Below are 114188 nucleotides of genomic sequence, written 5' to 3'. Positions count from 1 at the left end.
GCGCGGGTTGGAACCGGAGATGTGATCATGCTTTCCAGCATCTGCGTTGCAACAACAACTGGCTTTCCAGCTTTGCGGCATGCGCGGATCATACGCTTTTGAAGGCCTGGAACCTGCTCCAGTGGCATTTCAACGCCAAGGTCACCACGAGCAACCATGATTGCGTCGGACAGCTCGATGATCTCAGAAAGACGTTCGATTGCCTGTGGTTTCTCGATTTTTGCAAGAACGCCAACACGGCCCTGTGTGGTGTTGCGAACTTCGATGAGATCTTCTGGGCGCTGTACGAAGGACAGAGCGACCCAGTCAACTTTTGCATCGAGTGCAGCCAACAGGTCTGCGCGGTCTTTTTCAGTCAGTGCACCAACCGGAATTTCTGTATCTGGAACAGAAACGCCTTTACGGTTGGAAATCTTGCCACCAACTTCAACAATTGTCACGCAGCGCTTCGGAGAAGTTTCTGTTACGCGCAGGCTGATTTTGCCGTCGTCCACCAAAAGGCGGTGACCAACTTCAAGGCTGCCAAGAATTTCAGGATGTGGGAGGTAAACGCGGGTAGCGTCACCTGGGGTCTCGTTAGCGTCTAGAATAAAGGTTGCGCCGTTTTCAAGGATTGGCTTTTCGTCGTTTGCAAAGGTGCCGACGCGCAGTTTGGGGCCCTGCAGGTCAGCAAGAATGCCGATTGGACGGCCAACTTCTGCTTCCACGTCACGAATGCGATCAACCAGATTGTTGAGAACTTCGTGGGAGGAGTGGCTCATGTTGATGCGGAAAACGTCTGCACCAGCAAGCCATAGCTTCTTGATTGCTTCTTTTTCGGAAGACGCCGGGCCGAGAGTTGCTAGAATTTTGACCCGTCTATTACGCTTCATCGTCCACCTGTTCCTTGCTCTACCGGCTCTGTCAGCTGGACCGTCCAGCTGCTTTGATCGCCTGTATCTATTTCAAAGAATCCTGCACGCTCATATCCGCGAGCGACACAGTCTTCTATCCCGCGAATGGTGAATTTCTTTTGACGAATGCACATATATGCTTCGCCATCCCATTCGCCATTTTGATCCGTTTGTTCTGCATACAAGTAATAGTAGCGTGATGCCAAGTCACCGGAAAACAGTGTGTCGCAGGTGTTTTTATCAATTGTCCACCAGCCTTCTGTGATCCAATCAGCACCATCACGGTAGCCAATTGCGATGTTGACCGTACTTTCAGTCTTGTTGCAGGTACGAAAGTCTGCTTTCGCAGAGGGAATCTGCTGAAAGCCCAGAACTCCAAAAGCAACACAGGCAAGAGCCAGTGCATTTTTCATAAAACGTTTTTTTACAGCAGATGCGAAGTCGTTTCTGGATGTTCTCATAACAGTCTTATGTACAGCTACAAACGGCAAGTTAATGCGTTCAGTTGATGCCCTTGTCAACGTGGTTCAGCCAGAGGCCGAAGCGCTTTAGAGCACGACGAAAGGGTAATACAGGTTGTTCTGGGTAAAGAACGTTGCCCCAATTCACTATTGGCCACATAAAAGCGGCAGGATGATGAATTGGATTAAACCCGACATGTCATGCTTTGGTTGCCTCGCCCTTACTCTGGATGAGTGTGGACGATACCCGTCAACGCTGAAATCTGACCCAGAAACCGGATCTTACCTCTAGGAATCCTAGTATCTTTATTGGCCTGAGTTTTGTGTAGAATCAAGAGCAAAGCCAGAAAACCTTGGTACCTCCCACAGTTCCTCATATCAATCATGAATAAATTTTGAAAGAAAAGACAAGGAGATAAACGATGTTTTAGTCGCGGGCGGTGAATTCTTGTGATGTTTTATGCATCAGATCGCCGCTGGGGCAGATACCTTGAAGAGGTGCGACAAGTTATTTCTTTGCGCTGCGACACTTTGCTGGGGGCAGGTTGCAAAATGTGTTTCATTGAACGTCTGCTAAAGATTTGTCATCTCAAACGGAGGTTGGGAGACCTTCTGTTCGGGGGTAATTGCAGTAATATATGAGCATGTGAATTTGTCGCGCAGAATTATAGTTGGAAAGTTGTGAGTATTTGTTGGGCTAGGCGGCATTGCGTAGGTAGTACAGCGCAGTTTTTTTGCCCCATTGGGTTTTTGGGTGTGGTGAGGTTGGCATTTGGATGACGCTTGCGGCATTTTTAAAGATGATTTTATAGCGTGGCGGTGCCAGTAGATTGTGCGGCAATTGAGGCATGCGTTTTATATTCACATTGAAATTGAGTTCTTCCCCCAGAACTTGTGAAGGTTGCTGAAAAGAGGCCGTCAACGGTTGACCCGTCTGCTTAGTTCTGGCAGCAAGACAGCAAGGTTAATAGTGTATTGCACGAACGTAAGGTGGATTTTCCATGTCAGATAACGGCGGTGTTGCAGCAGACCAGCTGCGTGCGTTGATTGAGCGCGTTGAGCGTCTTGAAGAAGAGAAAAAAGTTATCGCTGATGACATCAAGGATGTTTACGCGGAAGCAAAAGGCAATGGCTTCGACGTGAAAGTCATCCGCAAGATTGTTTCTATGCGCAAGCGTAAGCCACATGAGCGTGAGGAAGAAGAGGCAATCCTAGACCTTTACCTGCACGCTCTTGGCATGGCTGGCCCGGTTATGGACGAAGCGTAATCGCGTCCTATAGCTAAAGTCAGTTTAGCTCGTTTTGAAAGAGGCTCCTTGCTGCGGCGAGGGGCCTTTTTTGTTTGGTGGTTATCGTCTGCGGTCAGGTTTCTTTGTTTGGTGAAGTGCTCAAAAGAGCTGCAGACTGTTTGTCTTGAAAATTCCAACAGCCCCATATTAATGCAAGGGTTAAGGTGATCATTGATGCGGAGATGAGGAATGTGAATGGTTCTCTGTCCGTCAAGCTCAAGGCCCCGATGAGCGTGATTGCCATGCCTGCGTAGGCGGCCAAGCCTTGTTTAAAGGCTGCTAAAGTAACAGACACTCTCCCTGAACATGAGAAGATGAAGGCATTTGAGTAGGTCTCAAAATAGGCCCGGGCTCCGGAGATTGCTGCAAACAGGAGTGGGATGAAAACCCAGTTCAACGTCCCTGTGATTAAGGTGAGAGATAAACTTGCAAATGCTGCTGCGCTGAGCACGCATGACATCATTAAGTGCTTTTGAGGGAAGCTGTTAATTACTAGGTTTTTTCGCAGTATCATCAAGTTAAAGAGCACTGCGCCAACAGCCGAGGCTGATAAGGCTACGGATAGTAGCGATTTGGGGACCTCGTAGTAGCTGAATGTGTAGGGCAGCAGATTGGAGAAGGTTAAGGACAAGCCCACTGCCAAGACGATGCAGCTGCCAAAACCAAGCTGGAAAACGCCAGGAATTTTCTGTGGTTCTGTGTTGGTATCTGTGGGCGTGGTATTCAAGTTTTGCGTGGGAAGCGGAAAGAGTAAGAGGCCGAGGATCGCAATCCCCCCGAGGCCGGAGCTGATGGCGAAGACAGATTGCTCGCCGAAATTGACAGCCAAGATGCCGCCTAAGACCGGGACGATAAGTTTGGAGAGGGTATTTATGAGATTGAGGAGGGAGGCAAACTTAGCTCTTTGGTTCTTCTTAATGTGCTGCGCCTCTCCGGCGACGATGGGCTGCATGAAACCGATTGCAAGTGCTCGCAGCAGAAGCAATGGAACTAATGCAGTGAGTGAGTTTGCCCAAATGAGGCCAAGTGTGCAAACAACACGGCCCGCAGTTGTTAGGATCAGCAAATTGGTGGCGTTGTGGCGATTGATGGTTTTGGTGATGAACCGGCTCAATATTGCTTGTGGGGCAAGCATGGATATTGAAACCAAAGCAACGGCAATCGGCGAGAAATTCAATTCATAGCCGACCCAAGTCATGATGCTTATTAAGTCAATCCAAGCGCTGATGTTTAAGCAGGTGATTACCATCAACAGCGGCTTGTTCATCATGCAAACTCCATTTACGGCGCGGTGGGTAAACAGCAGAATTGAACGCGCGGGGATGGATAAACAAGCACGTGAACATATAGAGAACAAGGTGGAAGTGGTTGACCTCAACCACTGGCGTGGGTAAGGCGCAAACGATTTCAGCTAAGGAAAAGGTCTGGTCAGCAGAAAGTGGCTCATAATAATGGCTTAATCGCAATTTGGCTGCGTCGTAGGCCAGTCTTGAAACCCGTTCTTGGGGCTTCAACATGAAATTGTTTCAGTGCAAAAAATTAGGTAGCGGTGTGGGTGTTGCCTAATTCAGTGTGAGTTGTGCGGTGCCAGTATTGATCGTATCAAGCCACGCGATTGCAGCGCCGCGATTGATGCGTTTGCGGATAGGCCTGTATGGCGTTTTGATGAGCGAATCTTTGAACACTGTGGTGACAGAGGTCATCAGCACCGCGAGTTGATTCTGGTCAGGATGCTGCATGGTGATGGTGCGACGGTTCTTGGAGGTCCATGTCGGGTCGAGCATCAAGACAGCATTTGGCTGTGGTGCTGAATGGAAACCGACCAGAAGAGGCCGGGGAACGACTTTAGCAACACTGCTCTGCTGTGCTGGCAGAACTTTAGGCATCAGGTTAGGCAGGCGTTGTTGCGCAACTGGCTCTTTGGCTGGGAGCAGTATCTCTTTACTCTTTGGAATATTTCGCCCTGTTGAGGGAGATGCGTATGCGAGTTGTGTGGAGACGAGTGGGCGCAGGCTATCAGGTGTTTTTTCGCCTGTTGCTGCGATGATCGCTGCGATGCCGTCCTTAGGTGTATCCACTTTCGCCGGCATGTGCGCTGCCCGTTGCGGTGAAGCAGGTGTTGCCGCTGGCAATGCAGCGACCTGAACAAGTTGTTGTGGTTTTATACGCGGGCGTGCTGATGCGAACAGGTCGAGACTTTGCTCAGGTTGTGCTGGTGCGGCCTGTGTTGCTGTGCCTGGCTTTGCAAATGGTCTGGCAGTGGCAAGAGCCAGTGGCGACGCCGCGCCGGGTACAGGGCTGGTTGCTGGCTGTGATGCCAGCAACGCAACTTTCGGCTGCGGTATGGTGTTGATGTCAGCTTGCGCGCGGCGGCTTGGGTCCGGCTCACGTACCTTTGGTGTTTTGCTTGCCGGTGCAGGTTTGCTTGTGTCCTTGCTGTCCGGGTTGCTGAACAAGCGGGAGAAGAAGCTGCCACCTTCTTTAGAAGAGGATGATCGTGCGCTCGATTTTGCTGAGGAGCGCGATCTGCTTGCGACGCTGGTTGAGCGTCCTGAATCTTTACGCTTAACAGCTGCCAGTGTCTGCTTGTAGCGGGCCATTGGCTTGCCATCGGATGGAACGTGGATCGTATCCCCTTTTGGGAAAACCTTTGCCAGCTGTGAGCGCGACATACGCGGCCAGTGACGTACAGAACCAGTATCCATATGAACAAATGGTGTGTTTGAACGTGGGTAATATCCAACGCCGCCCACATGCTGGCGAAGCCCAGCGGCGCGCAGCTTGGCTGTGCTCACGCCGGGAATGAAGAAGTCCATTGCGCGGCCTTTGGTGTGCTGGCTGTTTTTAGCCACACCACTGGAGCGCTTGCGGAGCATATTGTTGGTTTTTGGCGAGCGATAGGCGGAGACAACATGGATGTACTTTTTTGAGCCTGTCTTCTGGTAAACTTCCCAGATCAGGTCAAACAGTTCCGGATCCATTTTGGTCGGCTCTTTTTGACGCCAGTCGCGTAAGAAATTATTGAGCTTTCGAAGGCCTGCTTTATCGTAACGACCATTCCGTTTGAACGTAATTTCAGCCCGCTCTTTTGTGTGGGTGAAGTACAGCTTGAGTGAGCGTGTGCTCGCACTGGCTGAAGCGACTGAGGTGAGGAGAAGCGCACAAAAAACGGCTGCGGCAAGCAGCTGAATGCCTAGTAGACGTTTACCAAAATCCGAGCGCCCGAATACAATCATATCACGCAATTGAATCTCGCTTTCGCGTTAGCAGCTAAAACCTTACCGCAGAGCCCCACCTCTTTCGTTTTAGTGCGGACAAGGTTAATGAGCCTTTACTCTAGTTACAATTAACGCGAACTAGTGACTATACGGCAACATTCCAAGTTTTTTGCCGTTTTCAGCTATTTTCATGCGACATATCCGCACGAATCCGCACGCATAAGTCGTCATCTAGCTGTGGATACATGTGGATACTGACAATTTTAAAGATTCAGAGCGTCTATGGTCGCCTGATTATGTCCGTAAATATCCGGGCGTCTTTGCAACTTTCCGGCTTCATCCACAAAGGCTGTGAAATATGAGATGTGTACGGGAATCTGTTGTTGCAGGTTCACTTGCGTTTGCTTTTTGCCCACCAGAGAGCGGATGTAGTTGCCGGTGATGGTATTTTGCGTTGCCATCAGAGCGTCTGCAAAGTCGAACGGGTTTTGTACACGAACACAGCCGTGAGAAAACGCGCGCTCTGAGCGATTGAACAGCGATTTGGATGGTGTGTCGTGCAGGTAGACGTTGTGCTTGTTCGGGAACATGAACTTGATTTTACCAAGAGCGTTACCCCGACCTGGACGCTGGCGTATGCGGATTTTCTTAAACGTCACAGCGTTCCAGTTCACCCGGCGTGGATCAACGATCTTGCCGCCATAGACGATTTCGTAGTTGCCTTTTCGCAGGTAGCTTTGCGGATTGCTCGCAAGCATCTCAGGCAAAATCTCTTTGGATGCGATGGAGTAAGGCACATTCCAGTATGGGTTCACAATCACATGTTTCATGCGGTCTGAAAAAACAGGTGTTTTGTTGGAGCGCTTACCGACAACCACGCGACTTTCAAACAGTGAGAAGCCATCCATATTCAAGCGGACCATGAACTCTGGGATGTTTACACGTAGATGTGTTTGCCCCAGATCGCGCGGCATCCAGCGCCAGCGTTCCATGTTCGCGATGATGTCTTTGACTGGGTTGCCGCTTACACGGCCATTAAGTGCCAGTAGCGTGCGTGGTCCCACTGCTCCGTCTGGATGCAGGCCGTTTCCAGCCTGGAACGCTTCAACCGCATAAGCCAAGTCCTGCGTGTAAACGTTCATCTGGGATTCAACGGTTGGGACACTCAAGCGTTCTCTGAGCAGAATGACGCGAGAGCTTTTGGTGCCAACCTTGAGGACTTTGCCAGCAGGAATAACAACTTGCTTTTCCAGCTCACCTTTTTGGGTCTGTTCTCGCAGCTGCGCGAGTTGCACTTTGAGCGCTTTATACTCGGCATGTGGCGGGTTGAATGCAGCTAAAACCTGCGAGGGGGTAGCCGAGCGCGCGATCGATGTCAGCGCTTCAATCGGATCTGGCCGTTCCGGGCGAAGTGTGATGTCCTCAGAAATTGCATAGGGGCTGACGCGTCCGGCTTGAGCATCCTCTGCGTATTTAAGAAGGGAGTGGGACAGCTCCAATTCGGCCATCGCAATCTGCTCTGGCGTTGATTTGCCATCTGCATTGAACCCTACTTGTGGGACTGGGTAGTCAGCTGAGCGCAGGCCTTCTTCATCCGCTGCTTGCAACGTTTTTATGACGGATAAAGCGCTGGCTGTGAGCTTACCTTGCAGGATCCAAGCTGGCTGGAAGCTTCGGTTTTGGTAGAAGAGTTTCGCCGCTGCAGCTTCGCGCTTTGCATGAAAATTCTGACGGCTATGATTCTTGCTGAATGCCTGCTGAATTTGCTGGGCAACAGGGTTAGACAGCGCAAGATTTACATGATCGAGCTGCACGTCAAAGTTATCTGGTATTGCTGCCTTAGCAGAATACACCGTTGACGAAAGCGCAATAACTGCCCCTGCGAGCAATGCTGATGTGCTCGTTCTACCAAACATTTATGACTACCCACCCGATAACTCTTTGATCTTTAAAGGTACAAGAAGAATACCTCAAATTTTAAGAGTGTTGTTTTGCCCAAGCTTTTAATTATTATGCATATTCACTAATTCGCATTGAAATAACACGAGTGCGTGATCTTTTAAATTCAAGGTTAAGTGATATGAACTTAAACCCACGGTTTTTTTAGTTTGCAGCCTTGCTTTCTGGCCGTTCTTCTAGCCCGTACTCTTTCAGTTTGCGATAAAGTGTAGAGCGCCCAATTCCCAAACGTTTCGCAACTTCAGTCATGCGGCCTCCGTAGTGGGAGATCGCGGTCCTTATCATTTCCTCCTCAACACCCATTAATGTGCAGACATGGCCTTCGCCATCAAAGGAACGCATATATCCAAAGGGAGGTTGTTCCGCGTCGAAGGCTGAAACGGCTTCGACCTGGAAAAATTGCTTGTCCTGCTGTTCCTCCCATTTACTCTCTACATTCAGGGATGAAGAATAGACGTCAGCTTGTGGTGCTCTTGTTTCAACTGGCGAGCTGCCCGCGTAACTCATTGGCGTATCTGTTGCCTGAGCTATTTGCGGGAAGTCTTCGCAAGTCAAGTTTGGACCATCGCACAGGACAACTGCGCGGAATACTGCATTTTCAAGCTGGCGAATGTTACCAGGCCATTCATAACTTCTCAGCATTTTTAGAGTATCGGGGATGATTCCCGTTACCTGTGGTTTGCTTTCCTCTGCTGCAAAACGTGCAATAAAGTGGCGTGTTAGCTCGGGTATATCTTCGCTCCGGTCCCGGAGGGGAGGGACCCAGATTGGGAAGACGTTGAGGCGATAATAAAGGTCTTCTCGGAATTTACCTTCTTTGACCTGATCAAGTAAGCGTCGGTTTGTTGCTGAGATCAGGCGGAAATCCACCTTAATTGGCTTACGCGCGCCAACCGGATCGACCTCACCTTCCTGAAGGGCACGCAGGAGTTTGACCTGCACTTCCATTGGCAGCTCTCCAACCTCATCGAGAAAGAGCGTGCCTCCGTTGGCTTCCTGAAATTTACCGATGTGCCGATCAACTGCGCCAGTAAAGGCCCCTTTTTCGTGCCCAAAGAGTATGGATTCAACAAGATGGTCAGGAATAGCCCCGCAATTTACAGTGATAAAGGGTTTGGAACGCCGTTCGCTTGAACCTTGAATAGCGCGTGCAATCAGCTCTTTACCAACGCCGGATTCCCCTTCGATCAGGATCGGGATGTTTGAGGAGGCGGCCCTCTCGCCTAAGCGCAACACACGGTCCATTGGCTCTGAGCGCGTGACGATATTATCGAAGGTGAGCGTGCCTTCAGAGTGTTTGCGGATGCGGGTGAGTTCATCTTCCAGCACGGCGACTTTCAGAAGATTGGTGATGGAGACCTGCAAACGCTCGGGGCGGCTGGGTTTTACAACAAAATCCTGGGCGCCAGCTCGCATGGCTTCAATGACTGTTTCGATGCTGCCATTGGCGGTCTGCACGATAATGGGGACCGGGTTTTTGGCCGCGCGCGTGTCCTTTAAAACCTGGAAACCGTCGACTTCTGGCATCATGAGATCAAGGATGACCAAATCGATTTCGCACTGTGCATTTCCGGTAAGTATTTCAAGCGCTTCTTTTCCGTTGGTGCAGCTTTTTGAGCGGTAACCAAATCGCTTCACTGCTTCTTCGAGCAGGCGGCGTTGAACCGGATCGTCATCTACGATCAAAATACGCTGAGCCATGGAAAAGTCCTTCAAATCATTAAGGCAGTAATGCATAGTGTGCCAATTCAGGTCATCCTGCACTTAATTTGGTAAACAAATTGCCCACTTCATTTTGGGGGGCTTGTTAAAATACGCCATTGCATGTGTATGGATTGGGCGCATACTTAACTGAGATGTTGCAGAACTGGTTTCTGCGCCCTGCAGATTTTTACTGGCATTAAGCCATCCCATAATCGGACGCTCATATGACTCTCAAGCACGTCACTCCATTTTCCATCGCCTATCAAAGCGCTGATGCCGCTATGGCAGATCCAGGCCTTGGCGGGCTGCCGGAGTGGGATCTCTCTGTTTTTTACAGCTCTATTGAAGACCCTGCGATAGAACAGGACATGGCCGACGCAAAAAAGTTGGCAGAGCAGTTTGAAGTAGATTGCAAAGGCAAACTTGCGGAAATCGCAGAACGCTCTGGTGACGAGCTGGCCGAGATCATTCGCCGTTACGAAGAACTTGAAGATATGATGGGGCGTACCGGTTCGTTTGCCGGTTTGTCCTATGCAGGCAACACAACCGACGCAGCTCATCAGAAGTTTTATGGAGATGTGCAGGAAAAGCTGACCACGGCGAGCCTACATCTACTGTTCTTCACACTCGAGATGAATAATGTTGATGATGCGGTGCTGGAGAATGCTCTTCGCTCTGAAAAGCTTGCCTACTACCGTCCATGGTTGGAAGACTTGCGCAAAGAGCGACCTCATGAACGCAGTGAAGAAATCGAGCAGCTTTTCCATGAAAAGCATGTGACAGGCGCTGCTGCATGGAACCGTTTATTTGATGAGACAATTTCCGGGTCTCGCTATGAGATTGACGGAGAAGAACTGTCCATCGAACAGACCCTGACCTTACTGCAGAACCCAGATGGTGAAGTTCGCAGGAAAGCGGCGAGTGCTCTTTCTAAGACATTTGGCAAGAATCTGAGCGTCTTTACGTTGATCACCAATACGCTTGCCAAGGACAAAGACACTTACGACCGCTGGCATAACTTTGATGACATTGCAGATAGCCGACACCTTGCCAACCGAGTGGAGCGTGAAGTTGTAGATGCGCTGGAAGAAGCCGTGCGTGCAGCTTATCCACGTTTGTCTCACCGCTACTATGCAATGAAGGCAAAGTGGCTTGGTGTTGAGAAAATGCATTTTTGGGATCGCAATGCGCCGCTGCCACAGGCTGATACCCGTGACATTCCATGGACTGAGGCGAAAAGCACTGTTCTGGATGCTTACAAAAAGTTCTCGCCAGAACTTGCAGAGATCGCTGAGCAGTTCTTTGATAAGAACTGGATCGATGCGGCTGCACGGCCAGGCAAGTCACCTGGTGCGTTTTCTCATCCTACCGTGCCAAGTGCGCACCCGTTTGTGCTGGTTAACTACCAAGGCAAAACGCGTGATGTGATGACACTTGCACATGAGCTTGGGCATGGTGTTCATCAGGTACTGGCAGCGCCAAATGGGGCCTTGATGGCTCCAACTCCTCTCACCTTGGCGGAAACCGCTTCTGTATTTGGAGAGATGCTGACCTTTAAAGATCTGCTGGCCAATGCTGAGACGCCGGAAAAGCGTCAGATCATGATCGCTTCCAAGGTGGAAGACATGCTGAACACCGTTGTTCGGCAGATTGCATTTTATACCTTTGAGCGGCAGGTACATGAGCTGCGCAAGGAAGGTGAACTGACGGCTGAACAGATCTCAGCGATCTGGATGGGCATTCAGGAAGAAAGCCTTGGTGATGCGATTGATCTGGAAGGTGGCTACGAGAACTACTGGACGTACATTCCGCATTTCATCCACTCACCGTTCTATGTGTATGCCTATGCCTTTGGCGATTGTCTGGTGAATTCACTCTATGCCGTTTACGAGGAAGCTGAAGACGGGTTTGAGCAGAAGTACTTTGATCTGCTAAAAGCAGGCGGCACCAAGCACCACAGCGAGCTGCTGGCTCCATTTGGTCTGGACGCGACAGACCCAGCCTTCTGGCAAAAAGGTCTGGCTGTGATTGAGCGCTTGATCGACGAGCTGGAAGAGATGGACCAAGCTGATTAAACAGCTTGACGCTATTTTACATTTGAGGGGAGGGCGCTCGATTGAGTGCCCTTTTTTCGTGTGTGGTCTCCAGTCAGATGGGCTTAAACCTAAAGGACTCCGGGTTATTCCAAATGGCAACTTCATTGAGCCGTTCGCTGGTTGCTTGTTGTTTTATATTTCGTTCGAAAGTGTACTTCGAAGATCTTTTCCTCAAACATCCAACCTTGGGATGTCACCTATTTTGAGATTGGGTTTGCGTCTCTGGAGCTTGAATGTGTCTCTGATATTGTGGGGTTCAATGGGCCTGAGGTGTTTCCATCGGATTTAGGGCGTAGATGTTCCGTTTCCTTGCGTGCGTTGGCGTTTTAATTATACACTGTATAATTATTGAATATGGAGCTGTAGTCATGACAAGTGGACATGTGTTTATTGCGACGAGTTTGGATGGGTTTGTTGCGCGGGAAAATCACGCCTTGGATTGGTTGATGAAGCAACCAAATACGGGTGAGGATGCAGGGTATGATGCGTTTATGGGATGTATGGACGGGCTTGTTATGGGCCGTGGTTCCTATGAAACAGTGCTTGGTTTCGAAAACTGGCCTTACGCAAAGCCAGTTGTTGTGTTGAGTAAAACGATGACACAGGCGGACGTGCCTGATGCACTGAAAGGGAAGGTACGTGTGAGCGCCTCTGATCCTGCGGAGATTATGCAGGAACTTTCTGCTGAAGGTTGGAGCCATGCTTATGTGGATGGTGGCAAGGTTGTTCAGTCCTTCATTCGCGCTGGGCTGGTGGAAGATATTATCCTCACTCAGATTCCCATTTTGATCGGTCGTGGGGTGAGACTGTTTGGGGATGTCACAGCAGATATTGATCTTGAACTGGTTTCCAGCCGAAGCTTCAAATCAGGCATGGTTCAAAGTCATTATCGGTTGATGCCAGTTTTGGAGAAGTGAGCATGGGACGGCCAGCAAAATCCAAAATGGGCCTCAGCAAAGACCGAATATATGCGCAAGCCATGCTTCTTCTTGATGAAAGTGGTGAGCAGGCTGTGACCTTTCGAGAGCTGGCAGCGCGGCTGAATGTGACAGCTATGGCGATTACACACCATGTGGGTACGCGAAAGGAGCTGTTTGGGCAGCTGATTGACCAGGCTTACGATGGGGTTGGAGAAGCGCCCGAACCTTTAAAGGGACGGGAGGCGCTGGTGCATGTGCTTGAGGATTATTGTCAAAGGGTTATTGCCCATCCAGCCCTTATGCAGAGCATTTTGATGGATTCTAGTCTGATGCCGTCACCTCTTTTGAGGCTGACGGACCAAATTCGTCATTTCGTGGAGTCTACGCCCTGTGAGAAAGAGGAGGTGGAGACACTGGTGAATCTGATTGCGGACTATACGCACGGATTTGCGATCAGTGCTGCGGCAAATCCCGGTGATGCTGAAGGCGCACCGGGCGTGCGGGTGGAAGATTATCGCCGCGGTTTGGAGTGGGTGCTTGCAAAGCTGGGCTGAACAAAATGTCGGGCGAGAGAAGGTTTCAATTTTAGGGTTGTTTTTTCAAAGAATGAAGAAATATTCACGCAGTCAAATACAGGGCTAAAATCTCCTAAAAGCACGTTTTTTGCGCATTTCGGGGGCTTTCTGGCATTGTTATAGCGGGGCTGTCCTGCTACATCCTGCCACAGAAATGTAACGCATACGAGGGCTAGCATGATCCCGCGCTATTCGCGTCCAGAGATGGTCGCTATCTGGTCTCCTGAAACGAAGTTCCGCATCTGGTTTGATATTGAAGCGCACGCTTGTGATGCTTTGGCTGAACTGGGTGTTATTCCAAAAGAGTCTGCAAAGACCATTTGGGAAAAAGGTGGTCCTGCTACCTTCGATATCTCTCGTATTGACGAGATCGAGCGGGAAACCAAACATGACGTGATTGCGTTTTTGACGCATCTTGCTGAGATTGTTGGTCCAGATGCGCGTTTTGTTCATCAGGGCATGACGTCTTCTGACGTTCTGGATACTTGCTTTAACGTTCAGCTGGTTCGCGCTGCCGATCTGCTGCTTGCTGATATGGACAAGTTGCTGGCTGCTTTGAAGCGCCGTGCGCTTGAGCATAAAGACACCGTCACCATTGGTCGCTCCCATGGTATTCACGCCGAGCCAGTGACCTTTGGTCTGAAAATGGCACAGGCTTATGCTGAGTTTGACCGTTGTAAGAAGCGTCTTGAAATTGCGCGTGAAGAAATCGCCACCTGTGCGATTTCTGGTGCGGTTGGTACATTTGCAAACATCGACCCGCGTGTTGAAGAGCATGTTGCTGAAAAGCTGGGCCTTGGTGTTGAGCCAGTTTCCACGCAGGTTATTCCACGTGATCGTCATGCCATGTTCTTTGCGGTTCTGGGTGTGATTGCATCTTCCATCGAGCGCCTGTCAACCGAGGTTCGTCATTTGCAGCGTACGGAAGTTCTGGAGGCTGAGGAGTTCTTCTCCAAAGGCCAGAAGGGTTCTTCTGCGATGCCGCATAAGCGCAATCCTGTGCTGACTGAGAACCTGACCGGTCTGGCGCGTATGGTTCGCTCCTACACGATGCCTGCGATGGAAAACGTTGCACTGTGGCATGAGCGGGATATCTCTCACTCTTCTGTTGAGCGTATGATCGGTCCTGATGCGACTGTCACTCTCGACTTTGCACTCGCTCGTTTGACCAACGTGATGGAAAATCTGGTGGTTTACCCAGAGCGCATGATGGGCAACATGGATCGCCTTGGTGGTCTGGTTCACTCCCAGCGTATTCTGCTTGCTTTGACACAGGCTGGTGCGTCTCGTGAAGACAGCTACCGCCTTGTACAGCGCAATGCGATGAAGGTTTGGGACAGCTATCAGGTTTCTGGTGATGCGAAAGTGGACTTCCTGAGCGAATTGCTCAAAGACGAAGATGTCCGTAAGTACCTCTCTGAGGAACAAATCCGCGAACGGTTTGACCTTGGCTACCACACCAAGAATGTTGATGTGATCTTCAAGCGTGTCTTTGGCGATAGCTAAGGCCGTCTGAGTATCTTTTAAGGTAGGTGAGTGTGATGAAACTTTATGGTCTGCGAATTTTTGTAACGGACATGGCTGCGGCCAAAGAGTTCTATGGTGACACGCTCGGCCTTCCTTTGACGTGGGAACTTCCTGAGCTTGGCGCGTTTGGTGCCAAGCTTGAAAATGCAGAGCTGATTATTGAAGAAGCTCATGGCGAAGAAGAACGCGGCTATGTTGGCCGATTTCTCGGAGCCTCCTTGCAGGTGGACGATATTATCGACACCTATGAACGCCTTTGTGACGAAGGCGTGGACTTTCCAACTCCCCCTGAAAAGCAGGCTTGGGGCGGAGTTCTGGCACATTTTCATGATCCGTTTGGTAATGTTTTGACATTGCTGGGCGAAGCTCACTGACAACACGGTCGCTTTGGGTCTTTAATCAGGCCACTGCCGACTAGGAGTCATTACTATGAGAATTGCGGTTATCTCTGATGTTCACGGTAACCTGCCTGCTCTGGAAGCTGTCCATCGTGACATTCAGCACCAGTCACCAGATCTGATTTTCAATCTGGGAGATTGTGTCTCCGGTCCACTTTGGCCCGAGGAGACCGCGCAGTATCTGATTGCCGAAAACTGGCTTACCATTCGCGGCAACCATGACAGACAACTCGTGGACCATACGCACTCAGAGATGGGACTAAGCGATGCCCATGCCTATTCATTGCTCTCCGATGAGTCCAAGGCCTGGCTTCAACAGCTGCCAACGCATATGGAACATGTTGAAAATGTGTTGCTTTGCCATGGAACACCGAAAGTGGACAGTGAGTACCTGACGGAAGAATTGTGCGGAAATCATACCATAACGGCCTCTCCTGAATATGTTCTGGAGCATATCGGTGATGTGCAAGCGCCGTTGATTGTGTGTGGGCACTCCCATATTCCGCGCGTAATTTGGCTTGAGACCACTGGGCAAATTGTCATGAATGCGGGAAGTGTCGGGCTCCCTGCTTATGATGATGACAAGCCAAGGCACCATTTTGTTGAAGTTGGAAGCCCTCATGCACGTTACATGATGGTGACGCGAGCGGGTACACGCTGGTCCTTCGAAGAGCGTATGGTGAACTATGATTGGGATCATGCTAGTAGAAAAGCTGAGCGTAATCAGCGGGGCGATTGGGCTGGTGCTTTGAAAACCGGGTATTTTCGTCCTATTAAGCTGCCAGACTTTTTGGCTCGACCACGTATTGAGGAACCCTATGAAGATTTCTGAGGCGGACATTCTTATTGTCCCCGGCCTGCATGGCTCTGACGCCGATCATTGGCAAAGCCGTTGGCAGGCCAAATTTTCCACTGGCCGTCGCGTTGAACAACAAAATTGGAATAAACCTGACCTTGAAGAGTGGGTGAGTGCCGTTGTGAAGGCCGTTGAAGAGGCTGTGCGCCCTGTGGTGCTTGTTGCGCATTCAGCCGGCGTTGCTGCAGTCATTCACGCAGCGCCACGCATCAAGGACTGGGTGAAGGGTGCTTATCTGGTTGCACCAGCGGACGTGGATGATAGCTCCCGTATACCAACAGAGCTGCATGGGTTTGGCCCTCTTCCAACCTCTGCGCTGCCATTCCACACCAAAGTTGTGGCAAGTCGCAATGATCCTCACTGCACATTTGAACGTGCTGAACAACTTGCAAAGCTCTGGAATGCACGTTTGCAGGATGCTGGTGAAAGCGGGCACATCAATTCTGAAAGCGGTCAGGGACCATGGCCTGAAGGCTTGATCTCGTTTGCTCATTTCATGAAAGAGCTTGGGTAACCGCTATAGGTTGGATAACGCCCTCCTTGCAGTACACGCTTTGTCGAGGGAGGGCGTTGTAAGCCGGAATTTGCCCATCCACCTTATGATGGCTCCACGAAGCCATTTACAGTTGGGCTTGCGTGAGTTGAGCCCGACGTCTTTTGCTTTCGTAGATGAGCCTGATATAGGAGCAGCGGAACGGCAAGTTTCATTACCTCTCATGGCAGAGGCGTTGAATGGCAAAACTACCCTTGGGTTTTCCTGGTTTTCTGTTAGGTTTTAGGGGCCAGACACAGTGCAATAAGAGTGTGAGACTCAGGAACCCTATATGCCTTCTTCTCGTGACAGCGAAGCAAACCGGATAACCGCTCGCCTTGGTCGCTATGCCAAAGTGGGTGGGAATATGAGCGGTATCGCCGCGAAACTTGCTGCGGGAAGGTTATTTGGCTGGGACCAAGACCCTGCAAAAAATGCAACTGCGATTGCGGGATCTTTGGGAGAGCTTAAGGGGCCTTTGATGAAGGTTGCCCAATTGCTCTCAACAATTCCGGATGTTGTTCCTCCAGAATATGCCGCTGAGCTTGCACGATTGCAGGCGAACGCGCCGCCGATGGGCTGGGCATTCGTTAAGCGCCGTATGCGAGCAGAACTTGGACCGCATTGGCAAAGCAAGTTTGGCGAGTTTGAGAAAGAGCCTGCTGCGGCTGCCTCTCTCGGTCAGGTTCACAAAGCCTATGACTTGGATGGGAATGTGCTTGCCTGCAAATTGCAATATCCTGATATGGATAGCGCGGTTGAGGCTGATCTAAATCAGTTTGACATGTTGTTGGCGCTACACCGCAGATTTCGGCCAGCGGTTGAGACCTCTGAGATTGCGAAGGAGGTAGGGGCTCGTTTGCGCGAAGAGCTGGATTATCGACGCGAAGCGCGCCATGCAAAGCTTTATGCCAAGGTATTTTCAAAGGACCCTGAGGTGCAGGTTCCTAAGGTATATAAGAGCCTTTCAACTCGCCGCCTTTTGTCTATGAGCTGGTTAGAGGGACGCCCCTTGTTGGCCTACCGGGAAAAAGACCAGGAAACTCGCAACAAGATTGCACGGGTGATGTTTAAGGCGTGGTGGCATCCGTTTGCACATTTAGGCGTTATTCATGGTGATCCGCATTTGGGGAATTACACCATCTTTGAAGAGGATAATGAGCCTGCCGGTGTGAACCTGCTGGATTATGGGTGTGTTCGTATTTTTCCGCCTGATTTCGTTCAGGGTGTGGTCGATCTTTACCACGGGCTATTGGAGAATGATGAAGAACGCATTGTCTCGGCCTATGAGACGTGGGGGTTTGAGGGCCTGACAAAGGAACTTATTGAAACGCTCAACATATGGGCAAACTTCATTTTTGGCCCGTTGCTTAGTGACAGGACACGCTCAATTGCAGATGGCGTATCGCCAGCTGCATATGGCCGAAAGGAGGCTTTCAAGGTTCATCAATCGCTCAAAGATCTGGGGCCAGTGAAAATCCCGTGCTACTTTGTTTTTATGGATCGGGCGGCAATTGGGCTAGGGTCCGTCTTCCTTCATTTGCAAGCTGAGCTCAATTTCCATCGCTTGTTCAATGAACAAATTGATGGATTTAAGAGAGGCGTCCTTGCCGCTGATCAAAAGCATCAACTGGACTTATGTGGTTTGACCGGGGAAGAGTGAAAGGTATAATTTAGGGCCGGAATTATCCCCGAAACCTTACGTTATTTTCTGGGGCGAGTGTTAACGTAAGTTGCGTTGGCTGATGATGTGATGTTAAAGACTTGTATCAGGAAAACTACTTGTTTCGAGGGGGAAGCATGGCTGACGGGAGCGCGTCTGTTATGGATTATGAGGAACACGAGAAAACCTACAGGAACTTCATCAACTTCTCGAAGGTTGCAGTTCTAGCGGTTCTTACATTTGTTCTGGTCATTGCGATGATCGGATTTGGTGAAGTTGCCGGCACGGTTTGGGCGAGTATCACTACAGTGGCAACAGTCATTGCAGTTGGCATTGGTCTGGCCACTGGTGATAAAGGTTATGTGGCACCAGGAATTGTATTCCTGTTCGCCTGTGTGGTTACGATTGCACTGACAATCTAAAGAAATCCTAGGATTTCTAAAGGTTTTGATGATCGCAGGAGCTGTGTGCTTCTGCGATTTTTCGTTTTAGCCCTAGACTGTTCCGGGATCGCTTACTGGCGCGAAAAGGCAAAGACCAGTGTGTTCACGGGTTTTCCGCTCAAGAAACACCAGTGGCAACTTTTTGGTGATCGGACCTAAGCGATTGATGAACAAAGAAATTGGGTTGGGCGTTGAAAGTGTCACCCTAAAACCCAAGGGATAACATCCAGAGGACCGGTGCTTATTGTGAGTGCGTACTGGCTGGTGATTTGGCTGGTTCTAAACGTATTCGTTATTGAGGTCGTCCATGAAAATTGCCGATATTCTTAAGCAGGCTTCGATGCCGATTGCTGCCCCTTCCTATCCTAAGGGACCTTATAGGTTTATTGATCGGGAGTTTTTGGTTGCTTCCTATCAAAGCGATCCTGATGCGATCCGAGAGGCTTTGCCTGAGCCTTTGGAGCCAGATGGATCCAATACGGTAATGTTTGAAGTCATCCGCATGCCAGATTCCGCTGGTTTTGGGGACTATACTGAGTCTGGTATCGTCATTCCCGCTATGTTCGGCGACCATCCGGTAAACTTCACGCAGCAGATGTTTCTCGATGATACCCCGCCGATTTTTGGTGGGCGAGAGATCTGGGGGTTCCCTAAAAAGCTTGGACACCCAGAGCTGAGCGTGACAGGTGCGACGCTTACGGGTCATCTGGAGTTTGATGGCGTGACAATTGCTATCGCAACAATGGGTTATAAATATCAGCACCTTCTTTACGATGTGGAGCACGGTACGCAGTGTCATCCAGATGCCATTCTTAAAAAGCTCCAGAAGACACAGGTGAACTTAAAGCTTATTCCAGATGTGGATGGGTCTTTGGCGATTGCACAGTTGGTTGCCTACGAGGCGTGTGATGTGACGGTGAAAGGGGCGTGGTCTGGGCCTGCGAGTTTGCAACTGTTCCATCATGCTAATGCCCCAATCGCGGAACTTCCGATGCTTAAATCTCTTGGCGGATTGCATTTCATTACCGACCTCACATTACCTTATGGCCGGGTCATCTATGACTATTTGAAGCCTTAAAAGTCTCGAGCGACCGGAGGTGTTTGATGTGGAACCTCATTGGACTATTCAGATCTGCGGCTTGTGGCCTATTTTCACTGCTGGCCCTATTTTCTCATTCTTACGGGCTTGAATTGAAGCCTTACAAGGATGAGCTGTTCGCCTATCCGCATATCCTTGAAACGTCGCTGAACGGCGCTTTTTTGCGCTTAGACTATCAAATCCAGAGAGACCTGCGTGAGCGTGATGAAGTGCCAGAGAAACGCGTTGGCGCTCGATATGTTTCAAGTAGGCCGTCATGGCATGTATTGGAGCGTACGGCTGTTCTGACAGGTGCACGGCGCAAGCATATCCGCGTAGGAGTTCTCGACGCTGATACTCAAATTCTTCTGCTTTACATCCATGGAAAGGGCGGCAACAGGAAGCAAGGTAATGCGGACTGGACGTTTGGAGGCAACTTTAATCGCTTGAAAAACCTTATGGTTCGCAACCAAGGAGTTTATCTTTCTCCGGATGTCAAGCTGGAGAACTCTCGTAGCACTCAGGAAATCCGGGAGCTGATCGCCCTATACCGGCGTGAAGCTTCGCAAGCCAAGGTGGTTGTTGCTTGTGGGTCGATGGGGTCGCAAGTGTGTTATGGGCTGGCGGAGAATCCAGGTGTCGCGGGACAACTGTCTGGGCTTTTCTTTCTTGGGGGAGCGACGGACCGACGGTTGCTGACAAGTGAGGCTTATAAAGCGAGAGTGCCGATTGTCTTTGCGCATGGGAGCGCAGACCGGGTTTATAGCTGGGAGAGGCAATACCAGCTTTTCAGGGCTCTTGCTTCTAAGGCAAAGGGGTACCCTGTTCGCTTTCGTTTGTTTGAAAGTGGGTCTCATGGCACGCCAATTCGTATGATCAATTGGCGTGCTGAGATAAATTGGGTGCTGGGCAACTTACCAAATGGCAGCCACTAAAAAGGCCGGAAACTCCGGCCTTTGGTTGCGATATGGTTTGGGGCGTGCTTAGGCTTGTGGGACCGTATTTGCTACGGCCAAGCGCTTTGCGCCTTCCTTGGCGATTTGGTTGGTTGAAGACAGCTGGAGTGCCTTTTGGTAGGACTGCCGTGCTTCAGTGATCTGGCCCAGAGCTTCTTCCGCACGGCCACGGTTAGCCCAAGCGGACGCAGATTTCCCATTAAGGGCAATTGCAGCGTTAAAGTCCTTAGTCGCAGATTTTGGATCGCCAATTGAAAGATAGGTGACACCACGAGCAATCAAAGGTGAGTAAGCGCGCGAGTTTAAACCAATTGCTGACGAGAAGTCGTTGAGCGCAGCTTCTTGCAGGCCTTGTGCCTGATAGATAAGGCCGCGGTTATGATAGGCTTGCGCATCACCTGAGTTTAGGCGAATGACTTCGTTATAATCTCGTAGGGCTGCTGTGTTCTGGCCAATGGAACGATAGGTGTTGCCACGTCCGTTCAATGCTTTGACGTAGTCCGGTTTAATAGAAAGGGCTGTGGTGTAGTCCTGAATTGCTTGACCGGCCTTGCCTTTGCGGCGTTCAACCAGTGCTTTGTTTGCATAGGCCTGGTAGGAATTAGGCCGTAGCTCAAGAGACTTGTTAAAGTCCTCAGTCGCTTGATCAAGGCGTCCGGCTTTTGCATAGGCGATGCCACGTTTGTTATAGGCATCTGCATCAGCAGGGTTTGCGTCTATGACGGAGCTCAGACTATCGATGTTGGAGGACGATCCAACAGCTTTGTCGATAGGTACATTCTGATAAACAAGGCCAGTTGAGTTGGATTGGCATGCTGCGACGCCCAGGACAAGCAGACATGCGCCGATGCCTTTAGCCAGTTTATTGTTCACGAGAATGTGCCCCATTCTTAAATAGTCCTTGCAATGACACAGTAGCCTACACTTTAGTGTGGCAAAAAAAGGTCGAATGAACCAGCAGAAACAACAAACGGACCAACTGGATTACCAGTTAGTCCGTTCTGAATTCATACTCCGGGACGTTCGCAGCCCTTTGTCAGACAATATCTAACCTTAACGGTGCGATGTTCCGGATGTCGTCGAATTAACGACGGCCTTTGCCAACGAGCAGGCCTTCACGCTGTGCTTTTTTACGAGCTAGCTTGCGAGTACGGCGGATAGCTTCTGCCTTTTCGCGTGCCTTCTTCTCAGATGGCTTTTCGTAATGGCCACGAAGTTTCATTTCGCGGAAGATGCCTTCACGCTGCATCTTTTTCTTAAGCGCTTTCAGCGCCTGATCGACGTTATTATCGCGAACGAGAACTTGCACGCGTTTATCCTTAGTTTCGAGCACTTTGGATCGAAACCCAAAGTGGCATAGATGAATTGATTGATAGCGATGCCTAGCGTTTTGCTCGGGTCATTACAACACCGTCGCCGCAGATGCGTCGCTTCTTGACGGGGTAACTAACAGACTGCGTATGGCCTGTCTACTACCTTACTAGAGATTCAATGTTAATTTATAGGTAGCCTTGATGGGAATACCACCCATTAGAACCTTGCTGAGCAGCAGCTTGCCCATGTTTGCTTGTTTGTGGGGACGTGCTGAGTTTTCACTCCTAGTAAAAACTAAGTAAATAACACTCATGAAAACAACATATGCTTTGTTGGTGGGTATAATATATAAAAATACAACCTATAATTGCTGATAGGTGCATTGCATTAATCGCGCAAAAAAAAGACCACAGAAGGTTTTCTAGACAGTGGAAATCTGGGGGAGTTGTTAAAACGAATTTTCCTCAATCTGAACGCAGTCGGGACTTTGGGGCGTATTGGTGAGTCGCCGTTTCGGAGCTTGTGAGGTTCAAACATGAGCCGAATATGTATTGGGCTGTCTAAGTCATGGGAAAGGGTTTATACGGAGGTGGGGTTCGTGCATACTTGAAGTCCCCTATGCTAAGAAACCTAACTCAAGAAAGAAAAATGTAATGTGCCGTTGGCTTGCGTACCGTGGAACTCCCATTTTTATGGAAGAGTTGATTTCAATGCCCAACCACTCATTGATTGCTCAGAGTCTGCATTGTGCGGAGGCCAAGGTAAACACGAATGGGGACGGTTTTGGGATCGGGTGGTACGGCCATAAACCTGAGCCAGGTCTTTACCGCGATACTCAGCCGGCATGGGGCGACGAAAACCTGCTTAGTATTACAAAGCAGCTAAAGTCATCTCTCTTTTTCGCTCATGTTCGTGCATCAACCGGAACAGCGACCTCGCGATCGAATTGTCACCCATTCTCTGTTGGTAAATGGATGTGCATGCATAACGGCCAGATTGGTGGTTATGAAGATATCCGCCGAGACGTTGAGGCGTTGATCAGCGATGAGTTCTATCGGTGCCGACAGGGCACGACAGACAGTGAAGCTTTGTTTCTTGCAATGATGAGCCATGGTCTGGATGTTGACCCTGTGGGATCCGTGCAACAGGTTCTGGCAAAAACGCTTGAGTTAATGCACGAGAATGACATTACTGCGCCCTTGCGCGTTGCAATGGCTTTGACTGATGGCGAGCGCCTTTATGCCGTGCGCTGCTCCAGTGATAAGATTGTGCCGAGCTTATATTATCGCCTACACAATAACAGTTTGAGTGTGGTGTCTGAGCCCTTGGAAAAAGGGGGGCATGGCTGGTATGAAGTCCCTTGCGGCCATGTCATGGTCTACGGCGGCGATAACGCGCCCTGTTTTATTCCGCTGGACATTCCCGACAAGTTTTGCAAAGTAGCGTAATCGGTATTTCTTCGAGTGATTAGGCTTTCGAGCTTAATGCTGGAAATAAATCGGTCAATTTCTTTTATAGGAAGTTTCCTCCCAGCGCGGAGTTGCGGGCAAGTACCGTAAATATCCTCGTTCATGTTCTTGATTAGCTCAAGTTCTGGAGGGCCTCCATGCCCTTTTCTTCAGGAGCTTATAATGACGCGGGTTGAAAGCACCAGCGTTGCCAAAACCACAGCTATGTCTGCGTGGTGGGGGGAGTCCAAAGCAACGCTTATGTTGGGATTGCCATTGATTGGCGCGCAATTGGCGCAAATGGCAATTAATGCCACCGATGCTTTGATGATCGGCTGGTTGGGAGCAACAGAGTTGGCGGCTTCGGTGCTGGCTTTGCAGTTGTTCTTTTTGACGTGGCTGGCAGGCCTTGGTTTCTTGCAGGCTGTTATGCCACTTGCCTCCAGAGCGGAAGGTAAGGGCGATATACGTAATGTGCGTCGCGCCTCTCGTATGGGGCTCTGGATATCGCTTATCTATACCTCAATTGCGATGGTGGTTCTTTGGAACGGTGAGAGCATATTGCTTGCTCTTGGCCAGAAGCCCGAGGTAGCCGAGATTGCTGCTAGCTATTTGCGTATTGTGCAATGGTCAATGTACCCGTCACTCTTTGTGATGGCCTTGCGTAGTTTCTTAACGAGCATTGAGCGTTCGCAGATCGTGCTTTGGGCGACTGTGGTGAGTGCTATCGTCAATGCTGCGCTCGATTACGTATTGATCTTTGGGTATTACGGGTTCCCAAAGCTTGGTATTCTTGGTGCCGGGATTGCCTCTGTCGCGACTGCTTTGGCCGCATGTCTGATTTTGATAGCCTACGTATTGTGGGAGGAAAAATCGCGGCGGTATGAGTTATTTGTCCGTTTTTGGCGTGCAGACTGGCCTGCTTTTGCGGAGATCTTGCGCCTTGGGTGGCCCATTTCCCTCATGCTCGTTGCTGAGGTTGGCTTGTTCTCTGCAGCTGCATTGATGATGGGGTGGATCGGTACGCTGGAACTGGCTGCGCATGGCATTGCTGTTCAACTGTCTGGAATCGCGTTTATGATCCCGCTTGGTTTTGCAAACGCCGCCGTCGTAAGGGTTGGTATTGCTTTGGGCCGCAATGACGTTGATGGCATCACGAGGGCAGCATGGGTGGCAATTATCTGGGCGATCTTGATTGGTATTTTAGGAGCGGTCCTGTTTGTTGCAATCCCTGAGGTGTTGCTTGGGCTCTATCTAGATGCAAGTAATCCTGATGCTGCTGATGTGATCCGTATTGGTGTCCCACTGGTTCTCATTGCCGCCATTTATATGGTTGTTGATGGAATTCAGGTCGTGGCTGGTGGTGTGTTGCGTGGTCTGTCAGATACGCGTGTGCCCATGGTGATTGCTGTGGTTGGTTACTGGTTCATTGGTGTGCCACTGTCTTATGTAATGGCCTTTACGTTTGACTGGGGCCCCGAAGGTATTTGGGTTGGACTGGCCATGGGTCTGTTTGTAACGGGTATCTTGCTTCTTATCCGCTTTCAGTGCCGCGATAAGCTTGGACTGGTTCGGTTGGGCTGATACGTTGAAATGACAATAAAAAAGCGCCGGAGGTCCATCGACCTTCTGCGCTTTTTTTGTTCGCTTACTCTCTTTTTAACAAAGCGGAGACAGGCGGTTTACATGGCCCATCTTGCGGCCCTCCCGCGCTTGGCCTTTGCCGTATAGAGTGAGGTGTGCGTTTGGTTCTAACAGAGTGGAGGCCCAAGTGTTGACGTCATCGCCAATCAGGTTCTCCATAATCACATTATATCCCCGCGCTGGGGAGCCTAATGGCCAGCCTGCAATAGCTCGTACATGCTGCTCAAACTGTGAAACCGGGCAGGCGTCCTCTGTCCAGTGACCGGAGTTATGAACGCGCGGCGCTATCTCATTAACGACCAACTCGGTGTTGCCATCAGTTTTGACAACGAACAGTTCGACACCCATAACACCAATATAACCCAAAGCAGTTGCAATTCGCGTTGCCATGTCGACCGCCTGTTGCGCCGTGCCCTCTGGAATGTCGGCAGGGACGGTGGAGGTCTTCAAAATTTGGTTCTTATGGTAGTTGTCTGAAGGGTCGTAGCATTTGACTGTGCCATCTAGGCTGCGGGCAACAATCACGGAGATCTCTTTTTCGAACGGTACGATGCCTTCCAAAATGGCAGGCTGATTGTTCAGCTGTTCCATTGCGTTTTCGGCATCTTCTGGCGTCCGGATCATGATCTGGCCTTTGCCGTCATATCCAAACCTGCGTGTCTTAAGAACGCCCTGTCCACCCAGCTCCGCCAGAGCTGTTTCCAGTTCTGCCTGCGTGTCTACTTTGATAAATGGGGCCACCTGTGTCGCAGCTTCCTGTGACAGGAAGGTTTTTTCTATCAGGCGGTCTTGAGAAACCTTAAGAGCATGTGGGCCAGGGCGAACAGGTACCAGCTGCTCTAGAATACGTGCGGTTTCCCCTGGAACATTCTCAAATTCATAAGTTACGACCGAGACATTTTCTGCAAACTCGGTGAGTGCCTGCTCGTCATCGTAGGCCGCAATGGTTTTTGTTGCTGAGACTTCAAAGGCTGGGCTGATTTCATCCGGGCAATAGATATGGCACTTCAGACCCATCCTGCTAGCAGCTTGGGCGATCATACGGCCCAGCTGACCTCCACCCAGAATACCAATTGTGTCGCCTGGACGTAGTGTGGAAACCATTTCAAGAACTTTCCAGATGTTAGGGGCGGATTAAAAATGAGGCGCCTTTAGTGGGCGCCTCTAAAACTCTTATTCTTCTGTGTCGACTGGCTTTTCAGCAACTGCCTTCGTTTGGGCCTCGCGCCACTCATCTAAGTTGGCTGCGATCTGCGAATTATGGAGTGCTAAAATTGATGCCGCCATGAGAGCGGCGTTGACAGCGCCAGCCCGACCAATGGCCAGCGTACCAACTGGAACGCCTGCTGGCATCTGAACGATCGACAAGAGGCTGTCCTGACCTTTCAGAGCGCGCGATTCGATTGGCACACCGAAGACGGGTAATGGGGTCATTGATGCTGCCATACCAGGCAGATGAGCTGCCCCACCGGCGCCTGCTATGATGACCTTAAACCCTTCTTTTTTCGCAGATTTGGAAAACTCTACCAGACGGTCCGGAGTGCGGTGCGCTGAAACGATGCGAGCGTCATAGGAAATTCCCAAGGCTTCTAGCGTGTTTGCAGCGTTTTTCATGGTTGGCCAATCGGATTGACTTCCCATGATGATTGCGACTTCTGGCTGATCTGTGCGGCTCATAAAGCTGACATCCTCTGAATGTCTGGAAGAAAGCGCGGATTATAAAAATACCACGGCGTGTTTCAAGCCAAATACAACAAGAAATGACAATAGTATAGGAAGGTTGGTTGGCTGCCTTCAATTTAGGCAATAATGTCAGGCAAGAGTTGAGTTTCCAGCACCTGAATCTCGTCTCTTAGTTTGAGCTTTCGCTTCTTTAAGCGTTGTAACTGAAGAACATCAGAGCGTCTGGTTTCGATGAGTGCTGCGATGGAATGATCCAGATCCCGATGTGTTTGCCTCAGCTCTGCTAGCTCCGAACGAATGCTATCCTGATCGTTATTGTCTTCCATCATTGGCTTGTCCTTACGTGACAGGTATTCGTTTTAGTGTCGCCCTTGCTGAACGAAAAACAGGTGGGACGCGTTGTCGCAATTAATCGTTGATGAGGAGTATACAGAATGTGCTGACACGATGAAAATGAGTCTCACTCTTTTACAGAGAGTATATTCAATATCTAAATTTACGCCGCGTATATATAGTTTTAAAAACTTGGTTTACTCTGCTTTTTTGCAATGTAAAAAACCATGAAAAATACTTGGCAATTTATAAGTTCAATCTGTTTTGAATGATTTAACGACCTCTCGTTGTGGAGCTGCCAAAAAACAGCTAATCATCGTTCGACAACTCAATAAAATGGTGCCATCATCCGCTTGTAACAGAGACAATGTAGGAGGATTAAAGCCTATGTCCATCCGTGAGCATTTGACTGAGTTGGAGCGCCGTCATGAAAATATTGAGAAGGAGCTCGAAAGTACGAAGCATCACCCTTCGATTGACGAGCTGGAAATTGGGCAGCTTAAGAGACAAAAGTTGAAGCTAAAGGATGAGATCTCGCGAATACGCGTGTCAGGCTAGTTCTTCTACACCTTCAAATACTTTAAATGCGCCGCTCTAAGCGGCGCATTTTTTTTGGTCAGGCGAGTTTTTTAGCCTCTTCGCGCAGGACGAATTTTTGTATCTTGCCGGTTGATGTTTTGGGGAGGTCTTTAAACACTACAGATCTTGGCGCTTTAAAGCTTGCCATATGCTGTTTGCAATATTGGATGATTGCCTCTTCTGTTACACTGCTGTTTTCTCGCAGTTCGATAAATGCGCAAGGTGTCTCCCCCCATTTATCGTCCGGGCGAGCAACCACTGCTGCAGCAGAGATATCGGGATGTTTATACAGGACCTCTTCAATTTCTATGGATGAGATGTTTTCACCCCCAGAGATTATGATGTCCTTGGAGCGGTCTTTGAGTTGTACATAACCATCCTCATGTTGCACCCCTAGATCACCAGAGTGGAACCAGCCACCAGCAAATGCTTCTTGTGTTGCTGAAGGGTTCTTTAGATAGCCCTTCATCACGACATTGCCCTTGAACATCACCTCACCAATGGTTTCACCATCGGCTGGAACAGGCTGCATGGTTTCCGGGTCTAGGACAGCAAGGTCCTGAAGCGCGACGTAGTTGACGCCTTGCCGTGCTTTCAGCGCAGCTTGTTTGGAAGCAGGTAAGCCACTCCATTGACTGCGCCATTCATTCACAACGGCGGGGCCATAAACTTCTGTCAGGCCATAGAGATGTGTAACACTGAAGCCTTCTTGAGCCATTGCAGCAAGAACGGCCTCTGGCGGGGGAGCAGCAGCTGTAAAGAACTCGACCTGGTGGCTGAGCTTTCGTTTCTGGTCCTGCGGTGTGTTGAGCATTGTCGACATCACAATTGGCGCGCCACAAAGGTGGGTGACTTTTTCATCAGCAAGCGCATCCCAGATTTGAGCTTGCCTGACCTGTCGGAGGCAGACATGGGTTCCAGCAACGAGTGAAAGTGACCAAGGGAAGCACCAGCCATTGCAGTGGAACATGGGGAGCGTCCAAAGGTAGACTGGGTGCTTGCCCATGGCGGCGGTGATAATGTTTGCCTGCGCCAGCAAGTAGGCTCCACGATGATGGTAGACCACACCTTTAGGGTTTCCAGTGGTGCCTGAGGTGTAGTTGAGCGAAATTGCATCCCATTCATCAGCAGGGAGTTGCCATTTAAAGTCAGAGGTGCCGCTTTCGACAAGTTCCTCGTATTCCATTTCTCCGATTTCTGGAGCTGATTGAGGGAACTCCTTGTCGTCATAAAGCACGACACGCGGCTTAACTGTGGCAAGTTGCAATGCTTCGCTCATGACCTTTGAGAATTCACGATCAACGATGACCAGCTTGCTTTCGGCATGATCCAGTTGAAATGCCAAGATAGCTGCATCGAGCCTTGTGTTGAGGGCATGGAGCACAGCGCCTGCCATTGGAACGCCATAATGGGCTTCGAGCATGGGAGGGGTATTGGGCAACATGACTGAAACGCAGTCGTTTTTACCAATTCCGAGCTGCTGAAGAGCGCTGGCGAGGCGGATGGAACGCTCATAAAACTCTTTATAAGGCCTGTGTATGTTGCCATGGATGATGGCAGTGTGGTCTGGAAATACCTTTGCCGCTCTTTCTAGAAAGCTTAGCGGGCTCAATGGAGTGTAATTGGCATCCGTTTTGGGGAGGCCACATTCGAAATAAGATGTGTTGGATGGCGCGTTTTTCATCAAATTCTCCCGGCGATCAATTTCCCGCTAATTGGATGAAAAAATATCCTAGAAGGTCTCGTCAGATTTTCCGAGGCGGTTACAGTTTTACTGCCTGGTGCTAGGAATTAAGTTCATCTCATATTGGGATATATCTGAGTATATGTCACCGAGATAGTGCGGGTGCCTTGGAGTTTAGTCTGAGATACTGCTTGCTTTTAGACTTTTATATATAAGTATTTTCTAGGTAATAGGTGGTGTGGTGTTGCTATACGAGATAAAAATATTTTCCATAGTTGCATTCATACATAATTTAACGAAATAGGTGGAGTGCTGTTTCTTTGGCGAGGAAGAATAACGCTCGCGACAATTTGCAACACCCATGAAGCCTTCCCCGTTTGCCTTTCGATTTGTAATGTAGGCCCGTCTGATAAAAGAAAGAAAACCGCGATCCATTCGAACGGAGTCGCGGCGAGCAAGCAGGGCCTATATGACCGTAATGACACCAAATCGACAGGGGAAGATCGCCATATTCTTTGGTGTGCTTTTCTGTGCGGTTACCGTGGCTTTAACGGGGTACATTTTCGCTACTGGAGGTTCACCGGCCTCGCAGGACCCGCAGTGGTTTGTGCTGCTTGTTGCTTTCCCGGTTCTCATACAGCTTTATCTTGATCGTGCTGTCATCTTTAGCCAGTTGCGCGATCATTGGTACTTGTGGGCAATTACGACTGTAATTTTCGTGGTTGTTAGCCTGCAGTTTAACCTTGCTGAAGACAAATCTTCGGTGGGCGTGACAGATAAATTACGCAGCTACTTCTTTTCGTTGGTGGAAGGACAGCCGCCAAGCTCTGAATATGCAGGTGATTTGCTGGGAACATACGGTGCAAAACAGATTTTGTACCGTGTTGTTTCGGCCGATACCCGTGACTTACACCTGAGCGATCCTTTTAGTTATTTGCAAAACAGAGTGACCTGGAAGTCTAATCCAGGGGTTCGACCAAAGGTCAATGGGCCGATCGACACTTTCAAAAGCGTTCTCTACCAAGGGCTAGAAGAGCGTAACTAAGCCGTCAGAGATTAATTTTATCGAGACGATAAAAACACCGAAATAGGTGACCTTGTAAAAAATCTGCTGGTTGATAACCTTCGCGATTTTGACTCCCATAAACATGCTTAGTGGTGCAAATGGCAGTAACACGGCTGATGCAGTTAGGTTTTGCGTGTCAAATGCGCCCAGCATTGTATAGGGTATGAGCTTCAACGCGTTGATGATCGCGAAAAAGACAACGGTAGTTCCTGCAAAAACTAAGGTTGGAAGTTTGAGCGGAAGTGCATAAATTTGGTAGGGCGGGCCACCTGCATGGGAAATGAAGCTCGTAAAGCCTGCCACCGTGCCCCACAAAAAACCTTTTGCTCTACTCGGTTTCGGCGCGTCTTGCTCCACTTTATCACCGATCCAGTACTTCATGACAAATGCAAGTGCAATTCCGCCGATGATAAGTCGTATGACTGCTTCGCTTAAATATACTGCTGTTGCCCAACCTATTGTTATTCCTAGTATACCTGCCGGAATTGTGAGCTTTAGAACTGTTGCATCATAACTGTTTCGGTAGGCAACAAGGCCGACAATATCCATTGCGACCAAAAGTGGCAGTAAAATCGCGGCTGCCTGCACGGGTGAGATGATCAAACTCAACATAGGCACACCGAGAATGGCTACGCCTCCACCAAAGCCACCTTTTGAAATGCCGACGATAGCCAGAGCAGGGATTGCTACAAGATAAAACAGCGGATTGGTGATGATGTCTTGCAACAGCAATAATCCTTCGGTCGAGGCCGTTCACGTTCTTTCTACGCGAAAAATGAAGCAACCAAAACTGCGATATTTCTTGTTTTATGACGCGTTTTAGAGGCCTGTGATACCATCCCAAATGAGTTTAAGTGCGACTCCAAATAGGCCTGCGTAGGTGATGTTGTAAAACATCTTTTTGTTGATGTGCCTTACAATTTTGATGCCAGCCAGTGTGGCAAGCGGCGCAATGGGAAGCAAAACCAGAGATGTTGTTATGTTCTGTGAATCAAACTGTCCCAGTGCATAATACGGCACAACCTTTGAGAAATTGATGATTGCGAAAAAGATGACGGCAGTGCCAGCCATGACAGGTGGAGCGAGCTTTAAAGGAAGAACGTACATCTGAAATGGAGGGCCACCCGCGTGGGCGAGGAAGCTGGTTGTTCCTGATATTGCACCCCAGATGCCGCCAAAAATGACATTATGCGGCTTGGATGGTTTGCTCGCTTTTTTGCCGAACCAATAATCGGCAACGAATATTAAAGCGATTGTACCAGTGACAAGGCGAACGAGCGTTTCTGATATGACAGCTGCGGTAAAGTAGCCGAATAGAATGCCCATTAAGCCAGCTGGGACCAAAATCAAAAGTGTCTTCCTGCAATAGATTGCTCGGTACGAGAAAAGCCCGACTGCATCCATGACAAGAAGAATAGGCAGAAGTATTCCAGCTGCCTGTACCGGCGGAATTGCTAGGGACAACATTGGCACGCCAACAAGAGCGAGCCCTCCTCCGAAGCCTCCTTTTGCGACACCAACCATGATAACAGCCGGTATTGCACAGATATAGAAGAAGGGGTCTGTTAGGGGCATGATTAGCTGTTTCCCGAAACGGTTCAGGAAAGTCCTTTTAAAATAAGCGAAAATCAGGGAATAGACGGGTTAAAACTTTGGGGCCATCTTTAGTTATAAGCCGATTTTCTAATACAGGGAAACTTGCCTTTGCGTGAGTCAAGGCTCAGTCTTCACGTGATCTGTGGACAGGTACCATGCAGGCGTGCGCGGGAGGAGACCAGTTATGACGAGCCGATACCAAGATGTTTACGATGGGTGGAAAGACAATGGCGAGGCCTTTTGGGATGAGGCGGCCAAGGGTATTGACTGGTTTACACCCTACACAAAAACATTTGACGGCTCGCTGGGGCCTTATGGACGATGGTTCGTAGGAGGCGAGTGCAACACTTGTTATAACTGCGTTGACCGGCATGTTGAACATGGCCGTCCGGGCCAGCCAGCAATTATCTACGACAGTGCTGTGACGGGCGGAAAGCGCACCTATACGTACCTTGAATTGCAGGAGCAGGTGGGCGCGATGGCAGCGTTGTTGCGCGAAAAAGGCGTAGAGAAGGGCACAATGGTGCTGATCTACATGCCGATGATTCCGCAAGCGACCTTTGCAATGCTGGCCTGTGCACGGCTTGGGGCGATCCACTCGGTTGTGTTTGGCGGATTTGCTTCGCAAGAGCTTGCAGTTCGTATCGATGATTGCCAACCGAAGGCGATTGTTACCGCATCCTGTGGTGTTGAGCCTGGACGCGTGGTTGAATATAAACCGCTGCTCGACAAAGCAATTGAGCTGTCCTCTCACAAACCGGATTTTTGCTTTGTTCAGCAACGCGAGCAACACCTGGCAGAGTTGATCGAGGGGCGAGATTACGACCTCGGTGCTTTGATGGATGTTGCTGTCACTGAGAAAATGACAACCGAATGTGTCGCTGTTTCCGCAACAGATCCTCTCTATGTGCTTTACACCTCTGGCACGACTGGCCAACCCAAAGGCGTGGTGCGTGACAATGGGGGCCATATGGTGGCTCTTAAATGGTCTATGGAGAACTTGTACGGTATTGATCCGGGTGAAGTCTTCTGGGCGGCATCAGATGTTGGTTGGGTCGTTGGACATTCCTACATCGTTTATGCGCCGCTTCTTCATGGCGCGGCAACGGTGCTTTATGAAGGTAAGCCTGTGGGCACACCGGATGCAGGCGCTTTCTGGCGTGTGATTTCTGAGCACGCTGTTGTCTCCTTATTTACTGCACCAACAGCATTTCGCGCAATCAAGAAGGAGGACCCGGAAGGTACGGAGCTGACAAAGTATAGTCTTGGTGGGTTGCGTTCTTTGTTCCTTGCTGGGGAACGTGCTGACCCTGATACCATCCTATGGGCGGAAAACTTACTTGGTGTACCGGTTATTGATCACTGGTGGCAAACTGAAACAGGCTGGTGTATTGCGGGCAATCCATTGGGTCTGGGGAAGCTCCCAGTTAAACTTGGGAGCTCTACAGTGCCAATGCCTGGCTACGACATGAGGGTGCTGGATGATGAGGGAAATGGTGTTGGAACAGGTGAGCTAGGCAATATTGTTATCAAGCTGCCGATGCCCCCTGGGTGCCTGCCAACGCTGTGGAATGCTGATGAGCGTTTCAAAGAAGCATACCTTGCTGAGTTCCCTGGTTACTATAAGACTGCCGATGCTGGCATGATTGATGAGGATGGGTATCTCTTTATCATGTCCCGCACAGATGACATCATCAATGTTGCTGGCCACCGTTTGTCCACGGGTGGAATGGAAGAGGTTCTATCTGAACATCCTGATGTGGCGGAGTGCGCTGTTATTGGGATTGCAGACAATCTTAAAGGGCAATTGCCCTGCGGTTTTGTTGTGCTGAAAAGCGGTGTTACGAAATCAACAGAGGTGATCGAAAAAGAGCTTGTTATGCTGGTTCGTGACAAGGTTGGGCCGGTTGCTGCGTTTAAGCTGGCGATTACGGTTGATCGGTTGCCGAAAACCAGGTCGGGTAAGATCCTCCGTGCGACGATGAGGAAAATTGTCGATGGTCAGGAGTTTCGTATGCCCGCAACCATTGATGACCCTGCGATTTTGGATGAGATTGCTGAAGCGATTTCAGTGAGAGGATTGGCCTCAGCTAGCTAATGCTAGGGTTTCTACGCAGTTTTGCAGGAGAAGTGCATCGACATGCTGAGCTTGACAGATTAAGGTCGGCGAAATTTCGGCAGTGCCAGGGGTATCTTCAAAGTGAAACTAGACAGAAAAGTTGCGATCGTAACCGGTGGCGCTCAAGGCATTGGTTACGCTATTGCGCAGCGATTTTTGGAAGACGGCGCCAAAGTCATGATTTCCGACGCTGATGAACGCGCCGGTGAGGCAGCTCAAGAAGCGCTTTCTGAGTTCGGGCATGTTGCATTCTGTCATTGCGATGTTGGGGTCCGTTTGGATGTGCGCAATATGGTTGCCAACACTCTTGATGAATTTGGTGACATCGATGTCTTGGTCAATAACGCGGGTGTAACAGCTGCAGGGGACTTTCTGACGCTTTCTGAAGATGATTTCGATCGTGTCTTGCAGGTCAACCTGAAAGGGGCTTTCTTGTGTTCGCAGGCGGTTGCCCGGCACATGGTAGAGAAGATTGAAGAGGGCGGTAGCGCCGGAATAATCATCAATATCAGCTCTGTAAACAGTGTTCTCGCGATCCCGGAACAAGTCCCTTATACGGTTTCTAAAGGGGGCTTGAACCAGCTGACGAATGTTTCTGCTGTTGCGCTTGCCAAGTACGGCATTCGTGTGAACGGAATTGGGCCAGGCTCAATTGAGACAGATATGTTGAAAGCGGTTGTTCAAGATGAGAGCAAGATGAACAAAGTGCTTTCCCGCACCCCTCTTGGGCGTTTGGGGCAGCCTTCAGAAATTGCTGGTGTTGCATCGTTCCTTGCTTCGGATGATGCAAGTTATGTCTCTGGACAGACCATCTTTGCAGATGGTGCGCGTTTGCCGCTGAACTACACAGTCGATGTGACTGCGCCTGAGTAAGATTTGTATATTTGAATTTGAAAAGCCGCGTCTCAATAAGACGCGGCTTTTATATTTATTCTGAGTTGAGTGCTTCTGATCCAACTTCAAACTGCATTCTGGCCAGCTTTGCGTAGAGCCCATTTTGCGCAACAAGCGTATCGTGGGTCCCTTCCTCCACAATCTTGCCACGGTCCATTACAACGATACGGTCCGCTTTCAGAACTGTTGCCAAACGGTGTGCGATGATAAGCGTGGTTCGGCCTTTCATGAGCTTGTCGAGCGCTTTCTGGACGATTGTCTCACTTTGTGCATCAAGTGCGCTGGTCGCTTCGTCAAGCAGCAGGACCGGAGCATCCTTCAATATGGCTCGGGCGATTGCGATCCGCTGGCGTTGCCCGCCAGACAGTGTCACGCCGCGCTCTCCGATGACTGTATCGTAACCATCCTTCATGTCTTGGATGAAGTTAGCGGCCAATGCAAACTTAGCGGCAGCGATAACCTGCTCACGTGTTGCGCCTTCTTTGCCAAAGGATATATTTTCGGCGATCGAGGTCCCGAAAATTGCTGTATCTTGAGGAACGAGCGCAATGTGTTTGCGAAGCTCTCGTGGATCAGTCGCATCAAGCTGCACACCATCCATTGTGATTTGGCCTGAGACAGGATCGTAATAGCGCATGAGGAGCTGGATCAATGTTGATTTGCCTGCTCCACTAGGGCCAACAATTGCGACCGTTTCACCTTTCTTGATGGAAAGGTTGAGGCTTTCCAAAACGCCGGCTTCTTTAGCTGTGGGGTAATGGAAGCTGACTGAGTTGAATGAGATCTCACCATTTGTTGTCGAGGGCAATGCAACAGGTTTCGCCGGTGCATTGATTTCGGAAGGGACGTGGAGAAGTCCTGTAATTCGGTCAGCAGCGCCAGCAGCTTTTGCAAGCTCGCCCCAAACCTGAGAGAGTTCGCTCATGGCGCCAGCTGCAATGATGGAGTAGATGAGGAACTGTGTTAGCTGCCCGCCTGACATGCGGCCTTCAACCACATCGAGGGAACCCACCCAAAGCACAGCAACAATACTTGAGGCGATAATCAAAATGATCGTTGCGATTAGAAATGCGCGGGCTTTTGTTGCAACAAGCGCGGCTTCATAGGTGGATTCAATGTCAACACCAAACTGGTCTGACACGGTTTTTTCATTCGTGAAAGCTTGTAGAGTGCGGATTGAGCCAAGGACTTCCGTTGCATAGGCGATTGCATTTGCAAGCGTGGATTGTGCATGGCTCGTTCGATTGCGCACGGACCGGCCAAAACCGAGAAGTGGCAGGACTATCAATGGTATCGCTAGTAATACGAACAGAGACAGTCTTGGACTGGTGATGACCATCAAGGTTGTGGAACCAGCAAACATCAAGACGTGCCTAAGTGCGATTGATGCACTTGCACCAAATGCTGATTGTATCAGCGTGGTGTCAGCTGTTAGGCGGGAAATGATCTCGCCAGACTTGGATCTGTCATAAAATGACGGGGAGAGATAGGTGAGGTGCCGGAATACATCGGACCTGAGATCGGCAACAACCCGCTCGCCAATCATCATCACCATGTAATAGCGCAGTGCACTTGTGACCGCTAGTAAGGCGATCACAAAGATGATGCCAATGAAATAGTCGTCAATCAGATTTGGGTTATCAGCACTAAAGCCATAATCTACCATATACCGAACCGCGATTGGTAAAACCAACGTGAGGCCGGCTGCTGCCAAAAGCGCAATGGTAGCAAGGACAAGACGGGTCTTATGCCTTAATAGATAAGGAAATAAGGTTGCGAGTGGACGCAGCGTCTTTTCCCGTTTTTTTGGGTCCTGTTGGCTCATGCTGCCCCCGTGAATGAGTGAAAATGCATTAGTTTATATTATGATAAATTAGATGTGTGCCCATAACGGAAATTACAAGCGCTTTCTCTGTCTTTCGGTGGTGTGTTTCCTCTTGTTTCTGTCGATTGGATGCGGTATAGAGCCGAACACGATTATGCCGTGCTTTTGGGAGTACGGCTTCTTTCTACCGATGCTTCAGGCTTGCCCTAAGCCGTTCTTTTACAGGACTGGTGGTTTTGGCCGTTGCTGATAGGACATTAAGTCATGAAACAGGACATTCATCCAGACTACCACACCATCACTGTTAAACTCGTTGATGGTTCTGAATTCACCACCCGTTCTACATACGGTTCTGAAGGTGACACCCTGCAGCTCGACATTGACCCGAGCTCCCACCCAGCATGGACCGGCGGCGATCGTCAGCTCATGGACCGCGGTGGTCGCGTGTCCCGCTTCACCAACAAGTTTGGTGGCTTCTTGGGCAAATAATTGCTCAAAAGTTTGTGGAATTAGAAAAACCCGGAGCGTTTGCTTCGGGTTTTTTTTATGCCTGAATTGAGCTGGTATCGTCGGATTGGTGTGTAAGTCTGGACGCAACCTTTAGAGGCCAGAATACGTTACTTAAAAGCAGCCGTGATCTGGGAGAGCTGATCGGCTACTGGATTTGGCGTATTGGCAGCTGTCTCTCGCAATAGTTCTTGTTTAAGCATCGAATCAACATGCTTAATCCGTTTTTGAAGTCGGAAAGATTCGCTGATTAGAAAGCGAAGTTTCTCTGGCAGATCTTGCCATGCTGGGCTCCCTATTTCCTTTGAACTCTTATCAATTCGGATCTTGTTTTTTTCGTTCTGAGCTTCTGATTGCAATATCTCGCCGCCGTTGACAGCGCGTTGCAAGAGCAGCCAAGAGGCAAGCTGCATCAAGCGCGTGGTGAGCCGCATGGATTCTGTAGCATATGCAAGCGAGGCAGCTGGACCCAGTGCTTTGCTTTGGCTTCTTCCAGGGCCAGCAAGGTAAGATGCAGTTTCCTCGATCAGCGCCATACCTTCCCGGAAGAGCTCGGTGAAGTTTTGTGAGGACATCAGCCGTTTCGCAAAGTTACACGTGGCCTCTGGTTTTGTATCAGTGCTGAATTCACCCATCGTAAAACCCTTATCTGTTCTCTTGCTTGTGTCTTTTGCAATCCCACCTTGAAACAAATAGGGCTCGAAGGTTGACGTGAGCCTGTCAGAGTGAGCCAAATCTGTCTCTAAATGGAGCAAGATATTTTACTTCAAACTGAACGCAGCAAAGCCCATGCCAAATCGCGGTTGCAAATAGAGGGAGTAGTTTTGCGAGGGGTGTTTGCTAAGCAAAAAAAGAGCCGCATCGATGCGGCTCTGAGGTGTTTTAACAGGGAGGCGTCAAACAGAGTGAGCAGTCACTCTCGTTCCAGATCAACTGGAATAACTAATATATAATTTAAAATGGTTAACGATATGTAAATTATAAGTATTGTGTTATTTTTATTGAGTTGATTGTATGTGAAAATATATAATTTACTGTTTTAAATATTGTTTGATTACTTGAAGAAATCTTCAGCTGATGTGTTTACCTCTGATTTTGTTTTAATTTCAGATTCTACGCGGGCAATTTCTGTTTTAAGCCTTTCAAGGCGTTCGTTTAATTCGTGGATTGATAGGCTAGTGAGCGGCTCTCCTACCTGGATTGAAGAGACCGCCTGGCGCGGTGTGTCGTCTTCATCGAATATACCCATAGCGTCTATGAACTCCTTGAGTTGGGCCTTGAGTGCATAAGTTAGATAATTCACCTTTGTTGGGGTAGACGGCCTTTGCCTGCCCACTATTCTTCACTTAAATGAGAATGTGAGCAAGCGGCAGTTTTGCTATTTGCCAAGATTGAGGCAGCAAATGACAGTAGATGATCGTCCTGAATTGATGAAAGCCGTTGTGATGAACGGGGTTGGCGGTTCGGAAGTACTTGAAATCGCGCAGATCGATGTCCCCAAGCCGGGAGTCGGTGAGGTTTTGATCAAAGTACATGCTGCGGGCATAAATCGACCGGATGTATTCCAGCGAAAAGGCGCTTATCCGCCGCCTGAAGGTGCTTCTCCTTTGCTGGGCCTGGAAGTTGCTGGCGAGATTGCAGAGCTTGGAGAAGGGGTTTCTTCTCACGTTGTTGGTGAGCGTGTGTGCGCGCTGACGCCTGGAGGTGGTTATGCGGAGTATTGCATTGCGCCTGCTGCCCATGTGTTGCCAGTTCCTGCCGGTGTTTCGATGGAGGAAGCAGCAGGTATTCCTGAGGCATTTTTCACTGTTTGGTCTAATGTGTTTGACCGTCTGGGGCTTCGGGGCGGAGAGAGGTTCCTTGTTCATGGTGGGTCGTCAGGGATTGGGACGACTGCTATTCAGTTGGCGAAAGCCTTCGGTGCTGAGGTCTTTGCAACTGTCGGGTCAGATGTGAAAGCGCAGGCGGTTAGAGAGCTTGGCACTGACTATGCAATTAATTACCGTGAAACAGATTTTGTGAAAGAAATTCAAAACATTACCGAGAAGCGTGGTGTGGATGTTATTCTTGATATGGTCGGTGGTGATTACGTTGAGAAGAACTGGATTGTTGCGGCTGTCGAAGGGCGGATTTGTCAGATTGCTACGCTTCACGGTGTGTCAGAAAACGTTAACTTTAGCCGATTGATGATGAAGCGCCTGACGCATACAGGTTCGACGCTTCGGCCAAGATCAAATGCATATAAAGCGCAGATTGCATCTAGCCTTCGTGAAAAGGTTTGGCCGTTGCTGGAGACCGGTAAGGTCAAGGTGGTTTTGGACAAGGTCTTCGATATTGCAGATGTTAGAGCTGCACACGAGAGGATGGAGAGTTCTGGCCACATTGGGAAGATCGTGCTCAAGCTTGCCTAGAAAAGGGCATAAGTTGAAAATGAATTCGCACAGGTTCCCCTAGGAAGGTGGAGGCGAGTGCTGATGAGGTTTGCTTTTGGGAAAATGTGAGCGTATAGTGCGCCCAAAGTTTCCCTAAAAACTCTTATGGAATTCGGCTTCGCCACCTTTGATTAGGCTGTGGAGCACACAGGAGGGATTTATATAATGTCCATCACACCGCTTATGCCAAAAGCAACAGCTGTATGGTTGGTTGACAACACCGCGCTGGGCTTTGATCAGATTGCTGCTTTTTGTAAGCTGCACCCTTTGGAAGTGAAGGCGATTGCTGATGGTGAAGCTGCTCAGGGCATTAAGGGTATGGACCCTGTTATGTCTGGCCAGTTGACCCGCGAAGAGATTGAAAAAGCTTCGAATAACCCGAGCTACCGGATGCAGGTGCAGGAGTCTAAAGTGCGTGTTCCTGAGAACAAGCGCAAAGGCCCTCGTTATACGCCTGTTTCTCGACGTCAGGATCGTCCAAACGCAATCTTGTGGATCGTTCGGTTCCATCCTGAGCTACTTGATGCTCAAATTATGCGTCTTGTTGGCACAACTAAGCCGACGATTGAAGCAATTCGTACCAGAACGCATTGGAACTCAGCACATCTTGAGCCGATGGATCCAGTAACTCTTGGTCTTTGCTCTCAGATTGAGCTGGACATTGAAGTCGAAAAAGGTGCGAAGAACGCTCCTAAGCCTGCTGAAGGTGAAGAGCCACAGAGCCTTCTGCCTGTTGATGAAACAACAAGCGAAGAAGCTATGGCAGCAGCATTTTCCAAGCCTGCGCCTTCTACTCGCGAAGAGGAAGAAGAAGTGGATGCGGATGCTGTGTTCGCGAACTTTAAATCCGGCGATGAAGATGACGATCAGCGTTAAGAGCTAAGAGCGCTCTTGGAGGGGCATAACTCTCCTGCCTTCGTTGGATAATTTGAAAAGCCGCTGCCTGCCGGGGAGCGGCTTTTTTCGTATTTGCGTTGCTATGTGCCGGTTTGCGTTATTCTGCGTTTTTTACGTTCTGGCTGCGTTGCTGTGTTCATTGGCGCTATGTTGGTGGGGATACTGTGCAGTCGCTGGTTGAAGGTTGACATCCCCATCAGGGAAGTTACTCCCCTTGTTGAGGTTTGAGGCTATGATGTAGCTTCACTTCAATTCCTGATTGATTGGATAGTTGTTTTTATGAGTAGATTGCTTGGTGCTGTATTGGCATTGCTTATTGCGAGTGGTGTGTCGTTTGCCTCTGGCCTGATGGACGAGAACCTTCTGGTCGGGATGCCTGAGGGCTACAAGGTTGCTTTTTCGCAAAACAAGAATGGTCTGCTGGTTTCAGAGATGATTCCGCGCGGACAATCCTTGAAGACCTGGCGCGACATGGTGACCGTTCAGATTCACTTTTCCCGCCGAGTGAAAATGAAAATGCTGGAGAAGCAGTATACGCAGGTGAAGAACCCAATCTGCAAGCAGCATGACGGGCGCTTGCTGAAAAAGGGACGCGAGAATGGCTACGAGTTCGGCATGTTTCTTACCAGATGCACCACCACACCTGCTTCTAAAAGTGAGACAGTGTTGACCAAGGCTATTCTGGGTAATGATAGCACCTACTTTGTCATCAAGTCCTGGCGCTCAAAGGTAGGCAAAGCGGAAATTGCAAAATGGTCGCGTTATTTGTCCCGTGTGAAGGTGTGCGATAGCCGGATTGCGGGTAGGGTGTGTCCGTGAGTACTGTGAAGTGCCCGTGAACTTTTGCGCAAACTTAACTTTTCGTGAGCGTAATCAAGGTGCTGCGCGAGCATTGCGGATGTTTGACCCGATTAACTAGGCAATCTTGCGGCCAAATTCAAGTTAAGTTGATTGCACCGCTAAAACTCCTCCATTAATGGGGGATTACCACATGAGGAAGGCTTCTCATGTCAGCACCATCTCTGAACTGTTCACACCGGAAGAGATTTGGAGCTAACTCAGGGCGGGTGGATAAAATGCAGCTGAAGGCTCGCCGCTTTAGGTGGGCTGAGCCCAAAGCGGACCTTCGTTATCAGAACGGATATATTAAACCAATGATCGCGTAGGCCGTCATGCTCATACCCATGGTCATAATAACATGGTTTGTTCTGACGGCGACAGCAAGAGCGATGGCACTTGTGAGCCATGCTTGCAGGGACTGGTCAGCTAAGGAGGATGCAACCAGGCTAACCACGATCAGACCGGGTAAATCATCAAGGATCCAGACCTGCTTTGATGCCCTTATCTGATCTCCAATGAGTAAACCAAGCAGCCGGATTGAGAAGGCCGCCACGCTCAATGTCAGGATAAGAATGAAATGACTCTCACTCATGGCAGTCTACCTTGCTTTACCCTGATAAAACAGGAGAACAGCAGCCCCACAGTTGCGCCAATCACGATGGCATAGGCTTGTGGCAATCCAAACATCACTGCAATCACCGTAAACGTGAAGGCACTGAGCCAAGGGATTAGATTTGGGGTTCCCTTCCATAGACTACGCCCCATAGCAATGAAAGCGGCGGTAAACGCAAAACCTAAGCCAAACTTCTCCAGATCGGGCAGGATGGTTCCGACAACGGCCCCCATAATAGTTGAAAATGTCCATACACTGATCATAGCTAGCCCGGAACCCATAAGAAACGGGGCCCCAATGGAGGGCGACCTGGCGCGCTCGGCCATGGTGAGTGCCCAATTCTCGTCCCCTGTGATATGGATTGCAACAATCTTAAGAGGCAGAGGCAGCTCCTTCAAGATTTCGGATAGGGAAGCGACAATGCCGATATATCTGAGATTAAGGGTAGCTCCGGCCAATGCCGCCCCAATAATCGCCGAACTGTTTGCAAATTGCTCCACCGCCACGATTTGCGAAGAGCCAGCGTGAACAATTGCACTCATGAAGCCTACGCCCCACCACGGGAAGCCGACCTGGGCGGCGAGCAGCCCGAATGCAAAGCCATAAATGGCAGCCCCGGCTGCAAGCGGAAGAATTGCGATTAATCCATGTTTCATGAAATGCATATTATCGCTATATAGTGATGTAAAAAATATACACTTGGTGCGATATTTGATTAATATGCATCAAATAGTAATGATATGTGAGGTGTATGTATGGATGGAATAGATAAGAGATTATTGGCAGCTCTACAGAAGGATGCCAAGATATCCATTCAGGCTCTTGCGGAGATCGCAGGGACTTCAACGGCCTCTGTTCAGCGTCGCCTCAAGGTCTTACGGGAGGCACATGTCATCAAAAAGGAAGTGGCCATACTCAACCCCAAGATGCTGGAGCTGGGTGTGACAGCTATTGTCGCCGTTGAATTAGAGAGGGATCGTGTAGATCAGATCGATGCCTTCAAGCGTAAGGCTCGTGAAGATCCTCAAGTGACGCATTTTTATTGTATCGCTGGCGATGCTGACTTCATCATGATCGTCATGGCCCGAGATATAGAGGATTATGAAGCCTTTACCCACCGCTTCTTTCTTGCAGATAAGAATGTCCGGAAATACAGAACGTCGATTGTGGTCTCCACGGAGAAGGCAACAATGGAACTGCCAATCTGATCAGCATGTTGAAAATTAATGCTGCGTTTGTCCGCATACTGGTTATTCAGCGGGCTTGAAGGCCAATCGGCCTGCGTTAATGAAGCCAACTTCACGGAACAAAAAACAAGCGCTTGAGGGTTGCTCAAGCGCCTTTTTTTTTGATCTGTTTGTAGCAGCTTCTACCGCTGTGTGAGTTTTAGCTCTATGCGGCGGTTTTTGGCGTTGGCCTCGGTGCTGGTGCCTTCTTCTAGTGGCTGGAACTCACCGAAGCCGGCGGCGACCAGACGGTCTGGTTCTACGCCTCTAGCTATGAGGTATTTGACCACTGAGATTGCGCGGGCGGCTGAGAGTTCCCAGTTGTCGCGCAGGCGGCCTGTGCCTGAGAGGGGGCGTGCATCTGTGTGGCCATCAACGCGCAAGACCCAGTTGATCTCGTCTGGGATTTGCCCTTCCAGTTCCAAAATAGCGCTTGCCAGAATGTCCAGCTGGTTTCTTCCTTGCGGGTTGACCTCTTCATCACCGGAGGAGAACAGCACTTCTGACTGGAACACGAAACGGTCACCAACGACTTCGATGTCGGAGCGCTGAGCCAGAATTGCTCGTAATCTGCCAAAGAAGTCGGAGCGGTATCTGGAAAGCTCCTGTACACGCTGTGCAAGGGCCACATTGAGGCGTTTGCCCAGATCTGCGATCCTTGTCTGGCTTTCTCTGTCTCGCGACTCAGAGGCGTCTAAAGCGTCTTCCAGAACAGCAATTTGGCGACGCAGGGCGCTGATTTGCTGGTTGAGGAGTTCAACCTGTGCCAGAGCTTTGTCGCTGATTTGCTGTTCACCTTCCAGTTTTGCCTGAAGGGTTGCAAGTGCGCCGCCAGCTTCATCAATCTGACCTGAGCGCTCGTTGAGCATGCTTTGCAACCGATCCCGCTCTCCAGACGCCTCGTCCAGACCCAGTTGGAGTGACGAGATCGTGGATTCCAGATCTCCTACACTGGATTTTTCCAAGGCAAGGAGCTCTGTAAGCTCGGCGATTTGCTGGTTTAAGCGGTTGAGCACCTTATCGCGCCCAGACAATTGCTGACTTAGGAAGAACTGCGCAATCATAAAGATGGAAAGCAGGAAGATGAAGACCAGCAGGAGTGCGGACATGGCGTCCACGAAACCTGGCCAGTAATCCTCTGAATTGCTTTGCGAACGGCGTGTGCGTACTCCTGCCATTGTCTATTCCTTCTCCCGCTCTACCTCTGCGGTAAGCGTTTTCAGGAATCTCTCAATGCGGCGCTGTTGCATGGACTGGGCCTCAGCCCATTCGCGCATCATCTTTTGCTCGGAGCGCACGTGCTGGACAAGGCCCTGAATGCCTTCTGCCAGTTTGCTCATGGCGGCGTTGGAATTGTCATCCGGCTCAGCACCTTTTGTTTCCATGGATTTGCGCAGCTTGTCGAGCGTGATGCGCAGGTCCGCAGCCATGTCAGCAGATGCGCCGTTGCCCAGCTCATCGGGATCGATATCCGTCAGGGTGGAGAGCCAGTCTTCCAGCTCCTGATAGAAGCGGTTCTGTGCCTGTCCTGCCTGCAGGTCGAGGAAGCCCAGAACGAGGGAGCCTGTAAGACCGAGCAAGGAGGAGGAGAACGCGATGCCGAGGCCGGTCATCTGTGCAGTGATGCCGGAGACCAGATCTTCAAAGAGCACATTGGCATCGCCGCCGGCTGCATTGAGCGTGCTGACGGTGGTTGCCACAGCGCTCACGGTTTGCATCAGGCCCCAGAAGGTACCGACCAGACCAAGGAAGATGAGCAGGCGGGTAAGGTAGCGTGAAATCTCGCGGCTTTCATCCAAGCGCATGCCGATGGAATCGAGCATGGAGCGCATGGTGGTTGGCGAAATCGTCATGTCGCCTGCTTTGTTACCAAGCAGGGTCGCCATGGGTGCCAGAAGAATTGGCGGACGGCGCACTTCAATGCGCGGGTCTCCGAGCCGGAACCCATTTACCCATGAAACTTCTGGGAAAATTCGCAGGACTTGCCGAAATGACAGCAGGATACCCAATGTCGCGACGCCGACGATCAGGCCGTTCAATGCTGGGTTTGCCATGAAGGCTTGTGTGATTTGTCCGATCAAGACAAAGGCGATGAAGCCTGCCAGGACAAGAAATATGATCATGCGCCACAGATAAACCTGCGGGCTTGACAGACTATAGGGATCGTAGTCGCGTGCCATTATCCTGAATACATCTAGAGCAAAGCGAATTCTTGTCGTTTGACGAAAGCAAATCAAGCGACAAGAATTCGCTATAAAGTTAACGATGTCATTAGATAACGCGATTTTCGGCCAATAGGAAACTGCAAATCGACGATCAGCCATGAGAAATGAGTAAGTTTTTAAATAAGTCCCATTTTCGCGCCCCAATCGCCGCGATTTAGACGGGTTGTCGTCATGGTGGGGGAGACGTTCATTTTATTGGAGCACAGGGTAGTTGTTACGCAGAAACATCCTGTAAAACTTGGTTAGTTAATATTTTGATGGATTTTCAATGCGCTTATTAGCCTGGGTCATATTTGCAATCGCATCTGGTTACATATTTTGGATGATGATCATTGTAGGGATTGTGTATTTGCAACTCCTTGATGGCTATGCATTGCATGTGACCTTCAAAAACTACCCATGGGTAGATTATGTCTCTGCCTTTGGGACGATTTTGGCGGCCTTTGGTGCTGTTGCCGCTGCTCTCATCGCTTTGTTTCTTGAACGGGTTCGATCTAAACGAGAGGCAGAGGCGAAGCGCTCAATGTCTTCGTTTTATCTTTCTGATATTTGCTTATATTTGGAAGCGTTATTTAATGCCTATCAAGATCTTTGGGTGCTTGCTCATGATCAGAGAGAGCCGACTTTATCGTGTTTGGTAAGCCATGAGCTAATCAGAGAAGCTAATTTTAAAGTGCCTGATTTTCCGAGAGACAGTGCCGATAAGTTGGCACAAGCGGTCGTTTTTTACAGCGTAGAACAAGCAAAAGCAGTGCAAATCTTCAGAAGCATTCAATCAATGCATACACGTGCTTCAAGCATGATGATGCAAACTGATGATTGGGGGTGCTCTTTGTTGTCTGACGTTGAAGAGATCGCGTCTGTTTATTCGTCTGTTTGCTCTCTCTTTGACTGGGCCAGGAGGAAGAAGAATGGGTATGGAAAAGTTCCGTACCCATTGGAGAGCGCATTGCTTAACATGGGAGCGAATGAGCAAATTCAAGCTGCACTCGCGAAGTTTTGGAATGATACTTAAAGTAGATCGTAAAGGTCGTGACTGGTGGGAGTATAGATCCCGGGTCTTCGCTTTGCTTCGCCCGGGATGACACCAAGGCGCGGTGTTGTTGGCAGTCGGCGGTTTGTTAGTGAGGCAATGTCTGTTGTTGAAGCCTGAGAGCTAGTTCCTAACGTCATGCCGGACGAGCGGAGCGCTGATCCGGTATCCAGAGCCGTATTGTGAAGTTCGCGTGTGGGGCTCTGGTTCCCGCGTCGCACTTCGTTTGCGTGGGATGACGAGCTGTGACGGTGCAATTGATGGATGCCTTACTGGGCTCCCTGTGTAGGCTGGTGGTTGGCCACTGGCCGCCGCCGCAACACCGGTGTCTTCCCGGCCATTGAGCCGGGATCTATGAGGTGGTCCCTCAAATGGTGATGGTGGATTTGGGTGATTGTGGCGGCGTCAGGAGCTGGTCACACTCCTTTCATGTCTTACTTCATGTACATTTTGGCGAGTAAGCCGCGGGGGACGCCTTATACTGGCGTGACGAATGATCTTGCGCGTCGGGTTTATGAGCACAAGAGCAAGGTTGGGTGTCGCTTTACCGCGAAATATGGTGTTTCGAAGCTGGTTTCTTTTGAGCAGTTCAGGGATGTGAATGACGCGATCCGCCGGGAGAAGCAGGTGAAACGGTGGCGGCGGGATTGGAAGGTTGACGCGATTGAAGGCTTTAATCCGAAGTGGGATGATTTGTATCTGCGGTTTAATCACTGAGTGAAGTGATGGTGAATAGGTGCGGGGCTTTCAGCGATAACCACGTCGCTGTGTGCAGGTGTTACTTGTGCGTGGGGATGATGTCGAAGAGGTTCCAGTCGTCGGTGGTGGCGGTGATGAACTTCATGTTGGCGCCTTCCAGTACCGCGCAGGTGAGGTGGCCGGAGGCGTAGGCTTCGGTGTCAACGTCCAGCGGGTTGGCGCGGCGGTCGATGTGTTCGACAGGGGTGTGGCCGTGGACCACGAAGACGCCGAAGTCCTCTTCATAGTTGAGGAAGGGGCCGCGGATCCACAGGAGTTCTTCTTCGCTTTGCTCGTCCAACGGGACTTCGGGACGGATGCCTGCGTGGACGAAGAGGTAGTCTCCGCATTGGTGCAGGAGTTACAGGGATTTGAAGAAATCTTTGTGCGACTTGGGCAGGGTGTCTTTGAAGAGGGTCTGAACGCTTGCAGCACCGTCTGAGCTGAAGAGATTGTGCTCTGAGAGGCCATAGGAGCTTAAGGTTTCGAGGCCGCCGAGACCTTCCCAGTGGTAGAGCGTGGACGGGTTCTCCAGGAACTCCAGTAAAGAAGCTTCGTGGTTGCCCTTCAGGCAGATTTGTTGGGGTGTGCGCTGGTGGTGGTTGAGGAAGAACTCAATGACTTTCCGGCTGTCCGGCCCGCGGTCGATATAGTCGCTGAGGAAAATTGAAGCAGGATCTGCTACTGGGCGCTTTGTCAGGTTGCTTTCTATGGCTTTGCCCATGACTTCCAACAGGTCGTATCGGCCATGAATATCTCCAGTCGCATAAATGCGTGTCCCTTCTGGCAGAGTTGGATAGGGTTTTTGCAGGGTGTTCACGTTGCAAATGCCTGTCTGTTTCACGGTCACTGGTGGGGCAATCTACTTTAAGAAAACGAATGAGGAGCAAACTGACAGGCTCAATTTGTTGATTTTGGGCGCTGTTGATGCTGGCCACTCGTTTTCTCAAGCTAGGCACTAGGTAGATTTCGCTGTTGTTTTGCCGCTCAAAACAGCAGCAGGGTGAGGCAGATGCCTGTGAGGTAGAGTCCCAAGCCAAATGACAGATGGGCGATGAGGCTTCTTATTCTGGCGACCCTTGGAGCAGGTGTTTTAGCGGCGGCAATGCCGAAGCCGAAGGCGGGCTGCATGAGGAAGAGGGGGAGGCCAACCGAAAGCAAGCCGATCAGTAGTGGCATCATGATGGTTGGTTTTTCCAGCCAGCCCGGTCCTGTAAATCCCAGCAACACCAGAGCCAGAATGACGCCGATTGCGTAATGTGTGATCCAGCCAATGGGGGCCTCCAAAGGCTGCGAAGGGCTCTGCATGATGTTTGCGTGCTGGACTTGTCCGTGAGGCATGGTTAGCAGCCAACGTCCAACCAATCGATAATCCAGAGATGGAATTGAGAAGTAGCGCAGGCGTACCCATGCGACCAGATCCATGAAAACTGTGGCGCCGATGCCGAGCAGAAGAGCGTTGAGCAGAAGAGTTGTGGTGAGCACGGGTTTGCCTTTCCTGATGAGGTTTTGGCGGCTACCGTGCCACTTCAAGTCGACTTGAGGTCAAGGGATTATCATTGAAATCTGATGGATAACCATGTTCGAGGGGCGGACATACCGCTGTTATGATGGACGTGTTCATCTGGAAAGTGTGTGGGCGCGGGCAAAGAAGCTTTGCAACGGCTCGTGGCCCGCTGGTTCTGGCAATGTGGTTAGTTGATACGCAGCAGGCGTTTTAGCTTTGTCTGGAGGCCGCCGCGTTTTTCCTTGCGGGCCAGTTCTTCCTCCGAGATCAGGAATGTGGTTTGCACCACATAGCGTTCGCCCTTGAAGGAGGGGTGGCCGTGCCAGCTTGATTCTGAGCGTTTGAAGGCGAACACGTTGCCCGCGAGAGGGGAAATCTCCTCGGCGTAGTCATCCATGTCCGTTTCGCCGTTAAGGGCGCGAATGGCGCCGCCCTCGGCGTTGTCCCAGTCGTCGTTCAGGTAGATCAGCATTGTGCAGATCTTGGACTTGGAATCGTTGTGGATGCGGCCATCGCCGTGTTTGGAGAGACGGCGGACGGTGATCATGCGGGGCTTGTCCATCAGCTCTAGCCCCAGCTTTTCCGAGAGGATTTCCGCAAGCTCCGGTTTTTGCAGGTCGTCAATCAGCCGCTTGAAGGCACCTGTTGCCTCCAGCTTGGAGAGGGGCAGGTATCCGGTCTGTTTGATCTTGGGGTAATCCGCGCGGACGTCGGCGGCTTGTTCCTTGGTGATTACATTTTCGCTGACGAAATACTGGTAGGGATTGGTGCGGGTGCTAGAGGCCCTGAGAGCATCGAAATTGATCATGTTCTGACTTCCCCGAAAATGTGCCTGCCAAGACGGAAGAAAATAGGAGTGCAAGCTGTAACACGTGGTCGGAGCGCCGAAAATTGTCAGTTCTTGGTGCAGAAAAATAGCGTTTGAGTTTTAGCGGGTGTCTCAATGAGGGGCCTGTGAAGCCGGGTGTGAGTGCTGGAGCCAATAAAAAAGCAGCTTGCCGGGGTGTCCGGTGCAAGCTGTTTCTTTTGAGCGCGATGCTGCTAAGACTTTGGGAACGCTTGAGGTTAAATAAATTACAAGTGGGTTCTGTGATGTTCTGTAGACTTGCTTTCTCTAAAATATAGCTTCCGGCGTCTACCATAAATGATTTCCCAGAAATCTTGGGTGGTGCATGGAAGGTTCAAATTAGAGAGCGTGCAGAATGCCGCGTCGGCTGCGCATAACCACCTTGATTGTTGGCATGACACTTTTACTGGTGCAAGTTGATGCAATGGTGCTTGCCATTGCAATTCCTCGGATCGCTCAAGATTTTCACACGAACCCACTGTACCTGCATCTGACAATTTCTCTTTATCAGCTTACATTGGCAGTGTTTATTCCAATCTCGGGATGGGCAGCCGATCGTGTTGGTTCCAAGCGCTTGTTCGTATGGTCCTGCGCTTTGTTTCTGAGCATGTCTATTGCTTGTGCATTGTCGAAAGACCTGACCTCCTTGTTACTTGCGCGCTCTGTTCAAGGGGCATCAGGGGCGTTTTTGATGGCGATTGGACGGTTGACGGTCATTCGTATGGCGGGTTCTCAGAACCTTGTTGCGGCGATGGTTTGGATTGTAACACCTGCAGCTTTCGGCTTTGTGTTTGGCCCGTTCCTTGGAAGTCTGGTTATCAATTTTCTAAGCTGGCGCTGGATCTTTTTGATCAATGTGCCTGTTTGCATAGCCATCGCAGTAATGAGCAGTTACTACTTCAGAAACCTTCAACTTAAGGAAAAAGTGCCGCTTGACTTTCTCGGCTTTATTCTACTGGGAGGCTTTGCCTCACTCTTGCTTTTTACCATATCGGCATTGCCTGATATAACAAGAAATGGGTTTATCTCAGCGAGCCTTTTAGCCGCCAGTTTATTGTGTGGCTTGGCTTTTGTGGGACATATACGCCGTTCACCCCATCCTCTTATTGATCTTCAGATCTTTGCAAATGTCGGTTATCGGCTTGCTACCGGTGTCGGGGTGTTGCTGCGCATGGGGGCAAGTTCATTTGCGTTCGTTGCACCTTTGATGCTGCAAATTCTTCTGGGTTTTGATGTTATGACCACGGGTGTACTGATGGGTTTTGCAGCTGCTGGCGGGCTGCTTTCACGAGCTGTGGTTCACCCGTTGATTAAGCGGAATGGATTTCGCAGAATACTCCAGATTTTTGTCGTCTTCCTCGGTTTTGCAACACTGGCCATTGGTTTTGTTTGGCTGGCGAATTGGATTGTGATTATTGCGCTTGTCATTCTTAGCGGAGGCTTCTTCAGAGGGCTTGTTTTCACGGCTACGAATACGGCGTGTTATGCAGATCTCCCCGTTCCGCTTGTCAATCATGGCGTGAGTTTCGCAGGTCTGTCTCAGCAGCTCTCCAATTCGCTTGCTGTGGGGGTGGCTGCTGCCGTTCTGCACGTGCGGCAGGGTATAACTGGTCATTCAGTTCTAACAGGCCCAGACTTCGGCTGGCTCGCAATTTGCACCTCCCTCTTTGTATTGGTGTCATTGCCACTTGTCTGGTTCTTGCCGTCAGGTATGGGTAAGAGATAAACCAATAAGCAGCTATAACAACCGTAAGAATTATTGGTGTTTGATTCCCTTTGTCGTGTAGCTGCATAAACTTATCGACTGCCTCTTGAACGTTGCTTATTCTTGCAATGGGCTGTGCACAAAAAAGCAGCTTGCCGGGGTGTCCGGTGCAAGCTGCTTTTCAAGATTCTTTATGGCGGGCCTGTTGGCTCAGCCTGTCAGCACTTATGCCTTGGCTTTTGCCAGAAGTTCACGCATCTGAAGGTGGGTGAACTCGTTGCCTGCGATGATGGAGCGGGATTCGAACATGTTCTCTTTGCCCTTGTCATCGGAAACAAAACCACCGGCTTCACGGATAAGCAGGATACCTGCTGCCATGTCCCATGGGTGCAGTCCGTTTTCCCAGAATGCATCGAGACGACCTGCGGCGACCCAAGCCAGGTCAAGTGCTGCTGCACCTGCACGGCGGATGCCTGCAACTTCACCCATCACATGGCGGATCTCTTTCAGCGCACGACCATGGTCGCCAACGCCGATGAATGGAATGCCGGTGCCGATGAGGCAGTCGGTCATGTTCTTACGAGATGCAACGCGAAGGCGGCGGTCATTACAAAATGCGCCAGAGCCTTTTTCAGCGGTGTAGAGCTCATCCATGATTGGGTTGTAAATCACGGAGGCAACGATCTGGCCAGCGCGTTCCAATGCAATGGAAACACAGAAGATCGGAATACCGTGAAGGAAGTTTGTTGTGCCGTCGAGGGGATCAACGATCCAGCGGTGCTGACCGTCTGTACCTTCGATCTCGCCAGATTCTTCCATCAGCAGGCCGTAGGTCGGGCGCGCTTTTTGAAGTTCCTCGCGGACAATTTTTTCTGCTTGGTGGTCTGCCTGCGAAACAAAGTCACCTGGGCCCTTGCGGGATACTTGCAGGGTTTCTACTTCGCCGAAGTCCCGTGCCAGTGAGCGACCAGCTTTTGTCGCAGCCTGAACCATAACGTTTAGAAGGGCCGTACGTGCCATTTTTCTTCACCGTTCCTGAAAGATAAAGCAGTGAGCTTTAATACTGAGAGGTTTCACTGCTTTATTTTTTTTCTTTTGTGCGTTTTCTTGTCCGAAAACCGTATCCACTTTTCGGGAAAGCGCTTTCATGAGGCAGCCGTATGCTGCCTCAAACTTGTTGCTTTTAGATTATTTGTCTGCGCGACGAACGTATTCGACGTTGTCTGTGTCTACGATGATCTTCTCACCGGAGGTGATGAATGGAGGCACCATACAACGTACGCCGTTTTCCAGCACTGCTGGCTTGTAAGAGGACGACTGGGTCTGACCTTTTACAACTGCGTCTGCTTCGACAATTTCGAGTGTTACGTGTGTTGGAAGAGAGATGCCGATTGGCTTTTCTTCATGAAGCTCAACCGTTACGGTCATGCCATCTTGAAGGAATGCTGCTCGCTCGCCAACGAATTCTTTTTGCAGTTCAAGCTGCTCGTATGTTTCATTATCCATGAATACCAGCATGTCGCCTTCTTCATAGAGAAACTGGAAGTCTTTCTGCTCAAGACGAACACGCTCAACGGATTCTGTTGCACGAAAGCGTTCGTTCAACTTGCGGCCGTCCAACAGGTTTTTCATTTCGACCTGCGCAAACGCGCCGCCTTTACCTGGCTTAACGTGCTGAACCTTAACTGCGGCCCAAAGAGTGTCCTGGTGCATAAGCACGTGGCCTGGCTTAATTTCGTTGCCATTGAGTTTCATAGAACTACCAATCAGTTTGATAATGTATTGCAAGGCTGTCACGGATTGGCGCTGAGCCTAGGGTCGCAGCCCGTCTTGGGGTCTGTGCAACATAATTTCACGCCATTTTCAAGGAAAAAGAGCGCATCAGCTGCCCATAGTTGCTTTAGTCCATGTTTCCACAAGCTTGATAAAGCTTAAGGGTGGTGTCTGAGGCTCTACTGCTTTGGCTGCAGAACTGGAGAGGCACCGATCTTGATGCCGATTTCTGCAGCGCGTTTGCTTGCTTGTTCTTGTTGCTCAAGTGATAATGACTTGGAAAGCGCTTCAAGTTTGCTGTCCAAAATGCCTTGTCGGCCTGCGTGGAACTGCCAGGCTGAGGCTTCGATCGTATCAATGGGGCGGCCTCGTCCGTTGGCGTAGATGCGGGCAAGGCGGTTCATTGCGATCGGGTTGCCTTTGGCGGCTGCGCGCTCGAACCAATCGGCTGCTTCTGCCTCGTTGGGAACGACACCTTCGCCTTTAAACAATAAGGTTGCGTAGTAGATTTGTGCCGGGACCAGACCGCGGCGGGCAGCGCGGCCCATCCAGAAGGCTGCGCGACGAGGATCGCGGATCTCTTGCGGTCCATCCTTCAGGTAGATGCCAAGCTCCAGCATCGCGTCGATATCACCCGTTTCTGAGGCGCGCTCCAGCAGTGACTTGATGATTTTTGGATCATTGGGCCGTACTTTGCCTTCCTGATGAAGAAGTGCAAGGTTGTACAGGGCCTCGGGGATGTTTGCGGCTGCCGCTTTTTCCAGTTGCTCTGCGGCTTTTTCGGGGTCGGCCTTCAATTCAGCACCGGCTCCAGATAAGTAAAGCAGCCCGAGACGCAGGGCTGCTTGCGGGTCGCCGTCGCTTGCAGCCAGCTCATACCAGCTGGCAGCCAAGGGCAGGTCCCGGGGGATGCCTTTACCGGATTCGTAAAGCACACCCAGCAAGGTTTTGGAGCTGGTGATGCCAGCTTGTGCCTGACGTGTGGCCAAAGCGAGGGCGGTTAGGTACCAGCCCCGCTGGAATGCGCCATAGGCAGGATCGCCAACAATCGTCTCTGGTGTTGGCCCGTTGGGCGCGATCACCGGGGCCTGATTAAGAGGCGAGCGTAGAAGAAGGGTACCGCGTGGGTTATACGGGTCCTGTGGGTTAAACGCTTGAGGTGTGTTGGTTCTGCTGCCGGCATTTGTTTGTGCTGCAACCATGCCATAGGAACCAAGCAGGGTGATGCTCGCTACAATTGACAGAAGCTTTTTAGAACACAACAACATCAAGAGATTAACCTTCTTCTTCTGAAAGTGTATGTGTTGAGAGGATAGCGTTTGCCTGCTCAACGGCTGCCTTTGGCCCTTCTGGGTGGTTCCAGACTGCTTCGCGCACCGCTACGAACTCAGCTCCGGTTGCTGCTGCTGTGTCCACTGAGGACAGCGCAGTACCTGCGAGCACGACACATGGAGTTTCGAACACTTCTGACCACCAGATGCCGTAGTCCAGAGATTTGCGATGCGGCTCTTCCTCTTGTTTCAAAGAGAGCAGGCCAAAGAACATGTAGTCAACGCCCATAGAGGCAACAACCATCGCTTCGTGGCGTGTTTTTACACCTGCATGACCGATGATTTTGTCATCCTGGAAGCCATCAAGAGTTTCTTCCAGCTCTTTGTCTGTGCCGGTGACATGAAGGCCATCAGCGCCGGAGCGGCCAACGATCTGGGTGTTGTTTTCTATCATGACCGCAACATCATGCGCCTGTGCAACTGGCACAAGGCGCTTTGCGGCAGTTTGAAGCTCTACCTCGTTTGCATCCGGCATAGAAATCAGAAGGCTTGCGACATCGCCGCCTTCCAAAGCTTGCTTGAGTTGCCCTTCGAACTGGTCGAGGTCAAAGGACTGTGGGGTAACAAGGTACAGACGCGGATGCACGTAGTTTGCTCCTGATAAAGTTCCGATAGTCGAAGATGCCTTTGCGCAGTGTAACCTACGTTCAGTCTCCGGCCCATTTGTGGGTCCAGACCGCGCTTTGTCATATACAGTTTGAGCGCTGGTCTGATTCTTGTGCACGCGCTTTTCGGGCACAGTGCCCAGCAAAGCAAAACGCGCGTTGTTTCTAAACAGCGTCTTGATCTCTTTTTCAAGAGGCTGTGTCAATATCTAGGCGAAACTGCCAATAAAACGAAAAGAGGGACCAATTTGGCCCCTCAATTCAGGAATTCTCATAAAACTTGATGCTTCTTTGAGCGCGGCGCGTCAAGTGTAATCACACGTCGGGCTCTAAAACATATCCGCCAAGCGTATTTTGATCCGAAAATCGATCGCTTTTTGGAAGGTGAGCTTTATGCTTCTAGCGCGACAACGCCTGGAAGTTCTTTGCCTTCCAGCCACTCCAGGAATGCACCGCCAGCGGTGGAAACGTAGGAGAAGTCGTCAGCTGCGCCAGCGTGGTTGAGGGCTGCAACGGTATCGCCGCCGCCTGCAACTGTTTTCAGATCGCCGGATTTGGTGCGTTCTGCTGCGTGCTGTGCTGCTGCAACGGTTGCTTTGTCGAACGGTGCGATTTCGAATGCACCCAGAGGACCGTTCCAGACGAGGGTCTTTGCTTCGTCGATCTTCTGCTTCACAACTTCGATAGAAGCTGCGCCAACGTCGAGCATCATTGCATCAGATGGGATCGCGTCCAGAGCAACGGTCTCGTTCTTGGTGTTTGCTGCAAATTCCCATGCAACAACGGCATCTGCAGGCAGAACGATTTCACAGTTTGCTTTTTCAGCTGCTGCCATGATGCGGTTTGCTGTGTCGGCCAGATCATGCTCGCAAAGGGATTTGCCAACATTCACGCCTTTTGCAGCCATGAAGGTGTTCGCCATGCCGCCGCCGATGACCAAGATGTCCACTTTGGACACGAGGTTTTCGAGCAGGTCGATCTTGGAGGAAACCTTTGCACCGCCAACAACAGCCAGAACAGGACGCTGCGGGGTGGAAAGAGCTGCGCCAAGTGCTTCCAGTTCCGCCTGCATTGTACGGCCAGCGTAGGATGGAAGCAGTTTGGTGATGCCCTCAGTAGAACCGTGGGCGCGGTGCGCTGCGGAGAATGCGTCGTTGACGAACATATCACCGTTTGCTGCAAGAGCTTTTGCGAACTCAGGATCGTTCTTTTCTTCACCAGCGTAGAAGCGGGTGTTTTCCAGCAGGAGAACATCGCCGTCAGCCATTGCATCAACAGCAGCTTTCGCGAGATCGCCGGTGCAGTCAGATGCGAACGCGACTGGCTCGCCAAGCAACTCTGCAACAGGGCCAGCAACTGGTGCCAGGCTCATATCTGCAACCACTTTGCCTTTTGGACGGCCAAAGTGAGCAAGAAGGATGACTTTACCGCCAGCCTTTGAGATTTCACGGATGGTTGGCAGTACACGCTCGATACGAGTTGTATCGGTTACCTTGCCATCCTTCGTTGGGACGTTGAGGTCTACGCGGACCAGAACACGTTTGCCGGAAAGCTCGGCATCATTGAGGGTTTTAAAAGACATGAAAATCTCCGGATTTCCTGTGTGCGACCTTATTGGTCTGCATTCTTACAGAAAACATTGCGGAGTTTAGGACTAAATCAGGAGGAAAAACTGCGCTGCAGAAAGGAGCTGCATTTTTCGATTTAACCACTCCGCACAGGTATATGTGAGAAAAGGGCCGCTTCGCAGCGGCCCTTTTTTAATTTAGATGAGCTTTGCCATCGCAACAGCAGTGTCTGCCATGCGGTTGGAGAAGCCCCACTCGTTGTCGTACCAAGTCAGGATACGAACCATTGTACCTTCCATGACCTTTGTCTGGTCCATGTGGAAGATAGAGGAGTGTGGGTCGTGGTTGAAGTCGCAAGAAACGTTAGGCACTTCGGTGTAACCCAGAACGCCCTTCAGTTCGCCGTCAGCCGCTGCTTTGATTGCTGCGTTGATTTCTTCAACGGAAGTGTCTTTCTTCGCGGTGAAGGTCAGGTCAACAACGGAAACGTTTGGAGTAGGTACGCGGATTGCAACACCGTCCAGTTTACCAGCCAGCTCTGGCAGAACCAGGCCAACAGCCTTAGCAGCACCAGTGGAGGTTGGAATCATGGAAAGAGCTGCTGCGCGGCCGCGGTACAGATCCTTATGCATTGTGTCGAGGGTAGGCTGATCACCAGTGTAAGAGTGAATGGTGGTCATGAAGCCTTTTTCGATGCCAACAGCTTTGTCCAGTACAGATACGACTGGGGACAGGCAGTTGGTGGTGCAAGAGGCGTTGGAAACAACAAGATCGTCGGAGGTCAGTGTGTCGTGGTTTACACCGTAAACGATTGTCTTGTCAGCGCCTGCTGCAGGAGCAGATACCAGAACGCGCTTTGCGCCTGCTTCCAGGTGCAGAGCAGCTTTTTCTTTTGCGGTGAAGATGCCGGTGCATTCCATCGCAACGTCAACACCAAGCTCGCCCCATGGCAGATCTTTTGGATCGCGGATTGCGGTCACTTTGATCGGACCACGACCACAATCAATTGTGTCGCCGTCTACTGTTACAGTTGCTGGGAACTTGCCGTGTACTGAGTCAAAACGCAGCAGGTGTGCGTTTGTTTCAACCGGGCCGAGATCGTTGATGGCTACAACTTCGATGTCGGTGCGACCAGATTCGATGATTGCACGAAGAACATTACGACCAATACGGCCAAAGCCGTTGATGGCTACCTTGACTGCCATTTTAAAAACCTCTTTCGGTACAGCGTTTTTTAACGCCCGCGTTTACGTGTGCCAGCTCTTGCCGGCCGTCTCCTTGCAAGGCGTCTGACTTTATTGAGACAGACGCCTGCGCACATCAGCTTTAGGCGTTATCGCCAAGGCGCTTTTCGGCCTCTAGGACTACTGCATTGGCAGTAATCCCGAAATGCTCATAGAGTTCCTGGTAAGGGCCAGAAGCACCAAAACCGGTCATGCCTACAAAACCACCATCAGACCCTACAAAGCGATCCCAGCCCATGCGAACACCCGCTTCAACTGCGATCTTCACCGGACTACCACCAATGATGGCATTCTTGTATGCGTCAGATTGCTGCTCAAAGAGCTCAAAGCTTGGTACTGAAACCACACGGGTTGCAATGCCTTTGCCATCAAGCTCTTTCTTTGCTTCCACTGCGATCTCAACTTCTGAGCCAGTTGCAAACAAAGTTACAGTCGCTTCATCTTCACAGTCAGCAATAACGTATGCGCCTTTAGCACACAGGTTTTCGCTTTCATAGTGAGGGCGAAGGGACGGCAGGTTTTGACGAGTCAAAGCCAAAACGCTTGGGTTATCAGTGGCTTTCATTGCCAGCTGCCAGCATTCCAGTGTCTCTGTAATGTCCGCAGGGCGGAAGAACAGAAGTTCTGGAATACACCGTAGAGCTGCAAAATGCTCGACAGGCTGGTGCGTTGGACCATCTTCACCAAGACCAATGGAGTCGTGGGTCATGACATGAATGACGCGCTGCTTCATCAGAGCTGCCAGACGCAGAGATGGACGGCAGTAATCTGAGAAGATCAGGAAGCCACCGGAGTAGGGGATAACTCCGCCATGCAGTGCCATGCCGTTCATTGCTGCAGCCATTCCGTGTTCACGGATGCCCCAGTGAATGAAGCGACCGGAGAAGTCGTCCGGTGTGATGGATGCAGTGTGCTCGGTGTCGGTGTTGTTAGAACCTGTCAGATCTGCTGATCCGGCAATGGTTTCTGGAACAGTACCGTTGATGACTTTCAATACAGCCTGGGACGCCTTACGGGTCGCGATTTTTGGCTGTGTTTCAGCAAGCTCTTTTTTGTAGGTGTCGATTGCAGCGTCGAAACCAGATGGCAGGTCGCCACGGCAACGGCGTTCAAATTCGCCACGAACTTCAGGGTTTGCTTCTTTGAAGCGTTGTTCCCACTCTTTACGAGCGTTTGCAGAGCGAAGGCCAGCAATGCGCCATGCGTCAAGCACGTCGCTCGGAACTTCGAACGGCTCGTTTGACCAGTTCAGCTGTTCGCGGGTTGCTGCAATCTCTTCAGCGCCAAGCGGTGCGCCGTGCACTTTGTTGGTGCCTGCTTTGTTCGGAGAGCCAAAACCAATGGTGGTTTTTGCTGCAATCATGGTTGGGCGGTCGCTCTTGCGCGCTTCAGTCAGCGCTGCTTCGATCGCCTCAGGGTCATGACCGTCGATCTGGATTGTGTTCCAGCCGGATGCTTCAAAGCGTGCAATCTGGTTGGTGGAGTCTGAAACGCTTACAGCGCCATCAATGGTGATGCCGTTGTCATCCCAAATCAGGATAAGTTTTTTGAGCTTCAGGTGTCCTGCAAGGCTGATGGATTCCTGGGAGATGCCTTCCATAAGGCAGCCGTCACCAGCAAGAACGTAGGTGTAGTGGTTCACCAGCTCTTTACCAAAGCGCTCTTCTTGAATGCGCTCTGCGATCGCCATGCCTACAGCGTTGCCAAGGCCCTGACCGAGAGGGCCAGTTGTGGTTTCGATACCTGCGCCATGGCCATATTCCGGGTGGCCGCACGTACGTGCGCCAAGCTGGCGGAACTGCTTAAGCTGATCGATGGAGAAGTCTTCGTATCCCAGCAGGTAAAGTGTGGAATACAGGAGCATAGAGCCATGCCCTGCGGAGAGCACGAAGCGATCTCGATCTGCCCAGTTCGGGGAGTTAGGATCAAATTTTAAAAACTTGGAAAACAGGACCGTTGCGATGTCGGCGGCACCCATTGGAAGTCCAGGGTGGCCAGATTTTGCTTTTTCAACGGCATCCATTGAAAGAAAGCGTATCGCATTCGCCATGCGAGAGTGCTTTTCGAGATCGGTCATCTTATTCCCGCTGTCGCCCCGGGTGGGCAGCCGGGTCTTTACCATTAGCTAGTGTAGATTCGAGGACAGGTGCCAAAGTCTTTGCCCCAGACTTTTGCGATGTGGCAGTTGTCTACGAACGTATAACGAAAGGAGACATAGCAGGTCGGTCGGTTGAGTCAATGAAATGGAGCTCATCTAAAGGTGTTTATTGCGTAAGTTGAGCGCTTTTGAAATTTGAATAGCATTTGTTAACATAAGTTATGTTGCCAAGGTCTCTTCAGTGAGTGAATTTGCTTAGCGTAAAATGCGTGTACATTAGATTTTTATAGGGGCCGTACTCGTATTATGTTCTCTAATGTTGCGTTGATCTAAATTTTAGGGTCTGGGTGCTGGTAAGTTCTAGAATCACCGATAAATGAGATGGTTCTCGCAGATTCCTAAGATATGATGTGAATAACGGTCGACGATTCCCTCGATCTAATGGATAATTGTCTTCCGCTTCCCTAGATGGGACGAGGTCGAGCTGCTATTTTATGCTGGTGGCTGATGTTATCGTGAGTACGGATACAGTTTGATGTCGAAGGTGAAGATGGATAGTGGGCAAGATCTGGATCAGGCACTGGATCGTTTTTCTGCCTCTATCACAAAGCTTGAAGGCGCGCTTCATCGCAGATCGTCCCGTGACAAGACCCTTGATGCGCTCGAAAGTGATGTGCAGAGAATTGGTGAGGATCGCACGCAGTTGGCGGCAAAGCTGGATCAGGCTGAAGCACGTGGTGCTCGCCTTGAAGATGTCAACAAAGATGTTTCGCGCCGCCTTGTTGCTGCCATGGAATCCATACGTACTGTTCTCGACGGACAGGAGAGCTAAGATCAATGGCGCAAATAACAGTAACAATCAACGATCGTAGCTTTCGGATGGCATGCGATGACGGAGAAGAAGAACGACTTCTCGGTCTGGCTCAGCGTTTTGACGACAATATCAACAGCTTGAGAGATAATTTCGGCGAGATCGGTGACCAGCGTTTGACCGTTATGGCAGGTATAATGGTGACGGATCACCTTGCTGAGGTTGAGCGCAAGCTTAAGGCTGCTGAAGGGCGTATCGAAGAGCTGGGCAAGGCAGAGGCTTCTGTTGAAGAGCGCCTTGCAGCTCAGGAACAGCGATTCACGACCCGTATCGAAACCATCGAAAAAGAGCACCGGGAAAAAGAAGCCAAGATTATTGCGCGGCTTTTGGAAAGAGCAGAAAAGATCGAGCAGCTTAGTAGCGAGCTGGACGGTGAGCAGCGTGAAGCAGAAAGCGCTGCTTAACTCGGGCGATTGATTGGCTGAGTATCGTTTTCACTTCATTTGGCCTTTAGCTTTGAAAGCAGGCTTTGGAAGCGCCCGGGTAAAGTTGGATCAGGTGTCCATTCAATATCCTGTCCATCGCCTTTGCTGCGCGGTACAATGTGAAAGTGCAGATGAAATGCATCCTGCTGCGCTTCAGCGCCATTGCTGCTGACAATCTGGATATTGTTTATATTCAATTTTTCTTTGTAGATCAGGCAAATCTCTCTAATGGCGCAGGTTAGCTTGATCAGGTCATCTTCTTGCACATCAAAGATATTGGTCGAATGTCGTTTAGGCACGACCAGCGTGTGATATGGCGAGATTGACCCGCGATCAAAGAAAGCTATTACACTTTCATTCTCGAAGACTGTAGCATCCGGCTTCAATCGGCCTTCCGCGATTTCACAAAAAGTGCATTGGGTCATGGGCTCATGGTAGATGACGCTTTGCAGATTATCTATAGGAGCTCAAAGGGTTCTTTCCAGACAATCAGGTACTGGAACTTTAATCGGGCAGTTTCTCTTGGAATAAATGTGCGCGGTATGATCACAGGGGCTGGTAATTCCAGTGGCTGTGACCTATATCAGCCCTTGCGTCGCTGCGCGGTTCGTGAGGAGTGTCACATCCCCGGGCCTTACGTTTTCCTTTGGGAGCTGTACCTGTCCTCGCTCGTGGGCTTGGGCACACGGCGCCCACCTACATAGTAGGTTTCCGGGATTACATACACTCTGACGGCCGAGGCGGCACGCACTTCTCTTCTAGCCTATCCTTTTTTAATGCGTATTCTGGTCCCTCACTGGGAAACCGGCTTACTTTGCGAATATGCAGTTTAATCGAAAGAGGTGGGCGTTGATGTCCCAAGACAGCAAAAGTTCAGAGCAAGAACTTGCCAAGCACGCGGTGCGAAAAGCAGGCCTTGCTGCCCGTGCAGGCCTTTCGCCTGTTGAACGCATTGAGCACTCTTTGGCACTTACTAATTTTGCTGATGCGCTGGGCGTGGTGCCGGGAGATATGGTTGCCGGGTTCTGGCCAATTCGCGATGAGGTTGATCCGCGTCCTTTAATGGATGCATTAGCGCGCAGAGGATGTTCTCTTTGCCTGCCGGTTGTGCAGGGTGAAAACCTCGTGTTTCGCCGCCTGGAGAAAGATGGCCAGCTGGAACCTGCCGGATTTGGAAGCATGGCGCCTGGCCCTGATGCGCAGGCCGTTCGCCCCAATGTTGTGCTGGTGCCACTCTCAGCTTTTGACCGGAATTGCAATCGTATTGGATATGGCAAAGGATTTTATGATCGCGCGTTGAGCGAATTGGAAAAACTTGCCGATCTGACAGCGATTGGGGTTGCATTTGCGGTGCAACAGGTAGAAGAGGTTCCGATGGAACCACACGACCGTCAACTGGATGGTATCCTGAGTGACCGTGGGTTCTTGAAAGCTGGTGACTAGAGCGATTAAGACCTTCCAGATTGGAAGGGGCGCTGAAGTCCAAAATGATATGCGCGTATTCTTTCATTACAGAACTGTGGGTCATGAATACGCTTGAAAGGGTGTATATATGCAGCTGCTGTTTCTTGGGGATCTGGTTGGACGTACTGGCCGCAACGCGGTGATTGACGAACTGCCCCAACTCGTTGAGGACAATAGTTTGGATTTCGTCGTCGTGAATGGCGAAAATTCCGCAGCGGGTTTTGGTATTACCGAAGAAATTTTGCTGAATGTGGTTGATGCTGGGGCAGATGTTGTCACGACGGGCAACCATATCTGGGATCAGCGTGATACACTCGTTTACATCGAGCGCCAGAACCAGCTTCTACGCCCTGCCAACTATCCTGTTGGAACACCGGGTAAGGGGGCTAACCTTTACCGCGCAAAGAATGGTGCGGATGTGCTGGTGGTGAACGTGATGGGCCGTGTTTACATGGACGCGCTTGATTGCCCATTTGCTGCTATTGACAAGATTTTGGGTGACTGCCCACTGGGCGCTATGGCTGATGCGATCATTATTGATATGCACGCCGAGGCGACCAGTGAAAAACAAGCGATGGGTCACTTCTGTGATGGCCGTGCCTCGCTTGTCGTTGGTACGCATACCCACGTTCCAACCGCTGACCACCAGGTGCTCGTTGGAGGCACGGCTTATATGTCTGATGCGGGTATGTGTGGTGATTATGACTCTGTGCTGGGCATGGAGAAAGAAGAGCCAGTCAACCGCTTCCTGCGTAAAATGAATGGTGCACGCTTTACCCCAGCGATGGGCGAGGCAACCATTTGTGGTGTTGCTGTTGAAACGGATGATCGCACGGGCCTTGCCAAGCATGTTTCCCCGGTTCGCATCGGTGGTCGTTTGTCGCAGATCATTCCACCGTTTTGGCCAACTGCCGGCGAGTAACCTCCTTATTAACTGCAGGTCTGGGCTTTAAGATTGGCAGGCAAGAGTAAGTCCGTGTTAAAACGGGATGTTTCTTGCTCTGGATTTTGTAGCTCAGGCGGCTTATAAGCTGTCATCAAAATTACTCGACGTTTTACGACTGTCGCTGCCGGAGCGAGCGCTGTCCAAGCTATCTGCGGCTTGGTGAGCGCTCCTTTGAGCCGAGAATATTGTTATAAACACAAGCCGGGAAGATCTATGGCCGGACATTCAAAATTTAAAAACATCATGCACCGCAAGGGCCGTCAGGATGCCGTGCGTTCCAAGATGTTCTCCAAACTCTCCAAGGAAATCACCGTAGCTGCAAAGATGGGTGATCCTGATCCGGATAAAAACCCGCGTTTGCGTCTGGCTGTACAGAACGCAAAAGGGCAGTCTATGCCTAAGGACAACATCCAGCGTGCGATTAACAAGTCGCAGCAAGGTGATGGTGCGGACTACACGGAAATTCGCTACGAAGGCTACGGCCCGGGCGGTACTGCAATTATTGTTGAAGTGCTGACTGACAACCGCAACCGCTCTGCTGGTGCTGTTCGTTCGTACTTTACCAAATACGGTGGTTCTATGGGTGAAACTGGTTCAGTTTCCTTCATGTTCGATCGTGTTGGCGAGATCACTTACAAGCTGGAAGCTGGTGATGCCGACAAGCTGATGGAAGCTGGCATTGAAGCAGGCGCTGAAGACGTTTTAACAGACGACGAAGCCCACACCATCATCTGTGCATTTGAAGATCTCTCTGAAGTTTCCAAAGCATTGGAAACTGATTTGGGTGAAGCAGACTCTGTCAAAATCATCTGGAAGCCGCAGAATCTGGTTCCAGTTGATGAAGAAAAAGCTGGCACACTTATGAAGCTTATGGACGTGATTGAAGAGGATGATGACGTGCAGAATGTCTTCTCTAACTTCGACATCTCCGAGGAAGTTATGGCGAAACTTGGCTAAGCTCCAAGTGCGCTCGTGAACAAAAAGGCGGTACGGTTGCGTGCCGCCTTTTTTGTTTGGGTGGTGCTTCCACAAAGTACTCGGCACCTTGCTGACGGGTGTTGCTGTTCATCGCTCAAAACCGCAACTGCCTTCAGCGCAGTCTTTGCACCTTTGCCTCTACGTCCGAAATGGGGCTGTATGTGCCAGAGAGTGGGCGGCAACCGCGGCTATTCGTTGTCGAGGAAAGTCTCCAGGTGCTGGAGTGGCAGGGCACCGTTTGCTTTAAGGGTGCGGATTGCGAAGTTAGAACGCACATCCTCAACGCCGTCGAGAGTCATCAGGAAGTCTGAGAGGAAGACGTCGTAGGCTTCTAGCGTTGGAACAACGATTTCTGCGAGAATATCAGACTGGCCGGAAACCAGATGGCAGGAGACAACCTCTGGCTGGGATGTCACCCGCTCAATGATCATCATGATCTGAGCTTTGCTTTGTTTGCCGACGCGCATTTCAACAAAGACGGTCATTCCAAGGCCGACCGTTTTGCGATCTACGGAAGCCTGGTAGCCGTTAATGACACCACTGTCTTCTAGGTTTTTGACGCGGCGCAAGCATGGAGATGGAGACAGGGCAACCTTCCCCGCCAGCTCTACGTTGGTGAGGCGTCCGTCTTCCTGAAGGTTCTTCAGGATCTCAAGGTCAATTTTGTCGAGCGATGATTTTGGCATAAAACTATATTTTTCGTCTGTTTCTAGGGTTATTATTGCGAGAGTTAAGGTGTTTTCCGAGTTCTAGCAAGGTCTAATGACTTTTTTGAGCCTGGTGCGGCGGCTGTCACTATTTGTTTGGTTTGGACTGCTTCGTTCAACAGACTATAAATACGATGACTGGTTCCTCCAATCAGGACGAATGGACGAAATGCCGAGAATTTCTCAATAACCATCTTTCAGAGGGTGCAGCCTTCTCGCTGTTGACCCGTTTTGCAAGAAATTAAAGCGTGGGCAGGGAATCGAGCGTTGATGCACAGTGGCTTCGCCTCAGTGCAGGTGCTCTGGGCATGGGTTGCAGTTGCATGGCTGCGCGAGCTCCTTACTTCAATCAGAGCGGGTTCTTTGTTGCAGATTGCGCAGGAACGCGTGGATTACTCCCGAATTTTCGCGGATTAAGCGGTTGGCGTTCGTTACTGGCTAGCGTCCTTAATGATTTTTCGTTACCGGTTTGTTCTATGGATCATTCAATTCGAATCATGGGTGTGGACCCCGGTCTGCGGAACACCGGTTGGGGCATTATTGATGCCAAAGGCAATCGCGTCAGCTTTATTGCAAGTGGCACGATACAATCCAACAGCAAGTACTCCCTCGCAGAACGGCTCAAGCAGTTGTACACTGGCTTACAGGATGTGATTGAACGTTATGATCCGGCAGAAGCATCTGTTGAGAATACGTTTGTGAACAAAGATGCGGGGGCAACGCTTAAACTGGGACAGGCAAGAGGGATCGCCCTGCTTGTGCCATCTCTGCATAATCTGGCGGTTTCAGAATACGCGCCAAACCTGGTGAAGAAGACCGTAGTGGGAACAGGGCATGCGGAGAAAGAACAAATCCGTATGATGGTGAAGGTGTTGATGCCCAAAGCAACATTCAACTCTGATGATGCAGCGGATGCGCTTGCGATCGCGATTTGCCATAGCCACCATAGGGGCAGTGTAACAGGCCGTCTGGCCGCAGCGGAGGCTCGCTTGAAATGATCGGGAAGCTTAAAGGTGTTGTCGATAGCTACGGAGATGACTTCGTGCTGCTGGATGTGCAAGGTGTTTGCTATCAGGTGCATTGTCCATCGCGGGTTTTGCAGCATTTGCCTCGTGTTGGTGAAGCTGCTGTGCTTGCCATTGAAACAATGGTGCGTGAAGACATGATCAAACTCTTCGGGTTTTCCGAGGATTCTGAACGTGAATGGTTCCGCCTTTTGATGACCGTACAAGGTGTTGGCGCAAAGGTTGCGTTGGGCATTCTTGGTATTATGAAGGCCTCTGAAGTTGCAAATGCGATCGCGCTGGGCGACAAAACTGCTGTGACCCGCGCTCCCGGTGTGGGCAAGCGTGTTGCTGAGCGGATTGTTTCTGAATTGAAAGATAAAGCGCCCGCGTTTGCATCCGTGGAAGGTGAAACGATTGCGGTCTCGCAAGCTGTACAGGAAAACGTGGCGTCTCGTCCGATCGCCGACGCTGTGTCGGCACTGTCCAATCTTGGCTATCAACCTGCGCAGGCTTCCGCTGCGGTGGCGGCAGCTGTGAAGACTGCTGGTGAAGATGCGAGCGCTGAAAAACTAATTCGCCTCGGCCTTAAGGAACTTGCATAATGAATGAGGGTGAGGATCGCCTTGTTACTCCCGAAATTCGGGGTGACGAGATTGATAGTGGAACGCGTCCCCAAACTCTGGACGACTTTACAGGGCAGGCGCAGGCTCGTGAGAACCTGAAGGTTTTCATTGGAGCTGCAAAAGCGCGGAGTGAAGCGCTGGACCATGTGCTGTTTGTTGGGCCTCCCGGTCTTGGTAAGACAACGCTGGCGCAGATTATGGCGCGTGAGCTGGGCGTGAACTTTCGCGCAACGTCTGGCCCGGTGATTGCAAAGGCGGGCGATCTTGCTGCCTTGCTGACCAACCTTGAGGATCGCGATGTTCTTTTCATTGACGAGATCCACCGGCTTAACCCTGCTGTTGAAGAAGTGCTTTACCCCGCCATGGAAGATTATCAGCTTGATCTGATCATCGGTGAGGGGCCTGCTGCACGGTCTGTGAAGATTGACCTGGCCAAGTTTACGCTGATTGCGGCAACCACTCGTATTGGCTTGTTGACCACGCCGTTGCGCGACCGCTTTGGTATTCCGGTCCGTCTGGAGTTCTACACTCCAGAAGAGCTGGAGCTGATTGTTAAACGTGGTGCGCGCTTGTTGGGCATCGGGATGAGCGATGCTGGTGCTCGTGAAATTGCCAAGCGCTCACGAGGAACCCCTCGTATTGCTGGGCGTTTGTTGCGCCGTGTGCGTGATTTTGCGATTGTGGCAGGTGATGCTGAGATCGATACTGGGCTGGCCGACCGGGCTTTGCGGCAACTGGAAGTGGACAGTGCCGGGTTTGATAGTCTGGATAGGCGCTATCTGAAGCAGATCGCATTAAACTTTGGAGGAGGTCCTGTTGGGATTGAAACCATAGCGGCAGCGCTTTCTGAACCGCGGGATGCAATTGAAGAGATTGTGGAGCCATATCTGATCCAGAATGGGTATTTGCAGCGTACACCACGTGGGCGAATCCTTACACCAGTTGCCTTCCAGCACCTTGGTCTGGCAGTGCCGAATAATCCGAATGCACCTCAGATGGCCCTTTTTCAACATGTTGAAGACTGATCTGAAGCGATGAGCGAAAATAAAATTGAGACAAATTGGCCTGATCTGACTGGCCGTATTGTTGGCAAGCAGCACATTTTGCCTGTGCGTGTATATTATGAGGATACCGACTTTTCTGGTGTCGTCTACCACGCCTCCTATTTGAAGTTCATGGAGCGTGGCCGTACCGAAGTTTTGCGGATGCGTGGTGTGCACCACCATGAATTGGATACAGGTCTGCATGGGGAGCGCCTGGCATTTGCCGTTCGCCATATGGATATTGACTTTTTGAAGCCCGCCCGAATCGACGATGTGCTTGAAGTGCATACGGATATCACCGAGTGCAAAGGCGTTCGGCTGATCATTCAACAACGGGTTATGCGTGGTGACGAAGTTTTGATCACTGCAAAAGTGACAGCAGTTGCTATTTCTGCAGAGGGCAAACCACGGCGACTTCCCAAGGGCCTGATAGCAAAGATGAACGGCGAAGAAGCCCAGTAAAACCTCGCTATAAATCCCTAATATCCATTTAAAGTAAACGGGACTGGACCCCTTTTAATCCTTCAGTAACCTTAAACATGTCTTTTCAATAATGCCTTCAATGCTGGCGTTAGTCGAAGTTTCGCCAAATTCGACAGGCAGGAAGGCTACTAAATGTTTAATGGACTGGTTGTGTTCGTGGCAGGGGTTCTACCATGAGCTGGTCTTTGGGTTATCAGGGCAAGAGGTCCTTACTACATGAACTCTAAGGTAATGAAACTCGTTGTGGCTGCGAGCACAGCGCTCGCAAGCACTATGCCAATGGCTGCACTTGCCCAGGATGTGCAATCTGTTGAGCTTGGTGCTTCTGCTGGTTCGGGTTTGTCTTATATTTCGCTTTTTATGGAAGCGGATATCGTCGTTAAAATTGTGATGATCGGTCTGATTGCAGCTTCTGTGTGGAGCTGGGCAATCATTTTTGACAAGGTCGTTCTTTATGCGCGCTCTCGCCGCCAGATGAGCCGGTTTGAAACTGTGTTCTGGTCTGGCCAGTCGCTGGAAGAGCTGTACAAATCACTCTCATCGCGTGCCAACAATGGCATGTCTGCTTTGTTTGTTGCTGCAATGCGTGAGTGGAAGCGCTCTCATGAAGGGGATCGCCCCGCGATTGGAAGTCTTCAGCAGCGGATAGACCGGGTCATGGACCTGACGATTTCGCGCGAAGTTGAGCGGTTTGAAAAACGTCTTTTGTTCCTGGCAACCATTGGCAGTGCAGCCCCGTTTATCGGTTTGTTCGGTACTGTTTGGGGCATCATGAATGCCTTTACCTCTATCGCAGCTTCCAAAAACACCAGCCTTGCTGTTGTGGCTCCGGGTATTGCTGAAGCACTGTTTGCAACGGGCATTGGTCTCGTTGCGGCTATTCCAGCGGTTATTGCCTACAACAAACTCCAGAGCGATTCCGGTAAGCTTGCTGCGCGGATGGAAGGCTTTGCAGATGAGTTTTCTGCGATCCTTTCCCGCCGTATTGATGAGCGAGCATAAGTCATGGGTATGAGCACTGGAGCAGCTGGTGGAGGTGGACGCTCAGGCGGCAGACGTGGTCGCCGCAGGCATTCACACGCACCAATGAGCGAAATTAACGTGACGCCAATGGTGGATGTGATGCTGGTGCTGCTGATCATCTTCATGGTGGCAGCTCCGTTGCTGACCGTAGGCGTTCCTATTGATTTGCCTGAAACCCGCGCCAAAGCGATGGAAGGGGACACTGAGCCGATAGCGATTTCTGTGAAGTCGGACGGCAAGGTGTACATTCAGGATACTGAGATCCCGGTTGATGAGCTGATCGCCAAACTCGGAGCAATTGCCGAGAATGGTTACAATGAGCGTATCTACGTGCGTGGTGATCAGGACGCGGATTATGGGATCATCATGAAAGTCATGGGCCAAATCAATGCTGCCGGATACAAGCGCATTGGGCTTGTTACTCTAGAGGAGCAGGGTTAACCGGGATGCGTGCAGGTCTTATCGCATCACTAGCTGTACACGTGGTCGTGCTCGTTGCCGGTGCAGTTTCGCTCAATTTCGGCAAGGAACTGCCGAGTTCGCTTGTCGATTCACTGCCTGTGGATCTGGTGCCTGTGAGTGAGCTTACAAAACTTCAGCTCGGTACCAAAAAAGCCATCGAGATAAAGGAAGCTGCTCTTCAGCCGACGAAAAAGCCTGCCGAAAAGCCGGAGCCGGACAAAAAGACTGGTGAAGCTAAGAAAGAGGTGAAGAAGGTTCAGGAAGCAGCGAAGGAAGTGCAGCAGGCAGAAACGCCACCACCACCGCCTCCTTCTGAACCAGAGCCAGCTCTCAAGGAGCAACCTAAAGAGAAGGCACCTTCTGAGACGGCTGAGCTTGGACCGGATGTTGAAAAGGCTGAAAAGCCTAAGCCCGTTGTGAAGGTTCGGCCGCGTACAAAACCAACTCCTCCGGTGCGTACGAAGAGGCCGAAGAAAGAAGAGCCAAAGAAGGACTTTAACGCTCGCATGGCCGCGCTGTTGAACAAGACGAATGCGAAGTCTAGTGGAACGGCAAGCTCAGCAAAGCCTGCTTCGCTCGGGTCCGAGCTTGGGCAGAGTAATGTGAAGATGAGTCAGTCTGAGCTGGATGCGCTTCGTTCACAAGTTGCACAGTGCTGGAACCCACCAGTGGGGGCAGCTGGTGCGGAAGATATGACAGTGCGTTTGCAATTCAACTTGAGCCGTACTGGTGAGGTTGAAGGGCAAACACGAGTCCTGAACTCAAGCAATAATCCAGCATTTCGTGCTGCTGCCAGCAGTGCAGAGCGAGCGGTCTTCCGCTGCGGGCCGTATTCACTACCGGCTGCGAAATACGATGCTTGGAAAACCGTTATCTTGAATTTTGATCCTCGCGCAATGCTTGGATACTAGGTATTGAGATTGAAAGGAGCTGAGGTCGATGTCCTTTGCGATACGACTTAACCCAATGCAAACAACAGGGATGAAGCAAATGTGGCGCCGTGCGTGCCGCGTTGTTGCTGGTGCCCTTGCTGTTGCTGTAATTTCTCAACCTGCCTTTGCACTGATTGAACTTGATATCACTCAGGGCAACGTTGAGCCTATGCCGATTGCGATTTCTCCCTTTGCAGGTTCTGGCTTGCAGGAGGATGTGGCTGGACAAATTTCATCTGTTGTCGCTGCTGATTTGCAACGTTCAGGTTTATTCAAACCGATTGATCCAACGGCACATATCCAGCAGAAGATGAATGTTAGCACCATGCCGCGGTTTGGTGACTGGAGAACCATTGGCTCCCAAGCTTTGGTAACCGGTTCTATCGCGCAGCAAGCCAACGGGCAGATTCGTGCTGAGTTTCGTTTGTGGGATGTGTTTGCTGGGCAGCAGTTGATTGGTCAGCAGTTTTTTACCACTCCAGAAAACTGGCGTCGTCTGGCTCACATCATTTCTGATGCGATCTATCAGCGTTTGACTGGCGAAAAAGGTTACTTTGATACCCGGGTAGTCTTCATCGACGAAAGCGGACCAAAGGATGCACGCCGCAAGCGCCTTGCGATTATGGATCAGGATGGGGCGAATGTGCGCTATCTGACACGTGGTGATGATTTGGTGCTGACGCCGCGGTTCTCGCCTGTTTCTCAGGAAGTTACCTACATGTCTTATGTGGGCGGCAATCCGCAGGTTTACCTGTTTAATATTGAGACTGGACAGCGTGAAGTTCTGGGTAATTTTCCTGGTATGACGTTTGCGCCGCGCTTCTCCCCTGATGGCCAGAAAGTCATTATGAGTTTGCAGCAGGGCAGCAACGCGAACCTTTACCTTATGGATTTACGGACCCGCCGGACAACCCGGTTGAGCAACACCGCGGCCATCGATACAAGCCCGTCTTTTTCTCCGGATGGACGCCAGATTGTGTTTGAAAGTGACCGTGGCGGTTCGCAGCAGCTTTATGTGATGAATGCCAACGGAAGTGATGCAAAGCGGATTTCATTTGGTCCAGGTCAGTATTCTACGCCGGTGTGGTCTCCGCGTGGTGATTTGATTGCCTTTACTAAGGTGCATCAGGGGCGCTTCATGATCGGTGTTATTCGCCCTGATGGCAAAGGTGAACGTATTCTCACAGAGGGCTATCACAATGAAGGGCCTGCCTGGTCTCCAAATGGCCGTGTGCTTACTTTCTTCCGCGATACTGTTGGAGAGCACGGTGGTCCGCAGGTCTGGACGGTTGATCTGACTGGCTATAATGAACAGCTGGTTACGACCCCAAGCTTCGCGTCAGATCCAGCATGGTCGCCGCTGCTCGACTAAACAAATGCTCAGACCCCAATTTCTTACGGGATTTTGGGGTCGTTAGTGCTTCATTAACCAATAAATTCAAGTTACTCTTAACTAAGTTGGTCTACCGCTTTTTTTAATCCTCGAGGTTTGAGGGACAGGAGATTCTATAAATGTCAAAGACGCTGTTCGCGCGTGGGGCGCGTTTTGCCGCTGTGCTTGGTCTGTGCCTCATTGCTGCTGCATGTGCGCAGACTCGCCCTGAACTTACCGGTAATAGTTCTGTAGTTGCTGGCTCGGGTCAGGACTTTGTTGTGAATGTTGGGGATCGTGTATTCTTCCTCAACAATCAAAGTTCCCTTAATGGTGCAGCTCGTGCTGTGCTGGATAAGCAGGCGCAATGGCTTCAGCACTACAAGAATTACTCGGTTACGATTGAAGGTCATGCTGATGAGCGCGGGACCCGTCAGTACAACATTGCATTGGGTGCACGTCGTGCTGCTGCGGTTAGAGAATACCTTGTGGCAAAAGGTGTTAGCCCAACACGCCTCAAGACAATCTCTTACGGCAAAGAGCGCCCGGTCGCCGTTTGCAATGCAGCTTCCTGCTGGAGCCAGAACCGCCGTGCTGTGACTGTATTGAGCGGCCAGTAATTGAGTTTGATTTGTTGAAACAAAAAAGGCTTCTCCAATTTTGGGGGAGCCTTTTTTGTTGAAACTGCTGCAAACTTGTAGGAAAACGAGAGAAGGTCGGGGAGAAGTCCCAAATAGGCCAGAAACACTGATTGTGTGCCCTATTTTTGTCTTTTCCTCTTGCCAAGAGATGAGAAATTCCGACCCAATTCTAGGAAGGTGTCTCAGGAGATAATTGATGGCTCTTTACCGACGTATTGCAACAAGCCTTGTTGTTCTTACGCTTGCAGCTTCTATAAGCTTACCTGCGTCTGCGCAGCTTTTCGGTTCTTCCAAAAATGATGAAAGCGCTCAAAATACTGCGCGCCTTGGTCAACTGGAGGAACAGGTTCGCCTCCTGACAGGTAAGGTCGAAGAGCTTAATCACAAGCTGCGACTTACAGAAGATCAGCTGCGGCGGTCTCAGGAGGATGTTGAGTATCGTCTTCAGCAACTGGAAAACCCGGGTCAGACACCACGTGTCGTGCCAGCTCCAGCTGTTCAAACGCCGAACGCAGCATCTCCTGCAAACCGTAGCCAGCAGCTATCGAACTTGAGTACACCGGCTCAAGGTACAAGTGGCGGGCCACTGGACCTTTCCCAGATCGCACGTGGCAATACTGCTGCACCGACCGGTTCTGCAAGTGGTCAAAGCGCTGGCTCTCTGCAATTCTCCGGCAGAGTGAATGAGCTGCTGACTGGAGAGCCGCAATCAGATTACAACGCGATTTACGGCCTGATGGTTGCTGGCAACTACCCTGCGGCCACTGAAGGCTTTGATACTTTTCTCGGGATGTATCCAGACCACGAGCTGACTGCGAATGCACAGCACTGGTTTGGCGAGAGCCTTTTGGCTCAGCGCCAGTATGAAAGTGCAGCACAGGCCTTTTTGAAAAGCTACACGGATTTCCCCGAAAGTGAGCTAGCCCCTGAAAGTTTACTGAAGCTTGGAACGGCACTAACTGGTATGGGAAATGCTCCCGCTGCTTGTGAGACCTATGAGCAGCTTCTCGCCAATTTCCAATTTGCAGCTCCGGCTGTTTTGGAGCAGGCCAAGGTGCAGCAAAAACGTGACAACTGCCTCTAATCAAGTTGCTCAATTTTCCTTTGAAGAGCTCGACGCGCTTTTTGGAGAGTATAAGTCTTTTCGCCGGATCGCCATTGGTGTGTCCGGCGGTGTTGATTCTATGGGCTTGCTTTACCTTCTCAAGCAATGGGCGCAGGACGTTGGGGCCGCAGCGCCTGAGCTGTATGCGTTTACCGTCAATCATGGCCTGCGTGCTGAGGCTGCCGGTGAAGCTGCTGGCGTTGCGCAGTATTGTACGCGCCTCAAGGTGCCACATGAGATATTGAACTGGGTTGGAGACAAGCCGTCTTCGAATATCCAGTCTGAAGCCCGCGATGCCCGCCATGCCTTGTTGCGGCAGGCAGCAGAGCACCAGGGATGTGAGGCGCTGGTGCTTGCGCATCATCTGGAAGATCAGGCTGAGACATTTCTAACGCGCCTTGCACGTGGTAGCGGGGTTTATGGGCTTGCTGGTATTCGAAAGCAACGCGAACTTGATGGCTTTCATATTTGCCGCCCCTTGTTGGATATAAAGAAAGAACGCCTGAAAGCTGCGCTTGAAGCTTCAAATGTACAATGGTTTGAAGATCCTTCCAATGAAGATGAGCAGTTTACCCGTGTGAAGTTTCGGCAAGCCCAGCAGGAGCTGGATGCACTTGGCCTGACGACAAGCAAACTGGCAGACACCGCTCACCGTATGGCCCGCGCTGCCGATGCTATTGATGCATGGGTGGATGAAATTGCTGAAAAGTCTTGCACGTTTCACAGTGCCGGGCCAGTTCGCTTTGACAGCTCATGCCTTGAGTACCTTCCTGACGAAATCGGCTTACGCTTGATTGGACGTTTGGTCCGCTATATCTCAGGTGCTCCATATGTGCCGCGTTTGGCCAAACTTGAAGGGTTGTATGAGACCTTGAAAAGAACGGATGGCGCGCGCGCGGCGACGCTTGGTGGTGTGCAGTTTGTCTTGGCAAAGCCGCTCAGTGATGCTGTTTGGTTTTGCTTTAGAGAAGCCGGGCGTACTGGTTTGTCAGAGGTTAATGTAAGTCCAGGGGATGAGGGAATCTGGGACAGGCGGTGGCGCTATAAGGCCGAGCATTCGTGCCAAAGCTTTAGAATCACGTCTGTGCAGAACGCGCTTTGTGGAGACTTTGAGCTGGAAATACCCGTTAACTGGCTGAAAACAGCATTTCTGACGGCTCCGCTTATTGTTTTTGCCAGTGGGGTATCCTACATGCCTTGGAAGAAGATTGGTCGCACTGCTGCTGATGCAGCGGTGAGATCTAAGACCGACGGAATTTCAATGGTTCCAGTGAGCAGAACATTTTGAATAAATCTTAGTTCTGCTGGCGTTCTGTTAAATCGATGCATTTATGCTTTAGAGGAATGCAACTTGAACGTCTGGGCTGGTAATGTTGAAATTAGCGGAGCTTCAATCCTGAATTATCAGGGGTGACTTGCACAAATCCGTTGGCCTTAAGACAACTGAGAAAGAATCTGTGTCATTCTCAGGAAAATATAGCAAGCTTTGAATAGCTTGTTATGATCTTGACAAAGACACGTGCGAGGATCGCCGCCACCTTGCGGTAAAGGGATCGAAATGAACACCAATTTCCGGAATTTTGCCCTCTGGGTGATTATTGGTCTGTTGCTGATAGCGCTTTTCCAGCTCTTTCAGAATCCGACCTCACGAAGTAATACGAATGAAATTGCATACTCTCAGTTTATAAACCAAGCTGAGCAGGGCGATATCCGTGAGGTTACGATACAGGAGCAACAGATTACCGGCAAATATAGCAATGGCGGTACATTCCAGACCTATGCGCCTAGCGATGCCAAATATGTTGAAGTGTTGCAGAACAAGGGTGTTCTGATCAACGCGAAGCCTCCTTCAGAGAACTTCTCCTTGATCGGCGCGCTGATTTCTTGGCTGCCTATGCTGTTGATCCTTGGTATCTGGATCTTCGTAATGCGCCAAATGCAGGGTTCTGGCGGCAAGGCGATGGGCTTTGGTAAGTCTAAAGCGAAATTACTGACCGAATCTTCTGGTAAGGTGACGTTTGAGGATGTTGCTGGCATTGATGAAGCCAAAGAAGACCTTCAGGAAATTGTTGACTTCCTGCGTGATCCGCAGAAATATCAACGCCTTGGTGGCCGTATCCCACGCGGTGTGCTGCTTGTTGGCCCTCCTGGTACCGGTAAGACGCTGACTGCGCGTGCTGTTGCAGGCGAAGCGAATGTACCATTCTTCACCATCTCCGGTTCTGACTTTGTTGAGATGTTTGTAGGTGTTGGTGCATCTCGTGTCCGTGACATGTTCGAGCAGGCGAAAAAGAACTCACCATGTATCATCTTTATCGATGAGATCGATGCTGTTGGTCGTCATCGTGGGGCAGGCCTTGGTGGTGGTAACGATGAACGCGAGCAGACCCTTAACCAGCTCCTTGTTGAGATGGATGGCTTTGAAGCCAACGAGGGCGTGATCATTATTGCAGCGACCAACCGTCCTGATGTTCTGGATCCAGCACTTCTGCGTCCGGGTCGTTTTGACCGCCAAATTGTTGTACCAAACCCTGATATCACGGGCCGCGAAAAGATCCTTAAAGTGCATATGCGTAAAGTGCCTTTGGCTCCGGATGTTAATGTGCATACACTTGCTCGCGGTACACCTGGCTTCTCCGGTGCTGACCTGATGAACCTTGTGAACGAAGCAGCTCTTCTTGCCGCTCGTCGCTCCAAGCGTTTGGTTACAATGGCCGAGTTTGAAGACGCAAAAGACAAAGTGATGATGGGTGCAGAACGCCGTACGCTGATCATGACTGAAGAAGAGAAAAAACTAACAGCTTATCACGAGGCTGGTCACGCTCTTGTGGCAATGCATATGCCTGCATCTGATCCTGTCCATAAGGCAACCATTATTCCTCGTGGCCGTGCCCTTGGTATGGTGATGCGTCTTCCGGAAAAAGACCAGGTTTCGCTGACCCGCGCCAAGTGTAAAGCTGACCTTGCTGTTGCGATGGGTGGCCGCGTGGCTGAAGAGATGATCTTTGGTTATGAAAAAGTCACTTCCGGTGCCTCTGGCGATATTCAGATGGCAACGAAGCTTGCAAAAGCCATGGCAACTCAGTTCGGTATGTCCGACAAGCTCGGCCCATTGCTTTACGGTGAAAACCAAGAGGAAGTCTTCCTTGGCCACTCCGTAGCCAAAACCCAGAATGTGTCTGACGAAACTCAGAAGATGGTTGATGCAGAAGTGAAAAGCTTTGTGAACCAGGGTTATGAGACCGCAAACAAGCTCTTGCGCGAACACGAAGACCAGTTGCATCTGGTTGCTCAGGGTCTGTTAGAGTATGAGACTCTTTCAGGTGATGAGATCCGCAAGATGCTCGATGGTGAGCAGCCTGTCCGCGATACAGGTGATGATACACCATCTACACCGCGGTCAACGGGTGTTCCTTCTGCTGGTGGCAAGAAACACGGTGGTCCGTCTTCCGACGGTCTTAACCCACAGCCACAAAGCTAAAACGACGTTTTTAAAGTGTCTTTAATAGAATTGAAATGCCCGGCTATTAAGCCGGGCATTTGTTATGTTACCCAGTGTTTTGGTCGTGATTATCGGGAATTGTAAAAGGTCGACTTGCTATAGATTGCAAGATCAGCCGTAACAATTAGATACATCATTTGACAGGACCGATCGGGAACAAACATGTATCACCATACCTATTGAATCGCCTTGGGATGGTGCTCTTGGCCTTTATGAATTTTGGGGAAGTACCAGATGTCGCGAAAATACTTTGGCACAGATGGAATACGCGGTACGGCAAATATATGGCCAATGACCGCAGAGGTTGCGCTGAAGGTCGGTATGGCTGCAGGCGTTGTTTTCCGGCGCGGCAAGTATCGCCATAGGGTTGTAATTGGGAAGGATACGCGTCTTTCTGGTTACATGATCGAAAATGCTTTGGTGGCTGGTTTCACCGCAATGGGCATGGATGTCTTTTTACTTGGTCCGACACCAACCCCCGCCGTTGCCATGCTGACGCGCTCCATGCGCGCTGATATTGGTGTGATGATTTCTGCAAGTCATAACCCGTTTGAAGACAACGGTATTAAGTTTTTTGGGCCTGATGGTTTTAAGCTCTCTGATGAAGTCGAGCTTCAGATCGAGCGCCTGATTGATAGCGATATGTCGCTGAACCTTTCCGAGCCCGGGGTGGTTGGTCGTGCCACGCGCGTCGCCAGTACGCGAGATCGCTACATTGAGTTTGCCAAGCACACTTTGCCGCGGAACTTGTCACTCAATGGTATGCGAGTTGTCATCGATTGTGCGAACGGTGCTGCTTACAACGTGGCCCCTGAAATTCTTTGGGAATTGGGCGCTGAGGTCTTCCCTATGGGTGTCGACCCTAACGGCCTCAATATTAACAAGGATTGCGGCTCTACATCGCCAGAGGCATTGGCGCAGAAAGTGCATGAAGTACGCGCTGATATTGGTATCGCACTTGATGGTGATGCTGACCGTGTGATCATTGTTGATGAAAAGAGCAAGGTGGTTGATGGTGACCAACTCATGGCGGTGATCGCAGAATCCTGGAATGAAGAGGGGCGCTTGTCTGCCCCAGGTATCGTCGCCACGGTGATGTCGAACCTAGGCCTGGATCGTTACTTGCAAACACTGGGTTTAACTCTGGTGCGTGCGAAGGTTGGTGACCGCTACGTTGTGGAGCGTATGCGAGAGATTGGCTTCAATGTCGGCGGAGAGCAGTCTGGCCATATTGTGATGTCTGACTTTGGAACCACCGGAGATGGGTTGGTTGCTGCGTTGCAGATCCTCGCTTGTGTGAAGAAGATGGATAAGCCGGTTTCTGAAGTCTGTAACCGATTCGTTCCGGTGCCTCAGATCCTTATAAATGTGCGTTATAAAGGCGGTGAACCGCTCAATGATGAGAGTGTTCAGGCCGTAATCAAGGCCGGTGAAAAGAAACTCGGCAAACAGGGGCGCCTTGTTATTCGTGCTTCTGGTACTGAGCCACTCATCCGTGTGATGGGCGAAGCAGACGATGAAAAGCTTCTGCATAAGGTCGTTGACAGTATCGTCTCTGCTGTGAAGGCTGCAGCTTCTAGTTAATTGAAATAAAAGCAAATTTTTGAATAACAAGGCGGGTATTTTCGGATATCCGCCTTGTTTGTTTTTATGATTGCGCTTCGCATAAGTAAATGTAAATTAACTATTATGAAATAGCAAAGAAGAGCTGCATTAGTTATTTGTTAATAATAAATATTAGGGTTAATAATACTGGTTAATTTATAGGTAATTCTTTGCCTGTAGAAAATGCTTAGGTTTTATTCAAGGGCTACTGTCACGTGGACCGGTGCCGTTTGAGAGGACATGAGCATGAAGTATTTTAGTAAATTGTTGTCTTTGACTGCTGCTGCATTGGTGTCGTCTACAGTTGCTTATGCAGCCGATCTGCCAGCACCAGTTTTTGTTGAAGAGCCTGAGCTTCCAGAGATTGAAATTGGTGGCGGTTGGTATTTGCGTGGCGATATTGGTTACAAGGTCTACCGAGACCCAAAGACCAAGTTTTCGCACATCAAGTTCAATGATGAAGAACTCGATCCAACAGGTGTTGTTGGTGTCGGTGTTGGTTTCCGCATGAATGACTATATTCGCACTGATGTCACAGTGGACTACGAGTGGGATTCTGACTTCCGAGGGAGAGTCGATTGTATTGGTGCCTGTAGTGGTGGGGTCGAAGCTTCTGATGAATTTGCCACGCTGGACGTTTGGACAATTCTTTGGAATGTTTACGCTGACTTGGGTCACTACAATGGTTTTACGCCATATGTAGGCGCAGGTATTGGTGCGTCGTCCTTGAACGTGAAAAATGTACGCGCGATCAACCCTGATGGTACCCGGGTCGACTATCCTAAGGGGCACTGGTGGAATTTCTCGTGGGCCCTCATGGCAGGCACTTCCTACGAAATTAACAGCAACTGGAATATCGACGCGGGCTACCGTTATCTGAACATCGGGGCTGTTAAGACAAAGTCTTTTGCAAGTAACGGAACTGTCTCAGGTATCAAATACGATAACCTTGCAGCACATGAAGTGCGCGTTGGGTTGCGCTATGAATTCGGTGGCTCTTCAAACCAAAGATATGATGCGCCTATTGTCACGAAATACTAAAGCAAAGTCTGCTTTTCGTAGATTTGCAAGGTTCGTTGTGGTCTGACTTGAAATGCGGTGAAAATTAAAGGGAGCTATGCTTATCGATAAGCATAGCTCCCTTTTCTATAATTTAGCGGATGCAGTTATTCTGCTGCAGCCATGATGCTGATCTGCTCCTTATCCTGAAATTCGGCAGATCTTTGCTGTGCTCCGTCCGCTGCTGCGTGTTTCTTGCTCAGTGTGAGGGCAAACATGACTGGCGTGAAGTAGAACGAGATCACCATTGAGAGGAAAACACCTCCTGCAATTGCCATGGCAAATGGTGGCCAGAAGGAACCTGCTCCAATAATCAGTGGGGTAAAGCCCCCAACTGTTGTTAGCGTGGTTGATAGGATATGCCGAGAGGAGCGGTTAACAACACCGCGTATGGCTTTCGGGTCGCCCTGCATAGCGTTTTCATCGGCCTGCAGTCCGGTGAGTATTATAATGCCAGCATTGACAGAGACACCTATCGATCCAATCGTTCCAATCAAGGCGTTAATTCCAAATGGATACTGGAATATAGCAAGGGACAGCAGGCTTAACCCCATCGAGAGACCAGCCACCAGCAGTGTGATGATCGAAAGGCGGTAGGAACCGTAGGTCAAGAAGATGGTTATGATGGTCAAGATGATGACAAGCCCGGCGGATTTTGCCAGATTTGCAGCGGTCTCAGCACGAGCGTCAGAATCTCCGCCAAGCTCCAGCCGGTATCCAGGTGGTAGTTTGAAGTTGACAGCATCAAGGTTTGCCATGACCTGCTTTAAAGATTCTTCTGGAAGTGTGCTTTGTTTGATGAAGCCTTGAACCGTATTCACTCGTTCGCCATTGCGCCGTGCAATTGGGCTATCAGATGGCTGTAGATTCAGAGTTCCCAAAGCTGATAGCGGTATGGCGGTCAGGTCTTGCCCATTTTGTGTCGCTGTCGACGTGTGCAGCGGGATAATGAGCATTGATCTGAGGTCATAGGTGCTATCGCGCTTGGTTTGGCCAACGCGGAAGCGCAGGTTCAGTTCTTCACTTGCTTCAACGAGGGAGCCTCCGACTGTGCCTGACAGGTTCGTGTCAATTTGTCTTGCAACGTCACCAAGGGTCAGACCGGCGAGGCGGACTTTTTCTTCATCCAGCTTGAATTGCAGTTTTGGATCGGCACCGCTCAAATTTGCCCGAGTGTGGGTGATTTCAGGTACATTGGACATGGATTGGCGTACGGTTTCGCCGTACTGACGAAGGACTTCAAGGTCCGTACCGAATAGTCTGATTTCTACTGGCGCATCCACAGGAGGGCCTTGTACCAGACCACGGACCAAAATCTGCGCTTCTGGATAGTCCTTGTCCAATTGATCTTGCAGGGCAGGAATGAGGCGCTCGGTTGCCTCTGGCGATACTGTTGTTATTAGCGCTTCTGCATAGCTTGGGACGCCATCCTGGTTCATTTTCATATTGTAATAAAATGAAGGTGCGCTTTCGCCGACAACCCAGAATGACCGTTTGATGTCCTCTTCTTGTTGAAGGGTTGCATCCATCCTTTGGACAAGGCTTTTCGTTGTCGCAAATGCCGTGTCGCCAGGCATTTTGACCTCAATGTACAACTGGTCGCGTTCCACACCTGGGAAGAACTGGGCTGTTAGTGTTGGAAATACCAGAAAACCCATGATTGGCAGAACCAGTGAGCCTACAATTGCAGGTCCTTTGTGTTCCAATGCAAGGCGGATTGAAGCATCAAAAGCACGGCCTAACCGGGGTAGTGAAATTCCGGTCTGCCAAAATGCTGTTGCCTCTCGCTGACCTTTTGCCATCAGCTTACCGGCAATAGCAGGGGCAACCGTCACTGCCAGGATAAAGGAAACGGCCAGCATGATCATAACGCTCATGGCAATCGAGCCAACGAAGTCACCCGGAGGGCCGGGAAGCAAAGACATTGGTACGTAGGCTAAAATGGTGGTCACGGTAGATGCCAAGAGCGGAATAGTCAGGCGGCCAACGGAATCTCTCACGGCCTCTAAGGCTGAAAGTCCATCTTGTATTCTCCGCTTGATCTCGTCTGACATAACGACTGCTGCATCGACCAAAAGGCCAAGGGCAACGATGAGACCGGTTATGGACATTTGCTGAATCTCAAGACCCAGCGCGTTCATAATAATCAAGGTTCCCATGGTCGCCAGCGGAATGATGCTCGCAACAACCACTGCTGAGCGCCACCCAAGAGAGACAAACAGAACCAAGACTACCAGCGCGATACCGATGAGCATATTCTTGCCAAGGGTTACAAAGCGCTCGGCAGTGTATTTGCTTTGGTCAAAGAGTAGCTCATGAGAAAGGCCCGCAGGCAGTTCGGCTTCAAAAGACTGAAGGGTTTTGTAGACGTCAGTGATCCAGACATCAACGCGGCGATCGCTTTCGATCTGCGCACCGACAAGAACCACTTGGTGGCCGTTGGCATAAGCCAACTCACGCGGTGGGTCTGCTGTTACGCGCTCAATTCTGGCTATGTCCCCGAGCCGAAGAATGGAGCCATTTTCATCTGACGTGATCGGGATATTGCGCACCCGTTGCAGACTATCAATTTCGCCATCAACCTCTAGAGGAAGCGTGAGAGAATTGCCGTAGAGCTGCCCTGCTGGAACCTTCACATCTGCAGCTCGTGAAAGGTTTGCAATGTCATCCATAGTGATGCCAAGGGAAGCCATCCACTCTGGTTCAACCGAAATGCGGATTTCTTCCTCCTGATCACCGTAGATCCGCACCAGTTTGGTGTCTGGAACCTGCCGCAGTTGATCTTGAAGCAGCTCTGCATATCGCCTTTGCAGGGCTGGGTTGACAGGCACTGAGCCGTTCATACCAATGGCGCTGATGGTCGTAAAAGCGCCAAAACGGTCGATATCAATTTGCGGTTCGGGAACGCCACTTGGGAAGTTGTTGTATGCCTCGGCAACTGCGTCACGAAGCTCTGACCAGACTTGTTCAATCTCATCATGGGGCAGGTAAATTGACAGCTCGACGGAGACAACGGACACACCAGATTTTGAGAGCGAATTGATGTCTTCAATTTCTGGTATTTCGCGCAGTTTCTCCTCGACTTTCTCTGTCACCAACGCTTCTACCCGGGCCGGTTCGGCGCCTGGATATGGCGTTACAATGGTTGCATAGATGCCTGTGATGGACGGGTCTTCCTGGCGTCCTATTGAATTAATGGCCAAGATTGCAAGTGCAACGATCACGGAGAGAACTAGAAACAGGAGACGTGTATTTCTATATAGAAGTGTTTTCATGGTTCCGTTCACGATGCTTTGGCTAGGGTTACCTGCTGGCCGGGAATAATCCGATTGCGCCCAGAGCTTATGTATCGCTGACCCTCGCTCAAAGCGCCGCGGACATAGGCAGACTTCCCATCTGTATAAAGAACTTCAACCGCATCCTTGGTTACACGGTAGCTTTGGCCTTCCTCTTGAGGGGCTAGTGTCAAAACAACCCAAAGGCCCTTTTCGCCCTCAGACAAGGCGGAGATCGGAACCCAGCTTCCACTGGCGGCGATGTGGCGTGGGAGTTTTAAACGCACAGTGTCGCCGAAACGTCCGTCTTTTTTGTTCTCAATCTGGGCGAGGATGGATACGGTGCGTGTTTGTTGTGAAATGTCGGGCCGTATTGCGAGGATGCTGCCTTGCAAGGTTTGGCTGTCCGCATAGAATTCTACAGACTGACCAGTTTTAAGGCCTTTCACAGCTTCAGGAGAAATACCAAGGCGTACTTGTGGCTTGTCGGTCTCAAGTAAGTTTACAACCGGTGTTCCGGCGCTAATCACACTGCCCGTGTCGAGATAACGCTGACCAACGGTGCCGTTAAAAGGAGCATACAAAACGGATTTTTTCAGGCTAATTTCATTGCTCTTCAAGGCGGCGACAACGGCAGCTTTCTGACCTTCCAGAGCGGCTCTGTTTAAGCTTGCTTCATCAGCTTTTTGTTGTGTCACATGCCCTTTGTCGCGCAGTATTATCTGTCTTTTTTCGGTAAGAACTGAGAGCCTTAGCTGAGAAGAGACCTGTTGAAGCTGGCCTTCCAGTCGGGTGCGTTCTGCCTCTAGGATTTGCGTGTCCAAGCGGGCGATAATGTCACCTTTTTGGACTCTGTCTCCTTCATCGGCTTCCATAGAAAGTACAAGCCCGTTTTGCTCAAAGGCAACGTTGGACTGCTGCGCAGGTTCCAGCCGACCGACAAATTCGTCTTCAATCTGATAGCCACCTGAAAGCTTGATGAAATCACTTTGAACAGGGATGAGTTTCTGCGCGAAGTCGCTGGCTTGGCTTTTGGAGCCAGATAAGTGATGCATTGTTAAAGTGCCTGCACCCAGTATGCCTAGAAAAAGGAATACTGCACCACTGCGTAGTATTGTTGGCTTTCGAAGTTTCATGGCTTCATGTCCTTCTATTCAATCGTATTGGGGTAACGAGATAGGTGGATATGCACCTATGAAATTAATGTTGAACCGGTGAACCGATTTAGGTGATCTTCAGGCTGTCAGCTTATCGAGACCGGAACGAAGAGAGCGCCATTCAGAGGTGTCCAGTTGCTTTAATGTGACTTTCTGAGCTTTGTCCCACAAAGGGATCGCTTGCTTCAGAAGTGTCTTCCCTTGCTCTGTAAGGGCTAAGTCGCGGATCCGACGGTCTGTTTTATTTGGCAAAGATTCTACTAGGCTACGCCGTTCAAGAGGCGCCAGATCTTTTGTCAGCGTTGTACGATCCATGCCCAGGCCATTTGCCAGATCGCTCAGTTTGATTGGTTCATCGAGCAATAGAGAGGCAAGAATGGTGAACTGACCAGCCTTTAGGTTAACTGGCTTTAGAGCATGCTCGTAGCGGCGTGTAATGTTACGGGCGACCCGTCGCATTGCTTGGCAAACACAGGCCTCTTCAAAAGTCTCTGAACTATAGTGATCTAAGTTTGTCATGCTACACCTCGGCTTTTACACCTTGTCTTCGTTATCCTAGCCAATGGCTGGGTTTGGATTTAAGTCCAGTTACACAGCTATGCAATAAATAAGTGCATATGCACTCTTATCGAAGAAGAGAGGCTTTGTCAACGTGTTGCTTGGCGGAAGGAGAGGGGGTGAGCATCCTCTCTTGGTGTAAATTGCATGAGTCTGTCATGTGACTCTCTTCCCTATGACATTGTAGGCCTTATAGACTCTATTGAAATAATGGTTATCCACCGGGCCGGTTTGTGAAATAAACACAATGATGCCCTGCGTTTATTGGTCTGTTTGTTTTGCTAGCTGAAAACACGTGTTGACGAGGTACGTCGTTTCGCTTAGACCCGTCCGTGGGACACCCTTCCCCAACGAAGGGCGCCTATCTGTGAGGATAGCTAAAATGACAAATATGACGTTGCCGGCGACAAAACCGGCGAACCCGAACTTTTCTTCGGGCCCTTGTGCCAAGCGTCCTGGATGGACACCCGCAGCCTTAACGGATGCGCCGCTTGGCAGATCACACCGCTCTAAGATCGGTAAGGCTAAGCTGAAAGAAGCTATCGAGTTGACTCGTGAAGTCCTCGAAGTGCCCGCTGATTACAAAATCGGAATTGTTCCTGCTTCTGACACTGGTGCTGTTGAAATGGCACTGTGGTCGCTGCTTGGAGAGCGCCCAGTCGACATGGTTGCCTGGGAGAGTTTTGGTTCTGGTTGGGTTTCTGATGTTTTGAAACAGCTCAAACTAGCGGATGCTCGCAAGATTGAAGCTGATTATGGTGAGCTGCCAGATCTCTCATCTATAGATTTCGATCATGATGTGGTCTTCACCTGGAATGGCACCACCTCTGGTGTTCGTGTTCCAAGCGGTGACTTTATCCCGGCTGACCGCAAGGGATTGACCATCTGTGATGCAACTTCTGCGGCTTTCGCTCAGGATCTTGAGTTCGATAAGCTCGATGTTGTGACATATTCCTGGCAGAAGGTTCTGGGTGGTGAAGCTGCGCATGGCGTGCTTATCTTATCCCCCCGTGCTGTTGAGCGTCTTGAGAGCTACACTCCAGCATGGCCAATGCCAAAAATCTTCCGCCTTACCAAAGGTGGGAAGCTGATTGACGGCATCTTTAGTGGTGCGACCATCAACACGCCAAGCATGCTTTGCGTTGAAGATTACCTGGATGCTTTGGGTTGGGCCAAAGAGCTTGGTGGTTTGAAAGCACTCATTGCACGGGCAGATGCAAATACAGCAGCAATCACGACTTGGGCTGAGAAAACACAGTGGGTTGATTTTCTCGCTGTTGATCCGGCGACTCGTTCCAACACCTCCGTGTGTTTGAAGATTGTTGATCCTGAAATCTCTGCATTGGATGCAGACGCTCAGGCGGCATTTGCTAAGGCGATTGTGAGCTTCCTCGACAAAGAAGAAGTAGCCTTTGACATCGGTGCTTACCGCGATGCTCCTTCCGGTCTTCGGATCTGGTGTGGTGCAACGGTAGAAACGGCCAATGTTGAAGCGCTTATTCCTTGGTTGGACTATGCTTTTGCTACTCAAAAAGCAGCGCTTGCTTCGGCATAACGCCAATACTTTCATATAGATGACAAAGTTCCGGTCGCGTCATGTGACCGGTTAAGCTGACGAGTGAAGTGTATCTTATTAACGACCAGAAACGTGTCGTGAGATGCCTTTGTTGCATTGAAAGGTTAGCCCGATGGCTCCTAAAGTTCTTATTTCCGATAAGCTTTCCCCTGCTGCTGTGCAGATCTTCAAAGACCGTGGCTGCGATGTTGATTTCTTGCCTGACGTTGGCAAGGACAAAGAAAAGCTTGCTGAAATTATTGGTCAGTATGACGGTCTTGCGATCCGCTCCGCAACTAAGGCGACCGAAAAGATTATCGCTGTTGCAAGCAACCTGAAGGTTATTGGCCGCGCTGGTATTGGCGTTGATAACGTTGATATTCCGGCTGCGACTGCCAAGGGTATCGTGGTCATGAACACGCCGTTCGGCAATGCGATCACAACTGCTGAGCATGCGATTGCGATGATGTTTGCCGTGACACGTCAGATTCCGGCTGCGGATGTTTCAACGCAGGCCGGCAAGTGGGAAAAATCCCGCTTTATGGGTAACGAGGTTACCTCTAAAACGCTTGGTCTTGTTGGGTGTGGTAATATTGGTTCGATCGTTGCGGACCGGGCTATTGGCTTGAAGATGAAGGTTATTGCCTTCGATCCATTCCTCTCTCAAGAACGCGCCATTGACCTTGGTGTTGAGAAGGTTGAGTTGGAAAACCTGTTCAAGCGTGCTGACTTTATTACTTTGCATACACCGCTGACAGACCGCACGCGCAACATCATTGATGCTGAAGCGATTGAGACCATGAAAGACGGTGTCTACCTGATCAACTGTGCTCGTGGTGGTTTGGTTGACGAGATTGCTTTGCGTACAGCGCTTGATAGCGGCAAGGTTGCTGGTGCTGCGGTTGATGTGTTCACGGAAGAGCCTGCCAAGGAAAATGCACTGTTTGGTGCGCCAAATCTTGTTTGTACACCTCACCTTGGTGCCTCCACTTCAGAAGCGCAGGAGAATGTTGCGCTTCAGGTTGCCGAGCAGATGTCAGACTATTTGGTCAACGGTGCTGTCACCAATGCGCTGAACATGCCTTCGATTTCTGCTGAGGAAGCTCCGCGCCTTGCTCCGTTTGTTAAACTGGCTGAGCAACTTGGTTCGTTTGCAGGGCAGGCGACTGAAACCGGCATTAAAGCTGTTCGTATTGAATACGAAGGTGATGTTGCTGAAATGAACGTTAAAGCGATGACAGCTGCTGCATTGACAGGGGTTCTTCGTCCGTTGCTTCAAACCGTGAATATGGTTTCAGCTCCAGAAGTTGCCAGAGAGCGTGGCATTGTTATTGAAGATGTTCGCCGCGAGCAGCATGGTGCCTATGAAAACTACATTCGCCTGACTGTTATAACAGAGCGTCAGGAACGCTCGGTTGCAGGTACTGTGTTTGGTGATCAAAAGCCGCGTATCATTCAGATCAAAGGCATCAATATGGAAGCGGAGCTTGGCGAAAACATGCTCTACGTGACCAACGAAGATAAGCCGGGCTTTATTGGTCAGCTGGGTTCCATACTCGGCGATGCAAAGATCAATATTGCAACGTTCAACCTGGGTCGTAAGATTGAAGGTGAAGAAGCGATCTGTCTTGTTGAGATTGATGGTGAGTTGCCAGAGACTGCGATTTCAGAGATCGAAGCGATTAAACAAGTGAAGCAGGCAAAACTGCTTCATTTCGCGGGTCAGTGATCTGATTGGACCATAGATTAGAAGAGGCGGCCATTGGGCCGCCTTTTTTATTAGCTGAGACAGGTAATTTGGTTGCTCATGTATCCAAAACAAGCTCAACTAAGGAGTGTTTGATTTATCAGTAGGAAGTCAGTGATGAATATTGATCTGCTGCGCCGTCTTTGTGAAACACCGGGTGTTCCCGGCCATGAGCACAGAGTACGAGAAATAATTTTAAACGAAATCGAAGGCATGTTTGACGAAGTTCAAACTGATCCTATGGGTTCTTTGATTTGCCGACGTGCACCACGGAAGAAATCTAAGAAGGGCAAAAAACCTCTAAAGGTGATGCTGCTCTGCCATATGGATGAAATCGGCTTCCTTGTCTCGCATATTAGTGAGAAGGGGTTTGTCTATGTTCAGCCTGTTGGAGGTTTCGATCCACGCAATCTGTTTTCCCGTCGTGTGCTCGTATCCACTGATACAGAGGATTTGAAGGGAGTGATGAACACCGCCGGGCGGCCTGTTCACATTGCCTCGCCAGAAGAGCGCAAGAAGATTCCTCAGGTGAATGAGTTCGTCATTGATTTGGGCCTTGGCGAAAAGACCAAGGATGTGGTGAAGATCGGCGACATGGTGACTCTGGATGAGCCCTTGATCGAGATTGGCGATAAGATTGTTTCTAAAGCGCTTGATAACAGGGTGGCCTGCTGGCTTGGTATTGAGGCAATCCGCGCATTGGGTGATGCAAAGCATTCCAGCGAGATTTATGTAGCCTTTACTTGTCAGGAAGAGGTTGGTTTGCGCGGTGCAAAGACCGCTGCGTATTCTGTGAAGCCAGATATTGGCATCGGTGTGGATGTTTCATTGTCCTGCGACACCCCGGATATTCCTGAAAAAGACCATGTCACCGTGCAAGGAAAAGGCTTCGGACTTCATGTGATGGACAGCTTCTTTATTGCCGACACACAGCTTGTGAGCGACATTGAGGAAATCGCGAAGGAGGAAGAAATTCCCTATCAGCGGACCATGTTAATTGGGGGTGGTCAGGATGGTGCAGCGGCTCAGCAAGCGGCAGCTGGTGCCAAAGCGGTTGGGATCATGGTTGGCACACGTTACGTGCACACTGTTACAGAGATGATCCATAAGAACGACCTGCTTGCCGCACGCGATATTTTGGCAGCCTATTTGCAGCGGTCTTAATGCGCTTTGCCATATCTGTGTAGGTGGGCACGCTCTGGCGGGTAACAATTGCCAGAGCGTATGATATTGAGCGACATTTGATGAGGCGCAAGCCTTTGGCCAGCTAAACCGTTACGGTTGCATGTTGATCGAGTTTGAACACGCGCATGGCATTTTCCGCTAGAAATAGTGATTTGCATTTATCATCTAATTCAAGAGCGTCGAATCCGTCCTGTGCCTGTTGGGGGGTAATCATGGGGTAGTTGGTGCCAAACAGAACTTTGTGTTTGCCCCGACCCTTCATGAATTGCACCAGCTCAGGTGGGTAGCGTTTTGCTGTGTAGGCGGAGGTGTCGATATAGACATTTTCATGCTTGGTCGCCACCGCGATTGCTTCCTCCGTCCATGGGTAGCCGATATGACCGCCGATGATGGTCAACTCAGGGAAGTCGAGGGCAACCTGATCCAGATAGATCGGACGTCCAACTTCACTTGGCATGAGTGGCCCTGTGTGACCAATTTGAGTGCAAAATGGAATGCCTAGCTCGGCGCAGACGGTGTAAACTGGGTAGAAGCGGCGGTCCGTTGGTGGCAACTCCCATAACCATGGCAGAACGCGGATCCCCTTGAAACCCAGTTCTTCCACACAGCGGCGAATCTCTTTAACAGCCTGCATTGGTTTGGAGATATCGACGGACCCAATTCCAACAAGACGATCTGGCGCTTGCGCCACGAAGCCTGCAACCTCATCGTTAGAAATCATGGAGTTGCGTGGTGCTTCCCATGCGCTGATGAGGCTGATGTCGATGTTTGCTGCGTCCATCATGGCTACGGTGAGACTTACCGGTGGCGCTTGTTGCGGAAGAGGAGTTTTGGTCCAGCGGCGCAATGAATCAAAAATCGGATCTTGAATATGCCTAAGCGTTGGGTGTTGTGCCCATGCGTCAATAATCAATCTATCTTCTCCCAAGACAGGTACAGAATATATATGGAGCTTAACTCCTCTGACTGACTGTAAGCGAGAAGTGCCTGTTTATGGAAGAGTTAGCTTTACCATTACGTCATATTGATTAGTGGTTGGGTTCGGTTCGAGTTGTTTGCCGTGCAAATGAGAACTTTAACCGGCCATCGATCAATAACAGAGCCACGAAGATGGCTATCATGCCGGCCCAGTGGTTAGCCTCCAGACGCTCATTCAAGAACACAGCCCCCAGAATGATTGCGCTTACTGGAATGAGAAGCGTAACTGAAGCTGCCTTGGTTGCTCCGGCAAGCTTGAATAGCTGAAAATAAAGAATGTAAGCGAAGGCAGTGCAGATGAGAGCAAGTACCAGCGTACTTGCCCATGTCAGGAGTGACGCGTTTAAAAGCTGCTGCGTTGGCGCAGTAAAGAATAATGCCGGGATAAGAAGCAGCGTTGAGGCGGAAAGTTGCCCTGTTGCAAGTGTCGCAGGTGGTAGTTTTTGCAGGCGCATGATCAGGAATGCGGCCAGAGCATATGACAAGGCAGCTCCCAAAACGGCCAGCTGAGGGATGATCTGGTCTGTTGCTCCGCTCAATGCGTCTGTGCCGACCATGATTGCCACGCCGGAAATACCTATCACTGCTGCTACCAGTTTGGTTGGTGTTAGCTTTTCCTCACCGCGAAATACCTGCATGACCAACATAGTGAAAATGGGTGTGAAGGCATTGAGTACAGATGCCAGCCCGGAGGGAATATATTGTTGTGCCCAGAAGATGAGTGAGAAGGGTATTACATTATTAAGTAAGCCGAGCAGCAACAGACGCACTATCCAACCAACGGATCGGGGCACGGCTTGCTTGGACGCAAGCACGAAACACCACATAGCAGTCGCCGCGATTGATACACGCATGAAAACAAGTGTGATCGGGTCAATCTCAACGACGGCGATCCGGGCGAAGAAGAATGCACCGCCCCATATGGTTCCCAGCAAGATGAGAAGTGACCAGCTTAGAAGTGTCGTTTTCTGTTCACTCATGACGTGTACTCATTGAAACGAAAAAAATTGCAAAGGCTGCATAAAATTCATGTTTGAGGGCTGAGGCATTACTAACATTTGACTTGAGAGCACGACGACCCGTTTTGCGAGTGTAATAATCAACAGTCATGTGGTTTAGGCATAAAAAACTTACAGGTCTTCAGCCAAATTCGTGTGAAAGGGCTCGTATTTACGAGATTGACAGACTATAAGGTGCTGTAACTGCGCCCCGGCTTTTACGCCGGGGTTTTTTATGTTGTCTCTCACGATTTGTATTCTGAGCTGACAAGCCACTTTATACAGAAATAGCAAATCGTATGACGGCGTGATCAATGACGCCGACAGCCGCAGGAGGGCTGAAAACCATGGCCAACGTAGTTGTTGTTGGATCTCAATGGGGTGACGAAGGCAAGGGTAAGCTTGTCGACTGGCTCTCAGAGCAAGCTGATGTAGTTGTGCGCTTCCAAGGTGGGCACAATGCAGGCCATACGCTTGTTATTGATGGAACCAGCTACAAGCTGGCACTGCTACCATCTGGTGTTGTTCGCGGCAAACTCTCCGTTATTGGCAATGGCGTCGTAATTGACCCTCATGCACTGGTGGCTGAGATTGCACGCCTTGAAGCCCAGGGCGTAAAGATCTCTCCAGAGATTTTGCGTGTTGCCGACAACGCTACACTTATCCTTAGTTTGCACCGCGAGCTTGATGCTCTGCGTGAAGATGCAAGCCCAGCTGGTACCAAAATTGGTACAACCAAGCGCGGCATCGGTCCTGCATATGAAGATAAGGTTGGCCGTCGTGCGATCCGCGTGATGGATCTTGCCAACATGAGCACGCTTCCTGCAAAGATTGATCGCCTGCTGACGCATCACAATGCAATCCTGCGCGGTCTTGGTCGTGAGGAAATTACAGCGGACGCAATCTACAATGAGCTGGAAAGCGTTGCCGATCAGATTCTGCCGTACATGGAAAAAGCCTGGTACATGCTCGACAAAGCGCGCCGCGCAGGAAAGCGTTTGTTGTTTGAAGGTGCCCAGGGTGCTCTTCTGGATAATGACCACGGCACATATCCGTTTGTAACTTCTTCTAATACAGTTGCAGGTCAAGCTGCTGCTGGTAGTGGTCTTGGTCCAAACTCTATCGATTATGTTCTGGGTATCACCAAAGCTTACACCACACGTGTAGGTGAAGGTCCGTTCCCGACGGAACAACAAAACGAAATTGGTGAGTTCCTTGGTACCAAGGGTCACGAGTTTGGAACGAACACTGGCCGTCGTCGTCGGTGTGGCTGGTTTGACGCTGTGATTGTCCGTCAAACGGTTTGCACCAGCGGAATCAATGGGATTGCATTGACAAAGCTTGACGTTTTGGACGGACTGGATGAAATTAAGATCTGTGTTGGTTATGAGCTAGACGGCGAGCGAATCGATTACCTTCCGGCATCTCAGGGTGCTCAGGCGCGGGTTGTCCCTATTTATGAGACCCTGCCTGGTTGGAAAGAGTCAACTCGAGGCGCACGTACTTGGGCTGAATTACCCGCACAAGCTGTGAAATACGTACGGCATGTTGAAGAGTTGATTGGTGCCCCGGTTGCTCTGTTATCAACAAGTCCTGAACGTGATGACACAATCCTGGTTCAAAACCCGTTCCAGGATTAAGTCTAGAACTGAAGCTCTGGGGGCATTGGGCAGTTAAATGGCGGACTATAATTCCGTTTTGAGAAAAGCGGTAGCTGGTTTACAAGAGAATACTGGTTCCGCGCGGCGGGCAGTTTATCAACGCGCGCGTAATGCGATTGTAAAGCAACTTAAGAGTTACGATCCTCCACTGTCTCCCTCTCAGATTACTGAGGAGCAGCTGAAGCTTGAAGAGGCCATTCGTAAGGTCGAAGCTGAAGCTGCTCGGGAATCACTTGGGTTGGGGCGGCCAAAAACTACCCCAGCTCCAAATCCGCAGCAGCCGGCTCCTACCAATCCGGATAGTCCGGCTGCGCCTTCGCCTTCACAGGATAAGTCAAAGGCGGCGGATCCAAAGGCAAAAGCTCCAGCACGCGAAGAGCCGAAAGCGCCTGCCTCAAAATCTGATGTTTTCAAAGAGGCGGTTCGCGCTGCACAGGATCTTGGCAATGCAGCGCATCAGGCTAATCAGATCGCACGTGATCAATTGCCAGAGGCGTCTAACGCGCGCAAAGAGCCTGATCTGGGCTCTATGGATGAGAGCGAAGAACGCAAAGCTGCTGAATCCTTGCCAACCAAAGGTGCGGTGAAGACCAGTGCTGAAGAGCGCTCATGGGTGCCAGGCGAGGCTCGCCGCTCTAAACTAGAAACACGGGCAAAGACTCGCCCTGAAATTGACGAGCCTGCCAAGGTTCAGCCGAAAGCGAGCAAAAAACCTTCATCTTCTCGTAAACCTGTTGTGGCGCAGCGGGTTGGCGATGCGATTGAGCAAGAGGAAGGCTTGAAGCCCTCCAATGCCCGTCGTTTTGTGAGTATGCTGATTGTGGCTGCTATTATTTTGGCGGTTGCTGCGGGTGTTTACAGTCAACGCGGCACAATTCTCTCTCTCATATTGCCGGTAGAGACAAGTGAAACCGGTGGAGCAAACGGTGCCTCTACAAATGGGGATGAGCCGCTGCGTGTTGAGCCTGAGCGCGCGCCGAAAAAGAACACTGACCGTCTCTTACCATCTGATGAGGGTGCGAAAGTATCTCCAGAGGCAACGCGTGTGACGACAACGCGGATCACGCGGAACTCTTCCAGCGCCACGGCCACTGACAGCACTGCTACAGCTCCTGTTCTGAGGACGGTTGATACACCATCCGCGCCTGCCGAAAACTCTGGTTCTGCTCAGGTTTTGCCGGAAAAAGAACCTGCGCAAGAGGTGGCTGCAGTCGAAACAAGCTCAGTTCCACCCGCTGAGAGCGCTGGTACAGAGACTGCCATTTCTCCAGTCGCCCAGCAGAGTATTCTTTATGAAGAAGCTTCGACGCCGGGTACAGCGGGCTCTGCTTCTCGTGGTAACGTAATCTGGTCGTTGGATGATGAGAACGGGATACCGGTTATCAAGGCCGTTGCGACTTTACCATCTCGCGACTTCTCTGTTGAGATGAAGTTAAAGCCGAACAATGACAAATCTCTGCCGGCGAGCCATCTCCTTGAGCTGAGCTTCATGCTACCTGAGGGATTTGATGGAAAAGGCGTTGAGAAAGTTCCAGGCTTGATCTTGAAGAAAACCGAGTCTGAAGCAGGTGAGCCATTGGATGGCGCTGCTGTGAAGGTTTCCGATACTCTGTTCTGGATCGCTCTGTCTGATAGTGAAGCGGACAAGGCAAAGAATCTTCAGCGCCTTACAGAGCGTGAATGGATTGATGTTCCACTGCTTTACCTCAATGGTCGCCGTGCAATGTTGACCTTCGAAAAAGGTACAACCGGCAACCAGGTTGTTGCTCAAGCAATCCAGAGCTGGAAGTAATCTGGGCGTCATTGGATTGGATTAAATTGAAAAGCCCCGGCTCGTGAAGAGCCGGGGCTTTTTTTATTAACTTGTTCTGATGATAAATTTTTCTTGCAAACTCCAGCATAAACACGCATGTTCCTCGCTATTCCGAGGGGTGCTTTTCTTCAGAGAAGCTGAGATTGCCTAGAGCTAGACCCTTTGAACCTGATCCGGGTAATGCCGGCGAAGGGACGGGACCCGAGCCATTATTCCCGGATCTCCATGTTTGCTATGTGCCGACCTAGGAGATCCTATGTATAAAATCTTCATGAGAGCCATAAAGAGCTCCGCTGTTTTGAAAGCGTCCCGTGCTTTCAATTCCATTCAACGCTCTTGTTCTACGAGGCTTGGATGTTGAAGCGGGTTCTCATACGTATGTCTCGGACGGTGTTGGGGTTGGCAGTTTTTGTCGCCTTGTGGGATGTGGTGGTTCGGATTTGGGAGCTTCCTCCGTTCCTGTTGCCACCTCCTGCTGCGGTTTACTTTGCCTTCGTCAATCAGGGTGCGTTCTTACTGCACCATGCCAGCATCACGGCCTATGAGACTCTTCTGGGGTTTGTCTTTGGCGTGAGCGCCGGAGCCAGCTTGGCCTTGTTGCTGAGTATGTCGGTAAAAGCGCGCCAGTTTTTACTTCCCCCGATTGCGGCTACTCAATCCCTTCCTGTGTTCGCCATCGCGCCTTTGCTGGTGCTTTGGTTTGGCTTTGGCCTTGCCTCCAAAGTGGTTATGGCCGTGATCGTGATCTTCTTTTCCGTGACCTCAACGTTTTATGACGGGTTGCGGCGGACAGACACAGCGCTGCTGGACTTAGGTAAACTACATCGCCTGAACCGGTGGCAAACACTCCGCTTTATCCGCATTCCTGCTGCGCTGCCCTCTCTGGCATCGGGCATGCGGATAGCAGCGGTATTTGCTCCGATTGGCGCAGTGGTTGGTGAATGGGTAGGTGCAAAAGGGGGGCTGGCTTTCATAATGCTTCAAGCGAATGCGCGGATGCAGACAGCAACGATGTTTGCTGCATTGATTTTGCTTGCGGTGATGGTGCTGAGCCTTCGGGCGATTGTTGAGTTCGCTACTTCTCGGATGATCTATTGGCAAAAAGAGATCTAATCTCTCACAGTATGAGGACGTAAGCCTATGAAAAAATTAGGTATGTTGTTTGGGACGGCAATGCTTGCAAGTACGCTTCAGGTGCAAGCAGCTGATAAACTGACAGTGTTGCTGGATTGGTTTGCTAACCCAGATCATGCGCCAATCGTTGTTGCGAAGGCACGAGGGTTCTTTGAAAAAGAGGGCCTTGATGTTGAATTGATTGAACCAGCTGACCCCTCTATGCCACCTAAATTGGTTGCTGCTGGCCAAGGGGATATCGCAGTCTCTTATCAGCCGATTCTGCACCCGCAAATTGATGAGGGTATGCCGCTTACGCGTATTGGGACATTGGTTGCTACGCCATTGAATACGTTGTTGGTTTTGGAAGATGGCCCAATCAAAGAAATTGCAGACCTGAAAGGTAAACGGATTGGTTATTCGACGTCCGGTTTTGAAAGTGCGATGCTTGGGAAGATGTTTGCCAATGCTGGCCTTGCGACCGACGATGTTGAGCTGATCAATGTGAACTTCTCTCTTTCTCCTGCTTTGATGGCGGGGCAGGTTGATGCGGTGATTGGCGGTTACCGTAACTTTGAGCTGAACCAGATGGAAATTGAGGGTGCGAAAGGCCGTGCGTTCTATCCTGAGGAGCATGGTGTTCCGGTTTACGATGAGCTGATTTATGTGGCTCATAAAGACAAGCTTGATGATCCTCGTTTGAAGAAGTTCATCACTGCAATCGAAGCGGCAACAGTTTACTTGCTGAACAACCCAGAGGATTCCTGGAAAGGTTTCCTTGAGGTCTATCCAAACCTTGATGATGAACTGAACAAGCGCGCATGGGCAGATACGCTGCCACGTTTTGCGAACCGGCCAGCTGCACTGGATATCGGTCGCTATGAGCGTTTCGCGAATTTTCTGATTGAACAGGGGCTCATTAAAACAGCGCCGCCTGTTGAAACCTATGCGGTTGAATTGCGCTAAGTGTTATAGGCTTAAACTAAATTTAGAGCCTCCGAGTTTCGGGGGCTCTTTTTAGTTGGAGGCAAATTGCTGCTACTGGGCAGCATCTTCAACGGGTTCGTGCAGCATCAAATGGTCAAGAATGTGTTTTTCAAAGGCTGTGTAGATGGCGGTGTATTCCGGTGCACAATGTGATTTGCACTCATCCAGCAACGTGAGTGCTTTCTCTTTGTCCTCTTCCTCGTACAACGCGTAAACCATGTTGCAATGCATTTGTTTGAGTTTGAGAAACTCCTCTGAAAAAGCTAGCGAGGGATCGCCCAAAAGCGCAAAGGCGCGCACCTGGTAGCGGCTTGTTTGTACCGGAATGGTTTCAAGCGTGGCACATTCGGGCAGTTGCCCGCGCGTGGTTTCGCAGATTAAGAGGTTGTGCCCGGCCTCCTTGCAATGGCGAGCAAGGTCATTTGCCAAGTCCACACATTTACCCAATGGGGCATATCTGAAGTGGCGCCGGGTCCCTGTCTCACCAAGTGTTGCCAATCCTGTCGAAATACCAATGTCCAGAGTAACTTCGTGGTTCTTCATGTTCTTATGACTGAAGCGGAAACGGTCCTTCGTGTTGAAGCGTTGCATTTGCTTTTGCATGTCACCGGCTGTACGGCGGGCATGAGACGCATGGAATGGGTCGTCAAGCGGTGCGTTCCAATAAGCGCTCAACCCTGAGGTCCGAAGCGTATTGAGGGTGCCATGTTGTGCATGAACATCTTCAAGGTGTGCCGTTTGGAAGCTGTTTGAGAAGCTTGCTAAGTCGTGAGGTGATAATCCTTCATAGTATTGGTGAAAGTGCCTCAGGCGTGTGGAGAGGCATGTGATTTCACGTTGCTGTCCCTCCAGTGCCAACTGCTCTGGCGTGTTGAGCATTTTTTGCATCTGTTTTGGGGAAAGGATACTTGCATATCGTTCAGCGGTTTGTGTCCGGTGGCTCTTCAGTGTCACTCGCCTGATCGTGCAGGACGACGCAAATATCAGCAGCAAAATAAGAGAGGGGAAGAGCGGTTCAAGCAGGATTTTCTCAAGGGCAAACTGATGAAATGCAACTCCGTTTACAAGAAATATTGCAAGCAGTGTGAATGACAGGCTGAACCAGACAGTTTGTGTTGCAGCCACAATAGTCACAGAGAGCCCAATAAGAATTATCGCTGTTATTTCAATATATTGTGACCAATTTGGAATGGTGATGAAACGGGCGTTTTGAAGTGTCTGCAACGCTTGTGCATGCCGCTGCGAACTTCTCTGTTGCGTTCCAATGACCACGTAACTCTCAGGTGATGGAGGCCACACGGAAGCTGCAACCGTGCCATTTAGTATGTTGTTTGCAGAGAGTATGTAGTCGCTGGACGCTCTGGCTTTGTGGATGAACATTTCCTTTGTCGACGTAACCGGAACTGCGAAGCCATTGACATTGAGGAAGCCACTTTGCTCGCTCATTGTTGTTGCAACGGGAGGAGCGGAAGCCCCTAGATTCCATGCCATTAGTGCAAGCGATGGTTGTTGCTGCTCGCCGCTGCTGTGCTGAAGAGGATAAAGTAAAGATGCAGAGCCATTAGCGTAGTGCTCATCGGCTTGATACCCGCTGGCCCGCGAAAACCTTATGTAATTTGAAAGCGGTGGCCTGTTTGCGACAGCATCCGAGAGTGGCCTATTGAGTAGAACTGAGTGGTGGGAAACTATGGTCTGTAGAAGCAGATCATGGTTCGGATAGGTGGTTTTTATTGAGGGTTGTAAGCTGTCATAGATATTGCCTCGCAGCGTCGGAGACGCTGGATCCACCTTTCTCAGGTCGACGTCAATAAGGACGAGCTTGGGGTTGTATTGCCCAATATTTTGAAGGACTTGAGCTAACTCCAACCGCTGATACACCGGGGGCTGTGTTTGCTGGTGTGATTGTGGTGTGAGGTGCACCGTATATACCGGCAGGGCGGGGGCTGTGTTTGACCACGACAGCTGCAATGCATTTTGGCTGAGATATGCGACCCCATCCAGCGCCTGCGGGTAAAGTGTGCGTGTAATCAGAGCGATAGCGATGATTAAAAGAGACACTACCGCAGCGAGCGCGCGGTTGGTTTGTGACAGCCAGCCGGTGTCAAACATTTACTTCCCCCCATTGAGGGGATGTGACCCAACTCACATAAATTCCCCTCATCGTTAACCTTAGGTAAGGGGTGAGGGGGCGACAAGGCTGACTGTTGATTTAAAAGACTGTTGCGACAACCAATTTATATTTTAGGTTAATTCAACTCAAGCTTTATGCAGGCAAGCATCTGTTAGACGCTTGCCTGTGCACCAGCCATTTGCAGTGCGCTTTCTTGAACGGCCTTTTGGACTTTCTCGAATGCACGGACCTCGATTTGGCGCACGCGTTCGCGACTTACACCAAACTCAGTGGAGAGTTCTTCAAGCGTGATTGGACTTTCAGAGAGGCGACGTGCTTCGAAAATGCGGGTTTCGCGCGGGTTCAGCACACTCATAGCTTTTTTCAGCATTTCGCGGCGAACATCGAACTCTTCCTGCTCAGCAAGGACAGCTTCCTGACTGTCAGCGTCATCAACCAACCAGTCCTGCCATTCGCTTGACTCACCTTCTGATGAACGAAGCGGAGCGTTCAAGGAGGAGTCACCACCAAGGCGGCGGTTCATGGAAACAACTTCGGTTTCTGAAACGCCCAGGGTTGTTGCGATGTGCTTGACCTGATCAGGACGCAAATCACCATCTTCAAAAGCCTGAATCTTGCCTTTGACCCGACGCAGGTTGAAGAACAGGCGTTTTTGGTTTGCTGTGGTGCCCATCTTTACGAGGGACCATGTGCGGAGAATGTATTCTTGGATGGAGGCTTTGATCCACCACATTGCGTAGGTTGCGAGCCTGAAGCCTTTATCGGGCTCAAAGCGTTTTACAGCCTGCATAAGGCCCACATTGCCTTCTGAGATGACTTCGCCCAAAGGCAAGCCATAGCCGCGATAACCCATGGCAATCTTAGCAACAAGGCGCAAGTGGGAGTTCACCAGCCGTTCGGCTGCTTTTGGTTCGTCATGTTCCCGGAAACGCTTGGCGAGCATATACTCTTCCTGCGGCTGAAGCATCGGGAATTTTCTAATCTCATCTAAGTAGCGGCTTAAGCCGCCTTCGCCACCCGTGAGGGCTGGTAGGTTCCGGGCCATAAAGCACCCCTCTTTCTTTCGTGTTCCCGCCTGATTGAGCTATCAGACTTTTGGCAAACACACTTTGGTGCCAACAGATGAAGCGCACCTGAAGTCTTCATATGGGAACATTGTGGCCAAAACGCTACCAGATTGACAGATTTTTTGGCCTAAACTTTTTGTAATGATTGGAGAATACTTGCAAAATCAGCAGGTAACTCCGATTCAAACTTCATAAATTCCTGGGTTCTAGGGTGCGCAAACGCCAAAAGTCCTGCGTGTAGGGCCTGACGTTTGAACTCCGCAAGCTGAGTCTTCAGCGGTTCATGAAATTTATTATACTTAGTTCTGTAACCGGAACCGTAATCCATATCACCAATCAGAGGATTCCCGATGTGAGCCATATGAACCCTGATTTGGTGGGTTCGCCCTGTTTCCAGCCGGCATTCTATAAGGCTTGCGATGGTTGGCTCATCTTGAGGGCCGAAGCGTTCTTTAACTTGCCAATGTGTGATTGCGTGGCGGCCGCCAGTTTTCAGGACTGCAATTTTCTGACGGTTTGTTGTTGAACGTGCGAGATTGGCGTCAATTGTTCCCTTTAGAACCGCTGGGGCTCCCCATACTAGTGCTTTATAAGCGCGTTCAAGTGGTCCTGTTCGGCCGTGGTCTGCAAATTGCGCTGCAAGGCCCTGGTGAGCCAGATCGTTTTTTGCGACGACAAGCAGGCCAGTTGTGTCCTTATCAATTCGGTGCACGATCCCTGGGCGTTTTACGCCACCAATTCCTGACAGGGAGGAGCCACAATGATGGATCAGTGCGTTCACAAGTGTGCCGGTCGGGTTCCCCGCGCCAGGATGGACAACAAGGCCAGCTGGTTTGTCGATGACAATCAGATCATCATCCTCGTAGACAATGTTGAGTGGAATGTCTTCCGGCTGCGGTTCGGCAGCTTCTGGTTCAGGAACGATAAGAGTGATTGTATCTGCCTCACAGACTCTATATTTAGGCTCCAATACTGTGCGTTGGCCAACCTTAACCTGGCCTGCACGGATCAGGGCTTGTAGCCGATTACGGCTAAAGTCATCTATATGAGCAGCGAGAACAGCATCCAGTCTGCGACCAGTGTCTTCTGGACCAGTCTGGATTTCTGATGACTGTTGCTCATCGGTGTTTACAGAGTTTGTGAGCGGCACGGTGCCCTCAGGAGATTTATCGTTCATGCGTGATCCTAATACTGACAGCGATGAGACTGTACAGGACGAACTTGATCCAGCAGCTTTGAGACTTCAAGCGAAGCTTCGCCGCCTCTTGATGGGGTCAAGCCTGGTAATGGTGCTCGGCTTATTAGCTGTCTTTGCGGCTATCTTCTATAAGATTAACGCCAATAATTCCAATGTTAGCGCAGATAATGTGGCTGCAACAATCGCGATTGGTTCTCAGGCACAGGTTATGTCCGTGACCCAGATGGACGGAAAGCTTGTTGTGCTTATTAAAGACGGTAGCGCGCAAGCCCTAGTGTATATTGATCCTGTGACAGGACGGAAAATCGCGCGAACAGATTTTGTAGCGAGATAGGTGGATAACCTTGCCTTTCTTTTGGTGAGGGGGCTTGCCAAGTGTGTGTTTAGCCCATATACCCCCGTCCATCGCGAACGCGAAGCCTAGGCGCCCATCGTCTAGCGGTTAGGACGCCGCCCTTTCACGGCGGAAACAGGGGTTCGATTCCCCTTGGGCGTACCATAGGTTTTCGTTTCGATTTCAGGCGGTTCTCTGCCTGAAAACAGGGCTTTTAAAAGTCCTCTCACTATGTGAGCGCCCATCGTCTAGCGGTTAGGACGCCGCCCTTTCACGGCGGAAACAGGGGTTCGATTCCCCTTGGGCGTACCATAGGACAACATATTAATTTGAACAGCAATCTGTTCAAAGACAGAACTTGCAAAAGTTCTCTCACTTTGTGAGCGCCCATCGTCTAGCGGTTAGGACGCCGCCCTTTCACGGCGGAAACAGGGGTTCGATTCCCCTTGGGCGTACCACTTCTTATTATCTTCCCCAAAATAAATGAACACGATGCGCTTTATTAGCGGGCAATGTGATGTCGTGCTTGAGCAGTTTTGATATGTTCAAAAAGCTATGCTGCCAGCCGCTGTATGCTGTGTTGCTGATACCCGGCTGGCCGTCTTTTATCGTGTGGTGAGCTGGCAAACCTATTTGAAGTTTGCCTGAATAATCTGAAATTTAGAACCAGCGTCCGTTTAGGCCTGCACCCAAGTGGTGGTCGTCTTTTTCACCATCAACGTCTTTCCAGAGCTTTTCTTCGTCTTGTGACTGGGTTTTGATCGTTTTTGCAAGGCTTTCGCTGAGTTGAGCGTTCATTGCCCTTAGTTCGTCGATGTTATCGAGAATTTCATGACGTGCCTCAGCAGTTTCAACCTTACTTTTCAGTGTGTTGGGCTTTCTGTTAGAAAGCCTGCGGTCACTCTGATGCCGTTCCATTACGCGGGTCACAGTTGGCCTCTCTTAGCTTTTCAAGCTGTACTTTAGTAAAAAAGTGTGTTGATCCGATGTTGCCCACTGGATCTCTTTAGGCGGTATCATGTTAAAGATTGAAAAGTTCAGCTTGTCCCCTTCAACTTGCCTATTAATACTAAGAGGAAGGGAGCTGAGGCAAGAGGACTTTTGTTTCGAACTCATCTAATAGTCGTCTGGATGCCCCAACGATTTTGGCTATAGTACTGTGAAACATCGCAGATTATTGGCTGATGGAAATGTACATAAATTATCGGACTTGATACATGATGCTGGTTTCGCGCCATAACTCTATTCTTGATATTGCCCGCGAGACCGGGAAAGTGGAAGTCGATGAGCTTGCCGCTCGCTTCTCTGTGTCTCCTCAGACGATCCGCAAGGATTTGAAGGAGTTGAGTGATCAGGGATTGCTGACACGTGTGCACGGTGGCGCGCTGCTGGCTTTCGGTGTTGAGAACCTTGGCTATTCAGCTCGTAAAGACCTCGCTGGCAAAGAAAAAGAGGTGATTGGTCAGGCTGCTGCAGACCTTATCCCTGATCGGGCGTCCTTGTTTGTCAATATTGGCACCACAACGGAAGCTGTAGCGCGGGCCCTTATTCAGCGCAGTGGCATGATGATTATCACCAATAACCTCAATGTGGCGAGTACGCTGCGTCCGTTTTCGGAAAACGAGGTAATCATCTCTGGTGGATTGGTGCGTGCTGCCGATGGCGGCATTGTAGGGGAAGCGGCGGCCGACTTTATTCGCCAGTTCAAAGTGGATTACGCTGTGATTGGTGCGTCTGCGCTGGACCGTGACGGTGCGTTGCTTGACTTTGATTACCGCGAGGTGCGTGTGGCGCAGGCGATTATCGAGAATGCACGGCATGTGATACTCGTCGCGGACCAAACTAAATTTGAACGATCAGCGCCCGTTCGTATCGGCCATATCGCTCAGGTGGATACCTTCGTAACAGATACTCTGGTCTCTGAGGATTACAGACAACTGTTGGTAGATAACGACGTGCGGTGTGTCGAAGTTGTTAGTCAGGCATAACAGAGCCGCCTGAGGGGGCTTGGACGGTTGCTGAGGCTTATACGATGCTTTGAACATGCCATTTCGGCTATATAGCAGGTGCCTCAAATCCCAGCTTCAATGTAGATACAGACTCTAAAGCAGCGCTCGCTTTTCAGGAGCGTGCGCCGCAGGCGTTTGCGGTGGTTGTGTGTTTACCACGGGCACAGCGGTTAACCGCGAGAGCTGCTTGTTTTCCTTGCATCAGCGATACGCTCCGCCAGATCTCTGTCAGCAGGTGAGGCCGAAGCGGGTTTCTCTGGTTTTGCAGGAGGAGAACTTTTCGGCGTGGTTGTTTTGCGCGCGCGCGGTTTGGTTGTTTTGGTTGCCGTGCGTGGTTTTCGCTTAGGTGTTTGTGGTTTCGGGGCACCTCCCGCGATCATACCTAGGTCCTTAAGGACTTCGTCGTATTTTTCGGAGAGCGGCGGATTTTCGGCAATTGCTTTTGCTGTGATCTGAGCTGCCAGATCTTTAAGTTCATTGCGCAAGTCGACAGCTTCTTCGATGTTTGAGGTGCTTTGCACTCTCTCCTCGAGTTGCTTTGTCAGCTTTTCAATCGTTGTCTTTGCGGCTTCGAGATCAGTTTCAAGACTTTTCATTTGCTCAGGCGATTTGATATTTGGATTCTTAGTGGTGCGCTTGTTTGGCTTATCGTTGGCGGCTTTTTCAAGCTGTAGCTCTTGCTTGAGCTGATCGCGTTCTTTCTCCAAAGAACTGTAGCGGCTTTTAAGTTTGGTGAAAGACTGTGACGCCAATTCCGCTGCTTCTGCAGGAGATGTCGGCTGATGTTTGGTTTCAGCTTCCGCCGTCATCTCTGAGACCTGCTTGGAGATCAGTGTTGCGAGTTCCGCAAGCGGATTGTCGGTGTCTTGAAGATCTGAAGTGTCAACTGGAGTGATTGGACCGACTGCAGCGTCGCCATCCTTCAATTCTTCATCCAGCTCTTTTGTTTTTTCTGCCGCAGCCTGATTATTGAGCGGTATGATTTCTGCAGAGGTGGGCTGCTGCGTGGGTTGTGTGGTGGTTTCTGACTGCGCAGTGTCAGCTTGTCCGTCGGCTTCTTGAATTGGATCTGCGTTTATACGATCTTCGGCAGAAAATGGAATCGTCTCAGAAGAACGAGCTTTGCGAAGGAAGCGTGTGGCTTTTTGAGCCATGTTCTTGCGGTCGCGCGCGGATTTGATTTGCACAACGCTCAGTTCTTCCTTCAGCTCGGCAAGTTGAGCTTCTGAGATGGAACGAGCGGCGGCGTTCTTCGCCAGTTTCTCCGTCATATTCTGGAGGCGGACCTCCATATGGCGGATTGCAATAGCGTGTTGCGCGCGCAGAGCATCTTTTGCCATTGCTGCGCGGGCATAGCTTATGGGGTTGGAAGCCTCAAGTGCTTTGCGCGTGAGGCGTACCGCACGAGCCCAAATAAATGGGAGCGCTGCGAGTGCCAGAATACTCGCGAGGAAGAAGCCCAATGCAATGTATAGTGCAGTTTCTATCACAAGCTGTGCCTGATTTGTTTAAGAGGTATGAGAGACAACACTCGCCATGAGAGCAGTCTCTCACACACTAACTTGCCAAAATATCACTAACGTTGGGTTAGTTATATCAGAAAGGATTCCAAGTTGGCTTCCTAGTAAATTTCAAATAACCCATGTTAAGGCCAAGGCGGGCGCCAACGCCTGCGCGTACCGGCACAACAAAGATTTCGTTGTTGGACAAAACCTGCATGCCAAAGCCACCTACCAGGTATGCTGAGCCGTTTGCTCCAACATAACGGCGGAAAATAGCGTCGACACTTGGCAGATCGTAGACAAGCATCATAACGCGTGCGCCGTCGCCGCCCACGTCAAAGCCCAGGGATGGTCCTTGCCAGAAAATCTGGTGGTTGCCCGCGTTACGTGTGTATAGCGTACCTTCACCGTAGGACGCTCCAGCAAAAAATGCAGCAGATCCTTCCTGGCCCAGGATATATCCGTTTGGTTCTCCGTATTGCTGGATAGCACGCTCAACGACCTGGGCGAGGCCCGTGGATATTGAACCAAAGAACTGATGGCCGGTGGAGAGGATGTCTTTTTCGTGATAACGCGATTGCTCAACAGAGGATTGCGCAAATGAATGTGTGTTGAGCACCAGCAGTGCAAGACTGGCGCAAAGGACAATTGCAGCTCTGTTACGCAGATTAGTGAACAGGCTCGTCATCATGCCAACGTCTCCTTCCAAGAAACTTGAGAATTTGGATTGTTCAGAGCAAATCCAATGTTATGGGCATAGTGCAACTTTCATTGGCCACAAGCTCTAGCTTTTATTTCTACCCAGCACTTAACCACTGGAAAGCCGAGTAAACACAGTAGATCCCGTTGGCCTCAAGTTGCAGATTTTGTATCTTTAGCGAACGTATCAGTTTAGTTAATGCAGGTGATTCGGACTCTGGATGGACATTCTCATGATTTCTGAGGTTTTCTACAGGAAATTAGCAGTTATTACGAAAGTTCTCGGGGCAGCGGGCGTTTTTTTGATGCTGGTGGTCGTTTCTGTGAATGCGCAGGAGCGATTCACATATGTGCTTTCCATGTTCGATCCGGTGTCCTATCAGGTCTCTCAGCTTCCCGAAAAAGGTCGGGAGGACATTACGCTTTCTTGGGGCGGGCGGATCTGGGCATTCTCTAATGAGGGAAACAGAGATGCGTTTCGGCATTCACCGGAGGTTTATGCCCCACTATTTCAGGGATGCGATGCACTCTCACTTGCGCAAGGCTATAGAGCCGAGGGATTGGCGAAGATATACCTTATTTATGACCAGCAGTTAATGTTATTTCAGGGCAGGGAACATCGAGCTTTGTTTCTGTCAGCGCCGGATACCTTGCTTGTGAAGGCAAAAAGTCATGCAGGTGATGTGAAATGCGGTCCATATCAATGATGTCCAGCTTGGAATTAAATCGGCAGGATTGTAGCTTTTTCGCTACGTCACGAATCAATCAAAGGGCCAGTAGGCCAATGCTCTGGAGCGGTTATGTCAGTATTTAAAGATTTGTCTTCTCTTGATCTTGCCGCACTCGTCGCAAGCCGTGTGTGCCACGACATTATTTCACCTGTCGGGGCGATCACCAACGGCTTGGAAGTGTTGGATGAAGAAGGCAATGAGGACATGGCAGACTTTGCGATGGACCTTATTCGCAAGTCGGCACGTCAAGCTTCTGCAAAACTGCAGTTCGCTCGCTTGGCCTTTGGCGCTGCGGGCTCTGCTGGTGCGGAGATTGACCTTGGGGATGCTCAGGAAGTCGCGACTGGTTATATGAGTAACGAAAAGGCAAACCTTGAGTGGGGACTGCCACGCCTTTTGATGCCAAAAAATCAGGTAAAGCTGATTTTGAACCTGCTTCTTTTGATGAACCAGTGTGTACCGCGCGGCGGCACAATTTCTATCAGTATGGCCGGTGATGCACAGGCTCCTGATTTTCTTCTTAAAGCTGAGGGCACCAACGCACGAATCCCTCAGGTTGTAAGCGAGATTCTTTCCGGGCAAGAGCCAGAACGCATTGATGCGCACACTGTTCAGCCAATCTATGCTGTTTTACTCGCAGAAGAAGCAGGCTTAAATATTGGTCTGAGCAAAGACGGTGACGCCGTTATATGCAAGGCAAATACTCACGTTTCGGCCTCCGTCTGATCGTTAGCCAAAAACAACCAGTTATCTTAGGTTGGATGAATCTTACAATCTTTCAACCTATGTTAACCGTTTCGCTTAACACTCAACCACAGTGAATTAATAGGAGTCTCGCTTTTTGAGGCTCCCCTAAGCATTGAGTGGGTGCGGGCCATGGACGATCTTCTCAGAGAGTTTCTCACTGAGACCAATGAAAGCCTGGATGTTGTCGACGTAGAGTTGGTGAAGTTTGAGCAAGAGCCGAACAACGCCACAATTCTGGATAACATTTTCAGGTTAGTGCATACAATCAAAGGCACTTGTGGGTTCTTAGGACTGCCGCGTTTGGAAGCAATCGCCCACGCAGCCGAAACTCTTATGGGCAAGTTCCGCGATGGTGTTCCTGTAACCCATGAAGCTGTGACACTTGTTCTTGGCTCAATTGATCGAATCAAAGACATCCTTGCGGACCTTGAAGCGGCCAATGGCACTGAGCCTGATGGAACTGATCGCGATCTCATTGATGAGCTGGAGCGCCTTTCACTGAATGCTGAAGAAGATGACATGGCGGCGGCTATGGCAGACGAAAAAGCAGCTGAAGATGAGGCAGATGTTCATCAGGTTCTGGAGCGTCCTCTTCGTCCCGGTGAAGTGTCTCTTGATGATCTTGAGCGTGCATTCCAGGAAGCTGAAGTCGAGATCGAGCTTCCTACGGCTGCAGATGAAACTGAGGAAGACGGCAAGCCAGCGGGTGGTGCTGAAGTTCCTGCAGCAGATGCGCAAGCTCCTCACGAAGAAGTTGCCAAGCCAAAGAACCCAAGCGCAAAGGGTAAGGCATCTGGCCAGAGTGTTTCCAATCAATCCATTCGCGTGAATGTTGAGACTTTGGAACATTTGATGACAATGGTTTCGGAACTGGTGCTGACACGCAACCAGCTTTTGGAAATTGTTCGTCGTCATGAAGATAGCGAATTCAAGGTTCCTTTGCAGCGCCTTTCAAATGTGACTGGCGAGTTGCAGGAAGGTGTGATGAAGACGCGCATGCAGCCAATTGGCAATGCATGGCAAAAGCTTCCGCGTATTGTTCGCGATCTTTCTCAGGAACTGAACAAGCCTATCGGGCTTGAAATGATTGGTGCCGAAACAGAGCTTGATCGTCAGGTTCTGGAGCTGATCAAAGATCCTCTAACACATATGATCCGCAACTCAGCAGACCACGGTCTGGAAGAGCCTGCAGATCGTGTTGCTGTTGGTAAGCCAGAGAAAGGGAACATCACTCTTTCAGCTTACCACGAGGGCGGTCACATCATCATCGAAGTTAAAGATGATGGTCGCGGCCTTAACCTTGAAAAGATCAAGGAAAAAGCACTTAAAAACGGTGTTACGACCGAAGCTGAACTTGAAAAGATGGCGGATCAACAGATCTACAAGTTCATCTTTGCAGCTGGCTTCTCCACGGCCACGAACGTTACCAGCGTCTCTGGTCGCGGCGTTGGCATGGATGTTGTGCGGAACAATGTTGAACTCATCGGCGGTTCCATTGATTTGCGCTCGACACCTGGGCGTGGTTCCAGCTTCATTATCAAGATCCCGCTGACGCTTGCTATCGTGTCCACACTTATTGTGGAAGCTGGCGGCAATCGTTATGCAATTCCTCAGCTTTCTGTTGTGGAACTGGTTCGTGTTCAGTCCAACTCCGAGCATCGTATCGAGCGGCTTAAAGATCGACCGGTCTTAAGGTTGCGAAGTAAGCTGCTGCCGTTGGTGCATATGTCTGAATTACTGGGTCAAACGGAAGATGCTGATCTTGATGAGGACAATGGGTTCATCGTTGTTATGCAGGTTGGCAGCCAGTCCTTTGGTGTGGTTGTTGATGGTGTCTTCCATACAGAAGAGATCGTTGTAAAACCGATGTCTTCCATGCTGCGCAACATCAATATGTTCTCTGGTAATACCATCTTGGGTGACGGCTCCGTTATCATGATTGTGGATCCAAATGGCGTGGCAAGTGCGATGGCAAACCATGCATCTGGAACACTGAGTGATACAGCTGAAGACGAGCGATATGAGCAAGAACTCAGTGTGATTGATACTGACGCGCCGATCTCCTTGCTGCTGTTCCGTGCCGGATCTGATGAACCGAAGGCAGTTCCATTGTCTCTGGTTACGCGTCTTGAAGAGTTCGATGTTGCGAAAATTGAACGCTCAAATGGGCGTGATCTGGTCCAGTACCGCGGTTCTCTGATGCCACTTGTTTACGTTCATGAAGGTGCTCAGCATAAGTCTGAAGGCACGCAGCCAATGCTGGTGTTTTCTGATAATGGGCGTTCTATGGGTCTGGTTGTTGATCAGATTGTAGATATTGTCGAAGACCGGATGAACATTGAAGTTGTCTCAGAGCGTCAGGGTGTTCTTGGTTCTGCAATTGTACGCGAGCGTGCAACTGAAGTGATTGACCTTGGCCATTACCTGCCACTCGCCTTTGATGACTGGTTCATGCACAAGGAAGTTGACGCGATTGCGAAGGTGCGCAAGCTTCTCTTCATTGATGACAGTGCGTTCTTCAGAAACATGCTCACGCCGGTCTTAAAGGCAGCGGGATATGAGGTAACTGTTTGTTCAAGTGCGCAAAATGCTTTTGAACTCATGGAAAAAGGCACCGATTTCTCTGCGATTGTAACCGACATTGAGATGCCGGAGATCAGTGGCAATGACTTCTGTGAAAGCCTGCGTCGTGATACGCGCTTCCGTCATTTACCAATCATCGCCCTGTCCGCTGTGGTGACACCTGCGTCTATTGAAAAAGGCCGTCAGGCTGGCTTTGATGACTACGTGGCCAAGTTCGACCGTCCAGGACTGTTGGCAGCGCTCAAAGATGTTTTGACTAATGAAGTTGGAGTTGCAGCATGACCCCTCATAGACTCGCAACGGTAGACAGCGAAGAGAACCGCCAGGGCAGTGCTGACAATATCCAATATGTAACTGTGGTGATTGGCGACCAGTTATTTGGTCTGCCGATCTCTCAGGTGCATGATGTGTTTGTCCCTGAGAAAGTGACCCGTGTTCCTTTGGCACCGGTTGAAGTTGAAGGCGTGTTGAACTTGCGCGGTCGCATTGTGACCGCCATTAATATGCGTCGCAAACTTCATCTTAAGCCAAATGAAACTGATCAGGGCATGATGGCTGTCGGTATTGAGTATAAAGGGGAGTCTTACGGCCTCGTGATTGATGCCGTAGGAGAAGTTCTCAACTTGCTCAAAAGTGAGATGGAAGCAAACCCATCCAATCTTGACTTCCGTTGGGCTGAGATTTCCGGCGGAGTGCATCGGCTGGATGGACGCCTAATGGTGGTACTTGATGTGGAGCGCCTGTTGAGCTCCTTGATTGAACCTAAAGCTGCATAAAGCATACCTGCGAAGCGAGAGAGCAGATTTAATGAAAAAGTGTCTGGTTGTTGACGATTCCAGCGTAATTCGCAAAGTGGCCCGCCGCATTCTGGAGGACATTGGATTTGAAATCATCGAAGCTGAGGACGGCCAGAAAGCGCTTGATGCTTGTAAAGCCTCAATGCCGGATGCGGTCTTGCTAGACTGGAATATGCCTGTCATGGACGGGTTGGAGTTTTTGGCTAAGCTTCGCGAAGAGGAAGGTGGAGATGAACCGATTGTTGTTTTCTGTACGACAGAAAACGATGTCGCTCACATCACCAAAGCGATCCGTGCTGGCGCGAACGAATACATCATGAAACCGTTTGACAGGGAGATTCTGTCGGCGAAATTTCAGGAAGTTGGATTGGTCTAAAAATGAGTATAGGCCGGTTTGGCATGCATGCAAAAATTGAAGAGCCGAAAACACAAAAATCCGGTCAAGCAGCTCCAGTCCGTGTCATGGTCGTGGATGACTCCGTTGTCATACGCGGTTTGTTTAGCAGATGGATTGAAGCAGACCCGGACCTTGAAGTTGCCGCAACTCACCGTAACGGGGAAATGGCTGTAAAAGACGTTGAGCGCTCTAACCCCGATGTGGTGGTGCTTGATGTTGAAATGCCTGTGATGGATGGCCTGACTGCTCTTCCCAAACTACTTGAGAAGAAGCGCGACCTTATCATCGTTATGGCGTCCACGCTTACGCGCCGCAATGCAGAAGTTAGCTTGAAAGCACTTTCGCTTGGTGCGACAGACTACGTGGCTAAGCCCGAAACAACCGGTCAAACTGCCAGCGCGACAGACTTTCAGCGAGAGCTGCTGGAAAAACTGAAACTGCTTGGACGTGGTGGTAAGCGTTTAAAACGCACTACAACAGTAGCAGAGCCAGCACGACGGATGCGCGCTGAGGTCGTAAACGATCCTCACAAAGGGCGTGCTGAAGTGGCTGGTGTACGCCCAGACATGCGCAGCGCGATGCGGCGGAATCGTTCTGTCATGCAACCTGCCAGTGGGAAGCCAGAGATCACGCTGAGGCCCTATTCGTCGGTCGTGCCACGGGCTCTGGTGATTGGCAGTTCAACGGGCGGACCGCAGGCGTTGCAGCGTGTGCTGACTGATGCGCGTGAAAGTTTGCTCAATGTTCCTGTCCTGATTACGCAGCATATGCCGCGTACGTTTACGACAATTCTTGCAGAGCATTTGCATAAGCAACTTCAACTTCCTTCCAAAGAAGCTGAACACATGGATGTATTGAAACCTGGTCATATCTACGTTGCTCCAGGCGGAATTCATTTGAAAATCGGTAAGCAGAACGGGCAAGCGGTAACGCTGCTTGAAGACGGTGCTCCCGTCAATTTCTGTAAGCCATCTGTGGATCCACTTTTTGAAAGTGCAGCCGAAGTTTTCGGCACAGCGTGTCTGGCGATCGTTTTAACCGGAATGGGCAGTGATGGCGCACATGGCGTAAATGTTATTTCCGGCAAGGGTGGTAGCGTTATTGCACAAGATGAGGCCTCCAGCGTTGTCTGGGGCATGCCGGGAGCTGCAGCCCGTTCAGGGAATTGCAGTGGTGTGGTGCCTCTTGATCAGATGGGTGCACAAGTCAAGCGTATCTTAAAAGGAGCCGCGAGATGATGACTTCTGAATATGATTTCCTGAAGAAATTTCTGAAATCGCGTAGCGGCCTCGTTCTTTCTGATGAAAAACAGTATCTGGTTGAAAGCAGGTTGTTGCCGGTTGCTCGTCGTAACAACCTCAATGGACTGAGCGAACTCATTCTTGCGATCAGTAAAGCTGGGTCTATGTCGCTCCAGAGCGATGTGGTGGAAGCTATGACGACAAACGAGTCATTCTTCTTTCGCGACAAAAGGCCGTTTGAGAGCTTCCGCAATGTGATGCTTCCACATCTGCTTGATGCAAGGAAGACGCGGCGTAGTGCAAGAATCTGGTGTGCGGCGGCTTCCACAGGGCAGGAGCCGTATTCGCTCAGCATGTATCTGAAGGAAGAAAAGGCTAAGGTTGGAACCTTCAGATTTGAGATTATAGGTACTGACATCTCTACTGAGGTGCTGGAAAAAGCTCGTACTGGTATCTACAGCCAGTTTGAGGTCCAGCGTGGTTTGCCAATTCAAATGCTGCTGAAGTACTTCTCGCAGCAGGGAGAGCTGTGGCAGATGGCTCCTGAGATTCGTGCCATGGTGCAATGGCGCAAGCTGAATCTGTTGGAGAACTTTAGCCACCTTGGTGAGTTTGACATCATCTTTTGCCGAAACGTTCTGATCTACTTTGATCAACAAACAAAAATCGATGTGTTGAACCGCATCTACCGTCAGTTGCCTGATGATGGGTTCCTTGTGCTCGGTGCAGCGGAAACAGTGGTTGGCTTGACGGATGGGTTCGAGCCGTATCCAGAGTTGCGCGGTGTCTATCGCAAGAAAAAAACAGCTACCCAGCCGTTGAACTCCAGAAGCAAACTCAGCAACACGGGCCGTGCACCAGCACAGGCTTTGGTTGGTGGATCGCGCTTATAATAAGTGAATTTCGTGACTTGACTTAAGGCCGGCATATCGCTGGCCTTTTGTGTTTTTGTTTATATGTGCCGTGACATCAACATGTCGTCGATGACCTCACCATTGCTGATCATAGATGCTGCTATATAATCAACCTGTTCAAACTTCTCTCGCTGATAAAACCTGACCGCGCTGGTATTTGCAGCATTCACCTTAAGGTCGAGATGTGTCACTCCTTGTTGTCTTGCAAGGTCTATCAGGCAGTTGAGCATGGCGGATGCGGTGCCGTTCCCCCTTTGTGATTTGTTTAGATAAACCATCTTGATACTGGCACGATGACGTCGCTTTGTGTCTGTTTCACGAAACAGGGCCATCATGCCCACCGGGTTGCCTTGTTCAAAGGCTATAAGCATGGTGCTGCGCTCTATGTATTGGAGCCATTGTTGATCGCTCAGATCCTGCCAATCTTTCAAGGTGGCACAAAACGCGTCAGGCTCACTACGAAGGGCTTCTAAGCGTATGTTTTTAAAAAAAACCAGGTCATCTGCAAAAATCTGGCGGATCATTGTGACCTGAGACCCAAGTTTCCTCCAGTTTTTGTGAGGATCCATTGTTTGTATTCAAGCCTTATGCGGCTATCATTTCCAGCCCTATCTGCCCGGC

The 114188-nt window shown here is 50.3% G+C and carries 108 protein-coding genes, 3 tRNA genes, 1 other RNA gene and 1 riboswitch (1 of these 113 running past the window's edge); of the genes, 65 read left to right on the top strand and 47 right to left on the bottom strand.

Translation table 11 applies throughout. The annotated features are described in order from the left end of the window. Both pyk and BMZ51_RS15810 read right to left on the bottom strand, forming a co-directional pair. Positions 1–872 carry the 5' portion of a pyruvate kinase gene (gene pyk / locus BMZ51_RS15815; RefSeq protein ID WP_068003920.1) on the bottom strand. It extends 559 nt beyond the left edge of the window, so 872 of the gene's 1431 nt are visible here — the first part of the coding sequence; it begins with the start codon at positions 870–872; its stop codon lies beyond the left edge, outside the window. Beyond that, the gene (locus BMZ51_RS15810; RefSeq protein ID WP_082825572.1) at positions 869–1354 is read right to left on the bottom strand and encodes a DUF1036 domain-containing protein; all 486 of its coding nucleotides are present in this window, start codon (positions 1352–1354) and stop codon (positions 869–871) included. Before BMZ51_RS15810 ends, pyk begins: the two co-directional genes overlap by 4 nt. A gap of 1001 nt (positions 1355–2355) precedes the next feature. Between BMZ51_RS15810 and BMZ51_RS15805 the strand changes: the two genes are divergently transcribed. Beyond that, positions 2356–2622 carry a DUF2312 domain-containing protein gene (locus BMZ51_RS15805; RefSeq protein ID WP_068003923.1) on the top strand — a complete coding sequence of 89 codons (267 nt, stop codon included), beginning with the start codon at positions 2356–2358 and terminating at the stop codon, positions 2620–2622. Positions 2623–2716: 94 nt separating this feature from the next. Here the strand turns inward: BMZ51_RS15805 and BMZ51_RS15800 are convergent, their stop codons facing one another. The 5 genes from BMZ51_RS15800 to BMZ51_RS15780 form a co-directional block, all read right to left on the bottom strand. Beyond that, a complete protein-coding gene (locus tag BMZ51_RS15800) occupies positions 2717–3913 on the bottom strand; it encodes an MFS transporter (protein WP_082825573.1) in 1197 nt (398 codons plus the stop codon). Next, positions 3855–4160: a hypothetical protein gene (locus BMZ51_RS23920; protein WP_068003925.1), complete on the bottom strand. Its 306-nt coding sequence runs from the start codon at positions 4158–4160 to the stop codon at positions 3855–3857. The genes BMZ51_RS15800 and BMZ51_RS23920 overlap by 59 nt, the downstream gene beginning before the upstream one ends. A gap of 45 nt (positions 4161–4205) precedes the next feature. Further along, positions 4206–5879: a peptidoglycan L,D-endopeptidase MepK gene (gene mepK, locus BMZ51_RS15790; RefSeq protein ID WP_068003926.1), complete on the bottom strand. Its 1674-nt coding sequence runs from the start codon at positions 5877–5879 to the stop codon at positions 4206–4208. Positions 5880–6124: 245 nt separating this feature from the next. Continuing rightward, positions 6125–7777 (bottom strand): L,D-transpeptidase family protein, encoded by a 1653-nt coding sequence (locus BMZ51_RS15785; protein ID WP_082825574.1) that lies wholly within the window; start codon positions 7775–7777, stop codon positions 6125–6127. A 187-nt stretch (positions 7778–7964) separates the two neighbouring features. Then, positions 7965–9521, bottom strand: coding sequence for a sigma-54-dependent transcriptional regulator (locus BMZ51_RS15780; protein ID WP_068003927.1), 1557 nt, complete (start codon positions 9519–9521; stop codon positions 7965–7967). A gap of 227 nt (positions 9522–9748) precedes the next feature. Between BMZ51_RS15780 and BMZ51_RS15775 the strand changes: the two genes are divergently transcribed. From BMZ51_RS15775 to BMZ51_RS15720, 11 genes are all read left to right on the top strand, one after another. Beyond that, positions 9749–11599: a M3 family oligoendopeptidase gene (locus tag BMZ51_RS15775; RefSeq protein WP_068003928.1), complete on the top strand. Its 1851-nt coding sequence runs from the start codon at positions 9749–9751 to the stop codon at positions 11597–11599. A gap of 389 nt (positions 11600–11988) precedes the next feature. Beyond that, a complete protein-coding gene (locus BMZ51_RS15770; RefSeq protein ID WP_068003929.1) occupies positions 11989–12537 on the top strand; it encodes a dihydrofolate reductase family protein in 549 nt (182 codons plus the stop codon). A 2-nt stretch (positions 12538–12539) separates the two neighbouring features. Continuing rightward, positions 12540–13094, top strand: coding sequence for a TetR/AcrR family transcriptional regulator (locus BMZ51_RS15765; RefSeq protein ID WP_068003930.1), 555 nt, complete (start codon positions 12540–12542; stop codon positions 13092–13094). A 198-nt stretch (positions 13095–13292) separates the two neighbouring features. Further along, positions 13293–14621: an adenylosuccinate lyase gene (gene purB, locus BMZ51_RS15760; RefSeq protein WP_068003932.1), complete on the top strand. Its 1329-nt coding sequence runs from the start codon at positions 13293–13295 to the stop codon at positions 14619–14621. 35 nt (positions 14622–14656) lie between these two features. Then, entirely contained in the window at positions 14657–15016 is a 360-nt protein-coding gene (locus tag BMZ51_RS15755) for a VOC family protein (RefSeq protein WP_068003933.1), read from the top strand. 55 nt (positions 15017–15071) lie between these two features. After that, positions 15072–15872, top strand: coding sequence for a metallophosphoesterase family protein (locus tag BMZ51_RS15750; RefSeq protein WP_068003934.1), 801 nt, complete (start codon positions 15072–15074; stop codon positions 15870–15872). Then, positions 15859–16410, top strand: a complete 552-nt coding sequence (locus BMZ51_RS15745; RefSeq protein WP_068003936.1) for an RBBP9/YdeN family alpha/beta hydrolase — start codon at positions 15859–15861, stop codon at positions 16408–16410. The genes BMZ51_RS15750 and BMZ51_RS15745 overlap by 14 nt, the downstream gene beginning before the upstream one ends. Before the next feature lie 310 nt (positions 16411–16720). Next, positions 16721–18091 (top strand): ABC1 kinase family protein, encoded by a 1371-nt coding sequence (locus BMZ51_RS15735; protein ID WP_068003940.1) that lies wholly within the window; start codon positions 16721–16723, stop codon positions 18089–18091. Positions 18092–18228: 137 nt separating this feature from the next. After that, positions 18229–18513, top strand: coding sequence for an aa3-type cytochrome c oxidase subunit IV (locus BMZ51_RS15730; RefSeq protein WP_208979521.1), 285 nt, complete (start codon positions 18229–18231; stop codon positions 18511–18513). A 328-nt stretch (positions 18514–18841) separates the two neighbouring features. Continuing rightward, complete coding sequence (locus BMZ51_RS15725) at positions 18842–19612, top strand: acetoacetate decarboxylase (RefSeq protein WP_068003953.1); 771 nt, start codon at positions 18842–18844, stop codon at positions 19610–19612. A 26-nt stretch (positions 19613–19638) separates the two neighbouring features. After that, positions 19639–20547, top strand: coding sequence for an alpha/beta hydrolase (locus BMZ51_RS15720; RefSeq protein ID WP_074882153.1), 909 nt, complete (start codon positions 19639–19641; stop codon positions 20545–20547). A 48-nt stretch (positions 20548–20595) separates the two neighbouring features. On the opposite strand, the gene BMZ51_RS15715 is transcribed toward BMZ51_RS15720, so the two are convergent. Continuing rightward, entirely contained in the window at positions 20596–21441 is an 846-nt protein-coding gene (locus tag BMZ51_RS15715) for a tetratricopeptide repeat protein (RefSeq protein WP_208979520.1), read from the bottom strand. A 211-nt stretch (positions 21442–21652) separates the two neighbouring features. Next, positions 21653–21877, bottom strand: coding sequence for a 30S ribosomal protein S21 (gene rpsU / locus BMZ51_RS15710; protein ID WP_063298527.1), 225 nt, complete (start codon positions 21875–21877; stop codon positions 21653–21655). 697 nt (positions 21878–22574) lie between these two features. Here rpsU and BMZ51_RS15705 point away from each other — a divergent pair. Together BMZ51_RS15705 and BMZ51_RS15700 are read left to right on the top strand one after the other, a co-directional pair. Continuing rightward, entirely contained in the window at positions 22575–23330 is a 756-nt protein-coding gene (locus tag BMZ51_RS15705; RefSeq protein WP_068004231.1) for a class II glutamine amidotransferase, read from the top strand. A 183-nt stretch (positions 23331–23513) separates the two neighbouring features. After that, the gene (locus BMZ51_RS15700; RefSeq protein ID WP_068003958.1) at positions 23514–24914 is read left to right on the top strand and encodes an MATE family efflux transporter; all 1401 of its coding nucleotides are present in this window, start codon (positions 23514–23516) and stop codon (positions 24912–24914) included. A gap of 75 nt (positions 24915–24989) precedes the next feature. Here BMZ51_RS15700 and BMZ51_RS15695 read toward each other — a convergent pair whose 3' ends face one another. The 3 genes from BMZ51_RS15695 to BMZ51_RS15685 all read right to left on the bottom strand — a co-directional run bounded on the left by BMZ51_RS15695 (position 24990) and on the right by BMZ51_RS15685 (position 26986). Beyond that, complete coding sequence (locus tag BMZ51_RS15695; protein WP_068003971.1) at positions 24990–26078, bottom strand: 5-(carboxyamino)imidazole ribonucleotide synthase; 1089 nt, start codon at positions 26076–26078, stop codon at positions 24990–24992. A gap of 69 nt (positions 26079–26147) precedes the next feature. Next, entirely contained in the window at positions 26148–26651 is a 504-nt protein-coding gene (gene purE, locus BMZ51_RS15690; protein ID WP_068003980.1) for a 5-(carboxyamino)imidazole ribonucleotide mutase, read from the bottom strand. Positions 26652–26773: 122 nt separating this feature from the next. After that, positions 26774–26986, bottom strand: coding sequence for a YdcH family protein (locus BMZ51_RS15685; protein WP_068003984.1), 213 nt, complete (start codon positions 26984–26986; stop codon positions 26774–26776). A gap of 391 nt (positions 26987–27377) precedes the next feature. Between BMZ51_RS15685 and BMZ51_RS15680 the strand changes: the two genes are divergently transcribed. Continuing rightward, on the top strand, positions 27378–27548 hold the full coding sequence (locus tag BMZ51_RS15680; RefSeq protein WP_074882151.1) for a YdcH family protein: 171 nt from the start codon (positions 27378–27380) through the stop codon (positions 27546–27548). A 58-nt stretch (positions 27549–27606) separates the two neighbouring features. On the opposite strand, the gene BMZ51_RS15675 is transcribed toward BMZ51_RS15680, so the two are convergent. Further along, positions 27607–29253 (bottom strand): acyl-CoA synthetase, encoded by a 1647-nt coding sequence (locus tag BMZ51_RS15675; RefSeq protein ID WP_068003987.1) that lies wholly within the window; start codon positions 29251–29253, stop codon positions 27607–27609. Between the two features lie 469 nt (positions 29254–29722). On the opposite strand from BMZ51_RS15675, the gene BMZ51_RS15670 reads away from it, so the two are divergent. Then, a complete protein-coding gene (locus BMZ51_RS15670; protein WP_068003988.1) occupies positions 29723–30298 on the top strand; it encodes a hypothetical protein in 576 nt (191 codons plus the stop codon). Here BMZ51_RS15670 and BMZ51_RS15665 read toward each other — a convergent pair. Continuing rightward, positions 30281–31045 carry a sulfite exporter TauE/SafE family protein gene (locus tag BMZ51_RS15665; protein ID WP_068004233.1) on the bottom strand — a complete coding sequence of 255 codons (765 nt, stop codon included), beginning with the start codon at positions 31043–31045 and terminating at the stop codon, positions 30281–30283. The genes BMZ51_RS15670 and BMZ51_RS15665 overlap by 18 nt on opposite strands. 93 nt (positions 31046–31138) lie before the next feature. Then, positions 31139–31897, bottom strand: a complete 759-nt coding sequence (locus tag BMZ51_RS15660; RefSeq protein ID WP_068003989.1) for a sulfite exporter TauE/SafE family protein — start codon at positions 31895–31897, stop codon at positions 31139–31141. Between the two features lie 202 nt (positions 31898–32099). Here BMZ51_RS15660 and BMZ51_RS15655 point away from each other — a divergent pair, with 202 nt between their 5' ends. Together BMZ51_RS15655 and BMZ51_RS15650 are read left to right on the top strand one after the other, a co-directional pair. After that, the gene (locus tag BMZ51_RS15655; RefSeq protein WP_068003990.1) at positions 32100–34013 is read left to right on the top strand and encodes a propionyl-CoA synthetase; all 1914 of its coding nucleotides are present in this window, start codon (positions 32100–32102) and stop codon (positions 34011–34013) included. Between the two features lie 102 nt (positions 34014–34115). Beyond that, positions 34116–34907, top strand: a complete 792-nt coding sequence (locus BMZ51_RS15650) for an SDR family NAD(P)-dependent oxidoreductase (RefSeq protein ID WP_068003992.1) — start codon at positions 34116–34118, stop codon at positions 34905–34907. A gap of 55 nt (positions 34908–34962) precedes the next feature. On the opposite strand, the gene BMZ51_RS15645 is transcribed toward BMZ51_RS15650, so the two are convergent. After that, on the bottom strand, positions 34963–36753 hold the full coding sequence (locus tag BMZ51_RS15645) for an ABC transporter transmembrane domain-containing protein (RefSeq protein WP_082825575.1): 1791 nt from the start codon (positions 36751–36753) through the stop codon (positions 34963–34965). Between the two features lie 264 nt (positions 36754–37017). On the opposite strand from BMZ51_RS15645, the gene rpmE reads away from it, so the two are divergent. Beyond that, the gene (gene rpmE, locus BMZ51_RS15640) at positions 37018–37242 is read left to right on the top strand and encodes a 50S ribosomal protein L31 (protein WP_068003993.1); all 225 of its coding nucleotides are present in this window, start codon (positions 37018–37020) and stop codon (positions 37240–37242) included. A 128-nt stretch (positions 37243–37370) separates the two neighbouring features. Here the strand turns inward: rpmE and rcdA are convergent, their stop codons facing one another. Together rcdA and BMZ51_RS15630 are read right to left on the bottom strand one after the other, a co-directional pair. After that, entirely contained in the window at positions 37371–37895 is a 525-nt protein-coding gene (gene rcdA / locus BMZ51_RS15635; protein WP_068003994.1) for a protease adaptor protein RcdA, read from the bottom strand. 419 nt (positions 37896–38314) lie between these two features. Then, complete coding sequence (locus BMZ51_RS15630) at positions 38315–38509, bottom strand: DUF1192 domain-containing protein (protein ID WP_068004235.1); 195 nt, start codon at positions 38507–38509, stop codon at positions 38315–38317. A 154-nt stretch (positions 38510–38663) separates the two neighbouring features. Here BMZ51_RS15630 and BMZ51_RS15625 point away from each other — a divergent pair, with 154 nt between their 5' ends. From BMZ51_RS15625 to BMZ51_RS15615, 3 genes are all read left to right on the top strand, one after another. Then, complete coding sequence (locus tag BMZ51_RS15625; RefSeq protein ID WP_068003997.1) at positions 38664–39671, top strand: NAD(P)H-quinone oxidoreductase; 1008 nt, start codon at positions 38664–38666, stop codon at positions 39669–39671. A gap of 186 nt (positions 39672–39857) precedes the next feature. Beyond that, positions 39858–40568, top strand: coding sequence for a DUF1013 domain-containing protein (locus tag BMZ51_RS15620; RefSeq protein ID WP_068004000.1), 711 nt, complete (start codon positions 39858–39860; stop codon positions 40566–40568). A 300-nt stretch (positions 40569–40868) separates the two neighbouring features. Next, the gene (locus BMZ51_RS15615; RefSeq protein WP_068004002.1) at positions 40869–41408 is read left to right on the top strand and encodes a hypothetical protein; all 540 of its coding nucleotides are present in this window, start codon (positions 40869–40871) and stop codon (positions 41406–41408) included. Positions 41409–41721: 313 nt separating this feature from the next. Here the strand turns inward: BMZ51_RS15615 and BMZ51_RS15610 are convergent, their stop codons facing one another. Next, a complete protein-coding gene (locus BMZ51_RS15610; protein WP_068004005.1) occupies positions 41722–42021 on the bottom strand; it encodes an AzlD domain-containing protein in 300 nt (99 codons plus the stop codon). Then, entirely contained in the window at positions 42018–42707 is a 690-nt protein-coding gene (locus tag BMZ51_RS15605; RefSeq protein WP_208979518.1) for an AzlC family ABC transporter permease, read from the bottom strand. Before BMZ51_RS15605 ends, BMZ51_RS15610 begins: the two co-directional genes overlap by 4 nt. A gap of 90 nt (positions 42708–42797) precedes the next feature. Between BMZ51_RS15605 and BMZ51_RS15600 the strand changes: the two genes are divergently transcribed. Then, positions 42798–43250, top strand: coding sequence for an Lrp/AsnC family transcriptional regulator (locus BMZ51_RS15600; RefSeq protein ID WP_068004007.1), 453 nt, complete (start codon positions 42798–42800; stop codon positions 43248–43250). A 161-nt stretch (positions 43251–43411) separates the two neighbouring features. Here BMZ51_RS15600 and BMZ51_RS15595 read toward each other — a convergent pair whose 3' ends face one another. Together BMZ51_RS15595 and BMZ51_RS15590 are read right to left on the bottom strand one after the other, a co-directional pair. Beyond that, entirely contained in the window at positions 43412–44446 is a 1035-nt protein-coding gene (locus BMZ51_RS15595) for a peptidoglycan -binding protein (RefSeq protein WP_068004009.1), read from the bottom strand. Positions 44447–44449: 3 nt separating this feature from the next. Beyond that, on the bottom strand, positions 44450–45448 hold the full coding sequence (locus tag BMZ51_RS15590) for a flagellar motor protein MotA (protein WP_068004010.1): 999 nt from the start codon (positions 45446–45448) through the stop codon (positions 44450–44452). A 313-nt stretch (positions 45449–45761) separates the two neighbouring features. Here BMZ51_RS15590 and BMZ51_RS15585 point away from each other — a divergent pair, with 313 nt between their 5' ends. Beyond that, a complete protein-coding gene (locus tag BMZ51_RS15585) occupies positions 45762–46508 on the top strand; it encodes a hypothetical protein (RefSeq protein WP_068004012.1) in 747 nt (248 codons plus the stop codon). 447 nt (positions 46509–46955) lie between these two features. Then, a complete protein-coding gene (locus tag BMZ51_RS15580; RefSeq protein ID WP_068004014.1) occupies positions 46956–47243 on the top strand; it encodes a GIY-YIG nuclease family protein in 288 nt (95 codons plus the stop codon). A 61-nt stretch (positions 47244–47304) separates the two neighbouring features. Here BMZ51_RS15580 and BMZ51_RS24335 read toward each other — a convergent pair whose 3' ends face one another. The 4 genes from BMZ51_RS24335 to BMZ51_RS15565 form a co-directional block, all read right to left on the bottom strand. Beyond that, complete coding sequence (locus BMZ51_RS24335) at positions 47305–47565, bottom strand: hypothetical protein (protein ID WP_208979517.1); 261 nt, start codon at positions 47563–47565, stop codon at positions 47305–47307. Between the two features lie 60 nt (positions 47566–47625). Continuing rightward, on the bottom strand, positions 47626–48084 hold the full coding sequence (locus BMZ51_RS24330; protein WP_208979516.1) for a metallophosphoesterase: 459 nt from the start codon (positions 48082–48084) through the stop codon (positions 47626–47628). A 167-nt stretch (positions 48085–48251) separates the two neighbouring features. Continuing rightward, positions 48252–48749: a DUF2938 domain-containing protein gene (locus tag BMZ51_RS15570; protein WP_074882149.1), complete on the bottom strand. Its 498-nt coding sequence runs from the start codon at positions 48747–48749 to the stop codon at positions 48252–48254. A 209-nt stretch (positions 48750–48958) separates the two neighbouring features. Beyond that, positions 48959–49579, bottom strand: coding sequence for a 2OG-Fe(II) oxygenase (locus BMZ51_RS15565; protein ID WP_068004019.1), 621 nt, complete (start codon positions 49577–49579; stop codon positions 48959–48961). Between the two features lie 394 nt (positions 49580–49973). On the opposite strand from BMZ51_RS15565, the gene BMZ51_RS15560 reads away from it, so the two are divergent. Continuing rightward, positions 49974–51344: an MFS transporter gene (locus BMZ51_RS15560; RefSeq protein WP_068004021.1), complete on the top strand. Its 1371-nt coding sequence runs from the start codon at positions 49974–49976 to the stop codon at positions 51342–51344. A gap of 204 nt (positions 51345–51548) precedes the next feature. On the opposite strand, the gene BMZ51_RS15555 is transcribed toward BMZ51_RS15560, so the two are convergent. The 7 genes from BMZ51_RS15555 to tkt all read right to left on the bottom strand — a co-directional run bounded on the left by BMZ51_RS15555 (position 51549) and on the right by tkt (position 59921). After that, the gene (locus BMZ51_RS15555; RefSeq protein WP_068004023.1) at positions 51549–52343 is read right to left on the bottom strand and encodes an inositol monophosphatase family protein; all 795 of its coding nucleotides are present in this window, start codon (positions 52341–52343) and stop codon (positions 51549–51551) included. 168 nt (positions 52344–52511) lie between these two features. Next, positions 52512–53078 carry an elongation factor P gene (gene efp / locus BMZ51_RS15550; protein ID WP_068004238.1) on the bottom strand — a complete coding sequence of 189 codons (567 nt, stop codon included), beginning with the start codon at positions 53076–53078 and terminating at the stop codon, positions 52512–52514. A gap of 197 nt (positions 53079–53275) precedes the next feature. Then, entirely contained in the window at positions 53276–54364 is a 1089-nt protein-coding gene (locus tag BMZ51_RS15545) for a tetratricopeptide repeat protein (protein ID WP_082825576.1), read from the bottom strand. 7 nt (positions 54365–54371) lie between these two features. Continuing rightward, positions 54372–55013: a thiamine phosphate synthase gene (locus BMZ51_RS15540; protein WP_068004239.1), complete on the bottom strand. Its 642-nt coding sequence runs from the start codon at positions 55011–55013 to the stop codon at positions 54372–54374. A gap of 410 nt (positions 55014–55423) precedes the next feature. Then, positions 55424–56614 carry a phosphoglycerate kinase gene (locus tag BMZ51_RS15535; protein ID WP_068004026.1) on the bottom strand — a complete coding sequence of 397 codons (1191 nt, stop codon included), beginning with the start codon at positions 56612–56614 and terminating at the stop codon, positions 55424–55426. A 183-nt stretch (positions 56615–56797) separates the two neighbouring features. After that, positions 56798–57805 (bottom strand): type I glyceraldehyde-3-phosphate dehydrogenase, encoded by a 1008-nt coding sequence (gap, locus tag BMZ51_RS15530; RefSeq protein ID WP_068004028.1) that lies wholly within the window; start codon positions 57803–57805, stop codon positions 56798–56800. 121 nt (positions 57806–57926) lie between these two features. Further along, complete coding sequence (gene tkt, locus BMZ51_RS15525; protein WP_068004030.1) at positions 57927–59921, bottom strand: transketolase; 1995 nt, start codon at positions 59919–59921, stop codon at positions 57927–57929. A 556-nt stretch (positions 59922–60477) separates the two neighbouring features. Here tkt and BMZ51_RS15520 point away from each other — a divergent pair. Then, a complete protein-coding gene (locus BMZ51_RS15520; RefSeq protein WP_068004032.1) occupies positions 60478–60774 on the top strand; it encodes a DUF4164 domain-containing protein in 297 nt (98 codons plus the stop codon). A 5-nt stretch (positions 60775–60779) separates the two neighbouring features. Further along, positions 60780–61217 (top strand): cell division protein ZapA, encoded by a 438-nt coding sequence (locus BMZ51_RS15515; protein WP_068004035.1) that lies wholly within the window; start codon positions 60780–60782, stop codon positions 61215–61217. A 35-nt stretch (positions 61218–61252) separates the two neighbouring features. Here BMZ51_RS15515 and BMZ51_RS15510 read toward each other — a convergent pair whose 3' ends face one another. Next, positions 61253–61663 carry an HIT family protein gene (locus tag BMZ51_RS15510; protein WP_068004038.1) on the bottom strand — a complete coding sequence of 137 codons (411 nt, stop codon included), beginning with the start codon at positions 61661–61663 and terminating at the stop codon, positions 61253–61255. A gap of 167 nt (positions 61664–61830) precedes the next feature. Between BMZ51_RS15510 and ssrS the strand changes: the two genes are divergently transcribed. The 4 genes from ssrS (at position 61831) to BMZ51_RS15490 (ending at position 64605) form a co-directional block, all read left to right on the top strand. Continuing rightward, positions 61831–61988, top strand: a non-coding RNA gene (gene ssrS / locus BMZ51_RS15505) — 6S RNA. Positions 61989–62087: 99 nt separating this feature from the next. After that, the gene (locus BMZ51_RS15500; RefSeq protein WP_068004240.1) at positions 62088–62681 is read left to right on the top strand and encodes a 5-formyltetrahydrofolate cyclo-ligase; all 594 of its coding nucleotides are present in this window, start codon (positions 62088–62090) and stop codon (positions 62679–62681) included. A 109-nt stretch (positions 62682–62790) separates the two neighbouring features. Continuing rightward, positions 62791–63624, top strand: a complete 834-nt coding sequence (locus BMZ51_RS15495) for a TIGR00282 family metallophosphoesterase (RefSeq protein WP_068004047.1) — start codon at positions 62791–62793, stop codon at positions 63622–63624. 237 nt (positions 63625–63861) lie between these two features. Next, positions 63862–64605 carry a YebC/PmpR family DNA-binding transcriptional regulator gene (locus BMZ51_RS15490; protein ID WP_068004049.1) on the top strand — a complete coding sequence of 248 codons (744 nt, stop codon included), beginning with the start codon at positions 63862–63864 and terminating at the stop codon, positions 64603–64605. A 209-nt stretch (positions 64606–64814) separates the two neighbouring features. Here the strand turns inward: BMZ51_RS15490 and BMZ51_RS15485 are convergent, their stop codons facing one another. Next, positions 64815–65312: an Lrp/AsnC family transcriptional regulator gene (locus tag BMZ51_RS15485; protein ID WP_068004050.1), complete on the bottom strand. Its 498-nt coding sequence runs from the start codon at positions 65310–65312 to the stop codon at positions 64815–64817. A 497-nt stretch (positions 65313–65809) separates the two neighbouring features. Here BMZ51_RS15485 and ruvC point away from each other — a divergent pair, with 497 nt between their 5' ends. The 14 genes from ruvC (at position 65810) to BMZ51_RS15415 (ending at position 80172) form a co-directional block, all read left to right on the top strand. Beyond that, positions 65810–66331 (top strand): crossover junction endodeoxyribonuclease RuvC, encoded by a 522-nt coding sequence (ruvC, locus tag BMZ51_RS15480; protein ID WP_074882145.1) that lies wholly within the window; start codon positions 65810–65812, stop codon positions 66329–66331. Further along, the gene (ruvA, locus tag BMZ51_RS15475; protein ID WP_068004054.1) at positions 66328–66942 is read left to right on the top strand and encodes a Holliday junction branch migration protein RuvA; all 615 of its coding nucleotides are present in this window, start codon (positions 66328–66330) and stop codon (positions 66940–66942) included. The genes ruvC and ruvA overlap by 4 nt, the downstream gene beginning before the upstream one ends. After that, entirely contained in the window at positions 66942–67988 is a 1047-nt protein-coding gene (gene ruvB / locus BMZ51_RS15470) for a Holliday junction branch migration DNA helicase RuvB (RefSeq protein WP_068004055.1), read from the top strand. Before ruvA ends, ruvB begins: the two co-directional genes overlap by 1 nt. A 9-nt stretch (positions 67989–67997) precedes the next feature. Beyond that, the gene (gene ybgC, locus BMZ51_RS15465; RefSeq protein ID WP_068004056.1) at positions 67998–68468 is read left to right on the top strand and encodes a tol-pal system-associated acyl-CoA thioesterase; all 471 of its coding nucleotides are present in this window, start codon (positions 67998–68000) and stop codon (positions 68466–68468) included. Positions 68469–68705: 237 nt separating this feature from the next. Further along, positions 68706–69491 carry a protein TolQ gene (tolQ, locus tag BMZ51_RS15460; protein WP_068004065.1) on the top strand — a complete coding sequence of 262 codons (786 nt, stop codon included), beginning with the start codon at positions 68706–68708 and terminating at the stop codon, positions 69489–69491. Positions 69492–69494: 3 nt separating this feature from the next. Next, positions 69495–69953: a protein TolR gene (gene tolR, locus BMZ51_RS15455; protein WP_068004068.1), complete on the top strand. Its 459-nt coding sequence runs from the start codon at positions 69495–69497 to the stop codon at positions 69951–69953. 5 nt (positions 69954–69958) lie between these two features. Beyond that, positions 69959–70885 carry a cell envelope biogenesis protein TolA gene (locus BMZ51_RS15450; RefSeq protein WP_068004071.1) on the top strand — a complete coding sequence of 309 codons (927 nt, stop codon included), beginning with the start codon at positions 69959–69961 and terminating at the stop codon, positions 70883–70885. Between the two features lie 28 nt (positions 70886–70913). Next, complete coding sequence (gene tolB / locus BMZ51_RS15445; protein WP_068004074.1) at positions 70914–72278, top strand: Tol-Pal system beta propeller repeat protein TolB; 1365 nt, start codon at positions 70914–70916, stop codon at positions 72276–72278. Positions 72279–72418: 140 nt separating this feature from the next. Next, the gene (pal, locus tag BMZ51_RS15440; protein WP_068004077.1) at positions 72419–72898 is read left to right on the top strand and encodes a peptidoglycan-associated lipoprotein Pal; all 480 of its coding nucleotides are present in this window, start codon (positions 72419–72421) and stop codon (positions 72896–72898) included. 217 nt (positions 72899–73115) lie between these two features. Beyond that, positions 73116–74003, top strand: a complete 888-nt coding sequence (gene ybgF / locus BMZ51_RS15435) for a tol-pal system protein YbgF (protein ID WP_068004079.1) — start codon at positions 73116–73118, stop codon at positions 74001–74003. After that, positions 73987–75312, top strand: a complete 1326-nt coding sequence (gene tilS, locus BMZ51_RS15430) for a tRNA lysidine(34) synthetase TilS (protein ID WP_068004091.1) — start codon at positions 73987–73989, stop codon at positions 75310–75312. Before ybgF ends, tilS begins: the two co-directional genes overlap by 17 nt. 270 nt (positions 75313–75582) lie before the next feature. Next, entirely contained in the window at positions 75583–77505 is a 1923-nt protein-coding gene (gene ftsH / locus BMZ51_RS15425) for an ATP-dependent zinc metalloprotease FtsH (protein ID WP_068004094.1), read from the top strand. Positions 77506–77760: 255 nt separating this feature from the next. Further along, positions 77761–79110 (top strand): phosphoglucosamine mutase, encoded by a 1350-nt coding sequence (gene glmM / locus BMZ51_RS15420; protein WP_068004097.1) that lies wholly within the window; start codon positions 77761–77763, stop codon positions 79108–79110. 267 nt (positions 79111–79377) lie between these two features. Beyond that, the gene (locus BMZ51_RS15415) at positions 79378–80172 is read left to right on the top strand and encodes an outer membrane protein (protein ID WP_068004099.1); all 795 of its coding nucleotides are present in this window, start codon (positions 79378–79380) and stop codon (positions 80170–80172) included. Positions 80173–80297: 125 nt separating this feature from the next. On the opposite strand, the gene BMZ51_RS15410 is transcribed toward BMZ51_RS15415, so the two are convergent. The 3 genes from BMZ51_RS15410 to BMZ51_RS15400 form a co-directional block, all read right to left on the bottom strand. Then, positions 80298–83465, bottom strand: a complete 3168-nt coding sequence (locus BMZ51_RS15410) for an efflux RND transporter permease subunit (RefSeq protein WP_074882143.1) — start codon at positions 83463–83465, stop codon at positions 80298–80300. An 8-nt stretch (positions 83466–83473) separates the two neighbouring features. Continuing rightward, positions 83474–84601, bottom strand: a complete 1128-nt coding sequence (locus BMZ51_RS15405) for an efflux RND transporter periplasmic adaptor subunit (protein WP_068004102.1) — start codon at positions 84599–84601, stop codon at positions 83474–83476. Positions 84602–84700: 99 nt separating this feature from the next. Then, a complete protein-coding gene (locus BMZ51_RS15400) occupies positions 84701–85141 on the bottom strand; it encodes a MarR family winged helix-turn-helix transcriptional regulator (protein ID WP_068004106.1) in 441 nt (146 codons plus the stop codon). Positions 85142–85562: 421 nt separating this feature from the next. Between BMZ51_RS15400 and BMZ51_RS15395 the strand changes: the two genes are divergently transcribed. The 3 genes from BMZ51_RS15395 to BMZ51_RS15385 all read left to right on the top strand — a co-directional run bounded on the left by BMZ51_RS15395 (position 85563) and on the right by BMZ51_RS15385 (position 89646). Next, positions 85563–86735: a phosphoserine transaminase gene (locus tag BMZ51_RS15395; protein ID WP_068004109.1), complete on the top strand. Its 1173-nt coding sequence runs from the start codon at positions 85563–85565 to the stop codon at positions 86733–86735. A gap of 133 nt (positions 86736–86868) precedes the next feature. Beyond that, the gene (gene serA, locus BMZ51_RS15390) at positions 86869–88464 is read left to right on the top strand and encodes a phosphoglycerate dehydrogenase (RefSeq protein ID WP_068004110.1); all 1596 of its coding nucleotides are present in this window, start codon (positions 86869–86871) and stop codon (positions 88462–88464) included. Positions 88465–88599: 135 nt separating this feature from the next. Beyond that, positions 88600–89646 (top strand): M42 family metallopeptidase, encoded by a 1047-nt coding sequence (locus BMZ51_RS15385; RefSeq protein ID WP_068004117.1) that lies wholly within the window; start codon positions 88600–88602, stop codon positions 89644–89646. 103 nt (positions 89647–89749) lie between these two features. Here the strand turns inward: BMZ51_RS15385 and BMZ51_RS15380 are convergent, their stop codons facing one another. Further along, positions 89750–90580 carry an amidohydrolase family protein gene (locus tag BMZ51_RS15380; protein ID WP_068004120.1) on the bottom strand — a complete coding sequence of 277 codons (831 nt, stop codon included), beginning with the start codon at positions 90578–90580 and terminating at the stop codon, positions 89750–89752. 115 nt (positions 90581–90695) lie between these two features. Further along, on the bottom strand, positions 90696–91625 hold the full coding sequence (locus BMZ51_RS15375) for a DMT family transporter (RefSeq protein ID WP_074882141.1): 930 nt from the start codon (positions 91623–91625) through the stop codon (positions 90696–90698). Between the two features lie 365 nt (positions 91626–91990). Here BMZ51_RS15375 and BMZ51_RS15370 point away from each other — a divergent pair, with 365 nt between their 5' ends. From BMZ51_RS15370 to BMZ51_RS15355, 4 genes are all read left to right on the top strand, one after another. Then, entirely contained in the window at positions 91991–93283 is a 1293-nt protein-coding gene (locus tag BMZ51_RS15370; RefSeq protein WP_068004122.1) for an adenylosuccinate synthase, read from the top strand. A gap of 37 nt (positions 93284–93320) precedes the next feature. Then, positions 93321–95096 (top strand): hypothetical protein, encoded by a 1776-nt coding sequence (locus tag BMZ51_RS15365; RefSeq protein ID WP_068004124.1) that lies wholly within the window; start codon positions 93321–93323, stop codon positions 95094–95096. A 125-nt stretch (positions 95097–95221) separates the two neighbouring features. Continuing rightward, positions 95222–95329: riboswitch (TPP riboswitch) on the top strand. A gap of 142 nt (positions 95330–95471) precedes the next feature. Beyond that, on the top strand, positions 95472–96230 hold the full coding sequence (locus BMZ51_RS15360) for an ABC transporter permease (RefSeq protein ID WP_244271362.1): 759 nt from the start codon (positions 95472–95474) through the stop codon (positions 96228–96230). 27 nt (positions 96231–96257) lie between these two features. Further along, complete coding sequence (locus BMZ51_RS15355; RefSeq protein ID WP_068004127.1) at positions 96258–97196, top strand: ABC transporter substrate-binding protein; 939 nt, start codon at positions 96258–96260, stop codon at positions 97194–97196. Between the two features lie 72 nt (positions 97197–97268). On the opposite strand, the gene BMZ51_RS15350 is transcribed toward BMZ51_RS15355, so the two are convergent. The 3 genes from BMZ51_RS15350 to BMZ51_RS15340 form a co-directional block, all read right to left on the bottom strand. After that, positions 97269–99326: a CHASE2 domain-containing protein gene (locus BMZ51_RS15350; protein ID WP_068004128.1), complete on the bottom strand. Its 2058-nt coding sequence runs from the start codon at positions 99324–99326 to the stop codon at positions 97269–97271. Between the two features lie 173 nt (positions 99327–99499). Continuing rightward, positions 99500–100393, bottom strand: a complete 894-nt coding sequence (gene rpoH, locus BMZ51_RS15345; protein ID WP_068004129.1) for an RNA polymerase sigma factor RpoH — start codon at positions 100391–100393, stop codon at positions 99500–99502. Positions 100394–100542: 149 nt separating this feature from the next. Further along, positions 100543–101592, bottom strand: a complete 1050-nt coding sequence (locus tag BMZ51_RS15340; RefSeq protein ID WP_068004133.1) for an RluA family pseudouridine synthase — start codon at positions 101590–101592, stop codon at positions 100543–100545. On the opposite strand from BMZ51_RS15340, the gene BMZ51_RS15335 reads away from it, so the two are divergent. The 4 genes from BMZ51_RS15335 to BMZ51_RS15320 all read left to right on the top strand — a co-directional run bounded on the left by BMZ51_RS15335 (position 101591) and on the right by BMZ51_RS15320 (position 102405). After that, a complete protein-coding gene (locus BMZ51_RS15335; RefSeq protein WP_068004134.1) occupies positions 101591–101947 on the top strand; it encodes a DUF6476 family protein in 357 nt (118 codons plus the stop codon). The genes BMZ51_RS15340 and BMZ51_RS15335 overlap by 2 nt on opposite strands. A gap of 90 nt (positions 101948–102037) precedes the next feature. Further along, positions 102038–102112, top strand: a tRNA-Glu gene (locus BMZ51_RS15330). 72 nt (positions 102113–102184) lie between these two features. Beyond that, positions 102185–102259: transfer RNA gene (locus tag BMZ51_RS15325), tRNA-Glu, on the top strand. Between the two features lie 71 nt (positions 102260–102330). Further along, positions 102331–102405, top strand: a tRNA-Glu gene (locus tag BMZ51_RS15320). A 202-nt stretch (positions 102406–102607) separates the two neighbouring features. Here the strand turns inward: BMZ51_RS15320 and BMZ51_RS15315 are convergent. Continuing rightward, positions 102608–102877, bottom strand: coding sequence for a hypothetical protein (locus BMZ51_RS15315; RefSeq protein WP_208979514.1), 270 nt, complete (start codon positions 102875–102877; stop codon positions 102608–102610). 290 nt (positions 102878–103167) lie between these two features. On the opposite strand from BMZ51_RS15315, the gene BMZ51_RS15310 reads away from it, so the two are divergent. Beyond that, a complete protein-coding gene (locus BMZ51_RS15310) occupies positions 103168–103935 on the top strand; it encodes a DeoR/GlpR family DNA-binding transcription regulator (RefSeq protein ID WP_068004244.1) in 768 nt (255 codons plus the stop codon). A 191-nt stretch (positions 103936–104126) separates the two neighbouring features. On the opposite strand, the gene BMZ51_RS15305 is transcribed toward BMZ51_RS15310, so the two are convergent. Both BMZ51_RS15305 and BMZ51_RS15300 read right to left on the bottom strand, forming a co-directional pair. Continuing rightward, on the bottom strand, positions 104127–105446 hold the full coding sequence (locus BMZ51_RS15305) for an alanine--tRNA ligase (protein ID WP_068004141.1): 1320 nt from the start codon (positions 105444–105446) through the stop codon (positions 104127–104129). Positions 105447–105552: 106 nt separating this feature from the next. Further along, positions 105553–106146: a DUF1134 domain-containing protein gene (locus BMZ51_RS15300; protein WP_208979535.1), complete on the bottom strand. Its 594-nt coding sequence runs from the start codon at positions 106144–106146 to the stop codon at positions 105553–105555. Positions 106147–106390: 244 nt separating this feature from the next. Here BMZ51_RS15300 and BMZ51_RS15295 point away from each other — a divergent pair, with 244 nt between their 5' ends. The 7 genes from BMZ51_RS15295 to BMZ51_RS15265 all read left to right on the top strand — a co-directional run bounded on the left by BMZ51_RS15295 (position 106391) and on the right by BMZ51_RS15265 (position 113546). Then, positions 106391–106864, top strand: a complete 474-nt coding sequence (locus BMZ51_RS15295; RefSeq protein WP_208979512.1) for a hypothetical protein — start codon at positions 106391–106393, stop codon at positions 106862–106864. Positions 106865–106957: 93 nt separating this feature from the next. Beyond that, positions 106958–107614: a histidine phosphotransferase ChpT gene (gene chpT, locus BMZ51_RS15290; RefSeq protein ID WP_068004158.1), complete on the top strand. Its 657-nt coding sequence runs from the start codon at positions 106958–106960 to the stop codon at positions 107612–107614. Positions 107615–107764: 150 nt separating this feature from the next. Further along, complete coding sequence (locus BMZ51_RS15285; protein WP_068004159.1) at positions 107765–110500, top strand: hybrid sensor histidine kinase/response regulator; 2736 nt, start codon at positions 107765–107767, stop codon at positions 110498–110500. After that, on the top strand, positions 110497–110994 hold the full coding sequence (locus tag BMZ51_RS15280; protein WP_068004163.1) for a chemotaxis protein CheW: 498 nt from the start codon (positions 110497–110499) through the stop codon (positions 110992–110994). The genes BMZ51_RS15285 and BMZ51_RS15280 overlap by 4 nt, the downstream gene beginning before the upstream one ends. Positions 110995–111025: 31 nt before the next feature. Then, the gene (locus BMZ51_RS15275) at positions 111026–111391 is read left to right on the top strand and encodes a response regulator (RefSeq protein ID WP_068004165.1); all 366 of its coding nucleotides are present in this window, start codon (positions 111026–111028) and stop codon (positions 111389–111391) included. 2 nt (positions 111392–111393) lie between these two features. Next, entirely contained in the window at positions 111394–112650 is a 1257-nt protein-coding gene (locus tag BMZ51_RS15270; protein WP_068004166.1) for a protein-glutamate methylesterase/protein-glutamine glutaminase, read from the top strand. After that, the gene (locus BMZ51_RS15265) at positions 112647–113546 is read left to right on the top strand and encodes a CheR family methyltransferase (RefSeq protein WP_068004167.1); all 900 of its coding nucleotides are present in this window, start codon (positions 112647–112649) and stop codon (positions 113544–113546) included. The genes BMZ51_RS15270 and BMZ51_RS15265 overlap by 4 nt, the downstream gene beginning before the upstream one ends. 59 nt (positions 113547–113605) lie before the next feature. Here BMZ51_RS15265 and BMZ51_RS15260 read toward each other — a convergent pair whose 3' ends face one another. Next, positions 113606–114136 (bottom strand): GNAT family N-acetyltransferase, encoded by a 531-nt coding sequence (locus BMZ51_RS15260; RefSeq protein ID WP_068004168.1) that lies wholly within the window; start codon positions 114134–114136, stop codon positions 113606–113608. Between the last annotated feature and the right edge of the window lie 52 nt (positions 114137–114188).

The sequence above is a fragment of the Pseudovibrio axinellae genome, assembly GCF_900110875.1.
Taxonomy (GTDB): Bacteria; Pseudomonadota; Alphaproteobacteria; order Rhizobiales; family Stappiaceae; genus Pseudovibrio; species Pseudovibrio axinellae.
This window is presented reverse-complemented; position numbering and strand designations above follow the sequence as displayed.

Bases quoted from the DNA above. Each gene is read 5' to 3' on its own strand.
- tolR (WP_068004068.1), top strand. From the start codon at position 69,495: ATGGGTATGAGCACTGGAGCAGCTGGTGGAGGTGGACGCTCAGGCGGC.
- chpT (WP_068004158.1), top strand. From the start codon at position 106,958: ATGTCAGTATTTAAAGATTTGTCTTCTCTTGATCTTGCCGCACTCGTC.
- gap (WP_068004028.1), bottom strand. From the start codon at position 57,805: ATGGCAGTCAAGGTAGCCATCAACGGCTTTGGCCGTATTGGTCGTAAT.
- BMZ51_RS15780 (WP_068003927.1), bottom strand. From the start codon at position 9,521: ATGGCTCAGCGTATTTTGATCGTAGATGACGATCCGGTTCAACGCCGC.
- BMZ51_RS15580 (WP_068004014.1), top strand. From the start codon at position 46,956: ATGTCTTACTTCATGTACATTTTGGCGAGTAAGCCGCGGGGGACGCCT.
- BMZ51_RS15565 (WP_068004019.1), bottom strand. From the start codon at position 49,579: ATGATCAATTTCGATGCTCTCAGGGCCTCTAGCACCCGCACCAATCCC.
- BMZ51_RS15555 (WP_068004023.1), bottom strand. From the start codon at position 52,343: ATGGCACGTACGGCCCTTCTAAACGTTATGGTTCAGGCTGCGACAAAA.
- BMZ51_RS15590 (WP_068004010.1), bottom strand. From the start codon at position 45,448: ATGGCACGCGACTACGATCCCTATAGTCTGTCAAGCCCGCAGGTTTAT.
- BMZ51_RS15450 (WP_068004071.1), top strand. From the start codon at position 69,959: ATGCGTGCAGGTCTTATCGCATCACTAGCTGTACACGTGGTCGTGCTC.
- BMZ51_RS15260 (WP_068004168.1), bottom strand. From the start codon at position 114,136: ATGGATCCTCACAAAAACTGGAGGAAACTTGGGTCTCAGGTCACAATG.
- BMZ51_RS15375 (WP_074882141.1), bottom strand. From the start codon at position 91,625: ATGAGTGAACAGAAAACGACACTTCTAAGCTGGTCACTTCTCATCTTG.
- BMZ51_RS15620 (WP_068004000.1), top strand. From the start codon at position 39,858: ATGTCCATCACACCGCTTATGCCAAAAGCAACAGCTGTATGGTTGGTT.
- BMZ51_RS15365 (WP_068004124.1), top strand. From the start codon at position 93,321: ATGGCGGACTATAATTCCGTTTTGAGAAAAGCGGTAGCTGGTTTACAA.
- BMZ51_RS15295 (WP_208979512.1), top strand. From the start codon at position 106,391: ATGATTTCTGAGGTTTTCTACAGGAAATTAGCAGTTATTACGAAAGTT.
- BMZ51_RS15765 (WP_068003930.1), top strand. From the start codon at position 12,540: ATGGGACGGCCAGCAAAATCCAAAATGGGCCTCAGCAAAGACCGAATA.
- BMZ51_RS15805 (WP_068003923.1), top strand. From the start codon at position 2,356: ATGTCAGATAACGGCGGTGTTGCAGCAGACCAGCTGCGTGCGTTGATT.
- ruvC (WP_074882145.1), top strand. From the start codon at position 65,810: ATGGATCATTCAATTCGAATCATGGGTGTGGACCCCGGTCTGCGGAAC.
- BMZ51_RS15395 (WP_068004109.1), top strand. From the start codon at position 85,563: ATGACAAATATGACGTTGCCGGCGACAAAACCGGCGAACCCGAACTTT.
- BMZ51_RS15770 (WP_068003929.1), top strand. From the start codon at position 11,989: ATGACAAGTGGACATGTGTTTATTGCGACGAGTTTGGATGGGTTTGTT.
- BMZ51_RS15775 (WP_068003928.1), top strand. From the start codon at position 9,749: ATGACTCTCAAGCACGTCACTCCATTTTCCATCGCCTATCAAAGCGCT.
- BMZ51_RS15680 (WP_074882151.1), top strand. From the start codon at position 27,378: ATGTCCATCCGTGAGCATTTGACTGAGTTGGAGCGCCGTCATGAAAAT.
- ruvB (WP_068004055.1), top strand. From the start codon at position 66,942: ATGAATGAGGGTGAGGATCGCCTTGTTACTCCCGAAATTCGGGGTGAC.
- BMZ51_RS15350 (WP_068004128.1), bottom strand. From the start codon at position 99,326: ATGTTTGACACCGGCTGGCTGTCACAAACCAACCGCGCGCTCGCTGCG.
- BMZ51_RS15360 (WP_244271362.1), top strand. From the start codon at position 95,472: ATGTTGAAGCGGGTTCTCATACGTATGTCTCGGACGGTGTTGGGGTTG.
- ybgF (WP_068004079.1), top strand. From the start codon at position 73,116: ATGGCTCTTTACCGACGTATTGCAACAAGCCTTGTTGTTCTTACGCTT.
- BMZ51_RS15535 (WP_068004026.1), bottom strand. From the start codon at position 56,614: ATGTCTTTTAAAACCCTCAATGATGCCGAGCTTTCCGGCAAACGTGTT.
- BMZ51_RS15675 (WP_068003987.1), bottom strand. From the start codon at position 29,253: ATGAAAAACGCGCCATCCAACACATCTTATTTCGAATGTGGCCTCCCC.
- BMZ51_RS15405 (WP_068004102.1), bottom strand. From the start codon at position 84,601: ATGAAACTTCGAAAGCCAACAATACTACGCAGTGGTGCAGTATTCCTT.
- BMZ51_RS15275 (WP_068004165.1), top strand. From the start codon at position 111,026: ATGAAAAAGTGTCTGGTTGTTGACGATTCCAGCGTAATTCGCAAAGTG.
- ruvA (WP_068004054.1), top strand. From the start codon at position 66,328: ATGATCGGGAAGCTTAAAGGTGTTGTCGATAGCTACGGAGATGACTTC.
- purB (WP_068003932.1), top strand. From the start codon at position 13,293: ATGATCCCGCGCTATTCGCGTCCAGAGATGGTCGCTATCTGGTCTCCT.
- BMZ51_RS15485 (WP_068004050.1), bottom strand. From the start codon at position 65,312: ATGCCAAAATCATCGCTCGACAAAATTGACCTTGAGATCCTGAAGAAC.
- BMZ51_RS15585 (WP_068004012.1), top strand. From the start codon at position 45,762: ATGCGCTTATTAGCCTGGGTCATATTTGCAATCGCATCTGGTTACATA.
- BMZ51_RS15355 (WP_068004127.1), top strand. From the start codon at position 96,258: ATGAAAAAATTAGGTATGTTGTTTGGGACGGCAATGCTTGCAAGTACG.
- rpoH (WP_068004129.1), bottom strand. From the start codon at position 100,393: ATGGCCCGGAACCTACCAGCCCTCACGGGTGGCGAAGGCGGCTTAAGC.
- BMZ51_RS15685 (WP_068003984.1), bottom strand. From the start codon at position 26,986: ATGATGGAAGACAATAACGATCAGGATAGCATTCGTTCGGAGCTAGCA.
- BMZ51_RS15645 (WP_082825575.1), bottom strand. From the start codon at position 36,753: ATGAGCCAACAGGACCCAAAAAAACGGGAAAAGACGCTGCGTCCACTC.
- BMZ51_RS15630 (WP_068004235.1), bottom strand. From the start codon at position 38,509: ATGGGTATATTCGATGAAGACGACACACCGCGCCAGGCGGTCTCTTCA.
- ybgC (WP_068004056.1), top strand. From the start codon at position 67,998: ATGAGCGAAAATAAAATTGAGACAAATTGGCCTGATCTGACTGGCCGT.
- BMZ51_RS15545 (WP_082825576.1), bottom strand. From the start codon at position 54,364: ATGTTGTTGTGTTCTAAAAAGCTTCTGTCAATTGTAGCGAGCATCACC.
- BMZ51_RS23920 (WP_068003925.1), bottom strand. From the start codon at position 4,160: ATGTTGAAGCCCCAAGAACGGGTTTCAAGACTGGCCTACGACGCAGCC.
- BMZ51_RS15300 (WP_208979535.1), bottom strand. From the start codon at position 106,146: ATGACGAGCCTGTTCACTAATCTGCGTAACAGAGCTGCAATTGTCCTT.
- BMZ51_RS15495 (WP_068004047.1), top strand. From the start codon at position 62,791: ATGCAGCTGCTGTTTCTTGGGGATCTGGTTGGACGTACTGGCCGCAAC.
- BMZ51_RS15280 (WP_068004163.1), top strand. From the start codon at position 110,497: ATGACCCCTCATAGACTCGCAACGGTAGACAGCGAAGAGAACCGCCAG.
- BMZ51_RS15755 (WP_068003933.1), top strand. From the start codon at position 14,657: ATGAAACTTTATGGTCTGCGAATTTTTGTAACGGACATGGCTGCGGCC.
- BMZ51_RS15400 (WP_068004106.1), bottom strand. From the start codon at position 85,141: ATGACAAACTTAGATCACTATAGTTCAGAGACTTTTGAAGAGGCCTGT.
- BMZ51_RS15370 (WP_068004122.1), top strand. From the start codon at position 91,991: ATGGCCAACGTAGTTGTTGTTGGATCTCAATGGGGTGACGAAGGCAAG.
- BMZ51_RS15615 (WP_068004002.1), top strand. From the start codon at position 40,869: ATGAGTAGATTGCTTGGTGCTGTATTGGCATTGCTTATTGCGAGTGGT.
- BMZ51_RS15310 (WP_068004244.1), top strand. From the start codon at position 103,168: ATGCTGGTTTCGCGCCATAACTCTATTCTTGATATTGCCCGCGAGACC.
- purE (WP_068003980.1), bottom strand. From the start codon at position 26,651: ATGAGCCGCACAGATCAGCCAGAAGTCGCAATCATCATGGGAAGTCAA.
- mepK (WP_068003926.1), bottom strand. From the start codon at position 5,879: ATGATTGTATTCGGGCGCTCGGATTTTGGTAAACGTCTACTAGGCATT.
- rpmE (WP_068003993.1), top strand. From the start codon at position 37,018: ATGAAACAGGACATTCATCCAGACTACCACACCATCACTGTTAAACTC.
- BMZ51_RS15625 (WP_068003997.1), top strand. From the start codon at position 38,664: ATGACAGTAGATGATCGTCCTGAATTGATGAAAGCCGTTGTGATGAAC.
- BMZ51_RS15745 (WP_068003936.1), top strand. From the start codon at position 15,859: ATGAAGATTTCTGAGGCGGACATTCTTATTGTCCCCGGCCTGCATGGC.
- BMZ51_RS15785 (WP_082825574.1), bottom strand. From the start codon at position 7,777: ATGTTTGGTAGAACGAGCACATCAGCATTGCTCGCAGGGGCAGTTATT.
- BMZ51_RS15385 (WP_068004117.1), top strand. From the start codon at position 88,600: ATGAATATTGATCTGCTGCGCCGTCTTTGTGAAACACCGGGTGTTCCC.
- BMZ51_RS15560 (WP_068004021.1), top strand. From the start codon at position 49,974: ATGCCGCGTCGGCTGCGCATAACCACCTTGATTGTTGGCATGACACTT.
- BMZ51_RS15490 (WP_068004049.1), top strand. From the start codon at position 63,862: ATGGCCGGACATTCAAAATTTAAAAACATCATGCACCGCAAGGGCCGT.
- BMZ51_RS15750 (WP_068003934.1), top strand. From the start codon at position 15,072: ATGAGAATTGCGGTTATCTCTGATGTTCACGGTAACCTGCCTGCTCTG.
- BMZ51_RS15725 (WP_068003953.1), top strand. From the start codon at position 18,842: ATGAAAATTGCCGATATTCTTAAGCAGGCTTCGATGCCGATTGCTGCC.
- BMZ51_RS15810 (WP_082825572.1), bottom strand. From the start codon at position 1,354: ATGAGAACATCCAGAAACGACTTCGCATCTGCTGTAAAAAAACGTTTT.
- BMZ51_RS15730 (WP_208979521.1), top strand. From the start codon at position 18,229: ATGGCTGACGGGAGCGCGTCTGTTATGGATTATGAGGAACACGAGAAA.
- efp (WP_068004238.1), bottom strand. From the start codon at position 53,078: ATGAAACTCAATGGCAACGAAATTAAGCCAGGCCACGTGCTTATGCAC.
- BMZ51_RS15600 (WP_068004007.1), top strand. From the start codon at position 42,798: ATGGATGGAATAGATAAGAGATTATTGGCAGCTCTACAGAAGGATGCC.
- BMZ51_RS15735 (WP_068003940.1), top strand. From the start codon at position 16,721: ATGCCTTCTTCTCGTGACAGCGAAGCAAACCGGATAACCGCTCGCCTT.
- BMZ51_RS15335 (WP_068004134.1), top strand. From the start codon at position 101,591: ATGCGTGATCCTAATACTGACAGCGATGAGACTGTACAGGACGAACTT.
- BMZ51_RS15700 (WP_068003958.1), top strand. From the start codon at position 23,514: ATGACGCGGGTTGAAAGCACCAGCGTTGCCAAAACCACAGCTATGTCT.
- glmM (WP_068004097.1), top strand. From the start codon at position 77,761: ATGTCGCGAAAATACTTTGGCACAGATGGAATACGCGGTACGGCAAAT.
- BMZ51_RS15510 (WP_068004038.1), bottom strand. From the start codon at position 61,663: ATGACCCAATGCACTTTTTGTGAAATCGCGGAAGGCCGATTGAAGCCG.
- BMZ51_RS15720 (WP_074882153.1), top strand. From the start codon at position 19,639: ATGTGGAACCTCATTGGACTATTCAGATCTGCGGCTTGTGGCCTATTT.
- tolB (WP_068004074.1), top strand. From the start codon at position 70,914: ATGTCCTTTGCGATACGACTTAACCCAATGCAAACAACAGGGATGAAG.
- tkt (WP_068004030.1), bottom strand. From the start codon at position 59,921: ATGACCGATCTCGAAAAGCACTCTCGCATGGCGAATGCGATACGCTTT.
- BMZ51_RS15655 (WP_068003990.1), top strand. From the start codon at position 32,100: ATGACGAGCCGATACCAAGATGTTTACGATGGGTGGAAAGACAATGGC.
- ftsH (WP_068004094.1), top strand. From the start codon at position 75,583: ATGAACACCAATTTCCGGAATTTTGCCCTCTGGGTGATTATTGGTCTG.
- tolQ (WP_068004065.1), top strand. From the start codon at position 68,706: ATGAACTCTAAGGTAATGAAACTCGTTGTGGCTGCGAGCACAGCGCTC.
- BMZ51_RS15340 (WP_068004133.1), bottom strand. From the start codon at position 101,592: ATGAACGATAAATCTCCTGAGGGCACCGTGCCGCTCACAAACTCTGTA.
- BMZ51_RS15670 (WP_068003988.1), top strand. From the start codon at position 29,723: ATGACCGTAATGACACCAAATCGACAGGGGAAGATCGCCATATTCTTT.
- BMZ51_RS15410 (WP_074882143.1), bottom strand. From the start codon at position 83,465: ATGAAAACACTTCTATATAGAAATACACGTCTCCTGTTTCTAGTTCTC.
- serA (WP_068004110.1), top strand. From the start codon at position 86,869: ATGGCTCCTAAAGTTCTTATTTCCGATAAGCTTTCCCCTGCTGCTGTG.
- rcdA (WP_068003994.1), bottom strand. From the start codon at position 37,895: ATGGGTGAATTCAGCACTGATACAAAACCAGAGGCCACGTGTAACTTT.
- BMZ51_RS15285 (WP_068004159.1), top strand. From the start codon at position 107,765: ATGGACGATCTTCTCAGAGAGTTTCTCACTGAGACCAATGAAAGCCTG.
- BMZ51_RS15800 (WP_082825573.1), bottom strand. From the start codon at position 3,913: ATGATGAACAAGCCGCTGTTGATGGTAATCACCTGCTTAAACATCAGC.
- pal (WP_068004077.1), top strand. From the start codon at position 72,419: ATGTCAAAGACGCTGTTCGCGCGTGGGGCGCGTTTTGCCGCTGTGCTT.
- BMZ51_RS15695 (WP_068003971.1), bottom strand. From the start codon at position 26,078: ATGGTTTCCACACTACGTCCAGGCGACACAATTGGTATTCTGGGTGGA.
- BMZ51_RS15415 (WP_068004099.1), top strand. From the start codon at position 79,378: ATGAAGTATTTTAGTAAATTGTTGTCTTTGACTGCTGCTGCATTGGTG.
- BMZ51_RS15595 (WP_068004009.1), bottom strand. From the start codon at position 44,446: ATGGCAGGAGTACGCACACGCCGTTCGCAAAGCAATTCAGAGGATTAC.
- BMZ51_RS15610 (WP_068004005.1), bottom strand. From the start codon at position 42,021: ATGAGTGAGAGTCATTTCATTCTTATCCTGACATTGAGCGTGGCGGCC.
- BMZ51_RS15520 (WP_068004032.1), top strand. From the start codon at position 60,478: ATGTCGAAGGTGAAGATGGATAGTGGGCAAGATCTGGATCAGGCACTG.
- BMZ51_RS15605 (WP_208979518.1), bottom strand. From the start codon at position 42,707: ATGCATTTCATGAAACATGGATTAATCGCAATTCTTCCGCTTGCAGCC.
- BMZ51_RS15705 (WP_068004231.1), top strand. From the start codon at position 22,575: ATGGAAGAGTTGATTTCAATGCCCAACCACTCATTGATTGCTCAGAGT.
- BMZ51_RS15270 (WP_068004166.1), top strand. From the start codon at position 111,394: ATGAGTATAGGCCGGTTTGGCATGCATGCAAAAATTGAAGAGCCGAAA.
- BMZ51_RS15515 (WP_068004035.1), top strand. From the start codon at position 60,780: ATGGCGCAAATAACAGTAACAATCAACGATCGTAGCTTTCGGATGGCA.
- BMZ51_RS15265 (WP_068004167.1), top strand. From the start codon at position 112,647: ATGATGACTTCTGAATATGATTTCCTGAAGAAATTTCTGAAATCGCGT.